Origin of the sequence: Bacteroides cellulosilyticus (genome assembly GCF_020091405.1) — a bacterium.
In the GTDB taxonomy this organism is placed as follows: domain Bacteria; phylum Bacteroidota; class Bacteroidia; order Bacteroidales; family Bacteroidaceae; genus Bacteroides.
Genome location: NZ_CP081903.1, coordinates 4,269,667 through 4,385,009 on the forward strand (window position 1 = coordinate 4,269,667; position 115,343 = coordinate 4,385,009).

Below are 115,343 nucleotides of genomic sequence, written 5' to 3' on the forward strand. Positions count from 1 at the left end.
ACCGAACGCTATGGCAATCCGGAAATGACAAAAGTAAATATCGGAGTAGGGAAGCGTCCGGGTATTCTGATAAGCGGCCATGACTTGAAAGATATGGAAGAACTATTGAAGCAAACCGAAGGTACGGGAGTCGACGTGTACACACATAGCGAAATGCTTCCTGCTCACTATTATCCTGCTTTCAAGAAGTATTCCCACTTCGTAGGCAACTATGGAAATGCTTGGTGGAAGCAGCGTGAAGAGTTCACTACTTTCAATGGTCCTATCCTGTTTACAACGAACTGTATCGTCCCCCCGTTGGCAAATGCTGAATATAAAGAACGTATGTTTACAACAAATTCCACCGGATATCCCGGTTGCAAGTACATTCAGGCAGATGCCGAAGGTAGAAAAGACTTCTCCGAAATTATCGAGATAGCCAAGCAATGCCAACCGCCTACGGAAATAGAACGTGGAGAAATCATCGGTGGTTTTGCCCATAATCAGGTGTTGCAACTGGCAGATAAAGTGGTGGATGCCGTGAAGAGCGGTGCTATTCGTCGCTTTGTAGTTATGGCAGGTTGCGACGGACGTATGAAGGGACGTGATTATTATACCGAATTTGCCAAGGCGTTGCCTAAAGATACAGTCATCCTGACAGCAGGTTGTGCCAAGTATCGTTACAATAAGTTGCCTCTGGGAGATATCAACGGCATTCCACGTGTACTGGATGCAGGACAGTGCAACGACAGCTATTCACTGGCAGTCATTGCAATGAAACTGAAAGAAGTGTTCGAACTGAATGATATTAACGAACTCCCGATTGTGTATAACATTGCCTGGTATGAGCAGAAAGCCGTTATCGTACTGCTGGCCTTGTTGAGTCTGGGTGTGAAGAAAATCCATTTAGGACCTACGCTGCCTGCCTTCCTGTCGCCCAATGTGGCAAAAGTCTTGGTAGATACTTTTCAGATAGGTACCATCAGTGATGTGGAAGATGACTTGAAGATGTTCCAATTATCATAAATGATTAATAAATTCTGAAGTATATTCGGATGGATAATTCCCGCCCCTACAAGTTAATCATATCGTGATTAATTTGTAGGGGCGAATTATTATTTTAGTAGGATTTTCTTGAGTGGTCTTTGAAATTTACAACTTCCACCCCAATGTCTTTTCCTGTATATTCCATAGCTTGGCGTATAGCCCCTTATTATCGAGTAGTTCCTGATGCTTACCTTGTTCAGCAATGCGTCCTTCCTCCAATACTATGATGTTATCTGCATTCTTGATCGTCTTCAGGCGATGGGCAATCACGATTACCGTACGTCCTGCAATCAATGTATTGATGGCACGCTGTACTTCCACTTCATTTTCCGGATCGAGTGAAGCCGTTGCTTCATCCAGAAGCACTACGGGAGCTTCTTTCAATATAGCACGTGCGATGGAAATGCGCTGCTTCTCTCCACCGGACAAGGTACAACCACCTTCACCGACCTGCGTATCATATCCTTTGGGCAATCGCATGATGAAATCGTGGCAACATGCTTTGCGGGCCGCCGCTTCTATTTCTTCGTCCGTAGCGTCGGTTTTGCCGAAACGGATATTGTTGCGAATAGTATCTTGAAACAGATACACATCCTGGAATACCATTGAGATATGACTCATCAGCGATTCCGGTTCCAGGGTTTTCATATCTACTCCATTAAATAAAACCTGTCCCTGTTGCGGATCGTAAAAACGTGCGCATAGTTTCAGCATGGTGCTTTTTCCACTGCCCGAAGGACCTACCAGAGCGGTGAGTGTATTCTTACGCAGTGTTACCGATACATCATGCAGTACCTGTTTTTTCTGATAGCCGAATGATACGTGATAGAAAGTGATATCACCGCTTTCCGGGGCTTCTTTACTTCCTTGCATTTCCGGTTCGTTCATCAGCGTCAGGATACGCCCTCCGGCAATGGAGAAATATCGGAATTCTGCAAAGTTGGTCAGTGCCGAAGTCAGCGGATCGAAGACGCGGGAACCGACAACGAGGAACATAACGAACGTGAGCAAGGATAAATCTCCTCCTATCAATAAGTACGTTCCACAAAGTATCATCAACGTCAGACCTGCTCGTATCAGCGTTACGGAAAGCAGTATGAACGGGCCGAGCAATGCTTCCTGGCGGATACAGGCACGGCGTAGTTCGGCAAAGGCATTCTTCAGACGGACAAACTTGTCGCCCAGCAGATTATATGCTTTCATTACCCGTATTCCCTGCAAGTACTCTTCCAGACGATTGCCTGCATTGATTTTGGCAGCAATCTGTTTGCCGCTCAGTTTGTATTGCAGGTAAGTACTGCCCAGCAATATTCCTACGGCAAGTGGCAGGGCTATAAACATGGTAACGGCCATTCGCCAATCTATCCATAGCAAGCCAAGGAAGGCAAGTACAGGCATCACCAGTGCACCCATCAATTGGGGCAGATGATGCGAAATACCTGTTTCCGCCATAGTAAAGTCTGTAATCAGCATGGAGGAAAGATCACCCGGATCGCGGCGTGACAGGAAGCCTAATGAGAGTTTCCGCAAATGCTCTGCCAGGCTGACACGTCCTGCGGCACTCATTTCATAGGCACCTCGGAAATTGGCGCGGTAGGAAACCTTTTCGGCCAACGCCATGACAAATACATACACTACAAGCAGGATAAAAATAGTCCAGAGCCGTTGAGTGTCCAGCGGCATTCCGCTGCCATCGAAAGCACGGAATATCACGTTGATTGCTTCGATAGACAGGCAGAATGGGACAATATTTACCAGGTTGGCAAGCATCGTGTAGCCCACAGGTTTGCGAAGGCGTTCGGTGTGCCCTATCGTAATATTTTCTATTGCATTCATTCTTTTACCTCCTTCTTACTGTTTAGTTCCCAGCGGAACGCATCCGTATAAGCGTCCCACATATTCTTATATAATCCTTCCGTTTTACTTAATATCTCGTGTTTCCCATGCTGTACGAGCTTTCCTTCGTTCAGTACGATGATTTGCTGTGCCGAAATGATGGACGAGAGACGGTGTGCAATGATGATAACCGTCTTATTCTGGATCAGATGTTGCAAAGCCTGCTGCATCTTATATTCATTTTCGGGATCGGCAAAAGCAGTCGCCTCGTCCAGCACCAGGATAGGGGCATTTTTCAGGATGGCCCTTGCCACACAGACACGTTGCGACTCGCCACCGGAAAGGTAGACGCCCTCATCTCCGATGCGGGTTTCATAACCTTGCGGAAGGCTTTCTATAAACTCATGGCACTGTGCGGCTTTTGCGGCAGCTATCACTTCCTCGCGCCCTGCACTGGAGTTTCCTACCCGGATATTTTCATAGAGGGTATCAAAGAAAAGGAAGCTATCTTGGAAAACAAAGGAAACAATGTCCATCAACTTTTCGGTGGGAATATTTTTGATGTTGACTCCTCCGATCCGTATTTCGCCTTCCACTACATCCCAGAAGCGGGGAATCAGATTGGCTACTGTAGATTTTCCTGAACCTGAGGGGCCTACGAGTGCCGTAATTTCACCTTGGCGTGCTGTGAAGGTGATGTCGCGTAGCGCTTCGGTACGAGTTGTCTCCGCTTTATTCTCATAAGCGAAACTAACCTTGAGGAATTCAATGTCATAACCGGCGGGTACTTGCGGTGTTTGTGCTTCCGGTACGGGTGGCTCGGCAAAGATACGGTCAATACGTTCTACGCCCTCGTCTATTTCCCGTGTACCCGATCCGAGGAACATCAGTTTATAAATAGGGGAGGCTACTCCGGGACCCATAATAATAAAGAATAGATAGACAGCGGCTAATGCCAGATTTTGTGGCTCATGACTCAGTAATAGTAAACCTATCGGCAGAATAAACGTAATGAGTGAGTTCAGTAATATGGTGAAGACCACCATGCCGGGTTCGTATGTATCGCATACTTTCAGTGCATATTCCTTATACGCCTCAATCTCACTATTGAAACGGCGGAATGACCGGACGCTCTGACCGAAGATTTTCACGACCGGCATGCCGCGTACATATTGTACGGCTGAGGCGCTCATTCGTTCCTGTGTATCAAAGTAGATTTTAGTAAACTCCTGTGCCTTTTTCCCGAAGAAGTTGGCAAACTGTAATCCTATACTCAATGCGATACAGAATAGACAGACCGCAGCCATCCAGCCATTCAGGGAGAAAAAGATGATAAACATCAGAGTGACCGTAGCCAATACATTCACAAGGTCGGGGATGGTATGGGCAATGAAGTTCTCAATCTTTTCTACATTCTGTTCCATAATTTTCTTGATGCTTCCGGTAGATGTACCGTTCAGGTATCCTAACGATAAGCGTCCGATGTGTTCCGATAGCTTGATACGTAATCCGTATAGGATACGGAAAGCTGCTACATGTGAGGCCATCAGTGCCGCATAAAGTAGCAATAATCCTCCGATCAGTCCGAAGAAGGCGAACCACCCCCAATATATCAGTACTCCGCTGTCCACTTTCCCTAAATCACTGGCGTGATGCAGCAATTCTTGCAATACGCGGTATACCGACCAGTAGGGAACCAGCATGCACGTAGCGCTGCCTGCCGAAAGAACTCCGGCCAGGATCAGCAAGCCTTTCCGCTCGCCTGCAATCTCAAACAGGCGGGCGATTCCTTTTTTCTGTTTCTGTTTCTCTTTCATAATTTATAATTTTGTTTAGTGTGAGTTTTCTCTTTTGGGGCAGGCATTCACTCTTTGCAGGGCTAAGGGATAAAGAGTAATAGCCTGTGCCTACTGTTAATCTGTGATGACTCCTATACTGAGTATAGAATCAATGCCAATGATTCCTACAATCAATGCCAATGATTCATACCATCAATGCCAATGATTCATATCATCAATGCCAATGATGCCTATCATCAATACGGATGATGATATACTCAGTCATATAGGCATCCTGGTTGACCTCTACTTATAACCCGGCTCTCTCCGGTGCTTAATAACGAACAATATTCAGATTCATTCAAAAAAAGAGAGAACTTATATTTTCATAAGCTCTCTCCAACCAGTTACTTCGAATGTGATGTATTCTGTGACTATCTGTTCCAAATCTTCTATCCCGACTCGGTGCATGATCAATTCCTCAAACATGGTGAACATCCATGCCGTATGCAGGTGGATAGAAAAGTCGGTTACATTGATATTCATTTGCGGATGTTTCTCTTTCATATCTCTGAAGTACTCTTTCACGAGTGATGTGGAGCGTTCGGTGAAGTTCTCCTTGAAGTTTTCCAGTGAAGAACCCTGTGCATGGAAAAATAGCAATACCAACAATTTGCGATGCTTTTGTATCAATGTCATGTACTCTTCTATCACATATCGTAGGTATTCTGTGGAATACATCTCCATGATATCTGCTCCATAACGACCGTGATGTTCGTGCAGCATTCTTTCGAATGCACTGATTACAGGCCGTACCACCGTACAGAAAATATCATCCTTACTTTTGAAATAGTTATAGATATTGCTCAACCCTACCTGTGCTTCTTGCGCAATTTCACGCATGGAAGCCTTTGGAAAGCCGTTTTCGAGGAATACCTTTTCGGCAGCTTTCAAAATTTCTTTTTGTATGTCATCTTTAGGGTATTGCATAAGTTTTATTTCTCGACTGCAAAGTAGGGGAGAATCCGCCTTTTCTGAAATACCCATTAATGATGGTTTTTTGTTAGATTTTTATAAAAATCACAATTATTGGGTATTGCCAAGGTCACTGAAAGCATGCAACTTTGCGCGTATAATCTAACTATAAACTACTATATGGTGAAACTAACCAATCATAAAAAGGCAATTGGCAGACCTTTAAGTTGTAAGAGATGGGGAATAATAGCTATTATTATTCTTTTTGCAGGTAGCTTATCTTTTTTACTGTACTCTTACTTTTCTCATGATGCTGATAATCCTCAGTGTAACTGTTTGCTATGTATGCTTAATCATGTTCCTGAAGAGGGAGAGTACATTTATAATCGCTATTTGATATTTATTAGTTTTATCTGGATTGCTGTGATCTTTGCGACTGTCTTTTTAGCGAATTACTGCTTTGTAAAAAAAAAGAACAAAAATAAATAGTGTTCGTTTAAGTACCTACTTGTTATTATTTTTAATAACATAATACTCATATTTGGGTATTGCCCGCCTTTTCAACTCCCTCTACCTTTGCGCCAACAAAATTTAAGATAAAAGATGAGAAAATTAACTTGCTTATTCGCCTTAGGTTTCTTGCTTTTTAACAATACTTTACGGGCTAATGAACCTGAAAAAGTAACCTCAACAGAAGAGGTATCTGAAACTACGGCAAAGAAAGAGAGAATAAAACAGGTAACAAAAGATGACGACTACGAAAAATTCCGTTTCGGTGGATACGGAGAAATGGTAGCAAAGTTTATGAACTACGGAACGAATCGTTTCTATGGTGGGGTCGATAACAGTGATCATCGCAATACCATTGCAATTCCTCGTTTTGTGTTGGCTTTTGACTACAAGTTTAATTCCAAGTGGATACTGGGTGCTGAAATAGAGTTTGAAGCAGGAGGTGTAGGTATTGAAACAGAACTTGAGAATTCAGAAAACGGTGAGTATGAAACAGAAATGGAAAAGGGTGGAGAAGTCGCTCTTGAGCAGTTTCATATTACCCGTCTGATACATTCGGCTTTCAATGTTCGTGCCGGTCATTTGATTGTACCTATGGGTTTGACCAATGCACACCATGAGCCTATCAACTTCTTTGGAACATCTCGTCCTGAGGGTGAAACCACAATTATTCCTTCTACCTGGCATGAGACAGGATTGGAATTCTTCGGCTCTTTTGGTAAAGGATATGCGCGCTTTGATTATCAGGCAATGATTGTTGCTGGCTTGAATGCTGATGGATTTGGTCGCGATAATTGGGTTGCCGGTGGTAAGCAGGGACTCTTTGAACAAGATAACTTTACTTCGCCTGCTTATGTAGCACGTCTGGACTATAAAGGGGTACCGGGACTGCGTGTAGGTGCTGCTTTTTACTATTGTAATGACGTGACGGCCAATGCTGATAAGAATTATAAGTATAGCAGCGTAGGTCGCTCATCAGTGAAAATCTACTCTGCCGATGCACAGTATAAAAATAAATATGTTACCGCTCGTGGTAATATCATTTATGGTGATTTAGAGAATTCTTCCAAGATCAGCAAGGTTACTCTTTCCAATAACTCTAATTATTATCATGGTGCTATGCGTAATGTAGCTAAGAATGCCTTGTGCTATGGCTTGGAGGCTGGTCTCAACCTGAGTGCTTTCTTCTCGCAGAAGAAATGTCCGGTTATTTACCCTTATGCCCGTTATGAATACTACAACCCGCAGGAAGAGGCAGAAGGTTCAGCTACAATGGAGAAACGCTGTCAGGTAAGCAAATGGACGGCAGGAGTTAACTGGTTTGCATTGCCGAATCTGGTTGTGAAGGCCGATTATACTACCCGTCATATTGGTACGAACAAGGTATTTGGATCGACTAAATATAACAATGAAAATGAATTTGCTATCGGCATAGCTTATGTCGGTTGGTTTACCAAGAGATAGTTCAAATAGGTATTTATAATTAATTTAATGTTTAAGTAATATGAAAAAGTTTTTTTATTTGTCGGCTCTTTCATTGGGCATGATGTGTTCCATTACGGCTTGTAGTGATGATGACACTACGACTATAGACGCTAAAAATCTTGACTATACGGCAGAGAATGCAAGTAGTTGGGGAAATTACATGCGAGTAGTTGCACAATTGTTGGTGAATGATGCTACTGCTCTTTATGATGACTGGGCGGTTAAATACAATGAAGGTGGAAGCTATGCAGATTTCTTTAAGAATCAAGATGCTTTGACGAGTGTTGAGCAGTTGATTGACGGCTGTGTAGACATTGCCAATGAAGTAGGTACTGCCAAAATTGGTGACCCTTACGATCTTTTCATACATAATAATGAAGAAAAGGCTTTGTATGCTGTAGAGTCATGGTATAGCTGGCATTCTCGTGAAGACTATCGTAACAATATCTATTCTATTCGTAATGCTTATTACGGAACACGTACAGGAGCTATTAGCGAGTCATCCCTCTCAAAAGCAGTAGCTGCAGTAAATGCTAATCTTGATACTGAAGTAAAAAAGGCGATTGATGATGCAGCAGCAGCAATTTGGGCTATCCCGAGTCCTTTCCGCAACAATATCAATAGTCCGGAAGCAGTAAGTGCTATGGAAGCTTGTGCCACTTTAGAGGGAGTACTCAAGGGAAGTTTGAAGAATTGTATCGAAAGTATTGATAAAACAGTGCTAGCTGAAGTCGTAAAAAATTATGTGGATGTAGTTGTATTACCTACTTACTCTGATTTGAAAGCGGGAAATCAGGCTCTTTTCGATGCTGTTGAGACATTCCGTACTTCTCCCAGCAATGCTAACTTCAAGGCTTGCGCCACAGCATGGCTTGCTGCTCGTACACCGTGGGAAACTAGTGAGGCATTCCTTTTTGGTCCGGTTGCCGACAAAGGTCTTGACCCCAATATGGATAGCTGGCCGCTTGACCAGGATGGTATCGTACAGATCCTGACGTCCGGTAACTATTCAGACTTAAACTGGGATGGTGACTATGATGAAGAAGATGATAAAATTGCCGGTGCACAAGCTTTGCGTGGTTACCACACTTTGGAATATTTGATCTTCAAAGATGGTGAAGCCCGTACCATTCAGTAAGATTTTTACTTGTTAGAAATAAGATTTTGCGGAAACAGCGGGATAATGAATATTCTGTTGTTTCCGCAACATCTGCGTTAAAAAGATAAATGTTAGTTACGTATTTTGCAATAATAATTCAATAACGAATGAATGGCTTATTAAAATACTCATTTCCAATCTGTTTTTCGCTTCTGGCATTGTTTGCTTGCGAAAATGATGGAATTGATGTGGATGATATAGAAGTACCTGCCGGCTTTGCCCTCTCTGCCGGTACTGCTACCAACTTCCTGACTTCCTCTTATGCTTATGACAGGTCGGCTGACTGGATAACAGGAGCATACGATAAACGTTTCACCCGTGGTGACAAATTGTATGATGATATCCGCACCAGTAGTAATGGAATAGGTGGAGGACTGGGACCGGTTTATGCCGGTTATTCTTGTGGTAGCTGTCACCGAAATGCCGGACGTACGCAACCTACCTTGTGGAGCGAAGGTGGTTCCGGTAGCTCCGGCTTTTCGTCTATGTTGGTTTATATTAGTCGTAAGAATGGAGCTTTCTTTCAGGATTATGGACGTGTGCTTCATGATCAGGCTATTTATGGTGTGAAGCCCGAGGGAAAACTGAAAGTGGAATATACCTATGAGACTTTCCAATTCCCTGATGGTGAGACGTATGAACTCTGCAAACCCAATTATTCTATTTATGAATGGTATGCGGACAGCGTCAAACCCGAAGACCTGTTCTGTACGGTGCGTATTCCTTTGCGCCACGTAGGTATGGGACAAATGATGGCGCTCGATCCCACTGAAATTGAAGCTTTGGCTGCTAAAAGTAATTATCCGGAATATGGTATCAGTGGCCGTTGCAACTATATCTCCGAGAGAGGAGTGAGAAGTTTAGGCTTGTCCGGTAATAAAGCACAGCATGCCGACCTGACAGTGGAACTTGGTTTCTCCAGCGATATGGGAGTTACGAACAGCCGCTATCCCGAAGAAATCTGTGAAGGACAGGCACAAGTAAATCAAGGCAGTATGATGGGACTTTCTTATGCTCAATTGGATGTATCTACGGAAGAAATGGAGAATGTAGACCTCTACATGCAGAGCCTTAGTGTTCCGGCACGTCGCAATGTGAATAATGAACAAGTAATCAAGGGTGAGCAGAATTTTTATAAGGCGAAGTGCCATCTCTGCCATGTAACCACCTTGCACACAAAACCACGTGGTTCTGTACTGTTGAACGGAACTCGCCTTCCCTGGCTGGGTAGTCAGACAATTCATCCATATTCGGACTTCTTGCTTCATGACATGGGCTCTGAAATTATGGGCGTAGGACTGAATGATAACTACGTAAGCGGTTTGGCCCGTGGCAACGAATGGCGTACGACTCCGCTTTGGGGTATCGGATTGCAGGAAACTGTGAATGGTCATACTTACTTCCTGCACGATGGACGCGCCCGCAACTATGTTGAGGCTATCATGTGGCACGGTGGTGAAGGTGAAGCATCGAAGAATCTCTTCAAAAAGATGAGTAAAGAAGATCGTGATGCTTTGGTCGCATTCCTGAAATCATTATAAAACAAATAACGAACAATAAAACCAATAAGTATTATACAAGCAATTATGAAGAAATTAATTTTAATGGTTGTAATGGCTGCCCTTTCGTTGGCTGCTATGGCACAGCATGAAGAAGATACAGAAAACGGTGTAGTGTCACTTGCCGGAAGAGAGGGATTTACGATAGAAACCAAGAAGGGAGACTTTGTATTCAAGCCCTATCTGTTGGTACAGACTTGTGCAAATTTCAATTGGTATGATGATGAAGGTCTGGATAAGGCATACAATCAGGATAATGTAGCTAATTCCGGTTTCTCAATTCCCTATGCTGTATTGGGCTTCACTGGTAAAGCTTTTGGTAAAGTAGCCTTTAATCTTTCTATCAATGCGGCTGCCAGTGGGGGAGCATTGCTTCAACAAGCATGGTTCGATGTACAACTTAAAAAACAGTTTGCCGTGCGTGTCGGTAAATTCAAAACACCTTTCTCACATGCTTATCTGACGACGTTGGGCGAAACATTGTTGCCGCAGTTGCCAGTATCATTGACTTCTGCTGTCATTCTGCCTTATTCCTTGAATGCGGTAACGCCTAACATCGGTACCGGTTTTGACCTCGGTGTTGAAGTTCACGGATTGTTAGCTGATAAATTTGGCTATGAAGTAGGTTTATTCAATGGTACCGGTTCTTCTGTAAATACAGCTACAAAAACTCTGAGTGATGATTGGCATATCCCTTCTTTACTGTATGCGGGGCGCTTTACTTATATGCCTAAAGGTGTGATGCCGTCCACTCAAGGTAATCCTAACCGTTTGAATGAAGATAAGATCATGTTCGGTGTATCGGCTTCAATCAATGTGGAAAGTGAGAATGAAAGTACCAATGATACCCGTGTGGGAGTGGAATTTGCCATGTTAAAGAACAAACTGTATCTGGGTGCCGAAGCATATTATATGAATGTGGGCTTCACGAAACGCCAGAAAATTAATGAAAGCTACAATTACTTGGGTGGTTATGTACAGGGCGGTTACTTTGTTGCTCCCCGTTTGCAGGCTGCCTTGCGTTATGACTTCTTTAACCGTAACGGTACCGGCGATGACGGATTTTTGAATATGCCGGCTGTGGGTATGAATTATTTCTTTAAGGGTTGTAACCTGAAACTCCAGGCTATGTACCAGTATATTGCCCGTACGGGGCATGATACACAACTTGACCGAGATAATGATAATTTAGGTCTGGCCACTCATTCTGCAACAGTAATGCTGCAATATACTTTCTAAAAAAGAAAGAGAGTAGTTATGAAGAAATGTATATTATTCTTTGCGGCTATCTGGATGACAGTCTGCTTCTGTTCATGTGATGATGGAAGAATCTATGAGAAGGAGATAGAGGTGCAGCGTGGCGGCCGTGTCCTAAAGTTGACAGGTCGTTTCAGTGGTATCAGCAATTGGACGGATGATTATAGTGTCGTTGTGGCAGGTTTCAATGATAAAAGTGAATACGCCGTTATAACGAAATCACTGCCAGTCAATGTAGCTGACGGAACAGATATCGTTATGACACTGGGAGGTATCAGTGATGATGTGAAATCACTCAAATTGTGTGTTATCAGTCGTTTGCGCGAATGTATTGTCGAATTTAAGACGATGGAAGATGAAGAACTCGCAGCTATTACAGATACTATATTAATGGATGTGGGAACACTGGACGTGGGTATGTTCAGTTCCATCCAGTCGCAGGTTTTCGATAAAAGATGTGTAGCGTGCCATGGGCAGACCGGTTCTGCATCGGGTAATTTATTTCTGACGGAGGGTAAGAGCTATAATGCGTTGGTCAACCAGCCGGCGCATAAGAATAGTGATATACTATTGGTGAAACCCGGCAGTGCAGAAGAGAGTTTTCTACATCTGGTCTTGAACAGGGCTGGTGATACGAGTATGAACCATACCGATATGCTGTCAGAAGATGAGCAACCCTTATTGAAACTGATAGATAATTGGATAAACGAAGGTGTTTTTTTGAATAACGAGTAAACGATATTGGAAATGAACAACAAAAAACAACCAACCAACCAATCAGAGAATACATTAACCGAGATTTTTAAATATGAAGTAAAAGAAGGCGTTTCAGAGTTTCATGTAATGATTCACTCTATTCGGCCGGAAGACACTTATGAGGAACAGTTAAATGCAGTAGCCAATGCCTACAACGATTTGCTTGCAGGTGAATTGAAAGGTGCCATGGCTGTGTTTAAACGTTATTTCCTGAGTGATACCGCCAATCAGGCTGACCTCCTGCTGGCTATCACTACCGAAAGTTCCGACTGTGCTCTTTCCGTGGTAGAGCAACCCCCTTTGGATGGGACGAAAATAGCTTTGTGGGCTTATTTACAGACCAATGTGCAGACACAAGTGCTGCACAACGGACTGTTTGAAGTAAAGCACAATGCGTACCGCCACCTGTGGGGAGGCAGTGTTTTCAATCGTGCTGCAAATTCTGAATACCAGACTCGTTTATTGCTGAATGACTACGTGATGCAACTTATGGAACAAGGATGTAAATTGGCGGATAACTGTATCCGTACCTGGTTCTTCGTACAGAATGTGGATGTGAATTATGCCGGTGTGGTAAAGGCACGTAATGAGGTTTTCGTCACTCAGAATTTGACGGAAAAAACACACTATATTGCCAGTACAGGTATCGGCGGACGTCATGCTGATCCTAAAGTATTGGTGCAAATGGATACCTATGCTGTGGCAGGTTTAAAGCCGGAACAGATACACTTCCTTTATGCTCCTACGCATCTGAATCCTACTTATGAGTATGGTGTCAGCTTTGAACGCGGAACGTATGTCGATTACGGTGACCGGCGTCAAGTGTTTATTTCAGGTACGGCAAGTATCAACAATAAAGGGGAAGTGGTATACCCCGGCGACATCCGCAGGCAGACGGAACGGATGTGGGAAAATGTAGAAGCCTTGCTGAAAGAGGCGGAGTGCACATTTGATGATTTGGGACATATGATTGTTTACCTGCGTGACATTGCAGACTATGCCGTTGTGAAGAGTATGTATGACAAGCGTTTCCCGGATACTCCTAAAGTATTTGTACATGCGCCTGTATGTCGTCCCGGATGGTTGATCGAAATGGAATGTATGGGAGTTAAGGCTTTGAAGAATAAGGAATATGCACCTTTTTAATTTGAAGAAAAGTCTCGTCTTTTTATATATCTGTCTGGTGGCTTTGCTCGCTATGGTGACCTTTGTGGAGCATGTACACGGAACAGAGTTTGTAGAAAAGTATGTTTATCATACAGTTTGGTTTTGTTGTTTGTGGGGAGTACTTGCCGCATTGGCAGTTGCCGTGTTGGTTAAGCGGCAGTTGTGGCGGCATCTCCCGACATTGTTGTTGCATGGCTCCTTCCTCGTTATCTTGGTGGGAGCCATGATTACATTTTCATGCAGCAAAAAAGGATATATGCATCTCACTGTAGGCACTGAGGTGGGAACTTTCATAGACCAAGACAGTAAGCGGGTAATCGAATTACCATTCACATTGTGTCTGGACAGTTTCCGGGTGGAGTATTATCCGGGGACGGAAGCTCCGGCAGATTATGTCAGCTATATCCGTGGTGCGGAACCTGTTTCCATGAATCGTATCCTCTCTCGTCAGGGATATCGCTTTTACCAGTCTTCTTTTGATGGTGATAAGGAGGGGAGCTGGTTGTCGGTGAATTATGACCCGTGGGGAATAGGAATTACGTATGCAGGATATATTTTGTTGGGTATTTCCATGTCGTGGATGCTTGTCAGTTATAGTGGGGAATTCCGTAGATTGCTCAGGCATCCGTTGCTTCGAAAAGGGGGAATGTTTGTGTGGTTGCTCATGGCTACGGGAATGGTGGTGCAAGCAGAAAACAGAAGCCTTCCGGCACTTGCACTCAGACAGGCGGATAGTCTGGCATCCAAACAAGTGATTTATCATGATCGCATAGTACCTTTTAATACACTTGCACGAGACTTTGTATTGAAACTGACTGGGAAATCTTCTTATGGTGGCATGACACCCGAACAGGTTGTCGGAGGTTGGTTACTCCGTCCGGAGGTTTGGCAGAATGAACCGATGATTTATATCAAGAGTGCGGAACTTCGTCATTTACTTCGATTACCTTCTTCCTATGCCCGTCTTACTGATTTGTTTGATGGGCAAAACTATCGCTTGCAGGAGTTTTGGAAGGTCGGACAAAAGCCGCATATGAAAATGACTTCGTTGGAAAAGGCTATTATGGAAACGGATGAAAAGGTAGGATTGATACTGATGCTACGGAGTGGAACGCTTATCCGTCCTTTACCGGAAGATGGGAGTATAAAACCACTGTCTGACGTAAAGGTGCGGGCTGAAATACTGTACAATCGCATTCCATTCAGCAAACTGTTGTTTATGTTCAATCTGACTGTAGGGATGCTGGCATTTTTCTATTTACTTTATTGCAGCATGCATTGTTCGGCAGGTAAGGCATGGAGCGTTTTTACAGTTGCACTTTATGTGGCATTTCTTTTTCAACTCTTTGGCTACTGTTTGCGGTGGTATATTGGTGGGCGTATTCCGCTGAGCAATGGATATGAAACCATGCAGTTTATGGCACTGTGTACACTTCTGCTTGCGTGCATATTCCGGCATCGCTTCTCTTTTACTTTACCTTTTGGGTTGATTATTTCGGGTTTTGCCTTATTAGTAGCTTATCTTGGGCAGAACAATCCTCAGATCACTCCTCTGATGCCTGTGTTGCTGTCTCCTTGGTTAAGTATCCATGTTTCTCTGATTATGGTATCTTATGCATTGTTTGCCTTTATGATGCTAAATGGATTACTGGCATTCTGCATAGGAGGCTGGCGAAAAAAGGTAATCGATTCGGAGATTCAGGAACAGCGTAAGGTCCGTGTGGAGCAATTGATGCTTTTTAGTCGGTTGATGCTCTATCCGGCAGTATTTTGTCTGGGGGCGGGGATTTTTATTGGTGCTGTGTGGGCGAATGTTTCATGGGGGCGCTATTGGGCCTGGGACCCGAAAGAAGTCTGGGCTTTGATCACCTTTTTAATCTATGGTGCGGCATTTCACGGACAATCGCTTGCTGTCTTTCGGCAACCCCGATTCTTCCATGCCTATATGGTGTTGGCTTTCCTTACGGTGCTGATGACTTACTTCGGAGTAAATTATCTGCTGGGTGGTATGCATAGCTATGCCTGACGCTTATTTCCGGATAATATAATAAAAAAGCCTGCGGAATCCGCAGGCTTTTTCTACAAAAACAACTAACTAAACACATGCAAAGTTAATCAAGCGCACCGGACTTTTCTTTCACAGTACTGTTCGCATTGCGCACATATATCATAACCTAACATTGCCCCGAGTATAAAATCTTCTCTTTCAATTCTACCGGATTAATGTCAGATATTGTCATAAGCTATGGAATAAGAGAAAATTATGCCAAGTGATTTTTTATGTCGTTCACCCAAGCGTCGATACGTTCTTCCGTCTTATCACTTTCGTTGATGTCATCAAGAGCGAGTCCGACAAACATACCGTCGATAACGGCAATAGAGGAGGAGAAAGAATAATCTTTTGCAGACACCTTACCAACGATGGTGCAACCGGAATCCTTGATATCTTCGTATATGATACCCATACCATCGCAGAATGTATCGCAATAAGATTCGGAATCACCACAACCGAACAGAGCAATTGTTTTTTCTTTCAAGTCTGATTCCTTCAACACTTTAACGCCATCATACCAGTCATCCTGCAGTTCACCGTCACCCCAGGTAGAAGTTCCTAAGAGAAGAGCTTCATATTCCTTTACCATGTCGGCATTCATTTTGCTGACATCGATTACATCGGATGCGGGGACACCAAGTTTAGAAGCAATTGTTTCGGCAATGCCTTGTGTTGTTCCGGTTGAGGAGCCATAAAAAATTCCTATTTTCTTCATACTATAAAATGGTTTAATTTGTACGGTTGCAAAGTAACGGCATCAGAGGGGTTTATGAAATACCCACAAATAATGAAATGTTTCTTTGTACCTAACCACTTATAGGTATGTCTGAAAACAAATGATAATCCATTCTGAAATATAGAAGTTTTATTTATCTTTGCTGACGGATACTAAAATAAATCGATTATGAACACTTTAGAATTGGAAGCTTATAAAGCGGAATTGGCCAGGGAAGTGTTGAACATCAATAATCAAGAGGTGCTCGATACTATAAAAGATATTATACAGAGAAGTGGAAATCTGACCAATGCTCCTTATCAGATGGGTGTCACAGAGGCCCGAAAACAGTTACAGGACTCCGAAAAGCGCTTTGATGAAGGAGAGTATGTGAGTGAAGAGGAAATGGAAGAGTTTTATAATGCACTGCAATAATGAAAATACAATACGACATTGAAGCACGACGCCAGATCGGTGAGATTTTTAAATATGGAAAAGTGAAATTTGGTACTCAGACTGCTTTGAAATATAAAGAGAAACTCAGAGAAAAAATAAATACTTTAAAACAGAATCCCTTAATCGGCAATATCGAGTGGTTACTGACTGATGAAGAGCATGAATACAGATTTCTTTTAGTGAAACCTTATAAGATAATATACTCCGTAAGGGGAGATATTATAAGAATTCATCTTTTTTGGCATATTCACCGTAATCCTGATATTTTAAAAGATTATCCGATAGGAGTCTGTGAAGAAGCATCTCCTTATGGAAATATTTAATTATTTACGGTTTTTCTTCAGATCAGGCAAAAACCAGGTAACCAATCCGAGTAACGGCATATAAGCGCAGACATTATAAACAGCTTCGATGCCGAACTTATCCGCCATATTTCCCAATACAGCCGAGGCAATACCTGCTACTCCGAAAGCAAATCCGAAGAATAGTCCGGAGATCAGTCCCAGTTTACTGGGTAATAACTCCTGCGCATATAACAGGATGGCGGGGAAAGCAGATGAAAGAACCAGGCCGACACAGAAACTCATAATAATTGTGGCAAGCAAGCCAACATGAGGCATCAGCATACTGAAAGGTGCAGCACCGAGGATGGAACCCCAGATGACATACTTTCTTCCGATACGATCTCCGATAGGACCACCCATCAGTGTACCGATGGCTGTAGCCACAAGAAACACAAAGAGGTAAAGCTGGGAGTCCTGCACACTTACTCCGAATTTATCAATCAGATAGAAAGTATAATAGCTGCTTAAGCTTGCCATATAAATATATTTGGAGAAGATAAGTATCAGCAGGATAGAAATGGAAAGAACCGTTTTCCCCATAGGCAAAGGCATCTGCATATGAGGTTGCAGGGCAATATGATCACGTTTCATCCGGGTAATGTATCCTTTGTACCATTTGCCGACAGGTATCATTACCATGATTGCTATCACTGATAAAATTGCGAATAATGCAATGTTGTGCCTGCCATAAGGTGCTACAATTAAAGCTACCAGTAACGGCCCCAATGATCCTCCCAGGTTTCCACCCACCTGAAACAGGGATTGTGCCAATCCTCTTCTGCCTCCGGAGGCGAGCGAAGTGATGCGGGATGCTTCCGGGTGAAGTACGGAAGAACCTATACCTATGATGAACACTGAGAACAATACCCAACAAAGATTCGTGGAAAAGGCCAGATTCAACAATCCGGTCATAGTGAACAACATCCCCATCGGTAGTGTCCAGGCAAACGGGCGCTTATCAAAAAATAATCCGAATACGGGTTGGAATACCGATGCGGACATCTGATAAACCAGCGTAATCAATCCGATTTGTGCAAAACTCAACGTCAAATCCTCTTTGAAAAGCGGATATGTGGCGGTTATGACGGATTGCAATAAGTCGTTCAGACAATGGGAAATACTTAATGCGATCAATATCGGATAAGCTATTGAGCTTACCGGGCGTTGTGTATTCTGTTGCATGATGGTTGCGTCTCTAATGTAAATAGGGCGCAAAGGTACAAAATAAAATGATTAATACGGATGAGTAAACCAAAAGCATGAACCTTCTCCTTCGGTTGATTCCACTCCGATTTTTCCTCCCATCTGAGATACTAAACTTTTGCAGATGGAAAGTCCGAGACCGGTGCCCTGTACAAAAGTATTAAGTTTCACAAACCGTTCGAATATGCTATCAATTTTCTCTTGGGGAATCCCGACACCTGTATCACGTACATAGAATTTTATTTTGTGGGGTGCCGTCTGTTCATATCCTAAAGCGATAGTGCCTTGTTTCGTAAACTTCAATGCATTGTTTATGAAATTGGTTATGACCTGCATGAACCGGTTCTTGTCTGTATAAATATGACAATCGGGCATATACTTCTCGAAGACCAGATCCACAGTTTCCGGCACTTTCATCTCCATCGATTTGATGATTTTCATGCAGCTTTCGTTTACATCCAGGTCGGAACGTACGAAGTCGAATGTTCCGGACTCTATCTTCGAAAGATCGAGAATATCAGAAACCAGTTGTAGAAGCAATTCATTATTTGTTTCTACTATTTTGATATATTCCTGACGTTCTTCCCTGTCGTCTGTTTCTGCCAGCAGACTGGAAAAACCAACGATAGAATTGAGCGGAGTACGTATTTCATGGCTCATATTGGCAAGGAAAGCAGATTTCAAGCGGTCCAGTTCTTCGGCTTTGTCACGGGCAATGATCAGCTTCTGTTCTGTCTCTTTCAAGGGAGTGATATCATAGTTGATACACAGCATTTCAATAACTCCATCCTGAGGACGATAATCCCTGACCATTACGTTTATACTGGTCCACGAATATTTTCCGTTACCTCTGTTGACGCGTACTTCTTTACTTAAACTAGTGGCTTTCCCTTCTTTAACCTGACCTACAAACTGTTTCAGAACAGCGCAATCTTCCGGGTGAACATGAGAATACACTCCGATAACCTGAGGCATGGGAGTGTTTTCCTTTTCACCTAAATTCCTATACCATGTATCCTGGGCATACCCGTCTCTTGTCATTACATTGAAATGAGCAAAACCCACTTTGGCATAGTCGCCTATTAAGAGGAACAGATGCTCAAACTCTTGTATTTTGGTGTATGCACTGGTGGTTTCTGTTGTATCTATATTGATAAACAGGTAATTGCTGAATTGATTCTGCGAATCGTAAAGCAGAGCCACCTTGGTTTGAAGATTGATAATATCTTTTCTTCGGCTTGTGACGTATCGGTCGATCTTCGAGAAATCATAATTGATCGAGAAGTCCACATTTTCTCTGGCACGCAATTTTTCTTTCACGTCTTCGGGGATATTGGGATTCTCGAACAGTGATACCCCCAGTGCTTCTTTCATATCCGTCAGGCCGAATATCTCAAGTTCTTTATCATTCATATCTACCAGATACCCGTCTTTGTCGTAAAGCTCGATACCTACCGGCAGATTCTTATAAATATTGCGAAGAATTTTTTCACTGTGATCCAATGCGCGGCGATCCTCTTTAGCCTGAAGTTCCGCTTTGCGTAATTGGAGGCAAATGCTGATGATGTTTCCTAAAGAAGAAAACCATTGATGGTCGATGTTACTCCAGCTGCGGTGTGTTCTGACCATATCGATGCCCATATATCCCCATACCTTATCTTTCGATAGGAGAGGGACCGCCATTACCGATTTAATATCTTGCACCTCCAGGGTATCACGGTAAATTTTTGCTTCGGGCGGCATATCATCCAATGTATTCAGAATGATTGATCTCTTTTCTGAGATTTGGCGATCCCACCAGAGAGAATCATCCCAAGGTACATTCTGTAAGAAATCCAGTTCCCGGGATATTCCTTCGGCTGTTGCTTCGTAAATGCAACTTTGTACTTTATGTTCCCGGTCTATTTCGAATATATAGGTGCGGTCTCCTTTGGTTTGTTTGAGGAGATCTGCCAATATTTTATTGATGATCTGCGTAATATCATCCGATTGCAGAAAAGCGAGCAATGAATAAGAAAGACTGTTCTGTTGATAAAGCAGGCTGTTTACCTGGAGAGAGTCCGTACTTTCACTTGTTTCTTCAGTCTGCTTGTCTATACATTGCAGATATCCTATTGTATTTTTGTACCCCTCTTCATCCGGTTGTTTGAAGCTGATTTTAGAATATACCCATATGTCCTCCCCATCTTTTGCCCGGATGGGGAACATCTGCTCATAGGTTTCTATGTTTGTGAGCGAAAAGTATTCATTTTTGAGTCGCCTCCGATGATCTTCCCGTATTCTTCCGTGGAAATCTTCGAAACTGATCCGGTCACTTTCAAGTCCGAGTAAGTCAATGATAAAGTCAGAACAAATATATTGGCGATTCTTCAGGTCCGATTCCCACCAACCCATTTTGGCCATTTGCGCAATCTGGCGATATTTATCACAGTCAAAGTCTGGCTTCTCTTTCATATATCTTTTTGCTCCTGTTTCCTATTCCTTATTAAAATCTCAGTGGGCAAATATAGAGATAACTTTTATATTTTGAAGAATTTGTTGTCAAAAGAATGTTATTGCTTGCAATATGGATACTAATGAAGGGACTTTGGGGGAACCATTGAAGGAGGAAGGATGATGAGTACAAAATAGGCCGTTTTTCGTCTTTTAGTATGGTTATGAATCTTTTCACCACAGAGGACACAGAGTTCACAGAGTTTTTAGGCTTCTAGTTCAGAGATAATTATAACCTCTGTGTCCTCTGCGTCCTCTGTGGTGAAATAATTCCTTTCTTTTCCGATATGAATTAATAAACTCCTTACTCACATAAATAATTTAGATAAGAATGAAAAGTCCGCTAAGATTCCGAATATTCATAGTATCCTTACTGTTGTGGATCGTTGCTGATTCTGCCGTTGCTCAACAGATACGTTCACTTCACGAACAATTTCTTCATCCTTCGGAAGAAGCAAAACCCTGGACGTTTTGGTATTGGATGTACGGTGCCGTATCAAAAGAAGGGATTACCGCCGATTTGGAGGCTATGAAGCAAGCCGGGTTGGGAGGCACGTATCTGATGCCGATTAAGGGAATTCATGAAGGAGCGCAATATAGCGGAAAAGCACAACAACTGACACCTGAATGGTGGGAGATGGTGCGTTTCAGTATGGAAGAAGCCGATCGTTTGGGGTTAAAGTTGGGCATGCATATCTGTGATGGTTTTGCATTGGCCGGTGGTCCCTGGATCAGTCCGGAGGAATCTATGCAGAAGGTGGTATGGAGCGATACAATCGTTGACGGTGGCAAACTCAAGGCGTTCCGTCTGCCACAGCCCGAGGCCTATGAGGGTTTTTATGAAGATATCTCTCTGTTTGCTTTGCCCGTAAAGGAAGTTCCGGATGAGATGCCGGCCCGGATAACATGTGTCAATATAGCTATGGAAGAGCAGGCTGATTCTCCCAAAGCGGTGAATATGGATGCCGCCGGTGTGATCCGTTCTTCATATCCTTGTTATATCCAGTATGAATATGAACATCCTTTTACCTGCCGTAACGTTGAGGTGATTCTGAGCGGGAACAATTATCAGGCACATCGACTGAAAGTGACGGCAAGTGACGACGGGGTGAATTTCCATTTCGTGAAACAGCTGGTACCCGCCCGTCAGGGATGGCAGAATACGGATGAGAATTCAACGCATACGATTCCTGCAACTACTGCCCGCTATTTCCGCTTCTATTGGACTCCTGAAGGGAGTGAGCCGGGAAGTGAGGATATGGATGCAGCCAAGTGGAAACCTAATTTGAAGATAAAGCAGCTGCGACTGCACCGGGAAGCCCGGTTGAATCAGTGGGAGGGGAAAGCCGGACTGGTATGGCGTGTTGCCCCGGCTACAAAGGAAGAGGAAGTAGGGAAGAAAGATTGTTATTCCCTTTCACAGATCATCAATCTGACCGGTCAATGTAGAGCGGGCATATTGACAACTACTCTTCCCAAGGGAAAATGGAAATTATTGCGTATGGGGCATACAGCCACCGGACATACCAATGCCACTGCCGGAGGGGGAAAGGGGTTGGAATGTGATAAGTTCAGTGCGAAAGCAGTGCGTAAACAGTTCGACAACTGGTTTGCACAGGCATTTCTAAAGACGGATCCCAACGTTGCGCGTCGTGTATTGAAGTACATGCATGTGGATAGCTGGGAATGTGGCAGCCAGAATTGGAGTGATACGTTTGCCGCTGAATTCCGGAAACGTCGCGGATACGACCTGATGCCTTATTTACCGTTACTGGCGGGTATTCCGATGGAAAGTGCAGAACGGAGTGAAGAGATTCTGAGGGATGTTCGTATTACTATATCCGAGCTTGTTGTTGATGTCTTTTATAAGGTATTGGCAGATTGTGCCAAAGAATATGATTGTCAGTTCTCGGCAGAATGTGTAGCCCCCACGATGGTGAGCGACGGGTTGTTGCATTACCAAATGGTGGACCTTCCCATGGGAGAATTCTGGCTGAACAGTCCGACCCATGACAAACTGAATGATATGCTGGATGCTGTCAGTGGGGCGCATATTTATGGAAAGAACATTATCCAGGCAGAAGGATTTACGGAGGTGCGCGGCACATGGGATGAGCATCCCGGAATGCTGAAGGCGTTGCTCGACCGGAATTACGCACTGGGGATTAACCGTCTTTTTTATCATGTGTATGTCCACAATCCATGGCTGGATCGCAAGCCCGGCATGACATTGGATGGCATCGGCCTTTTCTTTCAGAGGGATCAGACCTGGTGGAATAAAGGGGCAAAGGCACTTTCCGTTTATGCCACTCGTTGCCAGGCATTGTTGCAGTATGGGCATCCAGTAGTGGATATTGCCGTTTTCACAGGCGAAGAGATTCCGAGGCGCGCGGTGCTGCCGGACCGGTTGGTTCCTTCTCTTCCGGGTATTTTCGGGGCGGAGCGTGTGGAAAGTGAGCGTATTCGCCGGACGAATGAGGGACAGCCTTTGCGTGTGCGTCCTGTGGGCGTTACGCATTCTGCCAATATGGTTGATCCGGAGAAATGGGTGAACCCGCTTCGTGGTTATGCCTATGATAGTTTCAACAAGGATGCATTGCTCCGGTTGGCGAAAGTGGAAGATGGCAGGATGACATTGCCGGGCGGAGCCGGTTATAAAGTGTTGGTCGTGCCACTTCCCCGACCGATGAATCCGGAGCAGGCGGAGTTGTCTCCTGAAGTAGAGCGGAAGATCAATGAATTGAAGAAAGCGGGTATATTGATTCCTGATCTTCCTTATACCGGAGATGACTTCTCGGCATACGGATTGGAACGTGATCTGATTGTGCCGGAAGATGTTGCCTGGACACATCGCCGGGGAGAACAAGGGGATATTTATTTTATTGCTAACCAACGGGAAGAGACACGTACTTTCACCGCAAGTATGCGTATCTGCGGAAAGAAGCCCGAATGTTGGAATCCGTTGACGGGAGAGATTGACTTCCGGCCTCCGTATGAGCGGAAGAATAATCGAACGGAAGTTACACTGACGTTGGCGCCGAATGAATCCGTATTTATCGTATATCCGGCAGAAAAGAACTGTTCCGGTGACGGGAATAGTTCACAGAAGCGGCAGAAGGAGGGGAGCCGTCCTGCGAAAGAGTTTTCGGAGGTTGCGGTGGAATTGGGAGAGTATACAGTGAACTTCATAGCTAATGGCAGGACCGTAAATCGGAAAGAGCTTTTCGATTGGAGCCGGGAGGGGGATGAGAAGATCCGGTACTATTCGGGAACAGCCGTCTACAGGACTGCATTCCATTGGAAAGGCAAACCGGAAACAGCGGTTTATCTGAATTTGGGAAAGGTCTGCGATCTGGCAACTGTCCGCGTGAATGGCGTGGACTGCGGAACAATCTGGACTGCTCCTTACCGGACTAATATTACGGCAGCTTTAAAAGAAGGTACAAATGAACTTGAAATAGAGGTGACCAATACCTGGGCGAATGCTCTCAAAGGAGCTGATGAAGGAAAAGCACCGTTCAGCGGAATCTGGACGAACGCCAAATATAGGAGGCAGGAAAAAACACTGCTCCCGGCAGGACTGCTGGGACCGGTTTCATTCCTTTCTGGCGGGTTTTGAATCAAATGGGTACGCGGACAACGCGGATAAGGCGGACGAACGCGGACTTTAATTTCTTAATAGTATAGCGCAGCTTTTTAAATCCGCGTTCGTCCGCCTTATCCGCGTTGTCTGCGTATCCATTGATTCATGTCTGCACCAGTTATGATTCTATTTTAGATACGGATGCTATCAAAACTAACGCCCTCCCTTGGTAAGACTTTCCTTTCTTACTATGAATACTTAAAATGAAAGCTTCGTTTCTAAAAACGAAAGCTTCATTTATAGAAACGGAGATTATATTTATAGAAACGGAGCCTTCATTCTAAGTCTTTGTTGCAAGGACGATGATTTTAGAAGCTATAGACGATAACTTTGCATTGCGGATAAGTTATGAATCTATTTTAGACACGGATTACACTGTTGCAGTATATAAAAACAACAGTGTAATCCGTGTCTAAAATCTCAATTATCCTTTGCCTCCTTTCTGCACTGTTATGAATGAAATGATTATTTATCAGCTCGTCCTGACGAATTACAAATCCGATTGAATCGGAAATTGCTGAAAGTGCACGGAATGGCTTCGAATAAATTCATGGTTGTTGCTTGGATTTCAACATTTTCCCTTTACCTTTGTTGTTATGAAAACAAAACAAGAGAAAGGAGACGGACTTATGGCAAATACTTATATTCGTTTCGATTGGGCAATGAAGCGCCTTTTGCGCAACAAGGCCAATTTCGGAGTGCTCGAAGGCCTCCTGACCACCCTGCTTAAGGAGACTATCACGATTCAGAAACTGCTGGAAAGCGAAGGCAATCAGGAAGATGAATTTGATAAGTATAACCGTGTGGACATACTCGCCGAGGACTCCAAAGGCGAACTCATCCTGATTGAAGTGCAGAATAACAACGAATACGCTTACTTCCAGCGCATGCTGTTCGGCACCTCAAAACTGGTAACCGAATACATCAACCGTGGTGAAGGCTACGACAAGGTGCGTAAAGTGTACAGTGTCAATATCGTATACTTCGCCTTGGGTAGTGGGAAGGATACCGTGTATCATGGAAAAACAGAGTTCCGGGGAATACACGACGGCGACATCCTTGAGCTGACTCCTTTCCAGAAACAAACCTTTAAAGTGGACAGTGTGAGCCAGCTATATCCCGAGTTTTATATCCTGAAAGTGAATGACTTTAACCAAGTAGCCAAAAGCCCGCTCGAAGAGTGGATTTACTACCTGAACACAGGTGACATTCCTGATACCGCCACCGCTCCGGGTTTGCATGAAGCCCGCGAGCGATTGAAACTGGACCGGATGACCAAAACGGAGCTGGATGCTTATTATCGCCATCTGGATAATGTTGTCATCCTGCGGAGCAATATCTATACGGAACGCGAGGAAGGGCGCTGGGAAGGCCGTGAAGAAGAGCGTATGGCCAATGCCCGTAAAATGAAAATGAAAGGGCTGGATAATCAGCTGATTTCTGACATTACCGGTCTGACGATTGACGAGATAGATAAGCTGTAGAAATAAAGAAAATACCTCCATAACAAGAATCCCGCAAACTGATAATAATCATCGTTTGCGGGATTCATTCGTATAAATCAGTTACGAGCTACAGGCTACAAGCTACAAGTGCCTTTCGGTATATAGCGCAGCTACTTGTAGCTTGTAGCCTGTAGCTCGTAACTTAATTTAGCGCAAAGCGCTAAATTATCATGAGTACAAACTTCCCTCTCTTCCGTCTTCTCTTTATGGAATCCGGTTCTTCTCTTTTGGGGATGCTCATCCCTGAACTCTGTGAGAGCCCTAAATATACAACGATGAAAAACTTAATAGCTACAGCAGGCACCGCACTTGCTACTTTTCTATTTGCAGTTTGCCTGTCAACTCATGCAGAAGTGCACCTGCCTGCCATCTTCTCGGATGGCATGGTGATGCAGCAACAGACCCATGCCAATCTCTGGGGGACGGCAACTCCCAATAAGAAAGTAACCGTCCGCACCAGCTGGGATGGAAAACTGTATGCAGTAACAGCCGACGCACAAGGTACGTGGAAACTAGCCGTTTCCACTCCCGAAGCAGGCGGACCTTACACTGTTACTTTTGATGATGGAACTCCGAAAGTCCTGAGCAATATTCTGATAGGGGAATTATGGCTTTGCTCCGGTCAAAGCAATATGGAGATGCCTATGAAAGGCTTTAAAAACCAGCCTGTAGAGAACGCTAATATGGATATTCTTCGTAGCAGGAACCCTGAGATAAGACTGTTCACAGTGAAACGTACCTCCACGCTCACTCCGCAAAATGATGTGACAGGCTCCTGGAAAGAGGCAAGTCCGGCGGCAGTGCGCGATTTCAGTGCGACAGCCTATTACTTCGGGCGGTTGGTAAATGAAATATTAGATGTTCCGGTGGGCTTGATAGTGGCAGCCTGGGGCGGTTCGGCTTGCGAAGCTTGGATGACTGCCGACTGGTTGAAGGCTTTTCCGGATGCAAAGATACCCCGGTCGGAGGCAGATATCAAATCAAAGAACCGTACTCCAACCGTACTGTACAATGGCATGCTGCACCCATTGATCGGACTGACCATGAAAGGAGTCATCTGGTATCAGGGTGAGGATAACTGGAATCGTGCCCATACCTATGCGGATATGTTTACGACACTCATTAACGGATGGCGTGCCGAATGGAAACAAGGTGATTTCCCTTTTTATTACTGCCAGATAGCTCCATACGATTATGGAATTATCACGGAACGCGGAAAGGAAGTAATCAATACAGCCTATCTCCGCGAAGCGCAGGCGCAAGTAGAGCACCGTGTACCCAATACCGGTATGGCCGTACTGCTGGATGCAGGGATGGAAAAAGGCATTCATCCCGCCCGCAAGCAAGTTGCCGGTGAGCGATTGGCACTTCTTGCCCTGACGAAGACTTACGGGATAGAAGGAGTAAACGGTGAAAGCCCTTATTATAAAAGCATTGAAATAAAGAATGACACGGTTATTGTGAGTTTCGAACGTGCCGGCATGTGGATTAGTGGCAAGAACTGTTTTGAATCGAAGAATTTCCAGGTAGCGGGCGAAGACAAAGTATTCTATCCGGCCAAGGCATGGATAGAACGCAGCAAGATACTTGTAAAAAGTGAGAGGGTACCACATCCTGTGGCCGTACGATATGGTTTTGTGAATTATGTGGAAGGAGATGTCTATTGTGACGGTTTGCCGCTGGGTTCTTTCCGTTCGGATGACTGGTGATGCGTGTGAAATATGAAAAGAATTTATCTGATTATAATCCTGATTCTTGTTGGCGTGTCGGCTCTTTGGAGCCAACATGCCAATGTTGTTTGGAATACCCCCAGTCGTAATTCTTCCGAATCAATGCCGTGTGGAGGTGGAGATATCGGTATGAATGTGTGGGTGGAAGAGGGTGATGTGCTGTTTTATCTGAGTCGTAGCGGTACTTTTGATGAGAATAACTGCCTGCTGAAACAGGGGCGTTTCCGTATCCGCCTGTCTCCCAATCCTTTTAAAGATACCAAAGACTTCCGGCAGGAATTAATGCTTAATGACGGATTCGTGGAGATTTCGGCAGAAGGTACACGCATTCAAATTTGGGCGGATGTGTTCCATCCCGTAGTTCATGTAGAGATTGTCAACGCCCGTCCCTTGCAGGCGGAAATCTTTTATGAGAATTGGAGATACCGGGACCGGCCGATCCGGAAAGGAGAGGGGCAACAATGTTCCTACAAATGGGCTCCTCCCCAGGGAGCGGTGACAAGTGCCGACGTCATCCGTCCCCTCCCAAACTCTCCATTCTCCACTCTCCGCTCTCCACTTATTACGTTTTATCACCGTAATCCGGAAGAGACCGTTTTTGATGTAGCGGTATCTCAGCAAGGCATGGATACAGTCAAATCCCGGTTGATGAATCCTTTAAAGAACCTGACGTTCGGAGGATGCCTGTCAGGTGAGAATCTGGAATATGCCGGAATCTCAGATGCGGTATATGCCGGAACTGATTATCGGGCATGGAAGTTTCGTTCATCGAAAGCATCCCGGAAACAACACTTTTTCGTTGTACTGCATACAGATCAGACGGAGACAGAAGAACAGTGGGCGCAGGACTTACAAGTCAGTCTGAGGAGAATAATGCCACACGGAAAAGTTTCTATGAAAGCACTTTCGCAAGATAAGAAACAAACCCGCCAATGGTGGAACGCTTTCTGGCAACGTAGTTTCATTGTGGCAGAAGGAGAGGCCGGGGAGATAACCCGGAATTACACTCTTTTCCGCTATATGCTGGGCTGCAATGCTTATGGCAATGCTCCTACCAAGTTCAATGGTGGCTTGTTCACCTTTGATCCTTTACATATAGATCCGAAGCAGGCGTTTACTCCTGATTATCGGAAATGGGGAGGCGGCACAATGACCGCGCAGAATCAACGTCTGGTATATTGGCCGATGTTGAAAAGCGGTGACTCTGACATGATGCCTGCCCAGTTCGATTTCTATAACCGGATGCTGAAGAATGCCGAATTGCGCAGCCGTGTGTATTGGCAGCACGGGGGAGCCTGCTTCTGCGAACAGATTGAGAATTTCGGTTTGCCCAATCCTGCCGAATATGGTTTTAAACGTCCGGAAGGGTTCGATAAAGGACTGGAATACAACGCGTGGCTGGAATACGAATGGGATACCGTACTCGAATTCTGCCAGATGATACTTGAGACGAATAATTATGCCGATACGGATATCGCTTCCTATTTGCCTCTGATTGAAAGTTCATTGACTTTCTTTGATGAGCATTATCGTATGCTTGCTTCCCGCCGTGGACGGAAGGAGTTGGATGGAGAAGGACACCTGATTCTCTTTCCGGGTTCTGCCTGTGAAACCTATAAAATGACTAATAACGCCAGCAGCACTATTGCCGCATTGCGGACCGTGCTGGAAACTTACGGACGGAAGAACGAAATGCTGGAAGTAATCCCACCAATACCATTGCGTTATATCGAAGTGCAGGATTCTGCGAATTCCATAACTATGCCGGTGCTGAAACAAACGATTGCCCCTGCTAAGAGTTGGGAGCGTATTAATAATGTGGAGACTCCACAACTCTATCCCGTATTTCCGTGGCGTGTTTACGGCATTGGCAAAGAGAAATTGGAGGTTGCCCGCGATACCTATTTCTATGATCCCGATGCGGTTAAATTCCGTTCGCACATCGGATGGAAACAAGATAATATCTGGGCTGCATGTTTGGGATTGCCTGAAGAATCCCGACGGCTTAATCTGGCTAAATTATCCAACGGCCCGCATCGCTTTCCGGCTTTCTGGGGCCCCGGCTATGACTGGACGCCTGATCACAACTGGGGAGGAAGCGGCATGATAGGACTTCAGGAGATGCTGTTGCAGACAAACGGAGAACTGATACTCCTGTTTCCGGCTTGGCCTCTAGAATGGAATGTACACTTCAAACTTCATGCACCCGGCAATACAACGGTAGAGGCTACTTTGAAAGAGGGGAAAGTGACAGATTTAAAAGTGTTGCCGGAAAGTAGGAAGAAGGATGTGGTGATAATGATAGGTGGCTAAATGATGATTTAGCGGCGAGGGGAATCAGGATACTCCTACAATAAATATCGAGAAAAAAGTCCGCGTTCGTCCGCCTTATCCGCGTCGTCCGCGTACCCAGTGATTGTGCCGAAAGGATACTTGTCACTCGTAGCAGGTAGCTCGTAACTAAATAAAACTAAGAATATATGAATAAGAACTTGTTTTTAACCTTGTCAGCCTTTTTGTTTTTATTCCCATTATCAGGGAAAGCGACAGGAACTTACCGTCCCGAGACCTCAGTTGCCGGTTTCATTCAGCTTCCCGGAAGCGGACGACAGGTATATGATTTCAATCCGGGCTGGCGCTTCTTCAAAGGCGACATATCTGGAGCGGAAACAGTGAACTTCGATGATCGTTCATGGGAAGTTGTCTCCACCCCTCACACTGTGGAATTAATGCCTGCTGAGGCCAGTGGATGCCGGAACTATCAGGGACCTGTCTGGTATCGCAAGCATTTCGTCGTTCCGGCAGAGACTAAAGGACAACGGGTATCCATTCATTTTGAAGGAGCGATGGGGAAACAGATTCTTTATCTGAACGGAAAGCGTATTCAGGAGCATATAGGCGGTTATCTGCCTTTCACACTGGACTTGACAACCCATGGAGTGCAAGCCGGAGACTCCTGCCTGCTTGCTGTTTTTGCAGATAACAGCGATGATAAATCCTATCCTCCGGGCAAACGTCAGTATACCTTAGATTTCACCTATCATGGAGGCATCTATCGGGATGTATGGATGATTGCCAAATCTCCTATATCCATTACTGATGCCATCGAATCGAAGACTGCTGCCGGAGGTGGTGTGTTTGTTCACTTCGATCAGATCAGTGAAAAGAGTGCGCAAGTCTGTGTCAATACGGAAGTACAGAATGAAAATACCCATTCTGAATCTGTGATTGTAGAGACGACACTGACAGATGCTGACGGCAAAATAATCAGGCGCATATCCGGTAAACTCTCCTTGCAATCGGGAGAGAAGAAAATAATCCGTCAGCAAATGGAAGTGAAGAATCCGAAGCTATGGTCGCCGGATACGCCTTATTTATATAGAGTACAGTCTCGCCTTAAAAAAGGCAATCAGTCCGTAGATGGCGGAGTCACCCGTGTCGGAATTCGTCTGGCGGAATTCCGTGGTAAAGATGGCTTTTGGCTGAATGGCAAACCTTTCGGCCAGTTGGTGGGAGCCAACCGTCATCAAGATTTCGCTTATGTGGGCAATGCCTTACCAAACTCTCAGCAATGGCGTGATGCCAAGCGCTTACGTGATGCAGGATGCACTATTATCCGTACAGCCCATTATCCGCAGGACCCGTCTTTCATGGATGCATGTGACGAACTTGGCCTGTTTGTAATTGTCGCTACACCGGGGTGGCAATATTGGAACAAAGATCCGCAATTTGGAGAGCTTGTCCATCGGAATACACGTGAAATGATCCGTCGTGACCGCAATCATCCTTCTGTTTTGATGTGGGAACCTATCTTGAATGAAACCCGTTACCCGCTTGATTTTGCTTTGAAGGCTCTTGATATTACCAAAGAAGAATATCCGTATCCGGGGCGTCCGGTAGCGGCGGCTGATGTGCATTCGGCAGGAGTAAAAGAGCATTATGATGTGGTCTATGGTTGGCCCGGTGATGATGAAAAGGAAGACAGGCCGGAGCAATGTATCTTTACCCGTGAGTTCGGGGAGAATGTGGATGACTGGTATGCCCACAATAATGATAACCGTGCAAGCCGCAGCTGGGGAGAACATCCGTTGCTGGTGCAGGCACTTTCTCTGGCTAAGAGTTATGATGAGATGTATCGCACTACGGGCCTGTTTATCGGTGGTGCCCAGTGGCATCCGTTCGATCACCAACGGGGGTATCACCCTGATCCATATTGGGGAGGTATTTATGATGCTTTTCGTCAGAAAAAATATGCATACGAGATGTTCCGCAGTCAGTCTTCAGCCAGTATGCGGCATCCTTTGGCTGAGTGTGGACCCATGGTTTTCATTGCTCATGAAATGTCGCAGTTCTCTGATAAAGATGTAGTTGTTTTCAGTAATTGCGATTCGGTCAGGCTTTCTGTCTATGATGGAACAAAGACATGGACGAAGCCGGTGGTTCATGCCAAAGGCCATCTGCCGAATGCCCCTGTCGTTTTTGAAAATGTATGGGATTTCTGGGAAGCCCGCAGTTATAGTTATACTCAGAAGAATTGGCAAAAAGTGAATATGATTGTAGAAGGCATTATAAATGGGAAAGTGGTGTGCACTCAGAAGAAGATGCCTTCACGACGTTCCACTAAATTGAGGCTATATGCGGATACAGGGAATGTGAACCTGGTGGCGGATGGTTCTGATTTCATTGTAGTGGTTGCTGAGGTGACTGATGACAATGGAAATGTGAGACGCCTGGCTAAAGAGAATATCGTTTTTACCGTAGAAGGGGAAGGAGATATTATTGGCGATGCGGCTATCGGTGCGAATCCCCGTGCAGTGGAGTTCGGTTCTGCCCCTGTACTGATTCGTTCTACCAGAAAAGCCGGAAAGATCAAAGTGAAAGCCCGTGTGCAATTTGAGGGTACACAAGCTCCGACAGCTGCGGAGCTGGAGTTCGAAAGTGTTCCTGCGGAATATCCTTTTTGTTATGAGGAGCGGGAAATAGCTTCTGCGGCTGTGAAAACAAGGTTACAAAAAGATACAACTGACAAGAAAATACAGTTGACAGAAGAAGAACGCCAAAAGGTGTTGGATGAGGTAGAACGTCAGCAGACGGAGTTCGGAACAAAAGAATAATCTAAAATAAGGGAGTGATAATTTTAGTCACTGTTAGAAAAAGCTTATCTTTGGATACATTTTATATCAACTGTTGTTATAAATGAAGAAACGATCTATTCTAATACTATTTCTATCGGTGATAGGGCTTACAAGCTTTGCCTATCCCAGCATGATTGTGGAACACTACACGGCCGAACGAGGGTTACCTAATAATATTGTAAACTGTACTTTAAAGGGTAGCGAGGGCTTTGTCTGGTTCGGCACTTGGTATGGCTTATGTAGCTTTGACGGTACTAAGTTTCGTTCGTACGATAACCGTGACGGATTTTATTCGGCTGACATTCCTCCACGTAAGATTCAGCGTATCGTAGAAGATAAGAATGGCTTTCTTTGGCTCAAGACCATTGATCGTAAACTGTATCTGTTTGATAAGAAACATGAAAGTTTTCATGCGGTTTATGACGATGTGAAGGAATACTCTGAGAATATTCAGATTATCAAGATTCAGACTACTGCGGATGGGGATGTCCTATTACTGACCAAAGATAAGAGTCTGCTTCGTGCGCATACTGATAAAGAGGGCAAAATTACAATGAAGCAATTGCACGATTCACGCCCTAATATTAACCACTACGATATGCGTTTGAAGCATAATGTGTTATGCGAGACTTCCGAATTTATCAATTGGGTGGGTATGGATTATCAGATACTTTCGTTAAGGAAAGGAGCGGGGTTGAAAGATAAGCCTGCCGATTTCATTCAGAAGAAGATAGCCGGTAGCCCCGACCAGTTCACCTGTGCGTCTTATAATTCCAGATGTTTATGGTTAGGCGACCGGAACGGACACATCTATAGTATTGATCCGGAGAATGGAGTGGTCAATCGTTATGAAATACCGGGAATGGATCAGCCGGTTGTAAATTTGCTGGTAACAGAGACAGGGTTGGTGTATATTACTACAAGTGAAGGAGTATACGAGTATAATATCGGTTATAAGCAATTGACAAAATTACCGCTTTCCATCGACGGGAGAGAAACAGGAACTATATTCATAGACAAATATGATAAAATCTGGTTTCAGGAAGGTAATAATGCATTGGTATACTATGATCCTTTAAATAAAGCCAATCGTCGCTTTACATTTCCTAAACAGAATTCCATAGGAAATTTTGAAATGCAAGATGCCGGTGAACAGGGTATGTTTTTTCTGACTCCGGGCGGAGAGATTCTTTTGTTCGACCGGGAGGAACTGGAGATGGTTCGCCTGAATCAATCAAAGCCTTTTGTCGATGATGCTCCCGGACAACTGTTTTTTCATCTATTGCTGGATAAAGACGAGATTCTCTGGTTGGCTTCTACAGATAATGGGGTGTACAGGGTTAACTTTCCCAAGAAGCAGTTCCAGGTACTTAAAGAAGTGTCTCCGGTGCCGGTTGGTGATGAAAAACCTAATTCCTGGAATCAGGGGATACGCGCTCTGTATCAGGCAAAGAATGGCGATATTTGGGCAGGAACCCGTTGGCAGGCCCTTTATCGCCTTGATAGTAACGGACAGGTAAAGCAAGTTTTCTCGGAAAAGAATTATCTGGTGGGAGCTGTATATCATATCATGGAAGATAAAGATGGGAATCTTTGGTTCTCTACCAAAGGCAATGGTCTTGTGAAGGCTGAACCGGATATGAATTCTCCGCAAGGGTTACGCTTCATACGTTATAAAAATGATCCTAAGAATCCGAATTCAATCAGTAGTAATGATGTGTATTTCACTTATCAGGATAGCCAGGGACGTATCTGGGTTGGTTTGTTAGGTGGTGGTCTGAATCTGATCAGTGAAGCGAACGGGACAATTGCCTTCAAGCATAAGTATAATGGTTTGAAGCAATATCCGCTTTATGGGCTTTATATGGAAGTGCGTACAATGATGGAGGATAATGACGGACGTATCTGGGTAGGAACAATGGATGGTCTGATGTCTTTTGATGGTCATTTCACTAATCCCGAAGAGATTCAATTTGAAACTTACCGCCAGGTGAGTGAACGTTCGAATGTTGCTGACAATGATATTTATGTATTGTACAAAGATTCCGAATCACAAATCTGGGTAAGCGTATTTGGGGGAGGATTGAATAAACTGGTACACTATGATAAAGAAAGGCGGGTACCTGTCTTTAAATCTTACGGCATCCGTGAAGGTATGAATAATGATGTAGTAAAATCAATAGTAGAAGATAAAGACGGAAATCTCTGGTTTACTACAGAAATAGGATTGTCTTGTTTCAATAAAGACACCGAACAGTTCCGTAATTACGACAGGTACGATGGATTCCTGAACGTTGAGTTGGAAGAAAGCAGCGCGCTCCGTACTTTGAACGGTGACTTATGGCTTGGTTCCAGGCAAGGTATTCTCACATTTTCACCTAATAAACTGGAAACGCAGAATATGAACTATGATACACGCATAGTCGACTTTAAAATCTCCAATCGTGATTTGCGTAGTTTTCATGAAGATCCTGTATTGAAAGAATCGATTACATTTGCCGATGCAATCAGGCTAAAGTATAATCAGTCTATGTTTACCATTGAATTTGCTGCATTGAACTTCTATAATCCCAATCGTGTGTTTTATCGATATATCCTTGAAGGATACGAGAATGAATGGCATTACAATGGCAAAAACCGTATTGCTTCTTACACGAATGTGCCGCCCGGATCCTATACTTTCCGGGTGGAAACAATAGATGAAGCCAATCCGGAGCTCGTTTCCAACCGCACGTTGGCCATCACTATTCTTCCGCCCTGGTGGTTAAGCTGGTGGGCTATTGTGATTTATGTAGTCTTGGGTATTATAGCCCTTTATTTCAGTTTGCGTCTGGCTTTCTTTATGATTAAAATGAAGAATGACATCTACATCGAACAGAAGGTTTCGGAAATGAAGATCAAGTTCTTTACAAATATTTCTCATGAACTACGCACTCCTCTGACTTTAATAAAAGGTCCGATACAGGAATTGAGAGAGCGTGAGACACTTTCACCAAAAGGTGTGCAATATGTGGAACTGATGGAGAAGAACACTAACCAGATGTTACAACTTGTCAATCAGATACTTGATTTCCGAAAGATACAGAACGGAAAGATGCGTTTGCATGTGTCGTTGATTGATTTTAATGAGTTGGTAGTCTCTTTCCAGAAGGAATTCCGTGTTCTTTCCGAAGAAAATGAAGTTAGCTTTACTTTCCAGTTGCCGGATGCGGCTATTATGATATGGGCGGATAAGGAGAAGCTGAGTATTGTTATTCGGAACATCATATCCAATGCCTTCAAATTTACCCCTTCCGGTGGCAGCATCCATGTAGTTGCCGGACTGACAGAAGATGGAGAACACTGTTTCCTGAGAGTGGAAGATAACGGGATCGGAATCCCCCAGAATAAATTGACCGAGATTTTTGAACGCTTCTCACAAGGAGAGAATGCCCAAAACTCGTATTATCAGGGTACAGGTATCGGACTGGCACTTTCCAAAGAAATCGTGAATCTGCATCATGGAGTGATTCGTGCTGAAAGTCCTGAAGGAAAGGGAACCGTGTTTATTGTAGAACTATTGCTCGGAAAGGAACATTATCGCATTTCGGAAGTCGATTTTTATGTCAGTGACACTGAAACTGCTCCTGCCGGAGGTGTGTCTTCTGCTGATATCATGGCAGAGGAAGATTCCGAAGAGCAGACGGAAATTGACGCTTCATTGCCGAATCTTTTGTTGGTGGAAGACAATAAAGACCTCTGCCAGCTGATCAAGCTGCAATTGGAAGACAAGTTTAATATTCATATTGCTAATAATGGAGTAGAGGGATTGAAGAAAGTTCACTTGTATCATCCCGATATCGTGGTCACCGACCAGATGATGCCTGAAATGGATGGTTTGGAAATGTTGCAGTCTATTCGTAAAGATTTCCAGATCAGTCATATTCCGGTTATCATCCTGACCGCGAAGAATGATGAAGACGCCAAGACGAAAGCAATCACTTTAGGAGCCAATGCTTACATAACGAAGCCTTTTAGCAAGGAATATTTGTTGGCACGCATTGATCAGTTGCTATCTGAGCGGCTGCTTTTCCGGGAACGGATCCGCCTGCAAATGGAGAATCAGAAAACAACGGAGGAAGATAGTTATGAGCAATATCTTGTGAAGAAGGATGTGCAGTTCCTTGAAAAGATACATCAGGTGATTGAGGAGAACATGGACGACAGCGATTTTAATATCGACACCATAGCTTCCGGAATAGGATTAAGCCGCTCGGCATTCTTTAAGAAATTGAAGAGCCTTACCGGACTGGCACCTGTCGACCTGGTTAAAGAGATTCGTTTGAATAAATCTGTCGAACTGATTAAGAACACGGACTTAAGTATCTCGGAGATTGCCTTTGCCGTCGGATTCAAAGACTCGGGCTATTATAGCAAGTGTTTCCGGAAGAAATATAACCAGACTCCCCGCGAATATATGAGTGAATGGCGGAAAGGGGAGAAATAACCGATTACAAAATGTTTTCTTAACCGTCTTCTTAGAAAACCTATTAAGATTCGAAAGAATGAACAACATTAAGAAAGTATTATCAGTATGGATGCTGGCTACGTGCGTATTGCCAGTGGCAGCACAGTATCCTGTCATTCCCGACTCGGTGAAAGCGAGAGCAGCAAAACAAGAAGCGGAGTTTGACCGGAAATCGGATGCGGCATGGAAGAAAGCCCTGCCGGTTGTTATGGAGGAAGCACAAAAAGGACGTCCTTATAAACCGTGGGCTTCCAAACCGGAAGATTTGATGAAAAGTAACATTCCGGCTTTTCCCGGTGCGGAAGGTGGAGGTATGTATACTCCCGGTGGGCGTGGTGGTAAAGTGATCGTGGTCACTTCTTTGGAAGACTCAGGACCCGGAACTTTGCGTGAGGCTTGTGAAACGGGAGGTGCTCGTGTCATTGTGTTTAATGTTTCCGGAGTTATCCGTTTGAAAGCACCTATCAGCCTGCGTGCTCCTTATGTTACAATTGCCGGACAGACCGCTCCGGGAGATGGTATCTGTGTTACCGGACATTCTTTTCTGATTGATACGCATGATGTTGTGATCAGGCACATGCGCTTCCGCCGTGGAGCGCAGGACGTAGCTTTCCGTGACGATGCGTTGGGAGGAAATGCCGTAGGGAATATCATTATAGACCACTGCTCGGCCAGTTGGGGATTGGATGAGAATATGTCTATCTACCGACATGTATATAACCGGGGAGCGGATGGACATGGGCTGAAATTGCCGACTGTAAATATCACGATTCAGAATTCAATATTTTCGGAAGCATTGGATGCCTACAATCATGCTTTCGGAGCTACAATCGGTGGTCATAACAGCATGTTCTGCCGGAATCTTTTTGCCTCAAATATCAGTCGTAACAGCTCGGTAGGTATGGACGGAGACTTTAACTTTGTCAATAATGTTGTTTTCAACTGGTGGAATCGCTCCATTGACGGTGGTGATAATAAGAGTTTCTATAACATTATAAATAACTATTTCAAACCCGGACCTATCACTCCGTTGGATAAGCCGATTTCTTATCGTATTCTGAAGCCGGAGGCCGGACGTGACAAAAGTCAGCCGACGTCCTTTGGTAAGGCTTATGTAAATGGAAATATCGTCCATGGAAATGCAAAGGTTACAAAAGACAACTGGGATGGTGGTGTACAACTAGCCAATGAAGTGGATGCCGGAAAATTTATTCCGCAGATCAGGGTGGACGAACCTTTCAAAACATCTCCTGTAACCATTATGGATACTCAAAAGGCTTATAATTTCGTGTTAAGTAATGTGGGAGCGACTTTTCCGAAGCGGGATGCTGTTGATACGAGAGTCATCAAAACAGTGAAGACAGGAAAAGCCATCTATGTGAAAGACGCTCCGGAATTCATTTCTCCTTATGTGAAAAGACGTTTGCCTGCGGACTCCTATAAACAAGGCATCATTACGGATATCCGTCAGGTGGGTGGACTGCCCGAGTACAAAGGAGAATCTTATGTGGACTCCGATGGTGACGGTATGCCGGATGCGTGGGAGCTAGCTAATGGACTGAATCCGAATGATCCGAGTGATGCTGTGAAGGATTGCAATGGAGATGGTTACACTAATATTGAGAAATACATCAACGGTATGGATACGAAGATGAAAGTGGACTGGACGGATTTGAAGAACAACTACGATACATTATCCAAACGGAAAAGTTTGCTATAAAAGTATGTGTTGAAAATAAAGTTTATTGTAATGAATATGCAATTGAGAACAATCCTTCTGGGATTATTGAGTATAGGGGTTGTGCAGGGATATGCGCAAACCTTTGCTTTACAGGTTAAGAATGAAGGAATTACTTACCTGAATGATGAACGGGGAAACCGGATACTCGATTTCTCCTATTGCGGCTACCATGCTTCCGGGCAGGATATTCCTTCTGTGGACAATGCAGTGTTTGTACCCTGGAAGGCGGGTGATAATACTGCGCGAATCCAGCGTGCCATTGACTATGTAGCGTCATTGACTCCCAATGCTTCTGGTTTCCGTGGAGCCGTATTACTGGATCGTGGAGAATTCAGCTTATCCGGGGAACTTCGTATTTCCGCGTCCGGCATTGTTCTGCGTGGTATGGATAGAGAAAAAACTATTCTGCTAAAGAAAGGTGTAGATAGAGGAGCACTTATATATATAGAAGGAACGGACAATCTGAGGGCAAAAGATACCTTGCAGGTTCTTTCAGCTTATGTTCCTGTGAATGCAAGAACATTACAGGTTGCTTCGGGCACTTCTTTAAAGAAAGGAGACCGAGTGATGGTGAATCGCCCTTCCGGCAAAGAGTGGATTACCTCCTTAGGGTGTGATATTTTTGGAGGCGGTATTAGTGCTTTAGGATGGAAGCCGGGTGATATGGACCTGACATGGGATCGGACAATCAGCGAAGTAAACGGTAATCAGATTACTCTGGATGCACCATTGACGGTGGCATTGGATGCTCAATATGGGGCTTCTTCTCTCATTCTTTATCAATGGAACGGTCGCATTCAGGAGTGTGGAATTGAAAATATGACATTGGTTTCCGATTATGACAGGCGTTATTCTAAAGATGAAGACCATTGCTGGACAGGTATTTCTATCGGAGAGGCGGAGAACTGTTGGGTGAGACAAGTGAGTTTCAGACATTTTTCAGGTAGTGCGGTTATTGTCCAGCGTACCGGATCAAGAATTACGGTTGAGGACTGTATTTCCCGGGAACCGATATCTGAAATAGGAGGAATGCGCCGTTGTACTTTCCATACATTGGGACAGCAGACTTTATTTCAGCGTTGTTATTCTGAGCAGGGCATTCACGACTTTGCTGCCGGATATTGTGCTGCCGGACCCAATGCCTTTGTGCAATGCGATTCGTATGAATCATTGGGATTCAGCGGATCTATTGATTCCTGGGCGTGCGGATTGCTGTTTGATGTGGTTAATATCGATGGTCATAATCTTACATTTAAGAATCTGGGACAAGATAAGAATGGAGCAGGTTGGAATACAGCGAATAGTTTATTCTGGCAATGTACAGCCGCTGAGATAGAGTGTTATACTCCGGCAAAAGATGCGAAAAACCGCGCGTATGGGTGTTGGGCACAATTCTCCGGCGACGGTGAATGGGCGGAATCCAATAATCATGTGCAACCTCGTAGCATCTTTTATGCCCAGTTGGAAGCGCGTTTGCAGAAGAAATGTGCTGAGCGTGCCCGTATTCTGCCCAGAAATACAAGTGCAACGAGCAGTCCTACTGTAGAAGTGGCAATGGAACTTGCCAAAGAAGCTTATGAGCCACGTCTGACATTGGAACATTGGATTGAGGAGAGGGAATTTGCTCCTTCGGTGTCAGTTGTCGGCTTGAAATCTATTGAGGATATTAAAGAGAAAAAGACAATTCAGGGCGAAACGCGAGACCTACCGGAAATGGTTATTGCAAATGGGCGTGTTCAAATGGATGGGGTCTTGTTGGTGGGAAAAAGCCGCACTACTCCTTGGTGGAATGGTAAGCTCAGAACCAACTATTTGAAGAAGGCAAGTCCGGCAATTACCCGCTTTGTCCCCGGGCGTGAGGGGTTGGGACTGACAGACCGTATAGATTCAGTCGTTAACTTTATGAAGCGGAATCATATACTCGTATTTGACCAGAATTACGGACTTTGGTATGATCGTCGCCGGGATGACCATGAACGTATCCGTCGGCGCGATGGAGATGTATGGGGCCCCTTTTATGAACAACCTTTCGGACGTAGCGGTCAAGGTATTGCCTGGGAAGGATTGAGTAAATATGATCTGAATCGTCCCAATGCATGGTATTGGGCACGTCTGAAAGAGTTTGCGGAAAAGGGAAGTAAAGAAGGATTGCTCTTGTTCCATGAGAACTATTTTCAGCATAATATTTTGGAAGCCGGTGCACATTGGGTGGACTGTCCTTGGAGAAGCAGTAATAATATTAATGAAACGGACTTCCCGGAACCTGTTCCGTTTGCAGGCGATAAACGCATTTTTGTTGCGGATATGTTTTATGATATCAATCATCCTGTGCGACGTGAGCTGCATAGACGATACATTCGTCAGTGCCTGGACAACTTTGCCGATAATCCTAATGTGATTCAGTTGACCAGTGCAGAGTTTACCGGTCCTTTACATTTTGTACAGTTCTGGCTGGATGTAATAGCAGAATGGAAGGTGGAAACCGGTAAGAAGGCCAAAGTAGCATTAAGTACAACGAAAGATGTGCAGGACGCTGTTCTTGCTGATCCGAAACGTGCAGCTGTAGTAGATATTATTGATATTCGATATTGGCATTATAAAACGGATGGCATTTTTGCTCCGGAAGGGGGAAAGAATATGGCTCCCCGCCAGCACATGCGCAAAATGAAGGTAGGAAAGGTGACCTTTGATGAAGCATATAAAGCTGTGAGTGAGTATCGCCGGAAGTTTCCGGATAAGGCGGTTACTTTCTATGCACAAAATTATCCGGCTATGGGATGGGCAGTATTCATGGCGGGAGGCTCATGTCCGGTGATACCCTGCACTGACAAAGATTTCCTAAGAGATGCTGCAATGATGGAGGTAGAAGAAACAGACACTGATGACTATAGGAAAATGGTAAAATCTGGTATCGGAAGTATCATTTATTCCAAGTCCGGAACAGAAATTCCTATTCGATTGTCGTCTGGAAAGTATGTGTTAAAGTACATTCACCCAGGTACAGGAAGAGTGGATGTGATATATAAATCTTTGAAAATTAACGAAATATACCGTTTGAAGACTCTGGAAAAAGGAGAAGGAATTTATTGGTTCCACAAACTGTAAAATGAAAGGTCCCGTTGAAGCCAATTCGATGGGATCTTTCTCTTTATAGGTAATATCTAATAAAAAAGTGTTATAAAACATAGTACTTGTTTTTTCAATCTCCATATCAGATTTTACCTAAAGATTAAGTCGATACCGCATAGCTTTGCAACATCAAATCAATCGAATTAATGCTATGATGGAACAGACTAATAATTCAACCGAAACTTTACTCGCCTCTTTTCAAGCGGGCAATATGGCAGCTTTCTCTGAGCTGTACGATTTGCACATTAATATTCTTTTTAATTATGGGTTGAAGTTGACTATTGATAAAGAGTTGCTGAAAGATTGCATCCACGATATTTTTGTGAAGCTTTATGTGAAGAAGGACGAACTGGGTGTTATTGACAATCTGAAGTCCTACTTGTTCATTTCATTAAAGAATAAACTCTGTGATGAGCTTCGCAAACGCATGTATATGTCCGACACGGCTGTCGAAGAGATAAATGTGGGCTCATCTACGGATGTGGAAGACGATTATATGGAGGAAGAGAAAACCCGGAACAACCTCTTGCTGGTCAATAACCTTATGGACCAGTTATCTCCCCGGCAGCGTGAGGCGCTTACCTTATACTATATAGAAGAAAAAAAATACGAAGATATTTGCGAGATTATGGATATGAATTATCAGTCTGTACGCAATTTGATGCATCGGGGACTGACAAAACTACGTGCTTTGGTAGGGTAATAGGATTGCAGGAAAACTGTTAATATAGGCAAAAGAGGGTAGGGATTGAGTACACGTTCGGGATAATAGCGTCCTATTTATGTAAATGCTTAAAAAAAGACATAGGTATGAGCGCTAAGGTAAAGTTTTTTTTAATGGATGAAGATTTCATAGATTATGTTCTGGGTGTGGCTCCGGAATTGGCTTCTCAATGGGAAGCTTATTTCAGAGTACACCCGGAGGACATAATCGATGCGGAGGAGGCGAAAGCAGTATTATTGGCTCCTGCCGATGTGGATTGCGGTTTCTTGAAAAGTGAATGTGCAATGTTGAAAGATAGGATTATTAGCAGTATATTTTGACGCTTATTGGAATAAATTGGGTACATTTGCATGAAATTGCAATGTCCAATTAATTTCAGATCATTATGATATTAAAACAAGATATCCCTCATGGCTATGCCTATTGTTTTGCAGGTAAAGACTGCTGTCCCAAGGCGAACAGTTGCCTGAGAGCCATAGCGGCGAAGTTGCTCACAGAGAGCGAAGAACCGCAACCTCAAACCGTAAATACGGTGAATGCTATTTATGTTGAGCAATTATCCGACCTGTCTGCCTGTTCCCTTTACCGTTCGAGCGAGCCGCTCCGCTATGCCAAGGGGATGACTCATCTTTTTGACGATTTTCCTCTGAAAGAAGCTCCCTCCATTCGCTTCAGAGTCGTCAACTGTTTTTCGTGCGAACGTTACTTCTATCATTGTCGTAAGGGAGACCGGTTGATTTCGCCGGAAGAACAGCGGAAGATAGCCAATGTATTTCGTGCCTCCGGTCTTGGTATTGCTCCCAAATTCGATGGGTTTGAATATGTGATTGCATGGTGATTCCTATATTCTCTCTCAATATAGTTTTTTTAAAAGTTGTCAGCACTTCAGCACTGATAACTCTTAAACCCTTTGTCAGTCGGGGTTTGACGGCAGTGTTGACAAGGTGTTGGTAAGTGACGACAAGCGTTTTGTCAGCACTGAATTTTAAGCTATTTTCCAGCGTATATTATTATGAATCAAATAAATACTTCGTTTTTGCATGTATGGAATCTTTTCTCTTAATATGTGCATAAAAGAGCTTTCAAGTGGGTAGTTCTCGGTGCGGACACCCACATCCCCACTATATATTAATTAAAGGGATTAGAGTCGATAATCAATGTACTACTGTTCTGTTTCCCTACATCCATGTCACTGAATTACTGCAAAAGGGAAACAGTCTTACTGCAAGGCGTGTGCAGTTTCGCTGCAAGGCATGTACAGTGTTACTGTAAAGCATGTGCAGTGCTGCTGTAAAGCATATGCAGTATCACTGCAAGATATGTGCAGTATCATTGCAAGGTATGTGCAGCAACGTTGCAACACAGTTATAGCATTACGTGTTAAGAGTAAGAGCATCGATTTTCCGCATTAGGATTACAAAATCTATATTCTTTCGTCTTATTTTTAGACAATGAGAATGACTATATCAGTCTGACAGATATAGCAAAATACAAAAGCGATGATCCGACTGCGGTTATCGAGAACTGGCTGCGTAACCGAAACACAATAGAATATCTTGGTATTTGCGAGAGTTTATACAACCCGAATTTTAAACCCCTCGAATTCGAGGGGTTTAAAAAGGAAGCCGGGCTAAACACCTTTACCTTGTCGCCAACAAAATGGATAAGTACGACAAACGCAATAGGAAATGAAGGTCAAGCAAAAGATCTGCGGATGTTTCCGCACGGAGCAGGGGGGGCTGACCACTTTATGAATATTCACTCTGTCGTTGAAACCGCTAAGAAAAACGGAAATTCTAAATATAATGCCATTCTTGCTATTCTTGGATAGTGAGACTTAGCATTATGCATACTTTTGATACTTGAGTAGTTACCTATTTTGAATGACGTGATATTAATAAATTGTAATCAGCTTATGCGATCTTTTTTTTAATTAATCTTGTATTTGAAATTATTAAAAAGAACTCAGTCCTTTTTTATAGAAGAACTGATGATTACAGAAGATAATTTTTTTCGTCTTGTTATTAAGTTTAAGATAAACTTGACTCTCGTTAGAAGAGTATTCCTTTTGTTCTTTTTTAGGGGCAGGGATAATGATATTGTTTTCTCGCAAAAACTGAATAGTATTATAAATGGGAAGAATTTTGAATTTAATTAATAGTATGAATAAACAAGTCTTGATTAGTATTTATTTACTTCTTTTTGTTTTGCTTCCTGCAGGAGCTCAGAACTGTGAGGCAGTTCATGATGATTGTATACAAGTTGCACATCGCTATAAAGTAGCCGTATGTGATTGGATGATTTTGAAGCGTCAGAAGATCGGTTCGTTTCAGTTGATACATGAATTGAAAGGTGATGGTGTAGAATTGGATATGGGATCTCTTGGTAAAAGGGAGATGTTCGATAATAAACTGCGTGAACCTCATTTTCAACAATTGTTTCGTGAAACTGCCCGGAAGTTTCAACTGGAAGTCCCTTCTGTTGCCATGTCCGGTTTTTACGGTCAGTCTTTTTTAGAGCGTACTAATTATAAGGAGTTGGTTCGGGACTGTTTGGAAGCTATGAAAGTGATGGATGCCAAAGTTGCTTTTCTTCCTTTAGGAGGAATAAAGGCAGGGTGGGAAGGAGAACCGGAGCTTCGGGCTGAAGTTGTGAAGCGTTTGAAAGAAGTGGGAGATATGGCTGCTTCCGAAGGTTTAGTAATCGGAATTGAAACCCAATTGGATGCCAAAGGTGATGTGAAGTTATTGAAGGAGGTAGATTCTCCCGGCATCAAGATTTATTTCAAATTTCAGAATGCATTAGAGAATGGACGTGATTTGTGTAAGGAAATTAAGATTTTGGGAAAAAAGAGAATCTGCCAGATTCATTGCACGGATACGGATGGGGTGACTCTTCCTTTTAATGAGCGGCTGGATATGAATAAAGTTAAAAAGACACTCGATAAAATAGGATGGAGCGGATGGCTGGTCGTAGAGCGTTCACGGGATAAGGATGATGTACATAATGTCAGAAAGAACTATGGGACGAATATTGAGTATTTGAAGAAGGTGTTTCAGGAATAAATGAGGGGTAATAACGAGGTAAGCGACTGAATAAATATAATATGTATTTATTCAGTCGCTTGCCTTGTTATATAGGTTTTGACTATTATAAGGTGGGAGAAGGGAAAATATAGAAAAGTGTTGTTAATGGATTTTTTTTAGAATAATATATGAGTACGACATTTCTTGATATACGTCATTTAGAAAGACAAAACAATTATTAATTTGTTAACTGTTTAAATAGAAATGAAAAACCTAAAAAAAAGTCCGAAACAAGATTGGGAGAGAAGTATTAGGCGTACTCCTATTATCTTAGGATTATCTGTAGCATTATGTATACCAGCTACATTTTCGTATGCCAATGTAAGTGACCTGTTTATTGGTGAATTAGTCCAGGCTATTCAGCAGGGACGTATTGTCACTGGTAGGGTTTTAGATGAAAATGGAGAACCCTTAATTGGTGTTTCCGTTTTAGTGAAAAACACGACAGTAGGCACAATTACTGACTTTGACGGTAATTATTCTTTGGAAGTTCCTTCAGATATGAATGAGTTGGTTATATCTTATATCGGATATAAAACGCAAAATGTAGCTGTTGGAAATAGTAATGAACTGAATATTAAAATGGAAGCGGATACACAAGCTCTGGACGAAGTCGTAGTTGTAGGGTATGGTGTAATGAAGAAGCGGGATCTGACAGGTTCTATTGCTTCAGTAAAATCTGATGATATTGTTAAATCACCAGCATCTAATGCGATGGAGGCATTGCAGGGACAGGTCCCTGGTTTGGACATTATACGTAATTCGGGTAAAGCGACCTCAGGAGTTACCATTAATATTCGTGGTCAACGTTCACTGTCTGACGTAAAGGATGAGTTTGGTAACAATATAGCCAATGCTCCGCTATTTATTATCGATGGTATGCAAGGTGGTGACTTTTCGGATATTGCTCCCGCTGATATTGAATCTATTGAAGTTTTGAAAGATGCCTCCTCTACAGCTATTTATGGTTCGCAAGGTGCTAACGGAGTAATCATTATTACTACTAAGAAAGGGGCATTGGGCAAGACTAAGTTTTCTTATAATGGTTATTTCGGTGTAAACGGTTGGGCGCAATATCCTGACATGCTGAGTGGCGAAGATTATATGCAAGTGCGTCGTGAAGCTGCCCGTACCGGTGGTCAGTGGAGTTCTACTGTTGATGACCAGAAACTGTTTACTGTGGAGGAATGGCAAGCTATTCAGAATGGTGAATGGACTAATTGGGTGGATGAAGTACTCCATACCGGACTTGTTCAAAGCCATCAGGTAACGGCATCTGGCGGTACTGAGAAAACAACCGCTTTATTGTCTGCCGGATATTATCAGGAAAGAGGGTCTTTCAAGAATGACAAGATGGAAAAATATAATTTACGTATGAATATCGAACATAAGTTAGGCAGAACTGTAAAAGTGGGAGCAACTACACAAATTACTCATTATGCGCAAGATGAACGTGCTGAAAATGTATTGTGGCGTGCCGCGACGAATGCCCCTCTTGGTAAGGCTTATGATGAAGACGGTAAAGTAGTGGAATATCCATTGGGGAAAAATGGGCAGGTGAGTCCGTTGGTTGATGAAGCTTCGGAAATAGCAGCGAGGCATCATGTCTTGAAAACCAATTTGATAGCTAACGGCTATTTGGATTTTACTCCGATTGAAGGTTTGACCTTTCGTTCTAATTTGGGGACTAATTATGCTTTCTATCGTAAGCAGGATTTTGAAAGTTCAAGTTCTATTGATCGTTTAGGGCAATACTCATCTTCGCTCTCTAAAATAAATTCTTCTGAGAAAAGTTTTGTGAATTGGGATAATATTCTCAGTTATAATAAATCAATAAAAGAGCATACTTTTGGTGCTACAGCTTTGACTTCATGGACACAGTCTAAATATACCTCTGCATATGCACAAGGAGAAGGCCAGTTGGTTGATTCTTACTTGTGGCATAACTTGGGGGCAAATGATAAAAGTTCTTATGTGATAGGTTCTAATTATATCCAGCATCAGACATTTTCATATGCGTTGCGTTTTAATTATAGCTATAAAGGTCGCTATATGCTGACTGTTTCTAATCGTTGGGATGGCGACTCGCGCTTGTCGAAAGGCAATAAATGGGCTAGTTTCCCTTCTGTTGCGGCTGCATGGCGTATTAGTGATGAGGCATTCCTAAGAAATATAGAAGCTTTGAGCAACTTAAAAGTACGTTTGAGCTGGGGTAAAACAGGCAATTCCGGTATTATGGCTTATGGAACCCAGTCAGGTCTGACACCGAAAACAAATTCCGCATTTCAGGATAATGCTTATACCTACTATATATATAATGAATATGTAGGTAATGAAAATGTAGGTTGGGAAATGTCCAATACCTGGGATTTGGGTTTTGATTTAGGACTATTTAAGAACCGTATTTCGGTTGTGGTTGATTTATATCAGACTAAGACAACAGATATCCTATTGCCTCGTACATTGCCCACTTCTATGGGAGGTAGTAATGCTACTCCATTCAAAATGTATCAAAACATAGGTGCGACAATGAACCGTGGTATTGAATTGTCAGTTAATACTGTAAACGTTGATAATAAAAACTTTAAATGGAATTCTACCCTTACTTTTGCTGCTAATCATGAAGAAATTACAGACTTGATTGATGGTAAAGATATTATTGGTTCAGATTCTCATATTACTACCAGTTTGTTGATAGGACATCCGTTGAATTCATTCTATCACTTTGTAAATCAGGGTGTCTGGCAAGAAGATGAAGTGGACGAAGCTGCAAAGTATTTTAAGGATACTAAGAAAACCCAACCGTTTAAACCGGGTGATATCAAGCTGAAAGATTTGAATAATGATTTTATTATTGATGATAGGGATGAAACATACTTGGGCAGTAAATCACCGAAATGGACTGGAGGCTTCAATAATAATTTCAGCTATAAAAACTTTGATTTGAATGTCTATATTATAGCTCGTTGGGGACAGATGATAGATTATGAATTGGCAGGATCTTATGATCCCCAAGGGAAAGGTAACTTTCCCGCATATTTGAACTATTGGACACCAGAGAACCCGTCAAACGATTTCCCACGTCCGTCTCAGACCAATTTTTATAATTATTTGGGTTATCAGACATTGAATTACATTGACGGTTCTTATTGGAAGATTAAGACTGTATCATTGGGATATACGTTACCGAAATCTTTGACATTAAAGTTTGGCGTGTCTAAACTTCGTGCATACATAACTGCCAATAATCTCTTTTCTTTTGCCAAGAATCATTTAATTCAGGATTACGATGCGGAACGTGGAGGCTCGGCTAAGGCCCCATTGCAGCGTCAGTTTATATTTGGTTTGAATCTTGATTTTTAATATATTAAAAAGAAGCAACTATCATGAAATACAATAAGAAATATGTGTTTGTTACATGTGCTGCTCTGTTATTGGGCATGCAATCATGTGATTTGGAAGAATATAATCCGGCCGGAAGTACTCCGGACAATGTGTACAAGGAACAAGCTGGCTTTGAAGCTTTAGTAAATTCAGCTTATGCCTTTTGGGGTGGACAATTCTATGGGCGTGAAGACTTTGTATTGCTACTGAATGGTGGCGGCGATCTTTGGATTAATATTGCTAATTGCGGTTATGGTCGCCAAATGTCTAAATATGAAGAGTTGGCTCCTTCCGTTGGTCAGATAAAGAATACATGGAATCGTCTTTATGAGATTGTGAACGATTGCAATGCTGGTTTAGAACGCATTGATCAGGTGGATTTTAAAGATAAAAATCTGAGGGATATCCGCTTTGGAGAATTAAGCTTTATGCGTGCTTATGCTTATTGGCATCTGGTCGAGATTTATGGCAATGTTGACCTTAGGACGAAAGAGACTTCTGCTGAAAGTATTTCGATGAAATGCTATCGTAGCAGTTACGAGGATTTGTATGATTTGATGTTGACTGATGCGCAGAATGCGGTTGACAACTTGCCGGTAGATCCTTATCCTGTAAAGGAAGTAGGGCGTGCTACTTTAAAGGCGGCATACGGGCTATTGGCACGTGTCGCATTGACACGTGTTGCATACTGTGACAGCCAGGCAGATAAAGACAAATATTATAAGATTGCCGAAGATGCAGCCCAGTATGTCATTGATAATCAAAATACATTGAAAGTGACTTTGTATGACACACCTGCTGAAGTCTTCGATCCGAATAATAACAAGACTAATAAAGAAGCTATGTTTGTGGTAACTCATTCTACTGAGCCTTCTTTGAATATGCAGTCTAGTAATCCTAACCGTTTGCATATGTATTTCCATGCCAGTTATTCGGCAAGGGCAGGAATGGTGCAGAATTACGAATATGGAAATGATAAAAATGCCAAGTCGGGCAGTATGGCTATGATGCCTACACGTTATTTGTTGGAATTGTATAATGAAGATGTAGATGCTCGATACAATGCTTGGTTCCGTGAAGAATATAAACTAAATACAGCAAAAGCCTACTCCTGGACTAAAGATCAATTAGATTATTTCGAAAAACCGTCATCTATGGTCGGCCAAACTATTCAGCCGGGAGAAACAGCCTTGTTGTTTACCAAGAAGAAAATCGCTGATAAACGTAACTTACCTTACGCTGTGGTTGATATCGATGATACGTATACAGCTGATGGGGGAGTTAGTAGCAGTGCCAACTTTAATATTCACTTTCCGACATTACTGAAATATGAGGATGCAAGTTTGGAATCTAGAGGCTTGCCTACAAACTCGCAGGTTGGTGCCAATGATGTTATTACTATGCGTTTGCCTGAGATGTATTTCATTGTTGCCGAATGTGAAATAATGAAGTCCGGAGGAAACAAAGAGATAGCAAGAGCGCGCATCAATGATATACGACGGCGTGCGGCTATGCCGGGCAAAGAAGCTGAAATGGAGGTAGGAGCAGACAAAATGACTATTGACTTTATACTTGAAGAAAGAGCACGTGAGTATTGTGGTGAGTTCATGCGTTGGTTTGATTTAAAAAGAACTGGTAAACTGGTTGAGTATGTGAAAGGACATAACCCGGATATTCCCTTGATTCAATTGCATCATGCATGGCGTCCTATCCCTCAGATGTTCTTGGATTCAATTTTGAATCCGGATGAATTTGGTCAGAATGAGGGATATAATTAATTGGCTATTTGTTTAGTAAATCATCAATTTGCTTTTACTTGAATTATCAACTAAAAATGAGGGCTATGGAGCTTTTTAAATATTTTATAGTGTTAATGTTCTTGTGTGGAATTCATTTGAACGGCTTTGCTCAAATCACACGTGCGGCTATATTGGAAAATATAGCCCAAACAGGTGGTGTGTATTATGCCTATCCTGTGAAGGAAGCGATAGTAACTCCGGCTCCAAAAGGATATAAGCCTTTCTACATCAGTCATTATGCACGACACGGATCGAGGTGGATTCAGTCGGAACAAGATTACAAGACTGTAGTTGATATTTTTGAGAAAGCGCATCGAGCCGGAGCATTGACTGCTTTGGGTAATGATGTCCGCAAAAGGATGGCAATAGTATGGGAAGACGCAGAAGGGCATGGAGGAGACCTGACTTCTTTGGGGGTAAAACAGCATCGTGAAATAGCTGAAAGGATGTTTCAGAACTATCCTGAAGTTTTCAAGGGGACTCCTGCCATGTCTGCGCGTTCCACAACCGTATTACGTTGTGTGTTGAGTATGGATGCATTTTGTGAGCGATTAAAAGAGTTGAATCCTGCTTTACGGATTAAGCGTGAAGCTTGTGCTAAATATATGAAATATATGAATTATCATACCCCGGAAGCTGTGGAATTTGTTTCACACCAAGGAATTTGGTATGAGGAATATAGAAAATTTAAAGAAAGTCATACTCATCCCGATCGTTTGATTACTTCCTTGTTTAGTAGTTCGGATTATATTCGTAGAAATATAAATCCCGGTGAATTGATGTGGGGACTTTACTGGATAGCTTCCGATATGCAGAATGTTGAGATAGGGGTGGACTTCTATGATATATTTGAGGAAGATGAATTATTTGATTTGTGGCAAGTTTGTAATTATCATAATTATGTATGTGACGGTCCTGCACCTATTAATGGTGGAATAATGGTAGCAAGTGCAAAGTCATTACTTGAAAATATATTGGACTCTGCTGATGAAGCTATTAAGTCCGAAACCAATACTGCAACATTACGTTTCGGGCATGATGGGAATATTATTCCTTTGGTAGCATTACTGCAACTGGGAGATATGTGGAAAGCTGAAACAGAACCTGATAAGTTTTATCAGACATGGTGCAATTTCAAGGTGACTCCAATGGCTGCGAACATTCAAATGGTTTTCTTCAGAAAAAAAGCATCTGATGATATTATAGTGAAGTTTATGCATTGTGAGAAAGAAGTCGCAGTTCCTATAGAGACAGATATTACTCCTTTCTATCATTGGAAAGATGTTGAAATATACTATCGTAATCTTTTAAAGAAATTGCCATAGATCGTAAGCAATAGGTTTTATGGGCATCACACATTTTCGTATATAATATGTGATAAGAGAGGTAGGAATAGGTAAGAGGTTTATGGTTGAAATATTCTTGGTGAACAGCATTGACTTTTTGACAAATTGTATTTTTTGTAGGCTGAGAATTCGTTGTTTCCGACAGAATGCCTATGAAGGTGGAAATACGCAAATAAAAATGGGCAAGTGGTGGATTATTAATGTAATATCGAAATGATTACATTTCTTTCGGAAAGGAATGTTCCTTGAAAAGTGTGTTAATAAGAGAAAAATGTGCTGCAAGTAAGCATGTGACCGGTAAGTAGTAACCCTTTTGGCCGGAAGTAGTAACCCTTTTGCCCATAAGTAGTAATGATATCACTTCTAAGTAGTAACCCTTTTTTGTATAAGATGCCTGTAAAAGTGCAAATATATGCAGAAATGGCGGATTATCATCCTTTGTTTATACACAGAATACTCTGTAATATCATTTTTTGAAATAGGGTATGTTCTTTAAAAGGTGGATATACTGTCATTATTGTTATGAACTGGGTCGTATTTCTGTTATTTTGATATTTAAGGTTTTTGTTTTTTCTCTATCAATAGAACAATAGATAGATAACTTTTCTTTTTTTATTCTTTTCAGGTGATTACATATTTTTTAGTTGTTCGTCCTTTATCTGTAAAATGTAGATATTGGGTCCAATCAAGAGTTTTTATATTTTTGAATTTAATTTATTGAACAGATGAAAAAAGAAAAAATCTTTTCTAGAAAAACACAGAGCAGGTATCTAAGCGCTGCAAAGATTATTTGCCTCTCTTTCCTTTTTTCCGTACCAGTACAGGTTTGGGCAGAAAGCTTTGAAGATACACCTGCGTTGAATGTTGTTCAGCAACAAAAATCAGTAAAAGGTACTGTAGTGGATACGACTGGTGAGCCGGTGATTGGTGCGAATATAAAAGCGCAAGGTACTGATACCGGTACAATTACAGACTTGGATGGAAACTTCAGTTTGGTAATTCCGGCAAGTGCTAAACTTGAAATATCATTTATTGGATATGTCACACAAGTAGTGGCTGTGCCTGCAAATGGTATTGTAAAAATAACCTTGGCAGAAGATTCCAAACTTCTGGACGAAGTGGTTGTAGTAGGTTATGGAACTCAAAAGAAAGCGCATTTGACAGGTTCTATCTCTACGGTTAATCCCAATGATCTGAAAGAAATGCCCTATAGTAATATGGGTGCAATGCTGGCAGGTACGGTAGCGGGTTTGAACGTTAGCGGAGGTGACGGTCGTCCAGGTGTTGGAGCAACGATGACTATTCGCGATCCGTTCTCTACAGGGGTTTCAGGAAGTACCACTGCACCGATTTATGTGATTGACGGTGTTATTCAGTCGGATAATCCGCGTAACGGTATTTCAGCTTCGGAAGCTTTCAATAATCTCGATCCGAATGAGATCGAGTCCATTTCTATTTTGAAGGATGCCGCAGCGGCAGTATACGGAGCACGTGGTGCGCAAGGTGCTATCATCGTCACTACCAAGAAAGGTAGTGTAGATGGGAAACCTCGTATCAGCTACACTGGATCGGTGACTATGAATGATGAGATCTCACGTCCTAAGATGTTGGATGCATATCAGTATGGTCAATTCTGGAATGGATTTAAAGGTGCGGATGGTAACGAGTCAATCGGCAACCGAAAGAAAGATCTCTTCCAAATGGATGAGTTGGAGGCAATGAAAGGCATGAACTATGACTGGCTGGATAAAGCTTGGTCTGCGGCCTATAGTACCAAGCATAATGTGAATATCAGTGGTGGCGGTAACAGTTCATCCTATTTCGGAAGTATCTCTTATCAGACGCAAGAAGGTAACCTGAGTATGCTGGATTATGATCGTTGGAACTATCGCGTAGGAATGAGTACAACGATGGCTAAACATCTGAAGGTGAATTTGTCTATTTCGGGTAATTATGGCGACAGGAAGACTACTTTCAATAAGATTGGCGGAGAGAAAGATGATAACGATTATCTGGCATTGCTTACTACTCCGCGCTATGTGCCATGGTCGATAGAAAATGACAAAGGCGAAGATATCTGGCTATTGAGATATGGACCTAAAAATACTAATAGTAGCGTTCTTGGAAACTCTAATTATTTGCGTTACAATTATTTTGCCGTTGAGGATTTAGGTAACCAAAAGCAGACTAAGACGCAAGATATGACGATCAATGGTTCGTTGGAATATGATTTCGACTGGTTGGAGACATTGAAAGGTTTGAAATTGCGTTTTAGCTATGCGAAAACCATTGGTAATACTGAGGGAAGACAATTAGGTTCTAAATATGATGGTTATTATTTTACCACTCGTGGAGGTTCCGGTAATCACCTTTATATTGACGAAGGCGCACCAAGTAATAATCTGACTTTGCCATCGAATATGAAAACCCAGTCAGTTGATAATGGAAATCGTGTATTGCGTGACTTCGACCGTACAGATAGTTATCAGGTCAATTTCCAAGCCAGTTATGCACGTGATTTCGGAAAACATTCGGTAAGCGCTATGTTTGCCATGGAAAAGCGTGAAATGAATTATGAGTTTTCTCGTATATTGAAAGAAGGTCCGCTCAATGGTGACCTTGCCAATGGTGAAACCAATACAGCTACAGGTTCGGTAAGTTCAAGCAGCCAGACGTCGAGAAGCGAGAGCGGTGATTTATCCTATATCGGTCGTATTAATTACGCCTATGATAACCGTTACCTGTTCGAGTTTCTGATTCGTTCCGATGCTTCAACCAAGTTTGCTCCCGACAATTATTGGGGAGTCTTCCCTTCTATTTCCGTGGGATGGATTGTTTCAGAAGAAAAGTGGTATAAACTGGATTGGATGGATTATCTGAAAGTACGTGCTTCATTCGGTATCTTGGGACAGGATAATACAGCGGCTTGGTTGTGGCGTCAGCGATATACATATCAGGCTAATTATGGTGCAATATTTGGCACTTCACCGAGCAATAACTTAGGTTGGGCTTTGAAAACCGAGGCAGCTCCTAACTATGATGCGCACTGGGATAAAGACTACAAATATAATCTGGGAATAGATATGAAGTTCCTGAAGAACCGTTTATCGGTAGGTATCGATGCTTATCTGGACAAAAGAACCGATATGTTGGTAGTGCGTAGTGGTGTACCTGTAACTGTAGGCGCCAAGTCGGCGGCAGAGAATTTTGATGCGGTAGATAACTATGGTGTAGAACTGTCATTAGGTTGGCGCGATCATGTGTCTGACTTCAATTATTCTGTTCAGCTGAATGGGCAATGGCGTGATGCCCGCTATCGGAAAAAAGACTGGCCGGCTATATCAACTTACAAAGATGTCTATCGTGATGGCCCGGTTGATATGGGACAATGGGGATATGATTGTCTGGGTATGTTCCGCAATCAGGCTGAGATTGACAAATTTGTTGCAGACAACAATATTACTCAATATATGGGCTATAAGCCGGAGCAGATTAAACCGGGTATGTTGATATACCGCGATGTACGTGGCGAACAGAATCTGGATGGCTCATATAAAGGAGCGGACGGTATTGTAGACGATAAGGACATGATCCAACTGAGCAAAAGAAAGAGCAATCCTTACGGCATGTCTCTGATTCTGGGCGGTAGCTGGAAGGGAATCTCACTGAATGCCAACATCTCCAGCTCATGGGGTGGATATTCTACATATGCGGGAGGTTCATATATCTTTATGAATGAGGCTTCATTAGATGGTGCCAATCTTCCGATATATTGGAAAGACATGTTCGTTCCCGAAGATGTTGTGGACGATGCGGGCAATGTGGTGGCCAAGCAAAACCTGACAGCCAAATATCCTAATATGAAATACAGTATGAACAAGGAGGCATCCAGCTTCTGGAAGGTTAGTTCGTTCCGTATGTATGTTCGCAACCTGTCTTTGGGCTATACATTGCCAAAGGAATGGTTGAGCAAAGTGGGAATCTCAAGTTGTAAGATCAATCTGAGCGGAACAAATCTGTTCAGCTTCTTCAATCCTTATCCTGAACATTATACAGACCCGTTAACCGGTTACGGTACATTCCCGGCATTGCGCAGTTGGACAGTGGGATTGAATCTTTCTTTTTAAGTGATGTAATAATATAAATAAGATTAGAATATGAAAATAGATAATATCATACATAAAGGTGTGGGAATAGTTGCCTTTAGCGCATTGTTTCTGCTAGGCGGCTGTAGCGATGACTTCTTGAAGGATAAGAAGGACTATAATGGCTTCAACGATGAAATATACAGTAATTTCAGTATGGCGCAGGCAAGTGTGGATTACATTCACAGGCAGGTTGAACCCAAGGTAGGAGGAGTAAGTGCATTGAATGGTAGTACAGGTTCGGCTGATGATTTTTCCAAATCAACGCTGGAGTATGCCGGTTCTACGCCATTTGTTGGTTTGGCTGAAATCCTTACCAGCAATGTACCTTGTTATTTTAATGGCTCCAACGATCCGGCAAATAATAACGGTGTATGGTTGAATATCCGTCGTTGCAATCTGTTCCTTGACAATATTGACAAGGGGACATTGTCGGAAGGAGAAAGAAATATTCTTAAAGGGCAGGTTTACTTTTGGCGTGCATGGTTGTATTACCGTTTGGTGACCACTTATGGTGGAGTGCCTATCATAAAGAATGCGCAAAACCCTACGATTGGCGACGGTACGGTAGAAGAATCTACTTTGAATGTTGAACGTAGTTCTACAGATGATTGTGTAACGTTTGTCTGTGAAGATTTAGATAATGCAGCTTCGTTGTTGCCATCTGTTTGGAGTGATCCGTCAGTAAATTACGGTCGTGTAACCAAAGGTGCGGCTATGGCTTTGAAAGGACGCATGCTACTTTTCTATGCAAGCCCATTGTTCAATCGTTCCAACGATAAAAAAAGATGGGAGACAGCTTATACTGCAAACAAGGCTGCTTATGACGAACTTACTACTAATGGTGATAGAGAATTGGTGAGTGCAACAAGTAAGAGAGCGCAAGACTGGGAAAAGATGTTTGTGAATCCATTGTCCAAAGAGGCTGTATTGATAACATTATACAATAATATCTCTGACGATCAGTTCAGGTTCAATAATAGCTGGGAACAAAGCGCACGTCCCAAAGACATCAAAGGTGGTGGTGGAATCGCTGCCACAGCTGAAATGGTAGACTTGTTCCCTATGGCTGACGGTAAGAAGCCTGCTGAAAGTTCATTGACATATGATCCGCTGAAGTTCTACAAAGATCGTGATCCGCGCTTCTATCGTACCTTTGCATTTAATGGAGTTTGTTGGCCTTATAATACAGATAAAAGATATACAGTATGGAATTACCAATGGTTTAAGGATGCTGCGGCAGCCAATGAAGGTAAACCGGGTAATTCGGCACTTTATGACGGTGATGTCAGTTCAAGTATCTTTGTACGTAAACGTACTGACCCGAATGCTTACAATACATCCAATCTTAGTAGCGGAGTATTCTCACAGAGCGGTAGTCCATATATGGAAATACGTATGGCGGAAGTTATTCTGAATGTAGCTGAGGCGGCTTGTGGAAAAGGAGATGATGCCACTGCATTAACATTCCTGAAATATATTCGTGAACGTGTAGGTTATACAGGCAACTGCGGCTTTCCTTCCACTCTTTCAGGTGATGCCTTAATGGGTGCTATCCTTTATGAACGCCAGATAGAGTTGGCTTATGAAGGAAAAAGATTTGACGATATGCGTCGTTGGCTCTTATGGGATGACAGCTATGGTACTTGTACTCGTCTGGGTATTGCTCCTATCAGTGGAAATCAGACACGCAGACATGGCATTATTCTGGCTGTAAAACCGGAACTCTACACAAATAGTAAAGCTGGTAAGGATTATGATCCATTCAATCCGGAAGCTGCAGAATACTTAGGATCATCGGATCGCACGCAAATCAGTCTTGATCCGGATGCTTCAGATTCAGATTGGGAAAGTCAGATTGCTACCTTGGATAAATTCTATGAAAACAATTTGAATCGTGTAGTTAATGATCAGCTTGACGGTACGAGTACACCTGTGTTTTACATTACACACTTGAATAAATATTATTTCTTGGGTATTAAGCAGAATGTATTGCAAACAGGTACTAAACTGCAACAAAATATTGGTTGGTCAGATTATTATGGTTCTGAGGGAACATTTAATCCTATTGGTACCGGAAGTCTACTTCCATAAATCGCTCTTGAAATTTTTTGTTTAAGATCGCTTAAAGCTGCCAGGTGATTTCCATCTGGCAGCTTTTATTAGAATGATTGCTGTTATAAGTTATCGATTATTTTGCGATTAAAAAAGTTTCATGTGATTACAAAACATTTTTATCTTCGTCTAATAAATACATATAATTAATATATAAGAGAACAATGAAAAAGAAAGTAATACTAATAGTTTGTACTGCCGCAATGCTGACTCCGACTATTGCATGGGCACAATACCCGCAATTAACGGATGAAGCTAAGGAGACTTATAAGAAAATGATAACTGAAGAACGGAAACGTTCGGATGAAGCTTGGGCAAAAGCACGGCCTGTTGTTGAGAAAGAGGCTCGGGAAGGTCGTCCATATATTGAATGGGCTTCTCGTCCGGATGATCTTCCTCAAGCCGGCATTCCCGCTTTCCCCGGAGCTGAGGGTGGTGGTATGTATGCGCTTGGAGGTCGTGGTGGTAAAGTAATTACAGTAACCAATTTGAATGATCGTGGTCCCGGTTCTTTCCGTGAAGCTTGCGAAACAGGTGGTGCACGTATCATTGTATTCAATGTAGCGGGTATTATCCGTTTAGAATCTCCCATTATTGTTCGTGCTCCTTATGTAACGATAGCCGGACAAACAGCTCCGGGAGATGGAGTTTGTATTGCTGGAGAGTCATTTTGGGTGGATACTCATGATGTAGTGGTACGCCACATGCGTTTCCGTCGTGGTGAAACGAAAGTCCACCACCGTGACGACTCATTTGGAGGTAATCCGATTGGCAATATTATGATTGACCATTGCTCATGTACCTGGGGGCTGGATGAGAATATTTCTTTCTATCGTCACATGTACAGTCCGGGCGAAGGCTATAAAGATGAGAAACTTCCGACTGTCAATGTAACCATTCAAAATACAATTTCCGCTAAGGCACTGGATACATATAATCATGCTTTCGGTAGTACCTTGGGTGGTGAGAACTGTGCCTTTATGCGCAATCTTTGGGCCAGTAATGCTGGACGTAATCCCTCTGTCGGCTGGTATGGCATTTTCAATTTTGTGAATAACGTTGTGTATAATTGGGTACACCGTTCAATGGATGGCGGTGATTATCGTGCGATGTTCAATGTGGTCAATAATTATTATAAACCAGGACCGTTGACTCCGAAAGATTCTCCGGTGGGACATCGTATTTTGAAACCGGAAGCCGGGCGTAGTAAGTTGAACTATAAAGTATATGGTCGTGTATATGCAGATGGTAATGTAATGGAAGGGTATCCTGAAATAACTAAAGACAATTGGGCAGGTGGTATCCAGATTGAAACTCAAAAGGATACTGAGGGATATACCGATCAAATGCGTGCTTATCGGCCTTTCGTTATGCCTTATATCAATATTATGTCTGCTAATGATGCTTATGATTATGTCTTGAAATATGTGGGCGCCAATATCCCTTGTCGTGACATTGTTGATGAGCGAGTTATTGAGGAAGTGAAGACCGGTGTGGCTTATTATGAAAAGAAACTTCCCAAAGATGCTTATGGAGATAGATGGGGGTTAGCACCGAAATCTCAAGATGAAGAAGGTTATTTTAAGTATCGTCGTTTGCCGAAAGATTCTTATAAATCGGGGATTATTACTGATATTCGCCAGATGGGTGGTTATCCTGAATATAAAGGTACTCCATACGTTGATACAGATGGCGACGGTATGCCTGATAAATGGGAAATAGAGAATGGGCTGAATCCGAATGATCCGAGTGATGCGAATGAAGACTGCACCGGCGATGGATATACCAATATTGAGAAATACATCAATGGTATCAGCACCAAGAATAGGATTGACTGGACTGATATGAAAAATAACTACGATACATTGGCTGAAAAAGGTAAATTAATGTAATTATGAAAAAGATACTGTTACTCTCTTTGTTATTTCTTACCGGATGGGCGTTTACCGCTCAAGCCATTGATCTGGACAAAGAGAATCGTGATCCTGAATATGTAGAATCCATTGTGAAACGCTCGCAGAAAATTGTGGATAAACTTGGCATTAATGATGCGAAGGTAGCTGAAGATGTACGCAATGTTATTGCCAATCGCTACTTCACATTGAATGACATTTATGAGGTACGTGATGCGAAAATAAAAGAAATCAAAGAGTCGGGATTGACTGGCGATGCGAAAAATAATGCGTTGAAAGCTGCAGAAGACGCTAAAGATGCAGCTCTCTACCGGATTCATTTCGCTTTTCCTGCAGAATTGTCCCTTTTTCTGAATGAGGAACAAATAGAAGGAGTGAAAGACGGGATGACGTATGGAGTTCTGGAAATAACTTATAAATCGCATCTCGACATGATTCCTTCTCTTAAGGAAGATGAAAAGGCTCAGATTTATGCTTGGCTGAAAGAGGCCCGTGAATTTGCCATTGATGCTGAAAACTCAGATAGGAAACATGCTTTTTTCGGCAAGTACAAAGGGCGAATCAATAATTATCTTACTAAACGTGGATATGATTTGAAGAAAGAGCGTGAAGAGTGGTATAAACGTGTGAAGGCACGTGGAGGTTCTCTGTAAACGCCATAATGGTTAGTGTTTGATGTGGAAAAAGGCAACTTGTAAGGTTGCCTTTTTTGTTGTTGAAACTTCCACCTCTATTTGAGTACAAATCTCTTTTTCCACCGTCTACTCTGCATATATAATATAATATCGAATAAAAGATTTATAGAAATGAGGAAATTTAGAAATACATTAGCTGCAATAAGCATCTTGTTTTTAGCTTCTTGTGGGGGAAACAAAGACTATTATATGTTTACTTCATTCCATGAGCCCGCTGATGAAGGGTTAAGATATTTATATAGTGAAGATGGTATGCATTGGGATAGCATCCCCGGTGTCTGGCTGAAACCGGCATTGGGGCAACAACAGTTGATGCGTGACCCCTCAATGGTGCGTACCCCGGATGGAACCTATCACTTGGTATGGACTACCAGTTGGAAGGGAGATCTTGGATTTGGCTATGCACATTCCAAAGATTTGGTCCACTGGTCGGAGCAACAAATGATTCCGGTAATGGCTGATGAACCGACGACTGTCAATGTATGGGCGCCGGAGATTTTTTATGATGATGAGAACGGACAATTTATGGTTGTTTGGGCATCTTGTGTCCCGGGTCGCTTTGAAAGAGGAATAGAGGAAGAAGAAAATAATCATCGTTTATATTACATCACAACGAAAGATTTTAAGACGATATCGGAAACCAAACTTTTATATGATCCGGGATTCAGTTCGATTGACGCTACCATCCTGAAACGTGCGAAAAACGATTACGTAATGGTGCTTAAAGATAATACACGCCCCGAACGTAACTTGAAAGTAGCTTTCGCCGACTCACTTACAGGACCTTATTCTCCAGCTTCGCAACCGTTTACCGAGTCCTTTGTAGAGGGACCGTCGGTAGAGAAAGTAGGAGAGGATTACCTTGTTTATTTTGATGTTTACAGAAAAAAAATATACGGAGCCGTACGTACCCGGGATTTTATTAACTTTACCGATGAAACCAGAAACGTAAGCATACCTGTGGGACATAAACACGGGACTATCTTCAAAGCTCCGGAGTCACTTGTCAAGGCTTTACTTGAGGGGAATAAGAAGAAATAATTATAAATCCGAAACAATAAACCGTAATCATGAATAACTCCACAAAACTTCTTTTTGTATTGGCTGCCGGATGGCTGGCAGCAACAGTTTCTGCGCAGGATAGAATCCACTATACAGGAACGGAATTATCGAATCCTGCCTATCATGACGGACAGTTGTCTCCGGTGGTGGGAGTGCACAATATACAGTTGGTACGTGCCAACCGTGAAAACCCTGATGCATCTAACGGTGCCGGGTGGACTTATAATCACCAGCCGATGCTGGCATATTGGAACGGGCAGTTTTATTATCAGTACCTGTCTGACCCTTCGGATGAGCACATCCCGCCTTCGCAGACTTTCCTGATGACCTCTGAAGATGGTTATCAGTGGACAAATCCGGAAGTAGTGTTTCCACCTTATAAGGTACCGGATGGATATACAAAAGAGTCTCGTCCGTGCATACAGGCTAAAGATTTGATTGCAATCATGCACCAGCGTGTAGGATTTTATGTTTCCAAATCGGGCCGGCTGATTACAATGGGAAATTATGGAGTTGCCTTGGATAAAAAGGATGACCCTAATGATGGAAATGGAATTGGACGTGTGGTACGCGAAATAAATAAAGATGGTTCTTTCGGACCGATCTATTTTATTTATTATAACCACGGGTTCAACGAAAAGAATACTGACTATCCATATTTCAGGAAAAGTAAGGATCGTGAGTTCGTAAAAGCTTGTCAGGAAATTCTGGATAATCCGTTGTATATGATGCAATGGGTGGAGGAAGCTGACCGGGAAGACCCGGTTATTCCTTTGAAAAAGGGATATAAAGCGTTCAACTGTTATACATTACCCGATGGGCGTATTGCCAGCCTTTGGAAACATGCCCTGACTTCCATCAGTGAAGATGGCGGACATACCTGGGCGGAGCCTGTGCTTCGTGCCAAAGGTTTTGTCAACAGTAATGCGAAAATCTGGGGGCAGCGTCTGAGCGACGGTATGTATGCTACCGTGTATAATCCGTCGGAATTTCGCTGGCCGCTGGCAATCTCCCTGAGCAAAGATGGGTTGGAATATACGACTCTGAACCTGGTGCATGGTGAGATTCCTCCGATGCGTTATGGTGGGAATTACAAATCTTACGGCCCGCAATATGCCCGTGGCATTCAGGAAGGAAACGGAGTACCTGCCGATGGTGACTTGTGGGTTTCCTACAGCGTGAATAAGGAAGACATGTGGATATCCCGTATTCCTGTTCCCGTAGAACTGAAGGCGTCCGCGCATGCGGATGATAATTTCTCCGGATATGAGACCATTGCAGGACTGACGAACTGGAATATTTATTCTCCGGTTTGGGCGCCGGTCTCTTTGGATGGGAAATGGCTGCGCCTGCAGGATAAAGATCCTTTTGATTATGCAAAGGTGGAACGTAAAATTCCGGCTTCCAAAGAGTTGAAAGTAACCTTTGATTTGCAGGCCGGACAGAATGATAAAGGTACGCTTCAGATTGACTTTCTGGATGAGAACAGCATTGCCTGTTCGCGGCTGGAACTGACTCCCGATGGCGTTTTCCGTGCCAAGGGCGGTTCGCGTTTCGGAAATATGATGAAGTATGAGCCGGGAAAGACTTATCATGTCGAGGCTGTTCTTTCGGTTGCCGACCGTAACATCCAGGTTTATGTGGATGGCAAAAGAGTGGGCCTCCGCATGTTCTTTGCCCCTGTAGCCTCTATCGAGCGAATAGCTTTCCGCACTGGAGCGCCACGCACATTCCCCACTGTAGATACTCCTGCCGACCAGACATACGATCTTCCGGATGCAGGTGCCCGGGAGGCTTTGGTTGAATATCGTATTGCCAATGTGAAGACTTCTTCTGCCGATAAAGATGCAACAGCCGCTTTTCTGAACTATGCGGATTTTAAGCATTATGTGGATTATTTCAATGGAATGGAAGATGAGAATATAGCCCAGGCTATTCCAAATGCGAAAGCTTCGGAGTGGATGGAAGAAAATATTCCTTTGTTTGAGTGCCCGCAACGTAATTTTGAAGAGATGTATTACTACCGTTGGTGGTCGCTACGTAAACATATCAAACAGACTCCTGCCGGTTACGGCATGACGGAGTTCCTTGTGCAGCGTTCATACGCCGACAAATACAATTTAATTGCTTGTGCTATCGGGCATCATATTTATGAAAGCCGTTGGCTGCGCAATCCCGAGTATCTGGATCAGATTATTCACACCTGGTATCGTGGTAACGAAGGTGGTCCGATGAAGAAAATGGATAAGTTCAGTTCCTGGAATGCGGATGCCGTGCTGGCCCGCTATATGGTGGATGCGGACAGGGATTTCATGTTGGACATGAAGAAGGACCTGGAAACGGAATATGAACGTTGGGAGCGTACAAACCGTTTGAAGAATGGACTGTATTGGCAGGGAGACGTGCAGGACGGTATGGAAGAGTCTATCAGCGGCGGTCGTAGAAAGAAGTATGCACGCCCCACGATCAACAGCTATATGTATGGCAATGCAAAGGCGCTTTCGCTGATGGGTATCTTTGCCGGTGATGAGGGAGGAGCTATGAAATATGGAATGAAGGCGGACACACTGAGAGGTCTGGTTCAGAGTGAACTGTGGAATACGCGTCATCAGTTTTTTGAAACCATGCGTACGGATTCTTCCGCAAATGTGCGCGAAGCTATCGGTTATATTCCCTGGTATTTTAATTTGCCGGACACAGCCGGACAATATGCAGTCGCCTGGAAAGAGATTATGGACGAGAAGGGATTCTCCGCCCCTTACGGATTGACAACAGCCGAACGCCGCCATCCTGAATTCCGCACACACGGAGTAGGTAAATGCGAGTGGGACGGTGCAATCTGGCCGTTTGCTTCGGCACAGACTCTCACGGCTATGGCTAATTTCATGAATAACTATCCGCAGACTGTGTTGTCAGACAGTGTCTATTTTCGTCAGATGGAGCTGTATGTGGAATCGCAATATCATCGCGGACGGCCTTATATCGGCGAATATCTGGATGAAGTGACTGGTTATTGGCTGAAAGGCGACCAGGAACGAAGCCGTTACTACAACCATTCCACTTTCAATGATTTGATGATTACGGGTTTAATCGGACTTCGCCCACGTCTGGACGATACGGTAGAGGTGAATCCGCTGATACCGGCGGATCGATGGGATTGGTTCTGTCTGGACAATGTTTTGTATCACGGGCATAATCTTACTATTCTTTGGGATAAGTACGGTGATCGTTACCACCGGGGAAAAGGGTTGCGCATCTTTGTAGATGGAAAAGAAGTGGGACATGCGGATACATTGACGAGGATTGTTTGTGAACATGCATTGAAATGATGGCAAATGATAATTTAACGAAGCCCCGTGAAGCCGCCGGAAAAGCACTTGCGCAGGGGGTCAAAACTGCGTGCGCACGCAGTTAAAAATGGAAGCGCAAGGAGTTTTAACTGGAAGCGCAAGCATTTTCAACCGGAAGCGCAAGCATTTTTAAGCGCCCGCGCAAGCGTTTTTCAGGCAGCTTCACGGGGCTTCGTTATTGTATAAGACTGATGTGATTACTTACTGAAATAGAGATAGACTAATGATGGTTTTAAAAAGATATATTCTTCTTCTTCTTTGTTTGCCTTGTCTGGCGCAGGCAAAGAATATAACGGTTAGCCGCCTCACTTGTGAAATGCAGGAGGGAATGGTGATTGTTGAGGGTTATCCCCGTCTGGGATGGGCTATGTCGTCATCCGAAAACGGGACGAGGCAGACCGCCTATCAGGTTGAAATTCGTGAAGCCTGCACGGGACGTTCTGTCTGGAACAGCGGAAAAGTCAAGTCTTCTCAAAGCCAGTTAATATCCACTCAGGAGGCTGACATTCATCGTTACAGTCCCTATAGTTATGTTTGGCGTGTGCGCGTTTGGGATGAAACAGATGCGCCGTCCGAGTGGAGCCGTGAGGCGAAATTCCGTTTAGCTCCCGAAAGTTTATCTTCTGCAAAATGGATTGGCGCCATCACCCGTGAAGATGCCCGTCTGCCCGAAGGACGGAGATTTCATGGCGCAGAGTTGAAGAAGCCGGAAGTTAAAGCGGCCTGGGCGGCTGTGGACACATTGGCTAAGAAAAGCATTTGTCTGCGCCGGGAGTTCAGGACTGATAAGAAAGTGGTGGAAGCCACCGCATCAGTCTGTGGTCTGGGATTTTATGAATTCTCCCTGAACGGGAAGAAAGTAGGCGACAGTGAGTTTGCCCCGCTTTGGAGCGATTATGATAAAAGCGTGTATTATAATACGTATGATGTAACGGAATTGTTGCAGAAAGGTGAAAATGTCGCCGGTGTTTTGTTGGGTAACGGCTTTTATAATGTGCAGGGCGGGCGTTATCGTAAATTGCTGATAAGTTTCGGAGCTCCGACTCTTTTGTTTTCATTGGTCATTAATTATGAGGATGGAACGCGGGAGACAATCTATTCGGATAACGACTGGAAATACGATTTGAGCCCTATCACTTTTAATTGCATTTACGGGGGAGAAGATTATGATGCGCGCCGTGAACAGGAAGGATGGAATAAAATCGGTTTCAATGACAGGCAATGGCGTCCGGTAGTGGTTCAGGAAGCTCCGAAGGGAATGCTTCGTCCGCAGAAGGCGGCTCCGGTAAAGATTATGGAGCGCTATGACATTCAGAAGGTGACGAAACTTACGTCTGAACAGATTCTTTCTGCCTGTAAATCAACCAAAAGAACGGTCGATCCTTCTGCCTTTGTACTGGATATGGGGCAGAATCTGGCTGGTTTCCCGGAGATTACCGTGCGTGGAAAGCGGGGGCAAAAGGTCACTTTGATAGTTGCCGAGGCCTTGACCGATGAAGGTGCTTGCAATCAGCGTCAGACGGGACGCCAGCATTATTATGAATATACCTTGAAAGGTGAAGGCGACGAGACTTGGCATCCCCGTTTTTCTTATTATGGCTATCGTTACATCCAGGTGGAAGGGGCGGTGCTGAAGGGACAGAAGAATCCGGGAAAACTGCCTGTCTTGAAAAACATTCAATCGTGCTTTGTTTATAACTCGGCACGAAAGGTATCTACGTTCGAGTGTTCCAACCCCATCTTCAATGCGGCTCATCGTCTGATAGAGAAAGCTGTGCGCAGCAATATGCAGTCGGTGTTTACGGATTGTCCCCATCGTGAAAAGCTGGGTTGGCTGGAACAGGTGCACCTCAATGGCCCGGGCTTGCTCTATAATTATGATCTCACAGCCTTTGCCCCTCAGATAATGCGGAATATGGCAGATGCCCAGCATGCCAATGGAGCGATGCCTACGACTGCACCGGAATATGTGGTTTTTGAAGGTCCGGGAATGGACGCTTTTGCCGAATCTCCGGAGTGGGGAGGAGCTTTGGTCATTTTTCCGTATATGTATTATGAAACATACGGAGACGATTCACTGATAAAGAAATACTATCAGAATATGCGCCGCTATGTAGACTATCTCTCCACCCGCGCCGACCGCCATATCCTTTCTTTCGGCCTGGGCGACTGGTATGATTACGGGGATTTCCGTGCCGGTTTCTCCCGGAATACACCGGTTCCGTTGGTAGCCACGGCGCACTATTACATGAGCGTTGACTATTTAATTAAAGCGGCATCTATTGTAGGTAATGATTATGATGTCAGATATTACAGTTCTTTGGCATACGACATCATGGTTGCGTTTAATGAACGCTTTCTGAATCATGATACGGCACAATACGGCACGGGAAGCCAGTGCAGCAATGCATTGCCGCTTTTCCTCCGGCTCACTCAAAGCGCCGGACACCAGGGCATCTATGAAATGGATCATCGCCTGAACCGGAAGGTCTTCATGAACCTTGTGAAAGATGTGGAAGCCCATGGCAACCGGTTGACCACCGGTGATGTAGGCAACCGCTATCTGATCCAGACGTTGGCCAATTACGGTGCGGATGAACTTATCTATAAGATGTTCAACCACGAAGAAGCACCCGGATATGGCTTCCAACTCAAGTTTGGCGCCACAACTCTGACGGAACAGTGGGACCCCCGCCAAGGCTCTTCCTGGAATCACTTTATGATGGGACAGATTGATGAATGGTTTTTCAATTCGCTGGCCGGAATCCGTCCGTATGTTAAGAATGGATACCAGATTGTTGGCATTGCCCCGAAACCGGTTGGTGACTTGAAATATGTGAAATGCTCTTATGATACTCCTTACGGTGTGATAGCTGTAGACTGGACTCATGAGAGTGGAACGTTTACGTTGAATCTTTCTGTTCCGGTAAATACAACCGCAGTCGTTACCCTTCCCGGAGAGATAGCGCCGAAAGAAGTACAAAGCGGAACCTATCAATGGGTAGTGAACGAAAAATAATCAATAACAATATGACTATGAAACTCAGAATAACCCTTTTCTCCCTCTTCTGTTTTTGTGTAACTATTGCGCTCCGTGCGGAACGGGTGGATATGATTAAGGCAGGTGCGGCAACAGACGGGAAGTCCTTGAATACACGGCTGATAAACTCTACCATCGACCGCCTGAATGCCAATGGCGGAGGAACGCTTTACTTTCCCGCCGGAACTTATCTGACAGGAAGCATCCGTATGAAAAGTAACATAACCCTCGAACTGGAGGCAGGGGCCACCTTGCTGTTCTCCGATAACTTTGACGATTACCTGCCTTTTGTGGAGATGCGTTACGAAGGGGTGATGATGAAGAGCTTCCAGCCTTTGATTTATGCCGTAGACGCGGAGAACATCACCATCAAGGGAGAAGGAACTCTGGATGGCCAGGGCAAGAAGTGGTGGATGGAGTTCTTTCGCGTCATGATTGACCTGCGAGATAACGGCGTTCGCGATATAAATAAATACCAGCCGATGTGGGATAAGGAGAACGATACGAAGGCCATTTATGCTGATACGAACGAAGACTATGTCGGTACGCTGCAACGTCGTTTCTTCCGTCCTCCATTCATACAGACTGTCCGTTGTAAGGGAGTCAGAATAGAGGGTGTGAAGATTATCAATTCTCCATTCTGGACGGTGAATCCAGAGTTTTGTGAGAACGTGGTGGTAAAAGGAATCACCATTCATAACGTACCTTCTCCCAATACGGATGGAATTAATCCGGAATCTTGCCGGAACGTGCATATCAGCGATTGCCACATTTCGGTAGGCGACGATTGTATAACGATTAAATCCGGTCGGGATGCGCAAGGACGCCGTCTGGGAGTACCTTGTGAGAATATTACAATAACCAATTGTATCATGCTTGCCGGACATGGCGGAGTAGTGATTGGCAGTGAAATGAGCGGAGGAGTCCGTAAAGTGGCTATTTCCAACTGCATTTTTGATGGAACCGACCGTGGCATCCGGCTTAAATCGACCCGCGGGCGGGGAGGAGTCGTCGAAGATATCCGTGTCAGCAATATTGTGATGAGCAATATCAAACAGGAAGCCGTGATTCTGGATTTGAAGTACAGCAAGATGCCTCTCGAACCCAAGAGCGAGCGTACTCCCATATTTCGTAATGTGCACATCAGCGGGATGACTGTGACGGACGTTAAAACTCCGATAAAGATTGCCGGCCTGGAAGAAGCTCCGATATCCGACATTGTACTGCGTGACATCCATATCCGGGGTGCCGGGCAGAAGTGTGTGTTTGAAGACTGCGAGCGTATTACGCTGGATGATGTCAACGTCAACGGTGAAGAAGTGAAACTTAAATAACATGATACAGAAATATGAAACGAATTATTTTCTCCGTGCTTCTTGCCGCATCTCTTTCGGCAGAAGCACAAACGCAAACTTATGAGACGGCATTTGCCCGTCCGCTGAATGAAGTACTGGCGGATATTCAACAACGTTTTGGCATTCGTTTGAAGTATGACATAGATACGGTAGGAAAAGTATTGCCATACGCGGATTTTCGTATCCGTCCTTATTCAGTAGAAGAATCCCTGACGAATGTATTGTCACCTTTCGATTACAAATTTGTCAAGCAGGGGGCGGATATGTATAAGTTGAAAGCATACGAATATCCCCGCCGGACGGATGCTGATGGTGAAAAAATGCTGGCCTATCTCAATTCCCTTTATGCGGATAAAGAGGCTTTGGAACTCCGTGCCGATTCTTTGAGAAAAGAGGTTCGTCGGCGTTTAGGCATTGACGCTTTGCTGGCTCAATGTGTGAAGTCAAAGCCGGTTCTTTCGAAGGTGAGGAAATTTGACGGCTATACGGTACAGAATTTTGCACTCGAAACGCTTCCCGGACTCTACGTCTGCGGTTCCGTTTATGTCCCTAAATCGAAAGGGAAACATGCGCTTATCATCTGTCCGAACGGACATTTCGGTGGCGGGCGTTATCGCGAAGACCAGCAGCAGCGTATGGGAACCCTGGCGCGTATGGGTGCCGTTTGTGTGGATTATGATCTTTTCGGCTGGGGAGAGTCCGCCTTGCAGGTGGGCAGTGCGGCACATCGCAGCAGTGCGGCGCATACCATTCAGGCTATGAACGGACTTCTGATTCTTGACTATATGCTTGCTTCCCGTAAAGATATTGATGTGAACCGTATCGGAGTAAACGGAGGGTCCGGTGGCGGGACGCAAACTGTTTTGCTGAGCGTGCTCGACGGGCGTTTTACGGCTTCGGCACCGGTGGTGAGCCTTGCCTCTCATTTCGACGGAGGGTGTCCCTGTGAGAGTGGTATGCCTATCCAGCTTGCTGCGGGAGGAACCTGCAATGCCGAACTGGCTGCAATTTTTGCTCCTCGTCCGCAGTTGGTAGTGTCTGATGGCGGAGATTGGACTGCAAGCGTCCCTACGCTGGAATTTCCCTATCTGCAACGTGTTTATGGATTTTACGGTGCAAAAGATAAAGTGGTGAATGTACATCTGCCGAAAGAGAAGCATGATTTCGGTCCCAATAAGCGGAACGCTGTTTATGATTTCTTTGCCGAAGTCTTCGATTTGGATAAGAAGATGCTGGATGAGAGTAAAATCACTATTGAGCCGGAATCTGCCATGTATAGTTTTGGCGAGAAAGGTGAGTTGCTTCCGGAAAGCGCGGTTCGTTCATTTGATGGAATAGCCGCCTACTTTGATAAGAAAGCTTTTGCCCGATTGAAATCAGATGCTTCTCTTGAGAAAAAGGCAAACGAATGGGTAGCTTCTCTGAATCTGGATGATGACAAGAAAGCCGGTTTTGCTGCAACCGCTGTGTACAATCATTTGCGTAAAGTTCGCGACTGGCATAATGAACATCCTTATACTACTATTCCTGCCGGTATCAATCCTCTGACCGGTAAACCGCTGAGCAAGCTGGACCGTGAAATGATAGCCGATTCTGCCATGCCGGAAGAAGTTCATGAAAAGTTGATGAAAGATTTACGCAGAGTGCTGACAGAAGAACAGGTGGAACAGATTCTTGATAAATATACGGTTGGTAAAGTGGCTTTCACTTTAAAGGGATATCAGGCTATTGTTCCCGACATGACGGAAGAGGAAACGGCTTTTGTGCTGGAACAGTTGAAGTTGGCTCGTGAACAGGCTATTGATTATAAGAACATGAAGCAGATTTCCGCAATCTTCGAAATCTATAAAACCAAGTGTGAGCAGTATTTTAATGAGCATGGCCGTAACTGGCGTCAGATGTTCAAGGACTATGTAAATAAGAGGAAGGCGGAAAAGTGAAAAGAAAGGAATTATTTCACCACAGAGGACACAGAGAGCACAGAGGTTATAATTATCTCTGAATTAGAAGTCTAAAAACTCTGCGTTCTCTGTGTCCTCTGTGGTGAAAAGATTCATAACCGCTCAGAAAGGAAGAGAATAGATTCACTTGTTTTCAAAAGAAGTCAGCCTTTCCTCTTCCCTGTTTAAAAGAAAAGCCTATCTTTGCCTGTCCTTCAAAATCAAACGGACGAAACATACTCCCATCTCCCCCCTCTCGACGACAATGCCGCAAGGAAGAAGAAGCCGGTATAACGATACACATTTATTAATCCGAGACCACGCCTTCGCCATCTGAACGAGACGGACACGCAGCCTCACAAACAAGAACTCCATTCATTATGGCTGAAACAAGAACTTACAAGAACGAGCTGGACCTGAAGGCCTACCTCAACGAACTGACCCCTGACATCGACACGGACTACACCGTGAAAGTAAACACCAAAGAGCAAACGTTGACTGATGACGACATTGCTGCCGACGTGGCTCTGTTGAGCGGCAAGTACAACAAAAGCGAAATCCGTCACCTCTTCGACCTCCAGGCGCAGGCCGTGGCCGCAGCCGTCGCCAGCGGTTACAACATCGCCACGCAGCTGTGCTACGTGCAACCCATGGCCAGCGGTGTCATCATGGAAGAAGAACTCTCTATCCCGGTGGACCGCGAGAAAGTGAAAGTCTACGCCAGCCTGCGCCCCGGAATCGCCCTGAAACAGGCTATGGAACAGACCAAACTGACGCTCTTCATGCAACCCGCCGCCACCGGTCCGCACATTGCCGGCATGGTGAGCGCCGAGTATGCCGACGCTGACGCCACCACCCGTGCCCCGATGGGTGCCAGCGGCATGGCTGTCATCACAGGCAACGGACTGAAACTGGTGGGAAAAGACGCCTCGGTGGGTATCACGCTGACTTCCGTGGCGGACGCTTCGAAATCGTTCTTCATTCCAGCCTCACGCGTCAGTCCCAACACGCCCAAGAAGCTGCAATTCGTGCTGCCTGCCGGCATCACCGAGGGGCAGTGGACGGTGAAGGTGACTACGCAATACACCCACGGAAACTACCAGACGAAGGCGGCACGTACCTTCGAATTGCAACGCCCTATATATATAGGTGTAGTTCCTGAAGGTGGAGGTGGCGAGGGAGGAAACACCGGTGGAGGCGGTCTGGATGAAAATCCACTTGGCTAATACCGAATCCGGAGAATAGGTATTCAACAGACCGGAGAATAGGTATTCAACAGACCGGAGAATAGGTATTCAACGGACCGGAGAATAGGTATTCAACGGACCGGAGAATAATTATCTCCCGACTAACACCAATAAAGGCTGTATCCGGTTCGCGGTACAGCCTTTTTTTTCGGATGGGTTACTCTCTGTGGTGGACTATACCCGGAAAAGCCCTATCGAAGTTTTGATAAATCTATTTCCGCATATTTAACCCGCTGCCTTCTCCATGTATAAACAGCATGCAGCTTACCATCTTTTCCCTGAATAATACTTGGATAGGAATATTGACTGATAGGGCTGTCTTCCAATGTAAGCACAGGTTGCCAATTTATACCATCTTCTGAAATGGCTACGCAGAGAGGAGTTCGAGGTCCTTTCGGTGTGCCGGGCAGTGTCGAGAAATTATTGTAGATGAGCACATGGCGACCGTCCTGCAATGTTACGGCATCTGTTCCCGAATTATTATTCGGAACATCCAGAAGTGTTACTTTGCTCCAGGTATCGCCATTATCATTGCTCCAGGCGGTGGCAATCCGGGCATTGCGTGTGCGGCACAATACTTGTAATCTTCCGTCTTTGTGCACCAGTATGCTGGGCTGTATCGCATATATTGGCTTTGCACCTTCACCTTCGACGGCTTCGCCGCCTTCCTGATCATCTACGTTGACACCTCCTTTTTTGCGGTGCTGAGTAAGTACGGAAAGTTCCGCAGCCAGTGATTCCGTTGTCTTCCAGGTCTTGCCGTTGTCATCGGAAATTTCGAAATGAATGCGCCATCCCTTGCCGCCTTCTCTACTGGAAGGACAGATGATACGGCCGTTAATGTATTCCGGTTTATTCTTGATAGGACCGAGGAAGCCCTCCGGCAACGGTTCACGCCTGCTCCAGGTTTTTCCTCCATCGCGAGAGCGTACGAGCCAGCCTGTCCAGTCGCCTACGCTCAAGCCTATTTTATAGAAGAGAATCAGATCACCTCCCGGAATCTGGAAAAGTACCGGGTTCCAGCAAGCTTTCCGACGGGCAATCAGCTTTCCCCGGGCATTTGTCACAGGAGTACAAGTGGAATCAATGCCTGCCAAAGTTGCCTGCGCATCTTTTATTGAGAATATGCCGTCGGCAGCGAGTTGCGGAGAGGTCCATTCTTTGGCGCCTTTCGGCTTGCGGCACACCCAGATGCAACAATCCGGATTGCGCTCTTTGGTACCGCCGAAAAATGAAGCGACAAGATCTCCGTTTTTCAATTCTACGATGGTGGCTCCATGACATTCCGGGAAGGAGGCTTTCTCATATAGGAACTCGTCACTCAGGATAGCTGCATGCCGGGTAGGAATATCTACACTGAAGTGATGCTTGCCTGAACCTACCATTTCTTTCCGCCCGTCGGGAAGATATACCTCGCCTGTAGTGTTGGCGGGGAGTTCAATGTCCCATTCCAGATGTGTCGGGGTCTTTGTCCACCGGCTGGTTATTTTTCCATAGATACTTGTGTAGGATGCATCTACATTGCTTAGTTCCTGAATGTCAAAGGCAGGCTGGAAGATGATATGTTTGTAGCCGGGCTTCCAACGGTCGGCACGGATGCCAGCCAGATTGTTGAAGCACCAGGGAAGCAGGTCGCCTAAGAGCATGACGTGGTTTCCACTGTTCATTCCGGGATTTGCTTTGTCGCCATTCCAGAGTTCCCAGATGGTGGTGGCGCCTTGCGCGGCCATATATCCCCACGAAGGATAAGTCTTATTAGTGGCCAGAAGATAGGCGACATCGGCATGGCCACGGCGGCTTAGTTCGCGCAGCAACCATTGCGTACCGATGACTCCGGTGCTGATATGTCCCTTATTGGTAGTGATGATGGTAGCCACGGTATTCTTGGCAACTTCGTCAATGTAGTGTTTGGGGACAAGTCCGAAAGCAAGCGGCAGGATATTGGCGGTAACCGTATTGTTACCGTAGAAGATGCTGTCCGGATATAAAGTATGTCCGGGTACGGGCGAAGTACCCTCCTTCACATGAAGGAAACGTGCGTTGAAGGCATCTTTTATTTTACGTTCCAGTGCTCCCCATTCTTCGGCTTCGGCGGTGAGGCCTTGCAGGCTTGCAAAACGATGCATCAGTTGCAGGACTTTCAGATAATAGGCGGTAGCTATAAGTGCACCATCCGTTTTGCGGGCAGGGTCGTTGCTATGAATCATTTCCAAAGACTCGGGAGGCACGCACCAGTCACCGTATTTGTCTTTGGTGATGATAAATTCCCGGTTCAGGTAATACTCGCGGATATGAGATACCCATTTCTTTAAAGCCGGATAATTTTCTTCGATTGCGCGCCGGTCACCGTAGTTGGTGAAAAGCATGTCGCATACCAGGGGGAGGGTAGCCGGCCAGGTGACGTTATCCGAATAGTAATTCCAGTAGGCCGGAGCTACATCCGGGATGCAGCCGTCCTCACGCTGTGCTTCACGAATATCACGTGTCCATTTGTTGTATAGGGCATGATTGTTGAAAAACAGGCTTTCACCCCAGGAACCCATCGCGTGATCGCCCAACCAGGGTTGGCGTTCGTTGCGTTGCGGGCAGTCGACGGGCATACCTTTATAGTTACTGCGGATACCCCAGAAGGCATTGCGCAATACCTGGTTGAGTGTTTCATCCGAGCCGGTGAAGGTCCCGGTATGAGCCATTTCGTCATCTACTACTTCTGCCGTAAAATCTTCGGCCTTGGCATTGGGATAACCGCTGATTTCCACATAGCGGAAACCGTGGTATACAAAGCGGGGAGCCCAGGTGGCATCTTGTGGTTCACGTCCGCTGACAACATATATATCCGTGCAATGTGCATCGCGCAGATTCTTCGTAAAGATTTCGCCATCCGGTTGCAAGCGCTCGGCAAAGCGGAGACGGATACTGTCTCCTGCCTGGCCTTTGATACGAATACGTAGCCATCCTGCCATATTCTGGCCGATGTCCAAAATGTGTTTGCCTCCCTGTTTCCGGATAGAAACAGGTTTCAGGCTTTCCGTAACTTTCATGCCCGGTATCATTTGCGCACGCAAGGTTCCTGAGGGAATGCTGACGCGCTGTGCGGATATCCAATTCGTATCATCGTAGCCTGTCCGGTTCCAGTCTCCTAATTCCTTGCGTGCATCGTATTCTTCGCCATCGTACTCATTGTTGCTGCGGATAGGGCCTTCGGTGGTTAGTTTCCAGGAAATGTCCGAGGCGATTGTCTGTCTGCTGCCGTCCGTATATTCAACAATCAGGTTCAGGCGTAGTTTGGGATAGCCGAAAGTAGGTATCTTGTAGGGTTTGTAATTCTGGCGCATGGTGTAGAAGCGTCCGTTGCCGAGGATGACACCGATGGCATTTTCTTTTCGGAGTTGCGGGGTGACGTCATACGTGTTGTACAGAATAGTTTTCCGGTAATCGGTAGGGGCGGGTGCCAGGACTTGCTCACCGATGCGCTGACCGTTGATAAAGAGTTCGTAAAGTCCCATTCCGGCAATGTGTACCGTGGCTCGTTTCACTTCTTTGGTCAGTGCAAACTCTTTGCGGAGGTAGCGGGCGGCAAGGCGGCTCCATTGTGTCTCGCTGTCACCGGGGGCGGGGCGGTCCAGGCCGATCCACTGCCCTTGCCAGTCGGCTTCGTTCAGTAGTCCCATGCTCCAGGAGGCGGGTTCGCTCCAGTCGGTTTCATTGGTATGGGTATAGACTTTCACTTTCCAGTAGTAAGGGGTGTTACGCTTCAACGTTTCACCTTGATAAGTGATCCATTGGGAAGCGTCTGTTTTCACCTTGCCCGAATCCCAACAGTCTCCTTTGTCTTGTGCCAGGAGTTCGGGGGAGGAGGCTACAAGAATATGATAGGCGGTTTGCATCACATTTTGTTCGTCCGATTCGATACGCCAGCCCAGACGGGGGTGGCGGATGTCGATTCCCAGTGGATTCTTCAATTGCTCTGTTCGCAGGTCGGTGACGCGCAAGGCTGCGTGTGCCGTACAGGCAAGGAGGAGTAGGGAAAGTAGGGATATTGATATCTTCTTATTCATATTGATTGCGTTATGATATTGAGTAATAGTTCAAGTTTACTTTTATAAATGATAATTTAGCGGGCGGGAATGGGTACGCGGACGACGCGGATGAGGCGGACGAACGCGGAGTATCTTTATTCTCCTCCTCCAGTTGGAGGAGGAGTACCCGTAGGGGGAGGTGGTAGGTAAGCAATAAAATACCTATTAATAAGAATATAAAGGATTTCTTCTCTCACCTACCACCCCGCCCTTTGGGCACCCCTCCTCCAACTGGAGGAGGGGAATTAGGATACTTCTACAATAAATATCGAGAAAAAAGTCCGCGTTCGTCCGCCTTATCCGCGTCGTCCGCGTACCCATTCCCGCCCGCTAAATTATCATTTATGTAGTGACGTTGCACTTACTTTTTCTCCCATCGTTGTTGTGCATCGGGCAGTTCGTCCCATTCCTTATTTACATAGTCTTTACTGCTGTCCACTACAATCAGGATATGATCGTTTCCGCTGCTGTAGCCACTATCGTGCTGGAAATTGTGTATTCCATTGTCAAACTCACCGATATATTCCAGTTTGCCGTCTTTGGTGGTATACCACCAGGCATTCTTCTTGGCACCGCTGATTTTGCTGAAATCTACTTTCATCGGGCGTCCGGTGTAGTTATACACCATCAGATAATCTTTGCCGCGTGTGGCGATGGCACGGTCGTAGCGTTCTCCGTTTGTACCGGTAATGATAGACTGGTCGGGTACACGTTCGAAGAATGGGAAAGTCAGCATCAGGTTTTTGAGATACTTCATTTGGTTGAATCCCGGATTGTTCAGGGCATCGTACCAGGGTTCCTTTGCACTGTATGCACCGCCAACACCGGGTTTGAGGAACTGCATGATGGAATTATTACCGTAGGTATGTCCGAAGGAACCGGCAAATACTGACCAGTAGGCATAACGGCGCACATCGTAATCTTTCCAGCGCAGTTCATTCTCATCGTGCAGACCGTGAGGAATTTCCTCGTAGATAGGTTCACCGTCGATGACGGGTTTCATGGGATTTGTGGCCATACTGCGTTCTACGAAGCGCCAGTTATCTTCTTCGGTATTCTCTTCAATCGGATAATCACCGTCACCGAAACGTTGTCCGTAGCGGCGATGCCCGCTTTGGAACATGTTGAAGTCCAGCCAGGGAGCGGCATTGAACCACGTTGAGGAAGTGGTGCGGCCGCGTGGGTGGAAGGTCATCAGGTGGTTCTTGTCTATTGCTTTGATGGAGGTGGCGAGAGCTTCCCATTCGGCGGTTTTTACGTCACCACGGATGTCGCCGCCAATGAACCAGATGATATTCGGCTCGTCTTTATAGCGCTCGGCGAGGAATTTGCCGTACGCTTTGGCTTGGTCTACGGTCATTTCGCCACGGCTGACGGGGCTTCCCCAGATGCAGACCATGCCGATGTAGATGCCTTTACGGGCGGCGGTGCGGATGATGTAGTCCATATGGTCCCAATAGCCATAGACGCCCGGGCGGTTGATGTTCTTGAAGTTGTAGCCGTCGGTCATGGAATATTGTCCGTAGGTGTTTATGGAGGGGACATTGTTCAGAGTCTGAACTTGAATGACGTTATATCCCCGTTGTTTGCACTGTTCCAGATAATACTCGGCTTCATCGCGGTTCAGGCGCTGGGGCAGTAGCCATCCGGTTTCGCCCAGCCAGAAGAAGGGAGTGCCGTTTTCATGTTTCAGATAGCGGCCTTCTTCGGAGACCATTAGTTTGCCATTGTTCCAGGGGATATACGTTTTCTGTGTTTTCTTCTGTGCTGAGGCTGAAACGGCGGTCAGCAATAACAGAAAAAGGGTGATTAGTTTGAATGTTTTCATTACGATTTGAGTTATAATTGTTGTTGTTATTATTGGAATGAGGTTGATAAATGATGATTTAGGGGCGAGGGAATGGGTACGCGGACTACGCGGATAAGGCGGACGAACGCGGACTTTAATCTTTTAGACGCGGATGACACGGATGACGCGGATTTTTAAAGCTGCGCTATACATACCGGCATATCACACCGGAGGAAAAAAGAATCCGCGTCATCCGTGTCATCCGTGTCTGAAAGATTACTTGCACGCCGAAGGAGAACCTTGCTCCAGCGCTACGCTGGTAAATCATCATTTTGCTCTTTCTTTCATTCGTTCATATTCTATTGCCGCCAATATGAACGCCCCTACGGATTTGGGATCATTCTCTATCACGGGTTCGCCAATATAATACTCGAACGAGCCGTCACGATACTTTCCGGAGTTTCCGCCCAGACCGGCTACGGCGCAGCAATTGGTCAGGGTGTAAGTGCCGTCCTCTTCAAGGCGGGTGAACTCACGGACCATGCCGTCGAATGCTTTCTGCACGGGGGCGATGTATTCGTTTCCGATATATCCCCGGTTGATGGCTTTGGCAAGTGTGTACACGAACAGGGCGGTGGCTGATGATTCCAGATAATTACCCTTGCGTGCTCCCTGGTCGGTCACTTGATACCAGGTTCCGGATTGCGGGTCCTGATACTTCACCATTGCCTGTGCCAGACCTTGCAGAATTTGTAGTACGCTGTCGCGTCCTGCGGTTTCCTGTGGTAAGTAATCCAATACATCCACGATGGCGGCTCCATACCATCCGATGCTGCGGCTCCAAAAGTTGGGTGAACAACCTGTCTCGGGATTTGCCCATTTCTGTTCGCGGCTCTCGTCCCAGCCGTGGTAGTAGAGTCCGGTTGCAGGGTCGTGGGTCTTGCGGGCTATAAGTAGAATTTGTTTCACAGCTTCGTCCTGCAGGGGCGGCTCCCCGAAAGTGGCGCCATATTGCGCCAGATAAGGAGAGGCCATAAAGATGCCGTCCAGCCACATCTGATGCGGATACCTCAGCTTGTGCCAAAAACCGCCTTCGCTTGTGCGAGGTTGCTCCTGCATTTGTTTGCGCAAGGTGTCCATGGCTATTTTATAGCGTTCATCTCCCGTCCGGGCATAGAAGTCGAAGAGAATCTTTCCGGCATTGACGTTGTCGATGTTGAAGGAAAGGTACTTCATGGTCAGGATGCGTCCGTCGGCGTCAATCAGGCTGTCGGCATAGATTTTGGCGTAGTCGTAGTAGGTGCTGTCGCCCGTATGCTTCCATTCTTCGAGCATGGACTTTACTACCAGGCCGTGGGTATATCCCCAGCGGGGTGTCCGAGCCTTTTCAATCATCCAGGGTTCGGGGAAACGCTTCATTTCGGAGTGTGCCATGCGCTCGCTCCATTTCTCGGTCTTTGGCTTTTGGGTGGCTGTGCAGGCCATGAAACAGGCAATTCCGCACACCGTCAGTAGTTTCAGTGAGATACGATTCATATGAGTTCAGTATTTAGTTTCCAATCAATGTATATTCTTGTCCTGCCTGGGTGGGCAGATCGTATAAATAGGTCTTTGCTATTTCCACTTTGTTCAACTTGGCTTCGGGGTTGATTAACGGTCGGGCAATGACGGGAACTGCATAAAGCGGGTTGGGATTCTCACCTTTGGCACGTTTCAGACCTTTGCCTGTCAACGGACTCGCTGAGCGAAGGCGGCAATTGCCTCCTTTATGAGATTTTACCACCAGACGCTCCACTTTCCCGTTTTTCCAGCTGAGATCCAGTTCGAAGCCGCCGCGGGCGATGATGCCGCGGACTGTGCCCTCCTTCCAAACTGCCGGTAATGCGGGCAGAAGGTAGATGAAGCCGTCGTGACTCTGCATCAGCATCTCGATGATGCCTGCGGTACAGCCGAAGTTTCCGTCGATCTGGAAGGGCGGGTGTGCATCGAAGAGGTTGGGGTAGGTGCCCCCTTTCTTCTTCTCGTTCCGGACGAGGGTCAGCTGGTCTGTAATCAGTTTGTAGGCATGGTCGCCGTCGAGGAGGCGTGCCCACAGGCAGACTTTCCATCCCATGCTCCAACCGGTGGAGGGGTCGCCGCGGTGGATGAGTGAGGTGCGGGCGGCATCAAAGAGTCCGGGGGTGCGGTAAGGGGATATCTGGTTGCTGGGGAAGAGGCCGTAGAGATGGGACACATGACGGTGTACGTCGTTCGGGTCGTCCCAGTCGTGCATCCATTCCTGCAACTGACCCCAACGGCCCACTTGCATGGGAGGCATTTCGGAGAGGCGGCGGGAGAGCCGGGCGGCAAACTCACGGTCTGTAGCCGAGACTTTCGTTCCCGGCATCCCTGTTCCCGGCATCCCTGTTCCCGACATCCCCGTCCCCGTCGTCTCCGTTCCCAATATCTCCGTGGCGGAGATGATGGCCGTCCAAAGGTCGAATATCAATTGGTTGTCGAGGGTGCATCCGGCAGCTGTGGTAGACTTGCCGTTACTGCCCGAATGCACGTTCTCGGGTGAGTTGCTGGGACAGACCACCAGCCAGTTGTGCGCAGGTTCCTTCACCATGATTTCGTCGAAGAAGCGTCCGGACTCTCTCAGGATGGGATAGACGGAGCGCAGGAATCCGGTGTCTCCGGTGTAGAGGTAACGTTCCCAAAGATGCCGGCAGAGCCATGCGCCGCCACTGGGCCATAAGCCTGACGGGGCTTTGTCCACTGCGCCCGTGATGCGCCATATATCGGTGTTGTGATGCAGCACCCAGCCATTGGCTCCATACATGATGCGGGCGGTTTCGCGGCCTGTTTCGCTGACTTCGCGTATCAGGCGGAACAGGGGTTCGTTCAGTTCGCTCAGATTGGTGACTTCCGAGGGCCAATAGTTCATTTCGAGGTTGATGTTGCAGGTATATTTGCTGTCCCAGGAGGGGAAGAGCTTGTCGTTCCAGATTCCCTGAAGATTGGCGGGTTGCCCGCCGGGCTGGGATGAACAGATCAGGAGGTAACGTCCGAACTGGAAGTAGGTGGCCACCAGATGCGCGTCATTGGTCTGTTTGAAGTTCTCCACGCGCTTGTCGGTAGTCACGTGTTCGTAGCGGTTGTCTCCTAAATCGAGGGAGGTGCGTGTCAGGTATCGGCGGTAGAAGTCCGTATGGCTCTTCCGGGCTTCGGCGAATGAATGTGCCGTTGCTGTTGCCAGATAATCTTTGGCACGTTCGGCCGGATTGCCTGTGATGTCCTGATAGTTATTGAAGTTGGTGGCGATGGAGACGTAGACGGTGGCTTCGTCGGCTCCTTCCACGGAAAGCACACCGTCGGCACACGACATCCGGCCGCCGGTGTTCCGGGCGGTCAGTCTTCCCTGAAACTCCACCTTGCCTTTCAGACCTTCGTGCAGGGAAGATACGCCGGAAAGTGTTACGCAGGGGAGGAGGGGGGAGGTGTTTCCGATGTTGGCAGCTTCGGGAGTGATACCCGCAGCTTCAGAAGTGATGACGACATCCTGATGGGGGGAGGTGAGTTGGGCGTTGAAAGTAATCCGTCCCGGACGGTTGGCGGTGAGGCGTACCATGACTACCTGGTCGGTGAATGAAGTGATGGTTTCGCGCCGGTACTGCACTCCGTCCACTTCATAGCGGACGAGTGTACGGGCGGAATCGAGGCTCAACTCCCGGTAATAGTTTGTGTAGCGGGTGTGTCCGGGAAACGCGATTCGCAGGTCGCCGAAGCTTTGATAGGGCATTCCCGAATTGGTCTTTGCCATTACCTTCTCGGTGGCGAGGGTCTGTGCTTCGAGATATTTGCCGGAAAATACCAGGTGGCGTACCCGGGGAATGTATTCCAGTGCATTGGGGTTGGCGTTGTTGTTGGGACGTCCCGCCCAGATGGTTTCTTCGTTCAGTTGTATCTGTTCCGTGGCGGGGGTGCCGTATACCATGGCTCCCAATCGTCCGTTACCTAAAGGGAGGGCTTCCGTCCAGACTTGTGCGGGGCGGTCGTACCAGAGTTTGTATTCCTGTGCGGAGGTATGTGGGGCTTGTGCCCGGAGGCACCCCGCAGATAACAGGACTAACAGACAGTTGATGAATCTCTTTCTGTTCATTGTCTTTCGGTGTTGCTTTATAGTTTATGGTAAGATGACGGATGAAGGAGAATTTTGTACCCAGTGGGGGAGTTGCTGACAACGGAAAAGAAAAAGAGGCAAATGATAAGCGATATTTTAGACACGGGAAAGTAATGAGTTTTCACCACAGAGTAACACAGAGTCTCACGGAGTTCTATTCTTTTGATTTCAAATTGATTAAACTCTGTGATACCCTGTGTTACTCTGTGGTGAATTAATTCATAACCGCGTAGGAATGAAATAAATTATTGCTTCCCGGCATGTCGGGAACAGAAATAATGCTTACCTTTGTGCGTAACCGGAAGACTAAGACAGAAACTCTAAAACAAAAGTTATGGTACAGAAAGACAGATATATACGATTCGACTGGGCGGTGAAGCGCTTGCTGCGCAACAAAGCCAACTTCGGTGTGCTCGAAGGTTTCCTCACCGTGTTGCTGGGCGAGCCTATCCGCATTGTCGAGATACTGGAAAGCGAGGGCAACCAGCAACGTGAAAACGACAAATTCAACCGCGTGGACATCAAGGCGCGCAACAGCAAGGATGAAATCATCATCGTCGAGGTGCAGAACACGCGCGAGATATACTACTTGGAGCGCATCCTCTTCGGCGTTGCCAAGGCCATCACGGAGCATATCGAACTGGGAGAGCTTTACTCCCAAGTGAAGAAAGTGTACTCCATCAGCATTCTCTATTTCGACATTGGCAAGGGCAACGATTACCTGTACCACGGTCAGAACTCCTTTGTGGGCGTGCATACGGGCGATTTTCTGGAGGTCACTACCAAGGAGAAGGACGCCATCGTGCGCAAGCTGCCTGCCGAAATCTTCCCCGAATACTTCCTGATTCGTGTGAATGAGTTCAACAAGGTGGCCGTCACCCCGCTTGAGGAGTGGATAGAGTATCTGAAAACCGGAATCATTCGCCCCGATACGAAAGCTCCCGGGCTGGAAGAGGCACGCCGCAAACTGATTTATTACAATATGGACAGGGCGGAACAACTGGCGTATGACGAGCATATCAATGCCGTGATGATTCAGAATGATGTGCTGAGTACGGCGGCGGATGAAGGCAGAGAGGAAGGAAGACAAGAAGGATGGCAGAAAGGTATGCAGGAGGGCAGACAGGAAGGGCTGGCAGAAGGCAGGCAGGAAGGTTTGGCAGAAGGTATGCAGAAAGGTATGCAGGAAGGCAGACAAGAAGAGAAAATAGAGAATGCCCGAACGATGAAATCCCTGAACATCCCCTCCGCAGTCATCCACCAAGTGACGGGTTTACCCATCGAAGACATAGAAAGACTTTGAATTAAGACATAGAAAGACTCTAAATTTGCAATCCGGTTTATAGCCGGTTACGTAACACCGAAAATCCCCTCCACGCTGCCTGCCCCGGTCTGCGTGGAGGGGATTTCATTCTTTACTACGATGGCACGGCGGGTGTCAAGAGGCAGGCACTCAAAATTCCTTGCGCTTCCGTTCAAAAATACTTGCGCTTCCGTTTAAAAATGCTTGCGCTTCCATTTTTAACTCCTTGCGCTTCCATTTTTTGCTCCTTGCGCAAGGAGTTTTCCGTCGGCTTTGCGGGTTCATAAAACGCCCTGCCTTTTGCGTCTCCTTTCGGGAACTCTGCCGATGGAGAGGAGGGGCAGGGCGGTTCATTGAAGAGAGATTCTGTTCTTTACATACCTCCGGGCGTCACGCTGCCGCTTCCGAGGGCGGGAAGGGTGTAGGACTGGCCGTAGTAGTCGGTGACACTGCCGGTGCCGGTGCCGGTGCCGGTGGGGAGCTGGGGCGTGAAGGTCCATTTTGCGCTGCCGTTAAGGGTGAGGGTGACGGGGACGGGGGTGCCGTTGGCGTCCGCCACCGGGAGGAGGAAGACATCCCTGTCCTTGTCGGCGGCGGAGAGTTGGAGAGGGGTGGTAGAGTAGTTCGGACGAGACAAGGATACGCCTCCAAGCTGATAACTCGCGTAGTATCCGTAATTTCCCATCTCCAGGCCGTATCCGGCAGGGATGCGCAGGCGGGAGCAACAGTAGGTGAAGCTGAGCGTGAGGGGCCGGCTAAAATCGTGGGAAGAATCGAACGCCTGCATCACCGGAACGGAGGCGCCGCTATCGGGAGACGGGATAGTGATTATCCCGTTCTTGTCCGGCTTGCCATTGCCTGTGTAGTAGGCGTAGATTTGTACATTTGTGTATTTACCACTTCCGTCGGGCTTGTCGTAGATAAGGGTGCGGTTGAAGTGATAGCTGCCGAAGGCCTTTAGTCCGAACTCGTCGGCTTCGTCCTCGGTGAGGTAGCGCCATGTGGTGCCGGTGTATTTTAAGGCGGAGTAGTAGCCTCTTTGCTCCATTCCATCAGCGAATCTGGCAAACAGCCACACCACATCCCCCTTTTCCCACTTCGTCTCCTTTTCCGTCTGCAGTGCTCGGGTGTTTGTACTGTTTTTCCCGTCGGGCATGGTGATGGCTGCCTGGGTGAATGCGGGCTTCGGGGCGATGGTGATGCAGAGTGAGTTTCGGGCGTCTGCCGGTTGGGTTCCGTTGGCGGGGCCTTGGGGCATATCGTCGTCGGTGGCGGTGCAGCTCCACGCCGCGAGGGCGGAGAGCACGAGTAAGAAGATATTGCGTATCATAGGGTTATATTGTTTTTGTAAGTTTATAAATCAGGTGGATTGAGGGGGATTGTTAAAGGCCGCCGTATTCCATATCGAGTGCGGGCCAGGTGGGGTCGGTGGCGAGCCAGAGCCAATTCAAATCTATACTCCGACTACTTACACTGATGCCGTAGGCAGGCGTGGCGGAGGCATCGTAGAGGATGGTGGATATATAGAACTGGGTGTTCAACACTATTACATTCCTTATCTCCCTCTCTCCCGGCGACTCGTTATAGGCAATAGACCCTGATGCCGCCTCAAGCCCCGACGTCCCGGCGCCTCCGGCTCCCGCACCGAAACAACGATTTGTGTTGCTATTGTTATTATATCCCCCTATAATAGCGCCTGCATAACCTTTTGCCTTGCTGCCTGTGGCGGCTGTGGCTGTACCCCGGGCATAACTGTATTGGAGGGATCCCCTATCATCGTTATACCCCACCAGCCCACCGGCATAAGCGTTCACGGCATCGGTGCCCGTATAGGTGACACTTACGTTGCCCGTCGCCATGCATGCTCGGATGTAGGAAGCATTGAGGTCGTTGGCGTAACTGTTTCGTCCGGCTATCCCCCCGGCGTAGAGGGCCTGAGTATCCGTCGATGTCCCCGCCCCGGTGAGGCTCACCTCGCCCTCGGACTGGCAGGCAAAGAGGGTACTAGCCTCGCGATTATCTCCCACGATTCCCCCCGCATAGGCCCAGCCGTCGCCTTTCAGCGTCACATCCGCCTTGATGTTCACCTTCGTGCGGCAACGGTTGATGGAACAGCCGTCGCTCATGCCCACCAGCCCGCCGAGGAAGGCGCCACTGCCGCCGGGCAATGTGGCTTCTATCGTTCCCTCCGCCGAGCAAAGGGTCACCGTTCCGCCACGGACATAGCCGGCAAGAGCGCCGGTGTATGAGCCAGTCGTGCCCGTTATCCGTACATCCCGCAGATGGATGCCCGTCAGCAAGGCGCCGCTGCCAGTGATAGAGCCGAAGAGCCCGTTGTTGCCCGTCCCGTGATTGGATTTGATGCGCAGCCCCGAGATGGTATACCCGTTGCCGCAATAGATGCCTTCGTAGGTGGGAGCGTAGACGCCTACCTTGCTGCCTATCGGCACCCAGTCCTCCGCCAGCTTTTGCAAGTCGGGGTCGGCGGACCGGGCAAGGTCTTGCAGGTCGATGTCCGCCGTTTGCAGGGCGTTGAGTTTGGTCAGCTTCGACGGCGTGGTCCCGTCGCCGTTCACATCGCGGGCAAACCGTGCCAGGTCTTCCGCCGTGCGAATCAGCCGGAACTCCTTGCCGTCAATCTTCGTGGTAAGGACGCCGTCCTGCCAGGGCACGTCGCTGCCGGTCACCGTCACTGCCAGGCGGTTCGCCTCCACGGTCACGTTGTAGACGTATTCGTGTCCGCCCTTCAGCATGCTGCCGCTCGCCGCCATATGCCCCAGTTCGGTGCCATCGGAGAGCCGGACTTTGATGAACGCTTTCCCGCTTACGTCCTGCGGGGGCATCAGGGCTTCGTAAGCCACGACGTAGCCCGTGGGGGTGTCGGCACAACGGTGGGGCGTGATGGTTTGCGGTCCCAAACGACCATCGCCAGGGACAGGGACATGGGCTGTCAATGTCCCGTTCTGCGGGTCGATGTCCGCTATTGTAAAAAGGTTCTTGTCGCCCAACAGCACGGAGGCGCCTGCCACGTCCTCATCCGTGAGGGAGCCGCCGGAACGCAACCGGAGGACGACGCGCGCCATGCCGTGGCGGAAACTAAGCGCGGGCTTGCTGCGGTAGAGTGTCTGTGCGGTATAGACATAATCGCTATGCCTATACTCACGGTCATCATTCTGTGCTGCACTTACATAGACTTCGTATAAGAGGGCCCCGTCCCCTGCAGAAGAGATACAGGCCGTGGGACCGTAAGCAAGGAGGCTTTTTTCGGCTTCTCCGTCTTGCCACACGGGAGGTGTGGGGTCGACGTTCGTGCCGGGATAGTTGGGGGCGTGCACAAAGCCTTGGGCTGTGCTGTAAACGAAGGCTTTCCGCTTGCCGTCCATGTGGACGAGAATCTGGTCGCCTTCCTCGAAGGTTCCGTCGGGGATGGCACGGCTGGCGGGGGCGGTGGCATTGGCGTTGTTGCGGGCTTCGCCGTTGTCGTGCCCTTCGCGTGCAGCGATGGTGGCGCCGAAGGTGACGGAGGTGCCGTCACCGCCGATGGCTGTTTCCGGGTCGTTGTCCGCGCTGCATCCCGTGAGGGTTGCCAGCGTTGCCGTCATCATTGCCGTTAGCGTTGCCGCCGTGGCAAGCCACCGGCGGATGCTGTGCCGCCGGATGGCTTTCGGGAGGGTATGGTTGTGTATCTTCATGTTCTCTTATGCTTTTATTTCTTGTTCTTGATGAATGGCAGGCGCGGCTACTCGCGACGGAGCACGGGCAGGTTGCCGTCGGTGACTTCCCAAGTAGTGCCGAAATCCCAAGGGGTGAGGGTTTTGGTGCTGCCGGTGGGAATTGTGTAGCTATCCGCCCATCTACCCGATTCCTTCCACCACGAGGCGGCAGGCTTGGCACCGCAATCCGCACCGTCCGGTTTATCGAGTCCTTTATCTGTGAAAGTGCCCGATGTTGCCGAGGCATAGTTGTTGACTATGGTACCGAAAGTGCTTCCTGTAATACGGTGGATGTAGGTATTCGTCTGCCCATCCTTGCCTGATATATTGCTGTTGAGTGCGGCGCAGTTGGCTATTTCGCTGATGTTATCTCCTGCAATGCCTCCCAAAGAGACGTACTGGACAATAGCCGCACTTTCTATCTTTCCGGTGGCATAACAATTAAAGATAGAACCATGATTAAGTCCCGCGATGCTTCCGGCAGAAAGTTCACCCATCTTTCCCGTTGCAGTCACCGTGACGTTGGAGATGCAATCGGTAACGGTGCCGTAGATATACCCACAGATTCCTCCCGCGTAGTAATTTGCGTTTTCATCCGTGCCGTTCACCGTTATCTGCCCGTCCACCCGCAGGCGGCGCACTTCTCCTTCAATACAAGCAAAGAGAGAAATAAAGTAACCGCCGGCCATGTTGAAATCTGCCCGTATGGGCTTCACCCCATTGAGAGTAACGGTATGCCCTCCGCCATCGAATGTTCCGGAGAAACCCTCACCTTGACCGCCTCCATAGTCGTAATAGATAGCCTCCCAGTCATCGAGCACCAGGTCGTTGCAGAGGCGGTAATGCTTCTTCCGACTTTTGTCACTCGCCCCGATGTCCTTCATCCCCTGCGCATCCGTGATAAGAATCGGATTGTCTTTGGCAGAGCCGTCGCCCGACCACTGGGCATAGAGGGTGAGGTCTCCGGCAGGCATCGTCAGCGTGCTGCCCGCGGCATAAAACTCGCCTCCGCCTCTGGGCAGGGTGTTCCATCCCACAAAGGTTTTGCCGCTTGGGGGTGTCAGAGCGTTGCCGTAGGGCAGGGATGTCGTGGCGCCTTCAAAGACTTTGTCGCCCGCTATCGTGCCGCTGCCGCCGTTGGGGGCGAAGGTCAGGGTGCGGGCTTCCTGCAGGGTGATGTCCTTGCTGCCGCCGCTCGTCCAGTCATCAATATCGGCTTGGCCAACTGTGATGCCGGTGCGCTCCACGGTCACATTAAAGGTATAGGAGGTGGAGGGGGCAAGGGCTTCGCCTGCCGTGCCGGCCGGGAAAGTGAGCGCGGCGCCGAAGGTGTTATCGCCCAGCTTCAGTTGCAGGCGCATGGAACTTACCGCCTGCGGCCAGAGGATGGCGATGCCTGTGATCTGTCTCCCGATGGTGGAGGTGGGCAGGTTTTCGAGGTTGGACACCGTGCCTGTGGCTTTGGCTTCACCGGTGGAGGTGTCGAAGGTTCCCTCCGTTGCCAGTTGGGTGAGGGTGTAGGTCAGCCCGTTCGGGAGCGCTGTTCCGGCACCCGCCTTGAAGTTCAGGATGAGGCGGCTCATGCGGTGTGAAAACCGGAAATCGACCTTCGGGTTGCTACTTTGGGCTGTCCGCTGCGCCCAGAGGTAGTCGATGGCGGGCAGGTTCTCCGGGCTCTGGTGGGCGGCGGTGAGGGTTCGGGTGATGACGCCGTTGTTGCCGGGCTTGGTGCCGTTCGCGCCCTCGTAGGGGTAGTAAGCGGTGAAGGTCGTGGGGGACTTGTCCTGAAAGTAGATGGTGTTGTCTTCGTCCGCCGCACCGGGTACGGGGCTGAACACGCTGCCGTTGGTCTTGTAGCGGATATTGACATAGTTTGTCTTCCCATTCACGGAAGAGGTGGAAATGCCGATACAGTCATCGACATCCCATACCGTGTTTGCGGCGCGGGAGGACACCACGTTGTCTGTCTTGCCGACAGAAGCGGTGATGATAGCTGCGTTCGAGGTGTTGCCTCCGGGTTCGTTTTCCTCCCCGCTGCATCCTGCGGTCAGGAGGAGGGAGATTGCCGCAACGGAGACGGCGGCAATGTGGCGGATGGATGTGAATGGTTTCATGTGTTATCTGTCTTTTAGAGTTTATAATTCCGATGCTATGAATGTGCTTAGTGTGCCCGGTTTCACCCCGGTTTTGTCGTAAGCCGGGATGAAGGTAGGTAAAGTATCTGAAAGTGAACTCTCAAAATAGGTATTTAAACTCCCAAAATAGGAATCGACTGTGCCGCAGTGAGTTACAATGCACTGTTTCCCCCCCTTTGAGATACTGCGGAAATAGCCTGGCGGCATGCCGGTGCGCCCGGAGCTTCCTCTATTGAGTACAAAACACGGGCTGTTTCGTCTCCTCTTTTAGAATATAGTATGTACCAACCGAACCCCTATTCATGAGACAGATTAAACTGATACTTCTCTTAGCTTCCGCCTCCGTCACGGCAGCACTCGCACAGAGCAACGGACTGACGGATATGAGCCGGAGCCGCTACGCCCGGATGGTGAACACCGGCATCGACGCCGTGCACTGGACGGATGGCTTCTGGGCAGAACGTTTCGACGTGTTCAGCCGCACCTCCCTGCAAAGCATGTGGAACACCTGGAACACACCCGACGTCTCCCACGGATTCCGTAACTTCGAGATTGCCGCAGGCATCAGCCAGGGCGAACACTGGGGGCCGCCCTTCCACGACGGCGACATGTATAAATGGATGGAAGGCGTAGCCTCAGTCTATGCCGTCAACAAAGACCCCGAACTGGACAAGCTGATGGACCGTTTCATAGCCTGCGTCGTAAAAGCCCAGCGGGCGGACGGATATATCCATACCCCGGTCATCATCGGCGAACTGAACAAAGGCATCGACACCCATGCCCTGCCGGAAGAACCGCACGGGCAAACAGTCGTCGGAACCAAGGTGGGTGCCGAAGACGAGAAAGGAGCCTTTGCCAACCGGCTGAACTTTGAAACCTACAACCTGGGACATCTGATGATGGCCGCCATCGTCCACCGCCGTGCCACCGGGAAGACCACCCTTTTTGAGGCAGCCGTTCGTGCCACCGATTTCCTTTGTCATTTCTATGAGACCGCTTCCGCCGAATTGGCCCGTAACGCCATCTGCCCTTCCCATTATATGGGCGTAGTCGAGATGTACCGCGCCACGGGGAATCCGCGTTACCTGGAACTGTCGAAGAATCTGATAGACATCCGGGGGATGGTGGAAAATGGTACGGATGATAATCAGGACCGCATTCCTTTCCGCGAACAGTACCGGGCGATGGGGCATGCGGTGCGTGCCAATTACCTGTATGCCGGGGTGGCGGATGTGTATGCCGAAACCGGCGAAGAGCAATTGATGAAGAATCTGACCCGTATCTGGAACGACATCGTCACCCGGAAGATGTACGTGACCGGGGCTTGCGGTGCCCTTTATGACGGAACTTCGCCCGACGGCACCTGTTATGAGCCGGATAGTATTCAGAAGGTACACCAAAGCTATGGCCGCCCTTACCAATTACCCAATAGCACAGCCCATAATGAAACCTGCGCCAACATCGGCAATATGCTTTTCAACTGGCGCATGCTGGAGGTGACGGGAGATGCCAGGTATGCGGAGATAGTGGAGACATGTCTTTATAACAGCGTTCTGAGTGGTATCAGTCTGGACGGAAAGAAGTATTTCTATACGAATCCGCTCCGCATCAGTGCCGACCTGCCTTATACACTTCGCTGGCCGAAGGAACGGACGGAGTATATCAGTTGCTTCTGTTGCCCGCCCAATATGCTGCGCACACTCTGCCAGGCGCAGAACTATGCTTATACACTGGGTGCCGAAGGCATTTATTGCAACTTGTATGGCGCGAATATATTGACTACAAACTGGAGAGATAAAGGGGAAATTGCTTTGACACAGAAGACCGCTTATCCCTGGGAGGGCAATGTACGTGTAGAGTTCGACCGGGTGCCCCGCAAGGCCGGAGCGTTCTCCCTTTTCCTCCGCGTACCGGAGTGGTGCGGGAAAGCCACGCTCACCGTAAATGGAGAGCCGGTTCCGGTTGCCGCAAAAGCAAATACGTATGCGGAGGTAAAACGTACCTGGAAGAAGGGGGATGTGGTAGAGTGGGTGATGGATATGCCTGTCCGCTTGCTTGAGGCTCATCCGCTGGCGGAGGAAATACGCAATCAGGTAGTGGTGAAGCGCGGGCCGCTGGTATATTGCTTGGAGAGCGCGGATATGGCAGGTGGCGAAAGCATTGACAATGTACTGATCCCTGCCGATATTAAGTTTGTTCCAAAGAAAGTGACGGTTGCGGGCAGTCCGGTTGTCGCCCTTGAAGGCAAAGCCCGTCTGATTTCATCCGATTCCTGGGAAGGGGTACTTTACCGGCCTGTCGGTTCCGCCGGGAAGACGGTGGATATCCGTTTGATTCCTTACTATGCCTGGGGGAATAGGGGGAAAGGGGAAATGACCGTTTGGATGCCGCTGGGGAGATAAATACAGATCCGCGTCGTCCGCATATCTATAATCAAATCATTATGTCGAATAGAAGAATCATACTAATAACTGCCTTGTCGCTCCTCACCCTTGTAGGGCATGCAGGCGATATTTGGGTTTCCCCACGTGGAAATGATCAGAATGATGGTACCCGCCAATCTCCGAAGGCAACACTGACCTCCGCCCTGCGTCAGGCACGCGAGTGGCGCCGGACAGGAGATAATCGTGTGCAGGGAGGCATCACAGTATATATGGAGGGTGGTGTCTATTCCCTCTATGAACCGGTATTCGTTCGTCCTGAAGATAGCGGGACGCGGGAATCGCCCACCGTTATCCGTTCCGTTCCGGGCGAGGATGCCGTATTAAGTGGCGGTACGCCCATCAGGAACTGGAAGAGACAAGGAAAACTATGGGTGGCGGATGTACCGATGTTCAATGGCCGTCCGCTGGATTTCCGCCAATTGTGGGTGGATGGGCGGAAGGCCACGCGTGCCCGTGATGTGGAGGACTTTGAGAGGATGCATCGCATTTGCAGTGTCGATGAGAAGACTGAGACGCTTTATGTGCCTGCCGCCGCCGTTCGTCAGATTACGGATGGGAGAGGCGCGTTAAAGTCAAGATACGCCGAAATGGTGCTTCACCAGATGTGGTGTGTGGCCAATCTCCGGATTCGTTCGGTGCAGGTTCTGGGAGACAGTGCGGCAGTCCGTTTCCATCAGCCCGAGAGTCGTATCCAGTTTGAACACCCCTGGCCGCGCCCCATGGTGACGACCGACGGGCACAATTCAGCTTTCTATCTGACCAATGCACGCGAACTGCTGGATGTTCCGGGAGAGTGGTATCATGATATAGATACCCGTAAACTTTATTATTATCCGCGTGAGGGAGAAGATATGCAATCGGCGGAAGCGGTTGTGCCTGCCATTGAGACATTGGTGCAAGTTGAAGGTACTTTGGATCGCCCGGTTACTAATCTTCGTTTCGAGCGGATCACTTTCTCCCATACCACCTGGATGCGTCCTTCCGTAAAAGGGCACGTCCCCCTTCAGGCCGGTATGTATCTGACGGACGGGTATCGCATCACCCCGAAGATGAAACGGGATTACAGGAATCATCCGTTGGATAACCAGGGCTGGCTGGGACGTCCTGCGGCGGCAGTTCGGGTGGTTGCTGCCGGGGCGATAGATTTTGAACGCTGTCATTTCGAACATCTGGGCTCCACAGGGTTGGATTATGAAGAAGCGGTGCATGGGGGAATCGTCCGTGGTTGCCTCTTCCGTGATATTGCGGGGAATGGCTTATTGGTCGGGAGTTTCTCCCCGGCTGCCCACGAGACACATCTTCCGTACGATCCTGCCGACCGCCGCGAAGTGTGTACACATCAACGAATCGAGAACTGTTATTTTACGGAGACGGGTAACGACGATTGGGGCTGCCTCGCCATTGCCGCGGGATATGTAAGCGACATCCATATCGTGCACAATGAAATATGCGAAGTGCCTTATAGCGGCATCAGCCTTGGCTGGGGATGGACTCAGACTGTGAATTGCATGAAGAACAATCAGGTTCATGCCAATCTGATCCATCACTATGCGAAGCATATGTATGATGTGGCAGGTATTTATACGTTAGGTTCCCAGCCCAAGACATACGTGACGGAGAATTGTGTGCATAGCATTTATAAGCCGGGTTATGTGCACGACCCCAACCACTGGTTCTATCTCTATACCGATGAGGGTTCGTCTTTCATCACCGTCCGCGATAACTGGACGGAAGGGGAGAAGTATCTGCAAAACGCCAACGGCCCCGGAAATGTGTGGGAGAATAACGGGCCGGGAGTGGATGCGGCAATCCGTGAGCGGGCAGGGCTGGAAGAGGAATATAGAGGCTTGAAGAATGAATGATAATTTAGCGGCAAAGCCGCTAAATTAAGTTACGAGCTACGAGCTACCAGTAACGAGTTGCTGCGCTGTACTCGTGGGCGAATAATAATTCGCCCGGCTATCACGCCGAAAGGTACTTGTCACTTGTAGCTTGTAGCTCGTTACTTATCGCGCTTTGCGCGATAAATTATCATTTACCAAACTTCTACAATCATAACTCAAATATATAGTAGCAATGAAGAACAAATGGATAATAACCTTGGCTGCCATGTCATTGGCCGCCTGCACCTCAGCCCAGACCTGGATATGGTATCCGGGCGATTATGAAATATGGTTAGGCAATCAGATGAATAACCGCCGCACGGAGCGCGGTGCCTTTTTCCCTCCTTTCTGGAAGACCGACAGCCACTATGTAGTCGTGGAATTCAGCAAGCAACTGAACCTTTCCGAACCGGAAGAGATCTTCATTGCCGCCGAAGGAAAGTATAATGTTAAGCTGGATGGGAAACTCCAATTCGGTATGCCGGAAACCTTATTGCTTCCGGCCGGGAGACATAACCTGAATATTAAAGTCTGGAATCAGTCGACTCCTCCTGCCATCTACGTAAAAGGTAAGACCGTAAACTCCGATGCTACCTGGCGCGTGACTTATGAAGACAAGGAATGGATTGACGAAAGCGGCAAAGCCAGTGACACCTCCGCCACCATCTATATGGATGCCGGATGCTGGAACTTTGACGGAGCCACCGAGCGTCCTTCCCAATTCCGGCTGATGCGGACCCCCCATCAACCCACCTCCCGCACCGCGCAACCCGAAGGAGGCATCCTCTATGATTTCGGAAAAGAAACATTCGGTTACCTCACTCTGAAGAATCTCTCCGGCAAAGGCATCATCGACATCTATTACGGTGAAAGTCCGGAAGAAGCGAAAGACAAGGCATACTGCGAAACGTTGGATAAACTGCAACTGGAAGCGGGGCAAGTCACCGACCTTGCCATCCGCCGGACATCCCCCTTATCCTCTTCCGAAAACGGGCGTACATCCTCGTCCTCTTCCTCTTCCTCTTCCTCTTCCGAAAACGAGTATACCCTGGAGAATAGCAAAGCTTTCCGCTACGTCTACATCACCCACGAACCGGGCGTGCAGATAGGCGAAGTAGCCATGCAATACGAATACCTTCCCGAAGAATATCGTGGAAATTTCCGTTGCAACGACGAAGAGTTGAACCGCATTTGGGAAGTGGGTGCCTACACCATGCACCTCACCACCCGCGAGTTCTTCATCGATGGCATCAAGCGCGACCGTTGGGTGTGGAGCGGAGACGCCATCCAAAGCTACCTGATGAACTACTATCTCTTCTTTGACAGTGAGTCGGTGAAACGCACCATCTGGTTGCTTCGCGGCAAAGATCCTGTGACCAGTCACAGCAATACGATTATGGATTATACATTCTACTGGTTCCTCAGCGTCTACGATTATTACCTGTATAGTGGTGACCGGCAGTTCGTCAATCAACTCTATCCACGTATGCAGACTATGATGGATTATGTATTGGGACGCACCAACCGGAACGGCATGGTCGAAGGTATGTCCGGTGATTGGGTATTTGTGGACTGGGCGGACGGTTATCTGGATAAAAAGGGAGAACTCTCCTTTGAGCAAGTCCTGTTCTGCCGGAGTCTTGAGACCATGGCGCTCTGTGCAGGGTTGGTGGGAGACCGGACCAACCAACAGAAATATGAAAAACTGGCTACCGCCTTGAAAGCCAAACTGGAAACGACATTCTGGAATGCCTCGAAACAGGCCCTTGTACATAACAGCATCAATGGTGCTCAGAGCGATGCCGTCACCCGTTATGCCAATATGTTTTCCGTTTTCTTCAACTATCTGAGTCCGGAGAAACAGCAGGCCATCAAACATTCCGTTCTTTTGAATGACAGCATCCTGAAGATCACGACTCCCTATATGCGCTTTTATGAGTTAGAAGCCCTTTGTGCGCTTGGTGAACAAGAAACAGTGATGCAGGAAATGAAAGCGTATTGGGGAGGAATGTTGAAAGAAGGTGCCACTTCCTTTTGGGAAAAATATAATCCGGAGGAAAGCGGTACGCAGCATCTTTCCATGTATGGTCGTCCTTATGGGAAGAGTCTGTGTCATGCCTGGGGAGCAAGTCCTATTTATCTGATCGGCAAATATTACCTGGGAGTGAAACCTGTGAAAGAAGGCTATAAGGAATTCTCTATAACTCCGGTACTGGGAGGTCTGAAATGGATGGAAGGCAGTGTACCTACACCGAACGGAAATATACATATCTATATGGACCGAAGAACGGTTAAGGTACGCGCGACCGAAGGCAAAGGTTATCTGACGATAAAAAGCCGCCGGCAGCCAAAGGCCAATATCGGAACTGTGGAAAAGATTGATGAGAATACCTGGCGCCTCCGGATAGATACTCCGGAAGAGAGAATTGTTACCGGATTGAAGGACTGAGAAGCAGTATGTGAGTACAAACGGGTACTTGCTGCGTCTTTTTACTATAAACTCTCCTCTTTCCCTTCTTCCGTAGAAAAAGAGAGAGACAGTAATCATAAATAGAAATATGAGAAATATCAGATTATTCATGTTTGCGGCATGTGCACTTCTTTTTGCAGCGTGCGGCAAGCAAACCGTGAAGATTATAACTCCGCCGGATGCGTCGAACCGTATTCTGTTTGGTGCGGAACAGTTACAAACCACTCTGGATAAAGCGGGCTATCAGGTTGTGATGCAACAGGGAGATACTATACTCTCCAACCCGGATGTCCGAACCATCCTACTGACAGAAACCAATGATACGACTTTGAAGAAAGAAGGCTTTCAGATTACAACTGTTGGTAATCTGACGAAAGTATCAGGCAGGGATGGCAGCGGTGTCATCTATGGATGCCGTGAACTGATAGACCGTGTGAGTAGTTCGGAAGGCAAACTGAACTTCCCCGAGAAACTGACGGACGGGCCGGAGATGGTATTGCGTGGCGCTTGCGTGGGATTGCAGAAGATGACTTATCTGCCGGGTCACGGCGTATACGAATATCCTTATACACCGGAGAGTTTTCCCTGGTTCTATGATAAAGAACAATGGATTAAATATCTGGATATGCTGGTTGCTAATCGTATGAACTCACTTTATCTCTGGAACGGGCATCCGTTTGCTTCGTTAGTGAAGCTGGACGACTACCCGTTTGCATTGGAAGTGGACGAGGAGACCTTCAAGAAGAACGAAGAGATGTTCTCTTTCCTCACGGAAGAAGCGGATAAGCGTGGTATCTTTGTGATACAAATGTTCTACAATATCATCCTGTCAAAGCCGTTTGCCGAACATTACGGTCTGAGAACACAGGATCGTAACCGTCCTATTACTCCTTTAATTGCGGATTATACCCGTAAGAGCATTGCCGCTTTTATTGAGAAATATCCTAATGTAGGATTGCTTGTTTGCCTGGGTGAAGCCATGTGTACAGTGGAGGATGATGTGGAATGGTTCACAAAGACAATTATTCCCGGAGTAAAGGATGGATTACAGGCACTTGGACGTACAGATGAGCCGCCTCTCTTGTTGCGTGCACACGATACGGACTGTAAATTAGTGATGGATGCTGCCCTGCCGCTCTATAAGAATCTTTATACCATGCATAAGTATAACGGTGAATCACTGACCACTTATGAGCCTCGCGGACCCTGGGCAAAGATACATACGGATTTGAGCTCACTCGGTTCTATCCATATCAGTAATGTTCATATTCTGGCGAATCTGGAACCTTTCCGTTGGGGTTCTCCCGATTTTGTGCAGAAGGCTGTAAAGGCCATGCACGATGTTCATGGTGCGAATGCCCTGCATCTTTACCCACAGGCTTCTTACTGGGATTGGCCATACACCGCCGACAAATTACCGGATGGCAAGAGGGAATTTCAGCTTGACCGTGACTGGATATGGTATCAGACCTGGGGACGATATGCATGGAACTGTCGTCGTGATCGCTCGCAGGAAATTGATTACTGGAATCATCAGTTAGGCAAATTCTATGGTACATCTGATGAAAATGCCGGACTGATTCGTGAGGCATATGAAGAAAGTGGCGAAATAGCACCGAAGTTGCTGCGTCGTTTCGGCATCACAGAAGGAAATCGCCAGACATTGTTGCTGGGTATGTTTATGAGTCAGTTTGTCAATCCATACAAATACACCATCTATCCGGGGTTCTATGAAAGTTGCGGACCGGAAGGTGAGAAACTGATAGAATATGTAGAAAAGGAATGGAAAAAACAACCTCATGCAGGTGAGTTGCCTTTGGATATCATTGCCCAGGCTATAGAGCATGGAGATAAAGCGGTAGCCGCCATTGATAAGGCAGCAAATTCCGTATCTGACAATAAAGATGAGTTCGCACGTTTGCAGAATGATATGCATTGTTATCGCGAGTTTGCATATGCGTTTAATCTGAAAGTGAAAGCTGCCAGACTGGTATTGGATTATCAGTGGGGGAAAGATCTGAAGAATCTGGAAAATGCCATCCCTCTGATGGAGCAGAGTCTGGAACATTATCGTAAGTTAGTGGAACTTACAGATGCGCATTATCTGTATGCCAATAGTATGCAGACAGCACAACGCCGTATTCCTATAGGTGGAGATGGCGGCAACAATAAGACCTGGAAAGAATTGCTGGTACACTACGAAAAGGAACTGGAGAATTTTAAAGCGAACCTTGTTCTACTGGAGGAAAAACAAAATGGAAAAGCAACTGTTGAATCGGTGGATATTCCGGCCTGGGCTTCCGCTAGCGTGAAAATTCTATCCGGTTATCCGACCGTTAAATTAAGTGAGGGCGCTTCCCTGTTTACTAATCTGCCGGGAAAGATAGAAGCCATGGCTCCTGAACTGGAAGGATTGAAAGCATTTCGTTTCAATGCCAATGAGCAGCGTGAAAAGGGAACAAGTATTACTTTTGAAACGGATGCGCCGGTAAAATTGCTGGTTGCCTATTTCAAGGATGACCAGAAGAAATATGCCAAAGCACCGAAACTTGAGATTGATGCTTCGGCTAATGATTACGGTCAGGCCGAACCGATATTGACGAATGCTGTTCGTATCAGTGGAATGCCACTGGCCAATGTACATGCATATAGTTTTCAGGCAGGCAAGCATACGCTGATGTTGCCGAAAGGATATCTTCAGGTTCTGGGGTTTACGGATGCGGATATGAAAGCCCGTAATGCAGGATTGGCCGGAGACGAAGAAACAATGGATTGGTTGTTTTATTAATACTGAATCATGAGAAAACTATCACTGACATTCTTTTGCATGATATCTGTTTGGTCCGTTTTTGCTCAGCGTGATGTTGCGCAGGAGCGGATGGAACAGATTTTCGAAGAAGCAAAAACACCCTATAAATATGGACTGGTGGTTGCCCCGGAGGACAATCACCATAAAATAGATTGCCCTACGGTCTTCCGTCAGGGAGACAAATGGCTGATGACCTATGTTGTTTATAACGGTAAGGGAGGGACAGACGGCCGTGGTTATGAAACCTGGCTGGCAGAAAGTGATAATTTGCTTGAGTGGCGCACATTGGGGCGGGTTCTCTCGTACCGGGATGGTGAATGGGACTGCAATCAAAGAGGTGGATTTCCTGCCCTGCCGGATATGGAGTGGGGAGGAAGCTATGAACTTCAGACTTATAAGGACCGTCATTGGATGACTTACATCGGTGGAGAAGGAACGGGGTACGAGGCTGTGAAGGCACCGCTTTTTGTCGGTCTGGCATGGACGAAAGGAGATTTGTCTACTGCACACGAGTGGGAGTCCCTGAATAAGCCCATTCTGAGTATCCATGACAAGGATGCCCAATGGTGGGAAAAGCTGACTCAATATAAGAGTACCGTCTATTGGGATAAGGATAAGACGTTGGGTGCTCCCTTTGTTATGTTCTATAATGCGGGAGGCCGCCATCCGGAAACAGGTCTGAAAGGGGAACGTGTAGGGATAGCCCTTTCTAAAGATATGAAAATATGGAAACGTTATCCCGGAAATCCCGTCTTTGCGCACGAAGCCGATGGAACCATCACAGGAGATGCCCATATACAGAAAATGGGAGATGTGTATGTAATGTTCTATTTCTCAGCTTTTGAACCGTCACGGAGATACAAGGCTTTCAATACTTTTGCTGCCAGCTATGACTTGGTGCACTGGACCGACTGGACTGGAGAAGACCTTATTATTCCCTCTAAAAACTATGATGAACTGTTTGCTCACAAAAGTTATGTGGTAAAGCATGATGGAGTTGTTTATCACTTCTATTGTGCGGTTAATAATGCGGAACAACGGGGGATTGCGGTTGCTACCAGTAAACCGATGGGACGTTCTGCCGTCCGTTTCCCAAAACCGGAGACGAAGAACCGTCGTATGCTGACCGAACTGAATGAAGATTGGAAAACCTATACAATTGACAATTCAATTGACAATGGACAATTGAATAGTCAATTGGTACGTTTGCCTCACAACTGGGATGATTACTATGGTTATCGTCAGCTCACTCATGGCAATCTGCATGGCACTGCCATCTACGTGAACGACTTCACCCTCGATAATTGTCAATTGTCAACTGTCAATTGTCAATTGCCCAAGCGCTACTTTCTTCGTTTCGAAGGAGTAGGCACTTATGCCACGATTCAGCTGAACGGTCAGGATTTTGGACGGCATCCCGTAGGACGCACGACATTGACCTTGGATGTGACCGATGCATTGAGGCAAGGTAGCAATCATCTGGAGGTAAAAGCTGAGCACCCGGAAATGATTGCCGATATGCCTTGGGTGTGTGGCGGCTGTTCTTCGGAATGGGGATTCAGTGAAGGCTCGCAACCCTTGGGGATCTTCCGGCCTGTGGTGTTGGAAGGTACAGATGAAATCCGTATCGAACCTTTCGGAGTACATATCTGGAATGATGAGAAAGCAGCTAATGTATTTGTCGATACGGAGGTTAAGAACTATGGCGGGACTACGGAAACGATTGAAGTGGTCAATAAATTGAGCAATGCGGATGGAAAGCAAGTGTTCCGTCTGGCCAGGAAAGTGACATTGGCACCGGGAGAGATGAAGGTGGTTCGCCAGCACTCTCCTGTAGAGAATCCGGTGTTGTGGAGCACAGATAATCCTTATCTGTATAAACTGGCAAGCATGATTAAACGGGATACGAAGACTACGGATGAGATATCGACTCCTTTCGGTATCCGTACCATCAGCTGGCCGGTGAAACGGAATGACGGAGACGGACGTTTCTATTTGAATGGAAAGCCTGTCTTTATCAATGGAGTTTGCGAGTACGAGCATCAGTTCGGACAAAGCCATGCATTCAGCAGGGAGCAGGTAGCTGCAAGGGTAAAGCAGATATGTGCGGCAGGCTTTAACGGTTTCCGTGATGCCCATCAGCCCCATCATCTCGATTATCAGAAATACTGGGATGAAAAAGGTATTTTGTTCTGGACGCAATTCTCCGCACATGTATGGTATGACACACCGGAATTCCGGGAGAACTTCAAGAAGCTGCTTCGCCAGTGGGTGAAAGAGCGTCGCAATTCCCCCTCAGTAGTTATATGGGGATTGCAGAATGAAAGTACATTGCCCCGTGAATTTGCACAGGAATGTAGTGAGATTATCCGGGAGATGGATCCGACGGCGCGTACGATGCGTGTCATCACTACCTGTAATGGTGGAGAAGGAACCGACTGGAATGTAATCCAGAACTGGAGTGGTACGTATGGGGGAGATGTTACCGAATATGGAAAAGAACTCTCCCGGAAGAACCAGCTGTTGAACGGAGAATATGGTGCATGGAGAAGCATCGGATTGCATACGGAACCCGGAGAGTTTGAGGTGAACGGAGTATGGAGTGAAGACCGCATGTGCCGGCTGATGGAAACTAAGATCCGTTTGGCGGAGCAGGCAAGAGATAGTGTTTGCGGACAATTCCAATGGATATATAGCAGTCATGACAATCCCGGACGCCGCCAGCCGGATGAAGCTTACCGGAAAATAGATAAAGTAGGACCATTCAATTATAAAGGATTGGTGACTCCGTGGGAAGAGCCGCTGGATGTATATTATATGTATCGTGCCAACTATGTTCCGGCAGCCAAAGATCCTATGGTTTATCTCGTATCGCATACCTGGACGGATCGTTTTAAGGAGGGGCGTCGCCGGGCTACCGTCGAGGCTTATAGTAATTGCGATTCTGTATTGCTCTATAACGATATGTCTGATGGGAAAGTCACTTTCCTCGGACGGAAGAAAAATAATGGAATAGGAACTCACTTCGTGTGGGAGAACCGGGATATCCGCTACAATGTACTTCGTGCAGTAGGTTATTACAAAGGAAAACCTGTTGCGGAAGATATAATCATTCTGGAAGGATTAGAGCAGGCGCCTCGCTTTGATGCGCTTTATCAGGAAGCAAAGCCTGTACTGAAGGGAGAGGAGGGATATAATTACCTGTACCGCATCAATTGCGGTGGAGATGAATATACGGATAGCTTCGGGCAACTCTGGTCACAGGATAATCTGGGGTATTCCCGCTCATGGGCTGCCGGTTTTGAAGGTCTGAATCCTTATCTTGCCAGCCAGCGTACGACGTCTGATCCGATACGTGGCACGCGCGACTGGATGTTATTCCAGTCCTTCCGCTTTGGCCGTCACCAGTTGGAATATCGTTTTCCTGTAGCCGAAGGAATCTATCGTATCGAATTTTACTTTACAGAGCCCTGGCATGGTACGGGAGGAAGTGCTTCTACCGATTGTGAAGGTTTGCGCATATTTGATGTAATGGTGAACGATTCCCTCGTCTTGGATGATTTGGACGTATGGGCTGAAAGTGGTCATGACGGTGCATGCAAAAAGGTAGTATATGCCGTTGCGAAGCAAGGCCTGCTGAAAATACACTTCCCGGAAGTAAAGGCCGGTCAGGCACTGATTTCCGGAATTGCCATTGCTTCTGCAAATCAGGAACTGAAACCGTCTGTGTTTCCGGCTTCTGACTGGAGTTGGGAGGCGGCAGACAAAGAGCTTTTGGAAAAGACTCCCAAGGAATTGCTTCCGGAAGATAAAAATGCTCGTGCCAGTGTGGCGTATGAGGCTGAAACAGCTTCTGTAAAAGGTACTTTTACGAAGAAAGAGCATCGCAAACAGATGGGCGTCTTTTGGGGAAAGGGAAAGAAGAACAGCATCGAGTGGAGTGTTTCTACCGGATTGGCCCAAATCTACGCTCTCCGGTTTAAGTATATGAATCGGGCAGGTAAGCCGCTGCCTGTACGGATGCGGTTTATCGACTCGAAAGGTGTGACGTTGAAAGATGATATCCTTACTTTCCCTGAAACGCCCGATAAGTGGAAAATGATGAGTACCACTACCGGAACATTCATCAATGCGGGCTATTATAAAGTGCTGCTTTCGGCGGAAGATATGAATGGATTGGCGTTTGATGCATTGGATATTCAGTAAATCAGCTACAAGCTACCAGCTACAAGTGCCTTTCGGGATATAGCGCAGCTACTCGTAGCTTGTAGCTCGTAGCTTGTATCTGATACTATCAGAGTACAAAACGTATCTTCATCCGTCTATCCTATATATTAATAGCATAGCGAATGAAGATATATACTTTACTCTTTGGTCTATTGCTCTTCAGTCAGTTGTCAGCACAAACTGTGCATGACTGGGAGAATCACCATGTACTTCAAATCAACCGCGAACCGGCGCGGGCCGCATTTACTCCTTTCCACGCACAGAAGGGAGATTGTTCCATCTGTCTGGATGGAACATGGAAGTTTCACTGGACACCTGTGCCCGATGAAAGAATCGCGGAATTCTATCAGACAGACTTCAATGATAAAGACTGGGTCAGCTTTCCCGTACCCGCCAATTGGGAAGTAAACGGATACGGTACGCCGATATACGTTTCGGCAGGCTATCCGTTCAAGATAGATCCTCCCCGGGTGATGGGTGAACCGAAGGTCGGCTATACTACTTACAAAGAGCGGAATCCCGTAGGACAGTATCGCCGTTCGTTTCAGTTGCCTGCCGGTTGGGAAGCAAGAGGCCAGACCTTTCTTCGTTTCGAAGGAGTGATGAGTGCTTTCTATGTCTGGATAAATGGCGAGCGGGTAGGGTATAGCCAGGGAAGTATGGAGCCGAGTGAATTCAACATTACAAACTACCTGCATGCCGGAGAGAATCAGATCGCACTGGAGGTTTACCGGTATAGTGACGGCTCTTATCTTGAAGATCAGGACTTCTGGCGTTTTGGTGGTATTCACCGCAGCGTCCATTTGCTGCACACACCCGATATCCGTATCCGTGATTATGCAGTGCGGACTCTTCCGGTTTCTACGGACTATCAGGATTTCATCTTGCAGATAGATCCTCAATTCAGCGTTTACAGGGGGATGACCGGAAAAGGAACTACCCTGCAGGCAGTATTGAAAGATGCTTCCGGACGAGAAATCGCGACACTGAAAGGGGATGTGGAAGATATACTCGACCTGGAACATAAAGCGGGCAGGATGAATGAATGGTATCCTCAACGTGGGCCCCGTAAATTGGGACGTATGTCGGCAACGATAAAATCTCCGAAAAGGTGGACTGCTGAAACTCCTTATTTGTATAAACTGCACCTGACTCTGCAAACTGCCGAAGGTGAAGTAATAGAGCGGGCGGAACAATCTGTCGGTTTCCGTTCAGTGGAAATACGAAACGGACAACTGCTGGTTAATGGCGCACCGGTTCGTTTCCGTGGGGTGAACCGCCATGAACACGATCCCCGTACGGCTCGTGTCATGAGCGAAGAACGTATGTTACAGGATATTCTTCTGATGAAGCAAGCCAATATTAATGCGGTGCGAACCAGTCATTATCCCAATGTCAGCCGCTGGTATGAGCTTTGTGACAGTCTGGGGCTTTATGTTATGGATGAGGCTGACATAGAGGAACATGGTTTGCGCGGAACCTTAGCCAGCACTCCCGATTGGCATGCCGCATTTCTGGACCGTGCCGTGCGGATGGCAGAACGGGATAAAAATCATCCAAGCATTGTAATGTGGAGTATGGGTAATGAGAGTGGTTATGGTCCGAATTTTGCCGCTATTTCAGCCTGGCTGCATGACTTCGATCCGACACGTCCCGTGCATTATGAAGGTGCGCAGGGAGCCGGAGGTGAACCCGATCCGAAGACGGTAGATGTAATCAGCCGTTTCTATACCCGGGTAAAACAGGAGTATCTGAACCCCGGCATTGCCGAGGGAGAGGATAAGGAACGTGCGGAAAATGCACGTTGGGAGCGGCTGTTGGAAATTGCGGAACGTACCAATGACAACCGTCCCGTGATGACGAGTGAATACGCTCACTCCATGGGAAATGCTCTGGGGAACCTCAAGGAATATTGGGACGAGATATACAGTAATCCCCGTATGCTGGGCGGATTTATCTGGGATTGGGTAGATCAGGGTATCTACAAGACGTTACCCGATGGACGTATCATGGTAGCTTACGGTGGTGATTTTGGTGATAAACCGAATCTGAAGGCTTTTTGCTTCAATGGTCTGCTGATGAGTGACCGCGAAACAACTCCTAAATATTGGGAGGTGAAGAAAGTATACTCACCCGTGGAGTTGAGAGTGGAGGGTGGAGAGTTGAAAGTGACGAATAGGAATCATCATACGGATTTGTCCCAATATCGCTGCTTGTGGACGCTGTCCATAGATGGGAAGCAGAAGGATCAAGGAGAAATAACATTGCCCGGAGTAGCCCCCGGAGAAAGTGAAACTATCCCTTTACCTGTTTCCATAGCCGGCAAGAAAGCTTCGGCAAAGGCTACTTCTGACCTGCGTCTCACGATAAGCTTCATCTTGAAGCGGGATGCTCTTTGGGCAAAAGCCGGGCATGAAGTGGCATGGGAACAGTTCTGCATTCAGGAAGGCGCATTCTTGTCTTCCAAACTTGAGAATAGAGGGAGACTGAAGGTAAGGGAAGATGAAGAACATTTATCCATCAGTGGGAGTGGCTTTTCTATTCAATGGGAGAAAAACGCAACCGGGAGCCTGACTTCCCTTACTTATCATGGAAAAGAAATGCTGGCTCATCCGGCTGATTTTCCTCTTCAACCTGTAACGCAGGCCTTCCGTGCACCGACAGATAATGATAAGAGTTTTGGCAACTGGTTGGCTAAAGACTGGAGCTTGCATCAAATGGATAATCCTCGTATTAGTCTGGACTTTCTGAAGCATGAGATCCGTGAGGACGGAGCGGTCATTGTCCGGGTTCAAACCAGGAATCGCTATAAAGAAGGTATGATCGTGACAAAGTATCTTTATACTATCCTTTCCGATGGAACCATAGACTTGAAAACTACTTTCCAACCGCAAGGAATTCTGCCCGAATTACCCCGCTTGGGAATAGCATTCTGCCTTTCATCCGATTATCGTACTTTTATCTGGCAGGGGCGTGGTCCGCAGGATAATTATCCTGACCGTAAGACTTCTGCTGCTGTCGGACTTTGGAAAGGATCGGTTGCCGACCAGTATGTACATTATCCCCGCCCGCAAGATAGTGGAAATAAGGAAGAAGTGCGTCGCCTTATGCTGACCGACAGGCATGGTAAAGGTATTCGTATCGATGCTGTGGAAGATGTCTTTTCTGCTTCTGCCCTGCACTATACCGCACAGGATTTATATAAAGAAACGCATGACTGTAATTTGAAACCACGTTCTGAGGTTATCCTGAGTTTGGATGCCGCTGTACTTGGATTGGGTAACAGCAGTTGCGGGCCGGGCGTACTGAAGAAGTATGCCATTGATAAGAAGGAACATACCTTGCATATACGGATTACCAGCGCCGCACTGGTATCAGTACATGAGAATAACGGTATAGAAAGGAACTATTTCACCACAGAGGGCACAGAGGACACAGAGTTTTTTAGACTTCTAATTCAGAGATAATTATAACCTCTGTGTCCTCTGTGTCCTCTGTGGTGAAAAGATTTATAACTAACCAATAATGAAAGTAACAATGAGAAAAGTAACCACTTTATTATCAACCCTGGCATTAGCCACCACCCTGACTGCCCAGACATTTCCGCAGACAGAGCGACAATACCTTTCCGGCCACGGATGTGACGATATGGTAGAATGGGACTTTTTCTGTACTGACGGACGTAACTCCGGTAAATGGACGAAAATAGGTGTCCCGTCTTGCTGGGAGTTGCAGGGTTTTGGTACCTATCAGTATGGAATCAGTTTTTATGGTAAAGCCTTTCCCGAAGGCATTGCCGGTGAGAAAGGAATGTATAAATATGAGTTTGAAGTTCCCGAAGAATTTCGTGGCAAGCAGGTGAACCTTGTGTTCGAAGCATCCATGACCGATACGGAAGTTAAGGTTAACGGACGTAAGGCAGGATCGAAACACCAGGGAGCCTTCTATCGCTTTTCATATAATGTCACGGATTTACTGAAATATGGCAAGAAGAATCTGTTGGAAGTAACAGTTTCCAAAGAGAGTGAGAATGCCAGTGTGAACCTTGCCGAACGGCGCGCCGATTATTGGAACTTTGGCGGTATCTTCCGCCCGGTATTTCTGGAAGTAAAACCTGCCGTCAACCTCCGCCATATCGCCATTGACGCGCAAATGGACGGATCATTCCGTGCCAATTGCCACACGAATATCTCCGGTGACGGAATGAGTATCCGTGCACAGATTTTGGACGGTAAAGGGAAGAAACTGGCAGATACCACCGTACCCCTAAAAGCCGGAAGCGACTGGACTACTCTGCAATTGAATGTTTCTGCCCCCGCCCTATGGACCGCAGAAACCCCAAACCTCTATAAAGCTCAATTCTCCCTGTTGGATAAAGAAGGCAAAGTCCTGCATCATGCGACCGAGACATTCGGTTTCCGTACTATCGAAGTTCGTGAAAGTGACGGATTGTACGTGAACGGGGTGCGTATCAATGTGCGTGGTGTCAACCGTCATAGTTTCCGTCCCGAAAGCGGTCGTACCTTGAGTAAAGCGAAGAATATTGAAGATGTACTTCTGATGAAGGGCATGAATATGAATTCTGTCCGTCTGAGCCACTATCCGGCGGACCCGGAATTTCTGGAAGCGTGCGACTCTCTTGGACTCTATGTTATGGATGAACTGGGTGGCTGGCATGGCAAGTACGACACCCCTACGGGAGTACGTCTGATTGAAGGCATGATAGAACGTGATGTGAACCATCCGTCCGTTATCTGGTGGAGCAATGGTAATGAAAAAGGCTGGAACGTTGAACTGGATGGAGAATTCCATAAATACGATCTGCAGAAACGCCCGGTCATCCATCCGCAAGGTAACTTCTCCGGTTTCGAAACCATGCACTATCGTTCGTATGGAGAAAGTCAGAACTACATGCGCCTGCCGGAAATCTTTATGCCTACTGAATTCCTGCACGGTTTGTACGACGGAGGCCATGGTGCCGGCCTGTATGATTACTGGGAAATGATGCGTAAACATCCGCGTTGTATCGGTGGTTTTCTGTGGGTATTGGCGGATGAAGGCGTGAAGCGTGTGGATATGGACGGGTTCATAGACAATCAGGGAAATTTCGGAGCTGACGGAATTGTAGGCCCTCACCATGAAAAGGAAGGCAGCTATTACACTATCAAGCAGCTATGGAGCCCGGTGCAGGTTATGAATACCGCTATCGACCGGAATTTCAACGGTCGACTCTCTGTCGAGAACCGTTATGATTATCTGAACCTGAACACCTGTCGTTTTATCTGGCAGCAAGTGAAGTTCCCGTCAGTAACGGATGTTTCCAATACAACTACCCGGATTCTGAAACAAGGTGAAGTGCAGGGAAGCGATGTAGCAGCCCATGGAGTGGGAGTGGTGGATATCAAGACTCCTATTCTTCCCGAAGCGGATGCTCTTTTCCTGACAGCTATAGATAAATATGGTCATGAGCTATGGCGCTGGACTTTCCCCGTAGATAAACTGAACCGGGAAACAGAACAGTTTTCTGCATCATCCGGCCGTGCATCCTATACGGAAACAGAAAAAGGCATTACGGTAAAAGCAAACGGACGTACTTTTGTCTTTTCAAAGGAAGACGGGCAGCTGAAAGATGTATCCGTCAATAACCGTAAGATTAGTTTTGCCAACGGTCCCCGTTTTATCGGTGCACGTCGTGCAGACCGTTCCCTGGATCAGTTCTATAATCATGACGACGAAAAAGCCAAGGCAAAGGACCGTACTTACACAGAATTTCCCGACGCGGCAGTCTTCACGAAACTGGATGTAAAAGAAGAGGGGGGTAATCTGATCCTCACCGCTAATTATAAACTGGGCAATTTAGACAAAGCTCAGTGGACAATTCATCCGGATGGCATGGCTACTCTTGATTATACCTACAACTTCTCCGGTGTGGTAGACCTGATGGGTATTTGCTTTGATTATCCTGAAGGACAAGTGCTCAGCAAGCGTTGGTTGGGAGCAGGTCCGTATCGTGTATGGCAGAATCGTATTCATGGCACGCAGTATGATATCTGGGAGAATGATTATAACGATCCTATTCCGGGTGAGACATTCACCTATCCTGAATTCAAAGGATATTTTGGCAGTGTCTCCTGGATGAGTATTCGTACGAAAGAGGGAACCATCAGCCTGACGAATGAAACTCCTGATTCCTATATCGGAGTATATCAACCCCGTGATGGTCGTGACCGGTTACTGTATACACTTCCCGAAAGCGGAATTTCTGTTTTGAATGTAATTCCTCCGGTGCGTAATAAAGTAAACTCCACGGATTTGTGCGGTCCTTCTTCACAACCTAAATGGGTGGATGGCCCGCAAACGGGACGCCTTGTCCTTCGGTTTGAATAAGACTTTGTAATTCCGGTTCAGGCAGAAAGAGATTAGCTCTTTGTCCTGAACCGGTAAGTAATATCATTCATTTCTCCTTGTACAATCTTGTAAAGCCGCTGGTTGGTTTGTTCAGACTTCAAACCACCGCGGCTTTCTACGTAAGGCCCAAGTTTTATGTATTGGAAGTTCCGGATCGGGAACCCGTCAGGCAGTTCCGACTTACCGGAATACCAGCCCACTTTAACCGGGGCAATCTGTTGCTGCTGTAGAAAATTGGCAAAATACGTTACATCATAAGGATCTGCATCTCCTCCCATAAAACAGACGCATGTAACAGCCTTTCCATACTTTTGTAAAAGTACGGAAAGGTTTTCTTCTGTCAGTGTTTCTCCGACATCATGTTGCAGATAGGGACTATGGCAACCTTTACACCTGTTCGGACAGTTCGAAAGGTTGATTGCCAATGTCACCTCATCCGGTATCTCCTGAAAAACAATGTCGTAATCAGTGTACTTCAGCATAATATCTTCGGGCAGCCTCCTTTTGCCGGGCTTGAGAGAAATTGCTGATTCGTTTCATGTAGCCGATGACGCGGGTCAGATAATCCACGTTCTGGCTATGACATTCCGGACACTCTTTCAAGTATCTTTTGTCAATGTGGTTGCATTCGTTGCAAACCGTGTTAGGTATATTGAAAGTAAAGTAATTGCAGCCTTCAGTGGCGGCTACCCGAAGTAATTGTCTGTATTGCTCTTTGCTCAAATGCTCTTCCAGGTTCATGTGGAGTGCCGAACCACCCGTCAGGTGCTCTATGTACCTGTGTCCATGCATACGGAACTTATCGATGACGTTCAGCGACTCATCCTCTACAATGTAGAAATAGCTGTTATAGCACTCGCGGAATGTCTGGAAACCGGCTTCTTTGTCCCATTTGGCATGTTTTACGCCTACATTCTCAGCCGGTATCATTTCGCAGTTAAAGAGTATATCTTTCGTTCGATATTTCTTATTGTATTTTTCAACTATTCCCAGAATCTCCTGCACAAAAGCTTCATATTTAGGATTATCGTTGATTTCAATTCCCATGAATTGAGCGGCTTCCACCAGCCCGTTTACACCGATTGTCAGATATTGGCGTCCCATATTAATGTATCCGGCATCGAACAAAGGCAACATTCCTTTGCTTTGCAGATGCTTTAGGTTTTCGTTATAGGCCAGTTGTACTTTGTGTACCAGATCTACTACCTCTTCAAGGAAGAAATGATAAAGCAATCCGGATTTCACTGCATGCTGGATGCAACGGTTCAGGTTGATAGTCAACACACTTTTTGATCCGGTAGATACGCCGCCTGCTCCCAGGGTGTAACTAAATCCATTATCCTGTATTTCATTACGCAAGCGGCAACAGCTACTTAACGAGTCGGCATTATCACTCATATATGTAAAGAAAGAGTGCCCTTCCGCATACATTTCGGCCGTGAAGTCACCGTATTCCTTGTCCAATACATCTCCGTCTTTGGTCAGCAAAGCCATTGTCTCTACGGGGAAGGTAAGAATGGCTTTGGTACGTTCCTTATTGAACCACTTCATGAAGCGCTTTTGCAACCAGCTCAATGATTCCCAATGGGGAGCGTTTCCGTCCGGGAAGACGAAATGTTCAAAAAGGCTATTGAAATAATATTGATCATAGTAAGCTACATTCCAGAATACTGCCTGAAAATTCCGTGCCCCCGTAGGTTGATTGATGGAATATACGATCTGTTCAAAACAATCGGTGATTATTTTATCTATGGTCCTTTGTTTGGAGGAAAGGTCGGCAAGTTGTTCCGGATGTTTATAGTAATCCTCTCCGTATTCTTTTTCTATGAAATAATTCATATACATCAGAAATTCCGGTGTGGCGCAGGCGCCGCTGAGCATACTCGATACGATAAATACCATATTGATGAATCCTCCGCAGAAAGACTTCAGATTGGTGGGTGCCGTGGAGTTACCGCCTACGGATGCGGTTCCGCTGATCAGCCACGGATACATGGTGATGCTTGCGCAATAATTGGCAAGATTGGTTTCATCATTCTTGTATATGAAGTGTTGGTTCAGCAATTCGATGTAGCGGTCTGAAAGTTCCTTGCCGTACATGTCCTTCAGGCGGTCAGTCAGCAAACGGCGGTTCAGACGGATGAAGTTCGATTTGGGGAGTTCGCCTATCAGTGTGGCTATATTTTTATTTTCCACATTGGCGTTAGCGTCATACTTGCTACCGGTGGCAGGGTTGGAGGCATCGCAGTAATCCATTAGGAAACGGAGCTTGTCACGTACTTCCCGGTCTTCCAGATGTTTCTGTCTGTATAGCATGAACGCTTTTGCTACACTGTAATAGTGTTCAGCCATCAGTGCCACTTCTACTTGGTTCTGTATATCTTCTACACTGGTTCCATCACTGATGTTCACGCGGCTGAGTATGTTGGTGATCACATCTTGTGTGGCAAAACTGCCGACAGATAAAAATGCTTTACTAATTGCGTTCTTGATCTTATCAAGTGAAAACGCTTCTTTTTTCCCATCTCTTTTGACGATGAAAGTCTCCGAATTGATCATACCTGTAATTTAAGATTTAACAAATAAATATTCTTTGTTTAGTTAGCTATACTAAATCAAACGACAAAATAAGGAGAGTAAGTAATAAAATGAATCTTGGAGGATGCACTCTATCGCTTTTCACCCGAAAGCCTGAATGATTACAGATATCGGCAGGTCTTCTGACTTGTTTCCGTTGTGGCGCCTTCCCGGTCTTTGCAGGACCAGTGGCTAAAGAATGCCACAATCTTTTCTCCACATGGTAGGGAGATGAAACTTACAGCTACGGGGATAGTCCCTGATTTTCACAGGATTCCCTTTTAATTCCGTTTCACGCTTGCGGTGATTTGGAAACCGTTATCGCTGACAAAGTTAGAAATAAAATCAATAATCCAACGGATGATAGAAAAAAATATTCCCTGCTTATATTTTTTGTTTTAAAAAGCATCTCCAATGATAATTTCCACTATCTTTGCCCCGAATTGGTTTCGGATGAACATTTCTGTCATTTGGATTAAAAGGGAATCGGGTGTAAATCCCGGACAGTCCCGCTGCTGTGAAGCTCCATAACTTTCTTGATAAATACTTTAGCCACTGGCTGTGAATTGGAGGCCGGGAAGGAATCAGAAAGGGAGTCAGTCAGAAGACCTGCCATTCGTTAAAGTCTGTTGCTACTCGTGGGATTAGGGGAACAGTACGAACGAATAATTGTTTTAATTTAATTAATGCGAGAGGGATGCCTATGAAAAAGGTATGTCCGCGTTGTGGTGCAACCTTTGAGTGTATGCACGATCGGATTTTGTCATGCCATTGCGCTACGGTACGACTGAATGAGCAGCAACGTGCTTATTTGCAAAAGAATTATCCGGGCTGTTTATGTCATGACTGTCTGACGGCAGTCAAAGAGGGTATTGTTATGGATGTATGTGATGCACCCCTTTGCGATAAACAGAAGAACAATGATTAAAAAAGTATTGATTGCCAATAGAGGCGAGATTGCTGTACGTGTAATGCGTTCCTGCAAAGAGATGGGAATACGTACAGTAGCTGTCTATTCGGAAGCGGATCGTGCAGCAAAACACGTCATGTATGCCGATGAAGCCTGTTTGATAGGTCCGGCAGCTTCCAGAGACAGTTATTTGAATATAGAGAATATAATTCGTGCTGCCCGGCAGCATGAAGCGGATGCCATCCATCCCGGATATGGTTTCTTATCTGAAAATGCCGACTTTGCCCGTCGTTGCAAAGAAGAAGGCATTATTTTTATCGGGTCTTCTGCCGAAACAATGGAAGCGATGGGTGATAAAATCTCAGCCCGTAAACACATGATTGCAGCCGGAGTACCGGTAGTTCCCGGTACGGAACAACCCTTGCAGAGTGCCGGGGAGGCTGTGATGATATGTAATAAGATCGGCTATCCCGTGATGCTGAAAGCCTCTATGGGTGGTGGTGGAAAAGGTATGCGACTGATACATAGTGAGGATGAAGTGGTTGAGGCTTACAATACCGCCCGCTCGGAGTCTATGTCTGCTTTTGGTGACGATACGGTATATCTGGAGAAATTTGTGGAGGAACCCCATCATATTGAATTTCAGGTATTGGGTGATAATCATGGCAATGTGATTCATTTATTCGATCGCGAATGTTCTGTTCAGCGTAGAAATCAAAAAATTGTGGAGGAAAGTCCATCTCCCTTCCTCACTCCGGAATTACGCAGAGAGATGGGAGAGAAGGCTGTGGCTGCCGCCAAAGCAGTGAACTATTCGGGTGCAGGTACTATCGAATTTCTGGTTGATAAGCACCGTTATTTCTATTTCCTGGAAATGAACACCCGTTTGCAAGTGGAACATCCCATTACCGAAGAAGTGGTGGGTGTGGACTTAGTGAAAGAACAGATCATGATTGCAGCCGGTTATCCGTTGCATCTTAAACAGGAAGATTTGTTTCAGCGGGGACATGCTATCGAATGTCGTATCTGTGCGGAAGATACAGAGAATAATTTCATGCCGTCTCCGGGAAT

At 46.2% G+C, this 115,343-nt stretch carries 62 protein-coding genes, 2 pseudogenes and 2 riboswitches (2 of these 66 only partly in view); of the genes and pseudogenes, 47 read left to right on the forward strand and 17 right to left on the reverse strand.

The genetic code is table 11. From position 1 onward, the window contains the following. A protein-coding gene (gene hcp, locus K6V21_RS15915; protein WP_007216197.1) for a hydroxylamine reductase crosses the window boundary here: on the forward strand, positions 1–1,005 show its 3' portion. Its footprint begins 648 nt before the window's first position; 1,005 of the gene's 1,653 nt are visible here — the last part of the coding sequence; the start codon falls outside the window, past its left edge; the stop codon is at positions 1,003–1,005. A gap of 126 nt (positions 1,006–1,131) precedes the next feature. On the opposite strand, the gene K6V21_RS15920 is transcribed toward hcp, so the two are convergent. The 3 genes from K6V21_RS15920 to K6V21_RS15930 form a co-directional block, all read right to left on the reverse strand. Continuing rightward, positions 1,132–2,862, reverse strand: a complete 1,731-nt coding sequence (locus K6V21_RS15920; protein ID WP_224319227.1) for an ABC transporter ATP-binding protein — start codon at positions 2,860–2,862, stop codon at positions 1,132–1,134. Further along, the gene (locus tag K6V21_RS15925; protein WP_224319228.1) at positions 2,859–4,679 is read right to left on the reverse strand and encodes an ABC transporter ATP-binding protein; all 1,821 of its coding nucleotides are present in this window, start codon (positions 4,677–4,679) and stop codon (positions 2,859–2,861) included. Before K6V21_RS15925 ends, K6V21_RS15920 begins: the two co-directional genes overlap by 4 nt. Positions 4,680–5,018: 339 nt before the next feature. After that, complete coding sequence (locus K6V21_RS15930; RefSeq protein ID WP_044155328.1) at positions 5,019–5,630, reverse strand: TetR/AcrR family transcriptional regulator; 612 nt, start codon at positions 5,628–5,630, stop codon at positions 5,019–5,021. A gap of 99 nt (positions 5,631–5,729) precedes the next feature. On the opposite strand from K6V21_RS15930, the gene K6V21_RS15935 reads away from it, so the two are divergent. The 8 genes from K6V21_RS15935 to ccsA all read left to right on the forward strand — a co-directional run bounded on the left by K6V21_RS15935 (position 5,730) and on the right by ccsA (position 15,534). After that, positions 5,730–6,104 carry a hypothetical protein gene (locus K6V21_RS15935; protein WP_408912612.1) on the forward strand — a complete coding sequence of 125 codons (375 nt, stop codon included), beginning with the start codon at positions 5,730–5,732 and terminating at the stop codon, positions 6,102–6,104. A 114-nt stretch (positions 6,105–6,218) separates the two neighbouring features. Next, positions 6,219–7,589, forward strand: a complete 1,371-nt coding sequence (locus tag K6V21_RS15940) for a hypothetical protein (protein ID WP_022210573.1) — start codon at positions 6,219–6,221, stop codon at positions 7,587–7,589. 40 nt (positions 7,590–7,629) lie between these two features. After that, positions 7,630–8,748, forward strand: coding sequence for an imelysin family protein (locus K6V21_RS15945; protein ID WP_007212212.1), 1,119 nt, complete (start codon positions 7,630–7,632; stop codon positions 8,746–8,748). Between the two features lie 128 nt (positions 8,749–8,876). Continuing rightward, the gene (locus K6V21_RS15950) at positions 8,877–10,310 is read left to right on the forward strand and encodes a di-heme oxidoredictase family protein (RefSeq protein WP_224319229.1); all 1,434 of its coding nucleotides are present in this window, start codon (positions 8,877–8,879) and stop codon (positions 10,308–10,310) included. A 45-nt stretch (positions 10,311–10,355) separates the two neighbouring features. Further along, positions 10,356–11,567 (forward strand): porin, encoded by a 1,212-nt coding sequence (locus K6V21_RS15955; protein ID WP_224319230.1) that lies wholly within the window; start codon positions 10,356–10,358, stop codon positions 11,565–11,567. Between the two features lie 18 nt (positions 11,568–11,585). Continuing rightward, entirely contained in the window at positions 11,586–12,320 is a 735-nt protein-coding gene (locus K6V21_RS15960) for a hypothetical protein (RefSeq protein WP_224319231.1), read from the forward strand. A 12-nt stretch (positions 12,321–12,332) separates the two neighbouring features. Further along, positions 12,333–13,487, forward strand: a complete 1,155-nt coding sequence (locus tag K6V21_RS15965; RefSeq protein WP_217713335.1) for a Rid family hydrolase — start codon at positions 12,333–12,335, stop codon at positions 13,485–13,487. Further along, positions 13,474–15,534: a cytochrome c biogenesis protein CcsA gene (gene ccsA / locus K6V21_RS15970; protein ID WP_224319232.1), complete on the forward strand. Its 2,061-nt coding sequence runs from the start codon at positions 13,474–13,476 to the stop codon at positions 15,532–15,534. Before K6V21_RS15965 ends, ccsA begins: the two co-directional genes overlap by 14 nt. 89 nt (positions 15,535–15,623) lie before the next feature. Here ccsA and K6V21_RS15975 read toward each other — a convergent pair. Together K6V21_RS15975 and fldA are read right to left on the reverse strand one after the other, a co-directional pair. Continuing rightward, positions 15,624–15,710 (reverse strand): annotated as a pseudogene (locus K6V21_RS15975) (DUF2023 family protein); the annotation flags it as partial. A 59-nt stretch (positions 15,711–15,769) separates the two neighbouring features. Beyond that, a complete protein-coding gene (fldA, locus tag K6V21_RS15980) occupies positions 15,770–16,276 on the reverse strand; it encodes a flavodoxin FldA (protein WP_007216208.1) in 507 nt (168 codons plus the stop codon). A gap of 189 nt (positions 16,277–16,465) precedes the next feature. On the opposite strand from fldA, the gene K6V21_RS15985 reads away from it, so the two are divergent. Continuing rightward, positions 16,466–16,711 carry a hypothetical protein gene (locus K6V21_RS15985; RefSeq protein ID WP_217713337.1) on the forward strand — a complete coding sequence of 82 codons (246 nt, stop codon included), beginning with the start codon at positions 16,466–16,468 and terminating at the stop codon, positions 16,709–16,711. Further along, positions 16,711–17,055 carry a type II toxin-antitoxin system RelE/ParE family toxin gene (locus K6V21_RS15990; protein WP_217713339.1) on the forward strand — a complete coding sequence of 115 codons (345 nt, stop codon included), beginning with the start codon at positions 16,711–16,713 and terminating at the stop codon, positions 17,053–17,055. The genes K6V21_RS15985 and K6V21_RS15990 overlap by 1 nt, the downstream gene beginning before the upstream one ends. Here K6V21_RS15990 and K6V21_RS15995 read toward each other — a convergent pair whose 3' ends face one another. After that, positions 17,056–18,258: an MFS transporter gene (locus tag K6V21_RS15995; protein WP_224319233.1), complete on the reverse strand. Its 1,203-nt coding sequence runs from the start codon at positions 18,256–18,258 to the stop codon at positions 17,056–17,058. Positions 18,259–18,309: 51 nt separating this feature from the next. Further along, positions 18,310–20,733, reverse strand: coding sequence for an ATP-binding protein (locus tag K6V21_RS16000; protein ID WP_224319234.1), 2,424 nt, complete (start codon positions 20,731–20,733; stop codon positions 18,310–18,312). A 370-nt stretch (positions 20,734–21,103) separates the two neighbouring features. Between K6V21_RS16000 and K6V21_RS16005 the strand changes: the two genes are divergently transcribed. The 26 genes and pseudogenes from K6V21_RS16005 (at position 21,104) to K6V21_RS16130 (ending at position 73,342) form a co-directional block, all read left to right on the forward strand. Beyond that, positions 21,104–24,391 (forward strand): glycosyl hydrolase, encoded by a 3,288-nt coding sequence (locus K6V21_RS16005; RefSeq protein ID WP_224319235.1) that lies wholly within the window; start codon positions 21,104–21,106, stop codon positions 24,389–24,391. A 620-nt stretch (positions 24,392–25,011) separates the two neighbouring features. Then, positions 25,012–25,899, forward strand: coding sequence for an Rpn family recombination-promoting nuclease/putative transposase (locus K6V21_RS16010; RefSeq protein ID WP_224319236.1), 888 nt, complete (start codon positions 25,012–25,014; stop codon positions 25,897–25,899). Between the two features lie 296 nt (positions 25,900–26,195). After that, positions 26,196–27,629 (forward strand): sialate O-acetylesterase, encoded by a 1,434-nt coding sequence (locus K6V21_RS16015; protein WP_224322058.1) that lies wholly within the window; start codon positions 26,196–26,198, stop codon positions 27,627–27,629. Between the two features lie 12 nt (positions 27,630–27,641). Continuing rightward, positions 27,642–29,963: a DUF5703 domain-containing protein gene (locus K6V21_RS16020; protein ID WP_224319237.1), complete on the forward strand. Its 2,322-nt coding sequence runs from the start codon at positions 27,642–27,644 to the stop codon at positions 29,961–29,963. Between the two features lie 167 nt (positions 29,964–30,130). Continuing rightward, positions 30,131–32,764: a glycoside hydrolase family 2 protein gene (locus tag K6V21_RS16025; RefSeq protein WP_217713348.1), complete on the forward strand. Its 2,634-nt coding sequence runs from the start codon at positions 30,131–30,133 to the stop codon at positions 32,762–32,764. Positions 32,765–32,846: 82 nt separating this feature from the next. Continuing rightward, positions 32,847–37,271 (forward strand): two-component regulator propeller domain-containing protein, encoded by a 4,425-nt coding sequence (locus K6V21_RS16030; RefSeq protein WP_224319238.1) that lies wholly within the window; start codon positions 32,847–32,849, stop codon positions 37,269–37,271. Positions 37,272–37,329: 58 nt separating this feature from the next. After that, positions 37,330–39,012 (forward strand): thrombospondin type 3 repeat-containing protein, encoded by a 1,683-nt coding sequence (locus tag K6V21_RS16035; protein ID WP_217713351.1) that lies wholly within the window; start codon positions 37,330–37,332, stop codon positions 39,010–39,012. 30 nt (positions 39,013–39,042) lie between these two features. Further along, on the forward strand, positions 39,043–42,138 hold the full coding sequence (locus K6V21_RS16040) for a DUF6298 domain-containing protein (protein ID WP_224319239.1): 3,096 nt from the start codon (positions 39,043–39,045) through the stop codon (positions 42,136–42,138). A gap of 175 nt (positions 42,139–42,313) precedes the next feature. Beyond that, a complete protein-coding gene (locus tag K6V21_RS16045) occupies positions 42,314–42,865 on the forward strand; it encodes an RNA polymerase sigma factor (RefSeq protein WP_224319240.1) in 552 nt (183 codons plus the stop codon). Between the two features lie 107 nt (positions 42,866–42,972). Continuing rightward, positions 42,973–43,206: a hypothetical protein gene (locus K6V21_RS16050; protein WP_224319241.1), complete on the forward strand. Its 234-nt coding sequence runs from the start codon at positions 42,973–42,975 to the stop codon at positions 43,204–43,206. 65 nt (positions 43,207–43,271) lie between these two features. Next, positions 43,272–43,724 carry a DUF6078 family protein gene (locus tag K6V21_RS16055; RefSeq protein WP_224319242.1) on the forward strand — a complete coding sequence of 151 codons (453 nt, stop codon included), beginning with the start codon at positions 43,272–43,274 and terminating at the stop codon, positions 43,722–43,724. Between the two features lie 612 nt (positions 43,725–44,336). Then, positions 44,337–44,573 (forward strand): annotated as a pseudogene (locus tag K6V21_RS26835) (KilA-N domain-containing protein); the annotation flags it as partial. 475 nt (positions 44,574–45,048) lie between these two features. After that, the gene (locus tag K6V21_RS16065) at positions 45,049–45,951 is read left to right on the forward strand and encodes a sugar phosphate isomerase/epimerase family protein (protein WP_224319243.1); all 903 of its coding nucleotides are present in this window, start codon (positions 45,049–45,051) and stop codon (positions 45,949–45,951) included. 225 nt (positions 45,952–46,176) lie between these two features. After that, positions 46,177–49,335: a SusC/RagA family TonB-linked outer membrane protein gene (locus K6V21_RS16070; RefSeq protein ID WP_224319244.1), complete on the forward strand. Its 3,159-nt coding sequence runs from the start codon at positions 46,177–46,179 to the stop codon at positions 49,333–49,335. Positions 49,336–49,358: 23 nt separating this feature from the next. After that, complete coding sequence (locus tag K6V21_RS16075; RefSeq protein WP_224319245.1) at positions 49,359–51,134, forward strand: RagB/SusD family nutrient uptake outer membrane protein; 1,776 nt, start codon at positions 49,359–49,361, stop codon at positions 51,132–51,134. A 65-nt stretch (positions 51,135–51,199) separates the two neighbouring features. Continuing rightward, the gene (locus K6V21_RS16080) at positions 51,200–52,480 is read left to right on the forward strand and encodes a histidine-type phosphatase (RefSeq protein ID WP_224319246.1); all 1,281 of its coding nucleotides are present in this window, start codon (positions 51,200–51,202) and stop codon (positions 52,478–52,480) included. A 746-nt stretch (positions 52,481–53,226) separates the two neighbouring features. Continuing rightward, the gene (locus tag K6V21_RS16085) at positions 53,227–56,628 is read left to right on the forward strand and encodes a SusC/RagA family TonB-linked outer membrane protein (RefSeq protein WP_224319247.1); all 3,402 of its coding nucleotides are present in this window, start codon (positions 53,227–53,229) and stop codon (positions 56,626–56,628) included. A 30-nt stretch (positions 56,629–56,658) separates the two neighbouring features. Next, positions 56,659–58,740, forward strand: a complete 2,082-nt coding sequence (locus K6V21_RS16090) for a RagB/SusD family nutrient uptake outer membrane protein (RefSeq protein ID WP_224319248.1) — start codon at positions 56,659–56,661, stop codon at positions 58,738–58,740. A gap of 185 nt (positions 58,741–58,925) precedes the next feature. Next, the gene (locus tag K6V21_RS16095) at positions 58,926–60,653 is read left to right on the forward strand and encodes a polysaccharide lyase (protein ID WP_224319249.1); all 1,728 of its coding nucleotides are present in this window, start codon (positions 58,926–58,928) and stop codon (positions 60,651–60,653) included. 2 nt (positions 60,654–60,655) lie between these two features. Further along, entirely contained in the window at positions 60,656–61,327 is a 672-nt protein-coding gene (locus tag K6V21_RS16100) for a DUF3826 domain-containing protein (RefSeq protein ID WP_224319250.1), read from the forward strand. 153 nt (positions 61,328–61,480) lie between these two features. Then, positions 61,481–62,410, forward strand: a complete 930-nt coding sequence (locus K6V21_RS16105) for a glycoside hydrolase family 43 protein (protein WP_224319251.1) — start codon at positions 61,481–61,483, stop codon at positions 62,408–62,410. Between the two features lie 29 nt (positions 62,411–62,439). Next, on the forward strand, positions 62,440–65,760 hold the full coding sequence (locus K6V21_RS16110) for an MGH1-like glycoside hydrolase domain-containing protein (protein WP_224319252.1): 3,321 nt from the start codon (positions 62,440–62,442) through the stop codon (positions 65,758–65,760). Between the two features lie 247 nt (positions 65,761–66,007). Continuing rightward, on the forward strand, positions 66,008–68,800 hold the full coding sequence (locus K6V21_RS16115) for a glycoside hydrolase family 78 protein (protein ID WP_224322059.1): 2,793 nt from the start codon (positions 66,008–66,010) through the stop codon (positions 68,798–68,800). A gap of 17 nt (positions 68,801–68,817) precedes the next feature. After that, positions 68,818–70,155, forward strand: coding sequence for a glycoside hydrolase family 28 protein (locus tag K6V21_RS16120; protein ID WP_224319253.1), 1,338 nt, complete (start codon positions 68,818–68,820; stop codon positions 70,153–70,155). Positions 70,156–70,169: 14 nt separating this feature from the next. Further along, positions 70,170–72,116: a DUF3826 domain-containing protein gene (locus K6V21_RS16125; RefSeq protein WP_224319254.1), complete on the forward strand. Its 1,947-nt coding sequence runs from the start codon at positions 70,170–70,172 to the stop codon at positions 72,114–72,116. A gap of 380 nt (positions 72,117–72,496) precedes the next feature. Continuing rightward, on the forward strand, positions 72,497–73,342 hold the full coding sequence (locus K6V21_RS16130; protein ID WP_224319255.1) for a DUF4469 domain-containing protein: 846 nt from the start codon (positions 72,497–72,499) through the stop codon (positions 73,340–73,342). Between the two features lie 212 nt (positions 73,343–73,554). Here K6V21_RS16130 and K6V21_RS16135 read toward each other — a convergent pair whose 3' ends face one another. From K6V21_RS16135 to K6V21_RS16150, 4 genes are all read right to left on the reverse strand, one after another. Further along, complete coding sequence (locus K6V21_RS16135; RefSeq protein WP_224319256.1) at positions 73,555–77,421, reverse strand: family 78 glycoside hydrolase catalytic domain; 3,867 nt, start codon at positions 77,419–77,421, stop codon at positions 73,555–73,557. A gap of 382 nt (positions 77,422–77,803) precedes the next feature. Continuing rightward, the gene (locus tag K6V21_RS16140) at positions 77,804–79,270 is read right to left on the reverse strand and encodes a glycoside hydrolase family 140 protein (protein ID WP_224319257.1); all 1,467 of its coding nucleotides are present in this window, start codon (positions 79,268–79,270) and stop codon (positions 77,804–77,806) included. 288 nt (positions 79,271–79,558) lie between these two features. Continuing rightward, a complete protein-coding gene (locus tag K6V21_RS16145; protein WP_224319258.1) occupies positions 79,559–80,767 on the reverse strand; it encodes a glycoside hydrolase family 105 protein in 1,209 nt (402 codons plus the stop codon). Between the two features lie 13 nt (positions 80,768–80,780). Continuing rightward, positions 80,781–83,372 (reverse strand): glycosyl hydrolase family 95 catalytic domain-containing protein, encoded by a 2,592-nt coding sequence (locus K6V21_RS16150; RefSeq protein WP_224319259.1) that lies wholly within the window; start codon positions 83,370–83,372, stop codon positions 80,781–80,783. Between the two features lie 355 nt (positions 83,373–83,727). Between K6V21_RS16150 and K6V21_RS16155 the strand changes: the two genes are divergently transcribed. Then, a complete protein-coding gene (locus K6V21_RS16155; protein WP_224319260.1) occupies positions 83,728–84,696 on the forward strand; it encodes an Rpn family recombination-promoting nuclease/putative transposase in 969 nt (322 codons plus the stop codon). Between the two features lie 47 nt (positions 84,697–84,743). On the opposite strand, the gene K6V21_RS26685 is transcribed toward K6V21_RS16155, so the two are convergent. The 4 genes from K6V21_RS26685 to K6V21_RS16170 all read right to left on the reverse strand — a co-directional run bounded on the left by K6V21_RS26685 (position 84,744) and on the right by K6V21_RS16170 (position 90,523). Then, a complete protein-coding gene (locus K6V21_RS26685) occupies positions 84,744–84,872 on the reverse strand; it encodes a hypothetical protein (RefSeq protein WP_258770926.1) in 129 nt (42 codons plus the stop codon). Between the two features lie 197 nt (positions 84,873–85,069). Further along, positions 85,070–86,026, reverse strand: a complete 957-nt coding sequence (locus K6V21_RS16160; RefSeq protein ID WP_224319261.1) for a hypothetical protein — start codon at positions 86,024–86,026, stop codon at positions 85,070–85,072. A 52-nt stretch (positions 86,027–86,078) separates the two neighbouring features. Further along, positions 86,079–88,388, reverse strand: coding sequence for a fimbrillin family protein (locus tag K6V21_RS16165; RefSeq protein ID WP_224319262.1), 2,310 nt, complete (start codon positions 88,386–88,388; stop codon positions 86,079–86,081). Positions 88,389–88,435: 47 nt separating this feature from the next. Next, positions 88,436–90,523 (reverse strand): fimbrillin family protein, encoded by a 2,088-nt coding sequence (locus K6V21_RS16170; protein WP_224319263.1) that lies wholly within the window; start codon positions 90,521–90,523, stop codon positions 88,436–88,438. A gap of 323 nt (positions 90,524–90,846) precedes the next feature. Here K6V21_RS16170 and K6V21_RS16175 point away from each other — a divergent pair, with 323 nt between their 5' ends. The 7 genes from K6V21_RS16175 to K6V21_RS16205 all read left to right on the forward strand — a co-directional run bounded on the left by K6V21_RS16175 (position 90,847) and on the right by K6V21_RS16205 (position 110,764). Beyond that, on the forward strand, positions 90,847–92,946 hold the full coding sequence (locus tag K6V21_RS16175; protein WP_224319264.1) for a glycoside hydrolase family 127 protein: 2,100 nt from the start codon (positions 90,847–90,849) through the stop codon (positions 92,944–92,946). A gap of 41 nt (positions 92,947–92,987) precedes the next feature. Then, positions 92,988–94,850 (forward strand): right-handed parallel beta-helix repeat-containing protein, encoded by a 1,863-nt coding sequence (locus K6V21_RS16180; RefSeq protein ID WP_224319265.1) that lies wholly within the window; start codon positions 92,988–92,990, stop codon positions 94,848–94,850. Between the two features lie 214 nt (positions 94,851–95,064). Further along, on the forward strand, positions 95,065–97,320 hold the full coding sequence (locus K6V21_RS16185) for an alpha-L-rhamnosidase C-terminal domain-containing protein (RefSeq protein ID WP_224319266.1): 2,256 nt from the start codon (positions 95,065–95,067) through the stop codon (positions 97,318–97,320). Between the two features lie 109 nt (positions 97,321–97,429). Further along, positions 97,430–100,129, forward strand: a complete 2,700-nt coding sequence (locus tag K6V21_RS16190; protein WP_224319267.1) for a hypothetical protein — start codon at positions 97,430–97,432, stop codon at positions 100,127–100,129. Between the two features lie 9 nt (positions 100,130–100,138). Continuing rightward, positions 100,139–104,356 carry a malectin domain-containing carbohydrate-binding protein gene (locus tag K6V21_RS16195; protein ID WP_224319268.1) on the forward strand — a complete coding sequence of 1,406 codons (4,218 nt, stop codon included), beginning with the start codon at positions 100,139–100,141 and terminating at the stop codon, positions 104,354–104,356. Positions 104,357–104,499: 143 nt separating this feature from the next. Further along, positions 104,500–107,844, forward strand: a complete 3,345-nt coding sequence (locus K6V21_RS16200) for a glycoside hydrolase family 2 TIM barrel-domain containing protein (protein ID WP_224319269.1) — start codon at positions 104,500–104,502, stop codon at positions 107,842–107,844. 70 nt (positions 107,845–107,914) lie between these two features. Further along, on the forward strand, positions 107,915–110,764 hold the full coding sequence (locus K6V21_RS16205; RefSeq protein ID WP_224319270.1) for a glycoside hydrolase family 2 TIM barrel-domain containing protein: 2,850 nt from the start codon (positions 107,915–107,917) through the stop codon (positions 110,762–110,764). Between the two features lie 32 nt (positions 110,765–110,796). Here the strand turns inward: K6V21_RS16205 and nrdG are convergent, their stop codons facing one another. Both nrdG and nrdD read right to left on the reverse strand, forming a co-directional pair. Next, positions 110,797–111,267 carry an anaerobic ribonucleoside-triphosphate reductase activating protein gene (gene nrdG, locus K6V21_RS16210; protein WP_224319271.1) on the reverse strand — a complete coding sequence of 157 codons (471 nt, stop codon included), beginning with the start codon at positions 111,265–111,267 and terminating at the stop codon, positions 110,797–110,799. After that, positions 111,251–113,344 (reverse strand): anaerobic ribonucleoside-triphosphate reductase, encoded by a 2,094-nt coding sequence (gene nrdD, locus K6V21_RS16215; RefSeq protein ID WP_044271305.1) that lies wholly within the window; start codon positions 113,342–113,344, stop codon positions 111,251–111,253. The genes nrdG and nrdD overlap by 17 nt, the downstream gene beginning before the upstream one ends. Before the next feature lie 133 nt (positions 113,345–113,477). Further along, a riboswitch (cobalamin riboswitch) is annotated at positions 113,478–113,697 on the reverse strand. A gap of 92 nt (positions 113,698–113,789) precedes the next feature. Then, a riboswitch (cobalamin riboswitch) is annotated at positions 113,790–113,994 on the forward strand. Between the two features lie 65 nt (positions 113,995–114,059). Here nrdD and K6V21_RS16220 point away from each other — a divergent pair. Both K6V21_RS16220 and accC read left to right on the forward strand, forming a co-directional pair. Next, a complete protein-coding gene (locus tag K6V21_RS16220) occupies positions 114,060–114,290 on the forward strand; it encodes a cysteine-rich CWC family protein (RefSeq protein WP_007216215.1) in 231 nt (76 codons plus the stop codon). Continuing rightward, positions 114,283–115,343, forward strand: partial view of an acetyl-CoA carboxylase biotin carboxylase subunit gene (gene accC, locus K6V21_RS16225; RefSeq protein WP_007216216.1) — the 5' portion only. It continues 451 nt past the right edge of the window; only the first 1,061 of its 1,512 coding nucleotides appear in the window; its start codon is at positions 114,283–114,285; its stop codon lies off the right edge, out of view. Before K6V21_RS16220 ends, accC begins: the two co-directional genes overlap by 8 nt.

Coding starts and splice junctions, on each gene's coding strand:
- K6V21_RS16220 (WP_007216215.1), top strand. CDS start 114,060: ATGCCTATGAAAAAGGTATGTCCGCGTTGTGGTGCAACCTTTGAGTGT.
- fldA (WP_007216208.1), bottom strand. CDS start 16,276: ATGAAGAAAATAGGAATTTTTTATGGCTCCTCAACCGGAACAACACAA.
- K6V21_RS16000 (WP_224319234.1), bottom strand. CDS start 20,733: ATGAAAGAGAAGCCAGACTTTGACTGTGATAAATATCGCCAGATTGCG.
- K6V21_RS15960 (WP_224319231.1), top strand. CDS start 11,586: ATGAAGAAATGTATATTATTCTTTGCGGCTATCTGGATGACAGTCTGC.
- K6V21_RS16085 (WP_224319247.1), top strand. CDS start 53,227: ATGAAAAAAGAAAAAATCTTTTCTAGAAAAACACAGAGCAGGTATCTA.
- K6V21_RS16185 (WP_224319266.1), top strand. CDS start 95,065: ATGAAGAACAAATGGATAATAACCTTGGCTGCCATGTCATTGGCCGCC.
- nrdD (WP_044271305.1), bottom strand. CDS start 113,344: ATGATCAATTCGGAGACTTTCATCGTCAAAAGAGATGGGAAAAAAGAA.
- K6V21_RS15985 (WP_217713337.1), top strand. CDS start 16,466: ATGAACACTTTAGAATTGGAAGCTTATAAAGCGGAATTGGCCAGGGAA.
- K6V21_RS16205 (WP_224319270.1), top strand. CDS start 107,915: ATGAGAAAAGTAACCACTTTATTATCAACCCTGGCATTAGCCACCACC.
- K6V21_RS16040 (WP_224319239.1), top strand. CDS start 39,043: ATGAATATGCAATTGAGAACAATCCTTCTGGGATTATTGAGTATAGGG.
- K6V21_RS16135 (WP_224319256.1), bottom strand. CDS start 77,421: ATGAATAAGAAGATATCAATATCCCTACTTTCCCTACTCCTCCTTGCC.
- K6V21_RS16145 (WP_224319258.1), bottom strand. CDS start 80,767: ATGAATCGTATCTCACTGAAACTACTGACGGTGTGCGGAATTGCCTGT.
- K6V21_RS16070 (WP_224319244.1), top strand. CDS start 46,177: ATGAAAAACCTAAAAAAAAGTCCGAAACAAGATTGGGAGAGAAGTATT.
- K6V21_RS16130 (WP_224319255.1), top strand. CDS start 72,497: ATGGCTGAAACAAGAACTTACAAGAACGAGCTGGACCTGAAGGCCTAC.
- ccsA (WP_224319232.1), top strand. CDS start 13,474: ATGCACCTTTTTAATTTGAAGAAAAGTCTCGTCTTTTTATATATCTGT.
- nrdG (WP_224319271.1), bottom strand. CDS start 111,267: ATGCTGAAGTACACTGATTACGACATTGTTTTTCAGGAGATACCGGAT.
- K6V21_RS16030 (WP_224319238.1), top strand. CDS start 32,847: ATGAAGAAACGATCTATTCTAATACTATTTCTATCGGTGATAGGGCTT.
- K6V21_RS16010 (WP_224319236.1), top strand. CDS start 25,012: ATGAAAACAAAACAAGAGAAAGGAGACGGACTTATGGCAAATACTTAT.
- K6V21_RS16195 (WP_224319268.1), top strand. CDS start 100,139: ATGAGAAAACTATCACTGACATTCTTTTGCATGATATCTGTTTGGTCC.
- K6V21_RS16160 (WP_224319261.1), bottom strand. CDS start 86,026: ATGATACGCAATATCTTCTTACTCGTGCTCTCCGCCCTCGCGGCGTGG.
- K6V21_RS16105 (WP_224319251.1), top strand. CDS start 61,481: ATGAGGAAATTTAGAAATACATTAGCTGCAATAAGCATCTTGTTTTTA.
- K6V21_RS16065 (WP_224319243.1), top strand. CDS start 45,049: ATGAATAAACAAGTCTTGATTAGTATTTATTTACTTCTTTTTGTTTTG.
- K6V21_RS16155 (WP_224319260.1), top strand. CDS start 83,728: ATGGTACAGAAAGACAGATATATACGATTCGACTGGGCGGTGAAGCGC.
- K6V21_RS16025 (WP_217713348.1), top strand. CDS start 30,131: ATGAATAAGAACTTGTTTTTAACCTTGTCAGCCTTTTTGTTTTTATTC.
- K6V21_RS16095 (WP_224319249.1), top strand. CDS start 58,926: ATGAAAAAGAAAGTAATACTAATAGTTTGTACTGCCGCAATGCTGACT.
- K6V21_RS15955 (WP_224319230.1), top strand. CDS start 10,356: ATGAAGAAATTAATTTTAATGGTTGTAATGGCTGCCCTTTCGTTGGCT.
- K6V21_RS16050 (WP_224319241.1), top strand. CDS start 42,973: ATGAGCGCTAAGGTAAAGTTTTTTTTAATGGATGAAGATTTCATAGAT.
- K6V21_RS16120 (WP_224319253.1), top strand. CDS start 68,818: ATGAAACTCAGAATAACCCTTTTCTCCCTCTTCTGTTTTTGTGTAACT.
- K6V21_RS16005 (WP_224319235.1), top strand. CDS start 21,104: ATGAAAAGTCCGCTAAGATTCCGAATATTCATAGTATCCTTACTGTTG.
- K6V21_RS16175 (WP_224319264.1), top strand. CDS start 90,847: ATGAGACAGATTAAACTGATACTTCTCTTAGCTTCCGCCTCCGTCACG.
- K6V21_RS16125 (WP_224319254.1), top strand. CDS start 70,170: ATGAAACGAATTATTTTCTCCGTGCTTCTTGCCGCATCTCTTTCGGCA.
- K6V21_RS16035 (WP_217713351.1), top strand. CDS start 37,330: ATGAACAACATTAAGAAAGTATTATCAGTATGGATGCTGGCTACGTGC.
- K6V21_RS16080 (WP_224319246.1), top strand. CDS start 51,200: ATGGAGCTTTTTAAATATTTTATAGTGTTAATGTTCTTGTGTGGAATT.
- K6V21_RS16140 (WP_224319257.1), bottom strand. CDS start 79,270: ATGAAAACATTCAAACTAATCACCCTTTTTCTGTTATTGCTGACCGCC.
- K6V21_RS16055 (WP_224319242.1), top strand. CDS start 43,272: ATGATATTAAAACAAGATATCCCTCATGGCTATGCCTATTGTTTTGCA.
- K6V21_RS16165 (WP_224319262.1), bottom strand. CDS start 88,388: ATGAAGATACACAACCATACCCTCCCGAAAGCCATCCGGCGGCACAGC.
- K6V21_RS16115 (WP_224322059.1), top strand. CDS start 66,008: ATGGTTTTAAAAAGATATATTCTTCTTCTTCTTTGTTTGCCTTGTCTG.
- K6V21_RS16020 (WP_224319237.1), top strand. CDS start 27,642: ATGAAAAGAATTTATCTGATTATAATCCTGATTCTTGTTGGCGTGTCG.
- K6V21_RS15920 (WP_224319227.1), bottom strand. CDS start 2,862: ATGAATGCAATAGAAAATATTACGATAGGGCACACCGAACGCCTTCGC.
- K6V21_RS15930 (WP_044155328.1), bottom strand. CDS start 5,630: ATGCAATACCCTAAAGATGACATACAAAAAGAAATTTTGAAAGCTGCC.
- K6V21_RS15940 (WP_022210573.1), top strand. CDS start 6,219: ATGAGAAAATTAACTTGCTTATTCGCCTTAGGTTTCTTGCTTTTTAAC.
- K6V21_RS15950 (WP_224319229.1), top strand. CDS start 8,877: ATGAATGGCTTATTAAAATACTCATTTCCAATCTGTTTTTCGCTTCTG.
- K6V21_RS15965 (WP_217713335.1), top strand. CDS start 12,333: ATGAACAACAAAAAACAACCAACCAACCAATCAGAGAATACATTAACC.
- K6V21_RS16180 (WP_224319265.1), top strand. CDS start 92,988: ATGTCGAATAGAAGAATCATACTAATAACTGCCTTGTCGCTCCTCACC.
- K6V21_RS16100 (WP_224319250.1), top strand. CDS start 60,656: ATGAAAAAGATACTGTTACTCTCTTTGTTATTTCTTACCGGATGGGCG.
- K6V21_RS16150 (WP_224319259.1), bottom strand. CDS start 83,372: ATGAACAGAAAGAGATTCATCAACTGTCTGTTAGTCCTGTTATCTGCG.
- K6V21_RS16090 (WP_224319248.1), top strand. CDS start 56,659: ATGAAAATAGATAATATCATACATAAAGGTGTGGGAATAGTTGCCTTT.
- K6V21_RS15945 (WP_007212212.1), top strand. CDS start 7,630: ATGAAAAAGTTTTTTTATTTGTCGGCTCTTTCATTGGGCATGATGTGT.
- K6V21_RS15990 (WP_217713339.1), top strand. CDS start 16,711: ATGAAAATACAATACGACATTGAAGCACGACGCCAGATCGGTGAGATT.
- K6V21_RS16015 (WP_224322058.1), top strand. CDS start 26,196: ATGAAAAACTTAATAGCTACAGCAGGCACCGCACTTGCTACTTTTCTA.
- K6V21_RS16170 (WP_224319263.1), bottom strand. CDS start 90,523: ATGAAACCATTCACATCCATCCGCCACATTGCCGCCGTCTCCGTTGCG.
- K6V21_RS16200 (WP_224319269.1), top strand. CDS start 104,500: ATGAAGATATATACTTTACTCTTTGGTCTATTGCTCTTCAGTCAGTTG.
- K6V21_RS16110 (WP_224319252.1), top strand. CDS start 62,440: ATGAATAACTCCACAAAACTTCTTTTTGTATTGGCTGCCGGATGGCTG.
- K6V21_RS15925 (WP_224319228.1), bottom strand. CDS start 4,679: ATGAAAGAGAAACAGAAACAGAAAAAAGGAATCGCCCGCCTGTTTGAG.
- K6V21_RS15995 (WP_224319233.1), bottom strand. CDS start 18,258: ATGCAACAGAATACACAACGCCCGGTAAGCTCAATAGCTTATCCGATA.
- K6V21_RS16190 (WP_224319267.1), top strand. CDS start 97,430: ATGAGAAATATCAGATTATTCATGTTTGCGGCATGTGCACTTCTTTTT.
- K6V21_RS16075 (WP_224319245.1), top strand. CDS start 49,359: ATGAAATACAATAAGAAATATGTGTTTGTTACATGTGCTGCTCTGTTA.
- K6V21_RS16045 (WP_224319240.1), top strand. CDS start 42,314: ATGATGGAACAGACTAATAATTCAACCGAAACTTTACTCGCCTCTTTT.